Here is a 115,343-nt window from a genome sequence, read left to right on the forward strand (position 1 = left end):
ACCGAAGGGATCATCCCCGCTCCGGAGTCGACCCACGCCATCGCCGCAGCAATCCGTGAGGCACAGAAAGCCAAGGAGGAGGGGACGCCGAAGACCATCCTCTTCAACCTCTCCGGAACGGGTGTCATCGACCTCTACGCCTACGAGCAGTATCTGGCCGGTGCCCTGAAGGATTACGCACCGACTGACGATGAAATTGCCAAGACGGTCAACCGGTTGGAGAAGCTGATTTAAAGTATCGGTTGAAGCAACGAAAAGGAGCGGACCGCCTGTGCGGTCCGCTCCTTTTTCATAAAATTTAGAACCGGTTTCTCGTCATTCCCCGCTTGACGGGGAATCCAGTAGAGCCTTGCTATTAAAAGGTACAAAATTCACAACCGGAACGGTTGCAGATTTTTGTACCTTTTGATGGCAAAAGGTACCCAAAACCAGCCGCAAGTTGCTTTTCGCGGGAATCTTCGGAACACCTCGCTGAACGGGCGCAGTAAGATCAAGCCTTTACAGCCTCCCGTTCCGGGCGCTCGGTTTTCCGAAGATTCTTTTTCCGCTCCAAGCAAAGTGCGGCGGACACCAGACGACGCGGATTCAGCCATCTGAAACCCATCGAAGGTCCCTTCGCCCATGAAACGGGCTTCTTAAGCCCGCGAGCCCAGCCACAGGAAGACCATACCCACCAGAATGAAAGCCAGGTCGACGGCTTTCGAGCGCAGGTTCCGTTCGTGGAACAACGCCGCACCGCACAGGAACGACACCACGACCGATCCCCGCCGGATCATCGAAACCACCGAGATCATCGCATCCGGTTCCTGCAGAGCATAGAGATAGGCAAAGTCCGCCAGCGTCAGGAAAATGGAGATCAACGGAATGGCCCAGCTCCACCGGAACGGCGTCGTATGGCCCCGCCGCGGCCACCACAGTACGGCCACCACCACCGTCATCATCAGAAACTGGTAGAGATTATACCAGCTCTGCACGAAAACCGGGTCGAGGCGCGTCATGATGTATTTGTCGTAGAGCCCGCTCACGGCACCCGTAAGGGCCGAAAGGGCCACGAACAGAATCCAGAGGTTGTGCGTGAAGTCGACCCCCTCGCGACGCGAAGACCGGCTCAGCAGGAACAGCGACACCAAAGCCAGCGCCACACCGATCCACTGGCAGACATTGAGCCGCTCGCCGAAAATCAAAAAGGCGCCGACAAGCACCATGACGGGCCGCGTGGCGTTGATCGGTCCCACGATCGTGATCGGCAGGTGCTTCATGCCGAAGTAGCCGAAGATCCACGACGTGAGGACGATCACCGACTTGAGGATCACCAGCCCGTGGGCCGTGGCCGTGCCGGGCGTCGTGGCCAGCACCGTGTCGTCGAACCATCCCAGGCCGAACTCCGCGGAGAGGATCGCCGGGACGAAAAACAGCGTCGAGAAGAGCGTATTGAGCAGCAAAACCGGAAGCACGGCGTTTCCGGTCAGGGCCTTCTTCTTCGCGACGTCATACAGACCGAGCAGCGCGGCCGAGGTAAAGGCAAGGGTCAACCACATGGCTCAAAAATTTTCGTTCGCAAGGTAAAAACAAAAGGAAGGCGGCCCGGTGGCCGCCTTCGTCGGAACAGGGTGGTCGCCTATCGGATCTCGTCGCTGTAGACCGCACCCGGAAGGTCGTGCAGGTTATAGCGCGAGGCCATCGACATGCCGTAGGCCCCGGCTGACTTGATCGTCAGCAGGTCGCCCCGCTGCGTCGTGCGCAGCGTCACGTTCTCGTCGAAAACGTCCGTCGATTCGCAGGCCGTGCCCACGACCGTATATTTCGTCCGCGGGGCGTCGTCCGCCGCCGTGATGTTCTCGATGTTGTGGTACGAACCGTACAGCGCCGGGCGGATCAGTTCGGTCATCGAGGCGTCGACGATCAGCAGCCGCCGGCCCGTGGCCGTCGTCTTGTTGAACAGCACCGTCGTGATCAGCTCCCCGCACTCGGCGACGATCGAACGCCCGAACTCGAAATGCACCTCCCGGTCGCCGACGCGAAGGTGGTTGTGTACGATCGAGAACAACGACGCGAAGTTCGGAATCGGCTCGTTCTCCGGAACGTCGTAGTTCACGCCCAGACCGCCGCCCACGTCGACGAACCGCAGCTCGAACCCGAGTTTTTCCAGATTCTCGACAATGACGTTCACCTTGTTGCACATGTTCTCGAAGACGTGCAGCTCGCGGATCTGCGAACCGATGTGCAGGTGCAGTCCGATGATACGGATGTGCGGCAGCGTGCGGAGCTCCTCGGCGTGTTCGAGCACCTCTTCATAGGAGATGCCGAACTTGCTGTCCGCCTGGCCCGTATCGATGCAGTGGTTCGTCTTCGGGTCGATGTCCGGGTTGATACGAAGCGCCACCTCCGTCACTTTCCCCGCCTCGGCCGAGAAGCGGTCGATGAGTTCCATCTCCTGGATCGACTCGCAGTTGATCGCCAGGATCCCCTGCTCGATGGCGTAGCGAAGCTCCTTGTCGCGTTTGCCGACGCCCGCATAGACGATGCCCTTTGGGTCGAAACCCGCCTCGACCGCCTTCCGGAGTTCGTTCCCGCTCGCGCAGTCGATTCCCAGGCCGTATTCCCGGATAATTCCCAGCAAATGGTCGTCGTAGTTAGCCTTGATGGCGTAATGCACCTTGTAGCCGTACTTGTTCGACTCCGACACGACGCTCTCCAGCGTCTGGCGCAGCAATGCCGTATCATAAAGGTAGAACGGGGTCTCGTAGCCCCGGAGTTTCGATGCAATCTGTCTGCTCAACATACTGACCTGAACTTTTCCTGTGGTTATGGCCGCAAATGTAAATATTTTTAATTATTCTTACAAATCCTTTTGGCCTCTCCACTCCTTTCCAATTCAAAATATTTAGTATCTTTGCACAGATTTCACTCGCTTGTATGAAAAATATCCGCAATTTCTGCATCATAGCCCATATCGACCACGGCAAATCCACGCTCGCAGACCGGCTGCTCGAAAAAACCAATACGCTCAACCAGCGCGAAATGCAGTCCCAGGTCCTCGACGACATGGAACTCGAACGGGAAAAGGGCATCACCATCAAGAGCCACGCCATCCAGATGGTGTACACGGCCCGCGACGGACAGCAATACACGCTCAACCTGATCGATACCCCGGGGCACGTCGACTTCTCCTACGAGGTCTCGCGCGCCATCGCCTCGTGCGAAGGAGCCCTGCTCGTCGTCGATGCCACGCAGGGAATTCAGGCACAGACCATCTCGAACCTCTATCTCGCCGTCGGGCACGACCTCGAAATCGTCCCCGTGCTGAACAAGATCGACATGGAGGCCGCCATGATCGACGAGGTGAAGGATCAGGTCATCGACCTGATCGGATGCAAGGAGGAGGATATTCTGCTCGCCTCCGGAAAGACCGGACAGGGTGTCGAGGAGGTCCTCGAAGCCATCGTCCACCGGATCCCCGCCCCGAAAGGAGATGAGAACGCCCCGCTGCAGGCCCTGATCTTCGACTCGGTGTTCAACCCCTTCCGCGGCATCATCGCCTATTTCCGCGTCTTCAACGGCACGATCCGAAAGGGCGACCACGTCAAGTTCTTCAACACCGGCAGCGAGTACGATGCCGACGAAGTGGGCGTGCTCAAACTCAAGATGCAGCCCCGCGACGAGATCCGAGCCGGGGATGTCGGCTACATCTGCTCGGGAATCAAAACCTCCTCGGACGTCAAGGTCGGCGATACGATCACCTCGGTGGCAAACCCCGCGCAGGAGGCCATCGCCGGATTCGAGGATGTCAAGCCCATGGTCTTCGCCGGCGTCTATCCCGTCGAGGCCGACCAGTACGAGGACCTGCGCGCCTCGCTCGAAAAGCTGCAACTCAACGACGCCTCGCTCACCTTCGAGCCCGAAAGTTCGCTCGCACTCGGATTCGGGTTCCGCTGCGGTTTCCTCGGGCTTCTCCACATGGAGATCATCCAGGAGCGCCTCTACCGCGAATTCGACATGGACGTCATCACCACCGTGCCCAACGTCTCCTACCGCGTCACCACCACGCAGGGCGACGTCCTGGAGGTCCACAACCCCTCGGGACTGCCCGAAATCACCAAAATCGCCAAGATCGAGGAGCCCTACATCCTCGCCCAGATCATCACCAAGGCCGAATTCCTCGGCAATGTCATCAAACTCTGCATCGACAAGCGCGGCGTGATGAAAAACCAGACCTTCATCACGCAGGACCGCGTCGAGGTCAATTTCGACATGCCCCTCTCGGAGATCGTCTTCGACTTCTACGACAAACTGAAAAGCATTTCCAAGGGATACGCCTCGTTCGACTACCACCGGACGGGTTTCCAACTCTCGAAACTCGTCAAACTCGATATTCTCCTGAACGGCGAACCCGTCGACGCCCTCTCGTCGCTGACCTACACCGACCACGCCTACGATTTCGGACGCAAGATGTGCGAAAAACTCAAGGAGCTCATCCCGCGCCAGCAGTTCGATATTGCCATCCAGGCCGCCATCGGCGCCAAGATCATCGCCCGCGAGACCGTCAAGGCCGTGCGTAAGGACGTAACCGCAAAATGTTACGGCGGCGACATCTCCCGCAAACGAAAACTCCTCGAAAAACAGAAGAAAGGCAAGAAGCGGATGCGCCAGATCGGCAACGTCGAAGTCCCTCAGTCGGCATTCCTCGCCGTGTTGAAAATGGATTGAGAACCATGAAGAAAACCATCATCGACCTCTTCGAGTCCTCCGTCGAAAAGTACGGCGGAAAGACCTTCCTGCTCGAAAAACGGCACCACAAGTTCGAGCCCACGACCTATGCCGAAACCAAAGAGCTGGCCCTCGAAGTCGGCGCAGGTCTCGCCTCCGTCGGCATCCGCCCCAAAGACAAGGTCGCCATCCTCGCCGAAGGATCCAACGCATGGATCGTCTCCGAACTTGGACTCTTCTACGCCGGAGCCGTCAGCGTACCCCTCTCGGTGAAACTCGAAGAGTCGAACGACCTCCTGTTCCGGCTGCGCCACGCCGAGGTCAAGGCACTCTTCGTCTCGAAGTACCAGCTGCCGAAGATCCGCCGCATCCGCGCCGAACTCCCGCAGATCGAACACGTCATCGTCCTCGGGCACATCCCCCTCGAACCGGGTGAAACCGCCTACGGAACCCTCCGGCGCCTCGGACGCGACTACCTCTCGAAGCACAAGGAGGAGTTTTTGAAGATCGGGCAGGCCATTCGGAACGAAGACTATGCCACGATCACCTACACCTCCGGGACCACGGCCGACCCGAAGGGCGTCGTACTCACGCACCGGAACTACACGGCCAATGTCGAGCAGTCGCTCTCGCGCATCGACATCCCGTCGCATTACCGCACGCTGATCATCCTGCCGCTGGACCACTGCTTCGCCCACGTCGTCGGGTTCTACATCATGATCGCCTGCGGAGCCTCGGTCGCCACGGTCCAGATCGGCAAAACCCCCATGGAGACCCTCAAGAACATCCCGCTCAACATCCGCGAAGTACAGCCCCATTTCCTGCTGTCGGTTCCGGCGCTGGCAAAGAATTTCCGCAAGAACATCGAGAGTTCGATCCGCGCCAAAGGCGCCTTCACCGAACGGCTGTTCCGCCTCGGACTCCGCACGGCATACGTCTACAACCAGGACGGCTACAGCCGCGGAAAAGGGTGGCGCTGTCTGTTGCGGCCCGCCGTAGCGCTGTTCGACGCCGTGCTGTTCCGCAAGGTCCGCGAGGCGTTCGGCGGCTGCATGAAGTTCTTCGTGGGTGGGGGAGCCCTGCTCGATGCCGAACTGCAGCGCTTCTACTACGCCATCGGCATTCCGATGTTCCAGGGATACGGGCTCTCCGAAGCCACACCCGTCATCTCGACCAACTCCCCGAAGTATCACTGGCACCGCTTCGGTTCGTCGGGCAAGATCCTGATCCCGCTCGACCTGAAGATCGTCGACGGGGAGGGCCGCGAGCTGCCCCGCGGTCAGAAGGGCGAAATCATCATCCGCGGCGAAAACGTCATGGCCGGTTACTGGAAGAATCCCGAGGCCACGGCCGAAACCATTCGCGACGGCTGGCTCCACACCGGCGACATGGGGTATGTCTCGGAGGATGAGTTCCTCTATGTGCTGGGGCGTTTCAAGAGCCTGCTGATCGCCTCGGACGGCGAGAAGTACAGCCCCGAAGGAATGGAGGAGGCAATCGTCGACAAGTCGCCGTTCATCGACCAGATCATCATCCACAACAACCAGAATCCCTTCACCGGGGCGATTGTCGTGCCGAATGCCGAGGCGTTGCGGCGCGAGCTCGACCAGCGCAAGGTCGCCGGGGAGGAGCGTCCGGCGGCTGCGGCACGGATTCTGGCGGCCGAAATCGACAAATACCGGGCTGGCGGTATCTATGCCGGGGAATTCCCCGAGCGTTGGCTCCCGGCCGGGCTGGCGATCGTCGACGAGGCCTTCACCGAGCAGAACGGACTGGTAAACAGCACGATGAAGATCGTGCGTTCGAAAGTCGAGGAGCATTTCCGCAACCGGTTGGAGGATCTTTACTCGCCGGACGGAAAGCAGGTGGAAAATTCTGAAAATCTGAAGGCTCTGAAAAAATTACTCGGATAAGGCATTTTTCAGGGGTTGAAAACTTGTCTTTTCAAAAATTCGGAGTATCTTTGTACTCCGTAACGCGGAAATAGCTCAGTCGGTAGAGCATCAGCTTCCCAAGCTGAGGGTCGCGGGTTCGAATCCCGTTTTCCGCTCCAAAGTAACAGGGAGAGCCATTTTGGTTCTCTCTGTTGCTTTGTACTTGGTTGCAGATGGATTCGTCCGCGCGACCTCAAGGCGCCCCTTCCAGGGGCCGGGGGTGTCAGCAACAATTCGCGGAATCACTCAAGCGCAGCGCGAGTGCGAATCCCGTTTTCCGCTCCAGAGGGGGCCAGAAAGAAACCCCGATAGAAAGCAAAAAGCCTTGTATATCAGTGGTATACAAGGCTTTTTCTTGTATTTCCCCACTCCTGTTGAAGCAAAAGGCAGCAAGTATTTCAGGCCTTAATCGTGACCTATTTTGCTCGGACCGAAAATAGGTCACGATTTAGCTCTATTTCGCTGATTTGCATCATTTTACTCTGCAACATTCCGGTGCTGAAGACGTTTAATTTACTCAAAAACCAAGCAGCCATGTTGCCACGAACCACCTTCAGCGTCGTCTTCTTCTGCAAGAAGACCAAAGTCACGAAAAAGGGCAAGGCCCCGATCTATGCCCGCATCACCACGACCGGCCAGTCGACCGAAGTCTACACGCAGTGCCAGATTGAGCCGGATCGCTGGAACCAGCGCCTCGAACGTTCGCTCTACAAGGACGAGGTCGACCAGCAGATCAACCGCATCATCGCCAGCTACCGGGCCTCGATCCTTGCCGCCTATGACCGGCTGATCCAGGAGAACAGGACGCCGACCTGCTTTGCCGTCAAACAACTGCTGGGCTCCGCCACTTCGAGCCGGATGCTGCTGGCGGAGTTCGGCAAATACTGCGAGAAACGGCAGCAGGAGGCCGGCACCCGTATCACACAGCTCACGGCCAACAAGTACCACCGCCTGCTGCGCTATATGACCGAATATATCCGGCAGGTGTATGGCAAGGAGGATCTTCCGCTGGAGACGGTCGACTACGCCTACGTCGATGGATTGAGCACCTACATGCAGACGGCCTACAACTGCCACAACAACGGAGCGGTCAATCTACTGTGCTGTTTGAAGAACTTCCTGCTTTATGCCGTCCGCAACGAGTGGATCGAGAAGAATCCCTTCCGCTTCTACAAGATGAAGATCGACAAAACGAATGTCAAGATACCGCTGACGAAGGCGGAGCTGGACCTGCTGCTGAAACGCCCGATGCCAAACGAACGGCTGGAACGGATTCGGGATGTTTTCTGCTTCTGTGCGCTGACGGGACTGGCTTTCACGGATGTCGACCACCTGCGGTCCGAGCACATCACGACCGACGAGAACGGTACTCTGTGGATTCATAAACCACGGGAGAAGACCGCAGTCGTAAGTCGGATTCCGCTGCTGCCGCATCCGATTCGGATTCTGCAAAAATACGGGCGGGATCCTGAGTTACGACTCAAAGGAAAACTGCTGCCCGTTCCGAGCAATCAGAAGATGAACGCCTACCTGAAGGAGATTGCGGATATTTGCCTGATCAACAAAAATCTGACAGTTCATCTGGCGCGCCATACGTTTGCCACGCTGGCGATTGAATACGGGATGCCAATTGATATAATCGCCAAGATCCTCGGCCACTCGAATACCAACATGACCCGTCATTATGCCAAAATATCCGAGGCGAATATCAGTCGGGAAATGCAAAAAATCGGGAAAATCTTAACGTACTGATGCAGGCGACCGACCGGGCGGAAAGGAACCATTCCAGTTGCTTACGGCCGGTCGTTTATGGAAGAACCGTTTACTTCTGACTCAACTCGGCTAACGTACCCCGCAACGTATCAAGAAAGTGGGTCAGACGGTTCTTGCGGTTCAGAATAGCCCAGCGGCAATTGTCCGGATTCTTGAAACTCGTATTGATGTTCATTGCATGGCGGAGTTTGAGAAATTCGCTACGACTGAATCTTTTTGCCATATTGATAAAAAGGGACTAAAAGAAGGATCCTCTATTCCCTGCATTTTCCAATAGGCCATACCAACTCCAGATGTTACTCCAGAGCCAGCGAACCCTACAAGACGCCCCGAACCAATATTAGCAACAAAATTGTAACCCCAATAATATAATACCAAGCCACTCCTTTCTAAATAAATAATCATCACTGCTGAGATGTGATTGGGATCTTTTGTCTTTTTGAATCGTATGCCATACGACGATAACAATACGACCCTCTAATAAAACGATCCAGTCTATCCAAATAAAAACTTTAGAATTCTAATACATTCCTATTATTGATTATGATTTAATAATGTTTTATGACGCAACTTTTCTTCTAAAAAAGCCCCGCCCCAATATTTAGACTAAATATAAGGCCCCATCTGCAATAAAATTTATTTACAAATCAACACGCAAATCAATATGGGATACTTTTCGAAAGTGTATTTTAAATAGAACTGATAAAAACTTTACCTTAAGCATGGTCATCCAAGCATCATTTTTAGATATGATTTTCTCAAAAAAATTTGCTCTAATGGGAACAACATATTTTCTACTGACCAATGGGTTGATGAACTCCTTGACCTCGTCGACCGTCCAGAAATAACGCCCAAAGTTGAACATGCCACCGCGATATCCGAAACAGGACTTGTCCACGATCGATACGGTCGTTATAGTACGGCGTCCCGCGACGATCAGCTGCCGCAGGCTCTGCAAACCATAGAAGACACCTTGCGCGGATCCTCCGCGGAGGGTGATGCCCGTCGTGGAGACGTCGAGTGTGTAGGCTTCGGCGCTGAAACACAGGTTGCCCGTTACGAAAAGGACGAGTGTCTGAAGCCATTTTTTCATATCCAAGTTGTTGTCGCAGCGCTTCGGCCCAGATACTATATCCTTCCTTCGTGAGATGGGTTCCATCAGTCGTGTATCGGGCTTTCAGTCCGTTGTTGTCCGTCAGTCCGCGGTTCAGATCGAGCCAGTCGATCCCCTGTTCCGCACACCGTAAGGACGGTGTTGAGATTCCAGATGCGTGCATTGAGCGCCGCATTGTTGTGAACGAGTAGTACCGACTGGACGACGGGCTGGATTCCGGCCTCCCGCAACCGGGAGATGATTCGCTGCTGGTTGGCGAGGATTACCTCCGGCGAGACGTCCTTGATGTTGCCCTGCATGAAGCAAAAAACGGGCCGGACTGCGTCATGTTGGGGAGCATCTATCCCAGCGGCTAGTCCATCGACCGCAGCTGCGTTCCGCAGACCATTCCGGATGCAACGGAGGGGCACGAGATGATAGGAGTGGTCGAATCGGTCAGGGATGCCATGCCAACAGAGGGCGGGCCGAATACGTGCGGAGTCCCCACGCCGACGAAGAATGTGGAAGCGGAGCCTGGTAGGCTCCGCTTCCACATTCTTTAAAAATATCTCCAGAATTTTTTATGCTGAAATAACTACTTCCCGACAACAGCATCCACCGTTATCCGGAGCATCAAGCCCGTCATAGATGCGGTAATGAAGAGTCACTCCTCCTTGCCGTCGAAGAAATAGGTGGCGTAGTTGAGCCCTGCGGCGTCGTAGCATTTGCGCAGCGTCGACATGCGGCGCGTGAAATCCGCGAAATCCTTGCGGTCGTAGGCCCATCCAACCTCGGCCACGGCGGCCAGTCGCGGCAGCAGCATGTGTTTCAGATGGGTGGCCGTCGCGATGTACTCCGTCCAGAGGTTGGCCTGCACGCCCAGAATATAGTCTTGCTCCGTGTCGTTGAGCTTCTCGTAAGGATCCAGCCGGTAGACCTCGCGCATGGGTAGGAAGCCGCCGATGCCAAGCGGTTCGTGAACGGGATCCTTCGTCTGAAAATAGTCGAGATAACAATGGGTATTGGGTGTCATGATGACGTGGTTGCCCGCCTTGGCGGCCGCGATGCCGCCTTCGGAACCGCGCCATGACATGACGGTGGCGGTCTTCGACACGCCGCCTTCGAGGATTTCGTCCCAGCCGATGATCTCGCGGCCGTGCTCACGGAGCCACGTTTCGATGCGGCGGACCGTGTAGCTCTGCAATTCGAACTCATCTTTCAGCCCCTCCTCCCGGATGCGCTGCTGACACAGCGGGCACGCCTTCCATCTCTCCTTCGGACACTCGTCACCGCCGATGTGGATGTATTTCGACGGGAAGAGCCCGATCACCTCGGCGAGGACGTTTTGTAGAAACTCGAACGTGGTCTCCTTGCCCGGGCAGTAGACATCGGAACTGATGCCCCAAGTCGTACGGACCTCGTAGCCTTCGCCCCGGCATCCCAGCCAGGGGTAGGAGGCAAGCGCCGCAACAGCATGCCCGGGAAGCTCGATCTCGGGGATGACCGTGATGTAACGCTCAGCGGCATAGGCCACGATATCGCGGATCTCGCTCTGCGTGTAATAGCCGCCGTAGGGAGTCCGGTCGTATTCGCTTGACGTGGTAAGGTGCCCGACGAGCGTCTCCTTGCGGACCGAGCCCACACGGGTCAGCTCCGGATAGCGTTTAATTTCGATGCGCCAGCCCTGATCTTCGGTCAGATGCCAGTGGAAGCGGTTCATCTTGTGCATGGCCAGGATGTCGATAAACTCCTTGACCTCGTCGACCGTCCAGAAATGACGTCCCGAGTCGAGCATGCCGCCGCGATATCTGAAACAGGGCTTGTCCACGATCGACACGGCCGCTACGGTGCCTCGTCCTGCGACGATCAACTGCCGCAGGCTCTGCAAGCCGTAGAAGACGCCCTGCGCGGATCCTCCGCGGAGGGTGATGCCCGTCGTGGCGACGTCGAGCGTGTAGGCTTCGGCGTCGAGCGAGGAGTCTATGCCCAGCGAGATGGCGCCCATGTCGCCGCATTTCAGTTCGCCGCCCAGCGTCGGGGCAACCCATTGGGCGAAGAGCTCCGCCGAACGCCGCAATCCGGCTTCGCGGCCGACGGTAATTCCCGTCTGCGGGGTTACGTGGAATTCACCCTCCCCGACGGTTGCCGACAGGGGCTTGGGTACAATGCCGACGCCGGCTTCGGCGCCGATACACAGGTTGCCCGTCGCGAAAAGGACGAGCGCCAGAAGCAGTTTTTTCATATCCGAGGTGTTGTTGTCTGTTTGAGGTTTTGGGTGTCGAGGTATTGCCGCAGCACGCCGGACCAGATTCCGTACCCCTCCTCCGTGAGGTGGGTCCCGTCGGTCGTGTATCGGGCTTTTAGTCCGAGGTCATCCGTCAGTCCGCGGTTTAGGTCGAGCCAGTCGATCCCCTGTTCCGCACACCACGCCGTAAGGGCCGTGTTGAGGCTCCGGATGCGTGCATTGAGCGCCGCATTGTTGTGAACGAGTAGCACCGACTGGACGACGGGCTGGATTCCGGCCTCGCGCAGCCGGGTGACGATCCGCTGCTGGTTGGCGAGGATCACCTCCGGCGGGATGTCGTTGAACAGGTCGTTGATGCCGCCCAGCACGAAGCAGAGTGCGGGCCGGGCCGCCAGCACGCAGGTGTCCAGCAGCCAGCCCATCTGCCCGGTCAGAAAACCGCCCTGCCCGGCATTGCGGACATCGTGGCGTCCGAGACGGGGATTCCAGTCCCCGCCGTTGGCCGTCAGGGAGTCTCCCAGCAGGACGATCCGCACCTCCCGGGGCGATGCCGCCAGGATGCGGCGGGCAACTTCGCCGGAGAGTTCCGCACGGGTTGTTGCCGGAAGTTCCTCTCCGCCGGCGTCCATCGTCCGGAGAAAATCACGCACTTCGGCGACGAGAAACTCCTGCCCGGCGGCGTTGAGCATCATGCCGTCGGAGGTACAGGCCGGGTCGAGCGCACCGTCCTTGCAGAGCCGCTCCGAGGGGTCGAGGCAGACGATTCCCTGCCCGGCAGCCCACGATCGCAGGGCGTCGTTGAGTTGCCGGATCCGGGCGTTCACGACGGGATGTGCGGCCGAAACCGGCGTTGTCAGGAGCAGCACCGGCCGGATGCCCGTTGTGTCGAGCCGCATGCAGACCGAACGGAAGGCATCCAGAATGCGCGGCAACGGCTGTCCGAGAAGGATCTCCGGCAGACCAGCATGGAGTATGCACGCTGCCGGCTGGCGGTTCAGCAGACGTCGGTCCAGATCCCAGTGTTGCTGGGAGAGAAGAAACTGTCCTTCGCCGGCCTCTGCGACGTCGTACTCCGGAAGCCTTGCGGCCCAGTCGATGCGGTTTCCCTCCCCGTTCGTGAGGAACCCCACGACGGGTCGGGCCGCAGGGAGGTCACTCGCGGTGAATAGGCTTCCGACTGTCAGAATAAAAAACAACAGTCGTTTCATGGTTTCACTGTGTAAAAGGGGGTCCGAACGGATTACTTCCGCCCGGACTCCATACTAGCTAATCGCGGTCGCGGACGCAACGGACGTTGACCAGCATGGATGCCGTACCGTCGCCTTCGCTCCACGGACGCGAGTTAAAGTTCCACGGTACGATCTCGTTGCTCCAACCGAATACCTCGAACATCTGTGCCGTCGTGGCGTCGGCCTTGGTCGTGGTCCAGAAGCTTGCCTTGTCCACGGCATTGTCCGGAGCTCCGACATTGCCGTGCCAGAACTTGCCCGCCGGAACGATGTTCAATCCGAGTTCGTTCGTGCCGGTGTTCCCGGTCCAGTACTGTGCCGACTTGATCCGGGAGGCGTCGCTGCCCGCTACCGTCTGCAAGGCCCGCCACTCCTGCATCGTCGATACGTGCCATCCGTCGGGGCATACGCCCTGCATCCGGGTATCTTCGGCCTCGGTCGCCTCGTCGTAGGTCCGCAGGGCCGTCGGCCAGCTGTAATAGACGCCGCGGATCTTCGGATCGGCAATCAGTTCGTCGGTGTAGCTCTTGGCCGCGGGATTGCCGTAGATCTCGTCAACGGTCGTGAAGGCCGTTCCGTCGCTGTACTTCATGGCCCGCAGGTTCTCGGCCATCCAGAAGTCCTCGCCGATCTTCACAACCTCGTAGACCTCGGGATTCTCCGGGTCGCGCAGGTCCGTGTAGGGACGCAGCATGCCGGTGAGCCGGAGCGACCGGATCTCGGACGGCGTCGTCTTGATGTTGACCGTCGAGGTGATGCGCCAGTAGATCGTGCGGGTGAGGTAGGCGCCGCCCAGATCCGAGAGCAGCCCGTCCAGCAGCGCGTGGGTCATCTCCACGGATCTTTCGGTCGTCAGCGGATGCATCTTCGGGGCATTCATCTCGGCGTCGAGGCTGTATTCGAGGGCATAGGTGACGTTGCGGGCGTTGCACTCCCAGGCGGCCGTCGCCAGCACCTCGTCCCGGCTGCCGTAGTCGAGATGGAATTCCGCGCCATCGGCCGGGCCCTCGGTGAGCGTGATGGGTTCGGCCGCCGTCACGGCCTCGAACCGGCGGATGATCACCGTGCGATCCTCCTCCTCGGCCGTGGCGCGCTCCGGGTCGCTCGGAACCACGTTCCAGACGAATTTCTTCTTCTGGGAGGCCACCATGCCGAAGGTCTGTTCCAGCAGCAGGTCCAGATCGCCCTGCGAAATCTCGAAATGGCAATCCTCACCGGCTTCGAACGTCACCTCCTTCTCGAACTCCGCGTCGTAGAGACGCAGGGTGTAGTCAACGCCCGTTGTGTCGCACGACCACTCGAAGCGGACGCTCTCCTCGGCCAGATCCGCATCGAGCAGCACTTCGCCGTCGGCATCGGGCGCAACGAGCGTCAGCGCTACCGGGTCTTTCGTCACCCGGCGGATCGAGACTTCGCGGACCGCGCTGTTCTCGATCGGGTTGTTCAGGTCGCCCGTACCGGTCACCTTCCAGTAGACCGTGGCCGCAGTGTTCTTCTCGATTCCGGCGGCCGCGAGCCATTCGTCCATCTCCTGCGTGGTGAAGGCGTGCGACGTCTCGCTTCCGCACTCCGTCGACAGGGTCCCCTCCTCGGGGAAGAGCGGGTCGAGGCTCAACAGCAGCTTGTAGTCGGGGACCGTCGAGACGCATTCCCACGAGAAGGCGACTTCGGCCTCGGGGGTCTTCTTGTCGAGGAGGATTTCAGCCTCGTTCTCGGGGCTCGTGAGCAGGATCAGCCCCGTGGGGAGATCGCAGCGCGTGATGGTCAGCTGCCGGACCTCGTCGCACCAGCCGACCGTCGGGTCCACGACCGTCACGGTCCAGTAGAGACGGACCGTTTCGCCGATCCCGACCTTCATGGAGCTCAATACGGAGTCGAGCTGCATGGTCGTCAGTTTCCACGACTCGCTCACGCCGGGATCCTGTTCGCAGGAGGTCGTGAAGGCCTCGTCCAGTCCGAAATGCAGTTTGTAGTTGATGAAGTGCCGCCGCGAACTCCACGCGAAGGTGAAGAGCGAATCGGGGTGTTCGTAGTCGAGGATGATCACCGTGTCGGCCTGGGGCCGGGTCAGGGAGACCGGCTGCCGTCCGACTTCGTAGAAATCGTTCTCCTTGTTGCAGCTCGATGCCCACAGCGCACTGATGAACAGAGCCGCGATCGCGATATTTCGAATGAGTCTGTACATGGTCGAAGGTGTTTTTTAATGGTTGTAGGCTCCGATGTTGCGGGCATCGCCGACGGGCTCTCCCCAGAAGTCCTCAGAGAACGGGAAGATCGGATCCTCGGGGATTCCGATCCCGGCTCCGATGCAGGGTGAACCCGTTGCCAGGCGCAGCCCGTCGAGGATCTCGTCGCGGTCGACGAGGTTGTTGTTGGACGTGAACTCCTCGATCAGGCGGACGAACGCCGGGTCAGCCGAGATGTTGGCCGTGTTGTGTTCGTCGCTCCCGGGGATGGTTCCCTCCTGGTAGCCGAAGATGCAGTTGTTGCGCAGGATCAATCCCTGGTTGTCGATGAACTCTCCGGCCCCGACCTTCGTGAAGGGGTTGGCCGTGCCGGTCGTGTTGTAGAAGATGTTGTTGGTGAAGAGCAGCGAACCGGGGATGTTCGTGTAGTTGTCGAACGTGATGGCCGTGTTGTCCGCATGGGTTGCGGCCGAACGGGTCTTGATGATCGTGTTGTTGTAGAAGTGGCACGACCCGACGCGTCCCACGACGTCGATCGTCGACGAGAGGGTCTGTCCGTTGCCCTTCACGTAATCGCGCGTGCCGTCGTTGATGCTGACGTTGTACCGCACGACGGTTCCCTCTTGCGAGACGTAGTTCTTGTCGAAGGAGACGTCGCTGGGGCACAGCATCAGCCATCCGCCCACGTTGTTGTAGGAGATGTTGTATTCGAAGAGCGTGTTGCGGCAGTTCTGATCGCAGTCGAAGGCCTGTCCGTCCCACGTGGCCTTGTGGTCCTGCACGATGTTGTAGCGGAAGATGGTCCCGTCGCTGTGGATGCACCACAGGGCTGCGGCGGCCTCCATGCGGTTCGGGATGTTTTCATCGGCGAAGTCGCCCGGAGCGCAGTTGCGGACGATGTTGTATTCGACCAGCGCGTCGTCGCAGCCGTTGACGATGATCTGGTCGCCCGGTATCCCCTCGAAGACGTTGCGCCGGAAGATGAATCCCGTGTTGGCCTTGCGCTGCGTGCGGTCGCCCGTGGCCAGATAGCCCGTCAGACCGTCCCGCTGGCAGTTGACGATGCGGCAGTCCTCGACCACCAGGTCGTTGAACGACGAGGGGTTCGTGCCGCCAATGACGTTGTAGTAGAAGATGCCCGAACCGCCGCCTTCGTTGTGGTGGGTTTTCGTGCCGTAGACGTCGGCGATCTCGCACCGGCGGATGTGGATATGGTTCATCACGCCGCCCTCGATATTGTCGGCCTCGATCCGGATGCCGGCGATCTTGGGCCGCGGTTCATTTCCCTTGTTGGTGATTTTCAGATCCTGCAACTCCCAGTACTGCACGTTGCGGATCAGAATGGTCTCGTAGCTTCCGCCACCTGCGATTTCGGGCAACGGCAGGCTCTCGTCACCATAGGACCCGAGGACGATCGGGGCCTCGGCCGTTCCGCTGCCGCGGAGCGTGAGCGTGCCGTTATAGACCGTACCCCGTTTGATGAGGATCGTGTCGCCGGCCTTCCAGGGCTGCTCCATGATGCGGTCCACGCTCTCCCAGGCCTGTTCCGGGGAGTGTCCCGTATTGTAATAGGCGCCGTTTTCGGGGTCGATGTAGTAGCGGTGCGGGTAGGAGACGCTGCCCTTGCCGTTTTCGTCCTTCCAGGTCTCCTCCTTCTGGCAGGCGGCCAGCTGGCTGATGCCCAGCAGCGCCGCGAGTATGATGGTGTACATTTTCATCTTTTTCGGATTTTGCGGGTTACATCGGGTCCATCACGCAGCGGATGGGATACATGTGGTTCTCAACAGTCGGGACGATGCTGTACGACTGGATGTTGAGCGACGAGGCATCGTCGTAGATCGACAGCAGCACGGCTTTCGTCGGATCGTCGGCCGATGCCGTGTCGCCGTAGGAGAACTGCATGCCGGCCAACCGGGGCGTCGAGCTCCAGAAGCGGGCCGTGAAGGTCGGGTCGGTGAGGAACGTGAGCCCTTCGTGCCAGTAGAATCCCGACACCACGATGTTCAGCTTGGCGCTGTTCGTGATGGAGGCCGTCGTCGGCCAGTAGGAGGGATCCTTCACGGCATCGGCGCCCGTGTCGGCCCCGAGGTATTCGCGCAGGGCGTTGAATTCGTCGATCGACGGCAGGTGCCACCCTTCGGGGCAGACGCCCTGCACCGTCTCGCCGGCTTCGTAGGCGGCCTTGGCCTCGTCCCAGGTCAAGCGCGTGGCGGCAGCCCACGTGTAGTAGCGGCCGACCTTCTGCACATAGAGCGGGTCGTTGCAGTAACCGTCGCCCATGGCGATCTTGGCCTCGTCGGGCAGCGGTTCCCCATCGGAGTAGGCCGTGGCGCGGAGGTTTTCGGACATGATGGTCATCAGCGATCCGTCGTTGAGGATGAACTGGCAGGCCCCGTAGGTCTGGTTGTCACGGGGATCGGTGAAGCTCTCGACGAGCGGGATGGCGCTGAAATGACGCCAGACGCTGCGGACCTCGCCGTTGCGGGTCTGCTCGACGCGCCAGAAGAAGCGCTTGTTGCCCGAGAAGTCGGGCCATACCTCGCGCAGCATGTCGAGCGTCTCGGCATTGGTCAGCACGAGCGAGTCCTTGGTCCCCATGTCGAAGGTGACGGCGTTCTCGAAGTACATGTTCACGTCGAACGAGATCCGGTACGTGGCGCCGGGTCGTGCTTCCCAGGTGAAGATCTGTTTGTCGTCGGGTTTGAAGAAGTCAATTTTCAGCGTCGCGCCTTCGGCGGGCGAGATGGCGCGCGCCCAGGTCGGGTCGACATAATCGACCTTCTGTTCGCAGGAGGTCACCGCCAGGGTGAACGCCGCGGCGAACGGAATGCAGTATGTTGCAAGCTTTTTCATGTCTGTTCGGATTGTGGATTAGTAGCCGGGGTTCTGGTCGTCGCGGATCAGCGGGTTGGCATTCAGCTCTTTGAGCGGAATGGGCCACAGATAGTCGCGGTCCTTGTTGAAGGAGCGTTTGTCGACGACCACTTCGACGTACTGCCAGTAGGGCGTCGGTTCGCCGCTCACGGGGTAGTACTGGAGTTTCGAGACGTCGAGTCCGTGGGCGTCGGTCATCACCTTTTCGGCGATCTTCCAGCGGCGGATGTCGTGCCAGCGCTGTCCTTCGTGGAAGAGCTCCACGCGGCGTTCGTTGCGGATCAGCGCCCGCATAGTCTCCCTCGTGAGGTTGGGCAGCGACTCCGTGAGCGTGATCATGCCGACACGCCGACGCAGCGGGTCGATCAACTCGTATACGCCCGCCGGGCCGTTGAGTTCGTTTTCGGCCTCGGCCCACGCCAGCAGCACTTCGCCGTAGCGCATCAGGATCTTGTCGCCGCCGTCGTTGTCGAGATTCAGCAGCGTTTCGTTGGCACCCTTCTTGGCGGCAAATCCGGTCTTGTTATCCCAGTTGGCGGGCTGCCAGTGGGCTTGGTAACGGGAGGTTCCGTCGCAGCGGTACTCGTCGCCGGGGCAGAGGACGGAGAGTTTCAGCCGCGGGTCGCGGTTGTCGAACGGATGCTCCTCGTCGTAGGTCGGGTCGGCCGGGATCGAGGCTCCGTTGTCGGCTTCGAGCGGCTTGATGGGCAGTCCGTTGGCCGTGAAGAAGCTGTTGACCATTTCGAGGGTCGTGTTGAACGAGAACCAGTTGTACCACAGCTGGGTCATGTAGCTCGATTGGAGATCCTCGGCGTAGTTGACCTTGAAGATCACCTCCTTGTTTGCCGGGTCGTTGATACCCTCGTCGAGGAACAGCTTGCGGAAGTCGCCGTAGAGGTCATATCCCAATGCCTGGATGGCCTTGGCACATTCGATGACCGTTGCGTGGTCGTATTCGTACTGGGCGATTTGGAGTTTGAGCATCTGCGCCGAACCCTGACAGGCCACCTCGCCACCGAGGATGTTGTCGAGGTAGGTGATGGCGTACTTCACATCCTCCTTGATGAAGGCCAGCACCTTGTCGAGATCTTCGCGGGGAGCGTTCTCCTGCGGGGAGTTTTCGTCGACGAGCGGCACGCGGCCGTAGAAGCGTACCAGATCGAAATAGAACCAGGCGCGGAGGAACCGGGCTTCGGCCAGGATCTTCTGGCTGTCCGACTCGCTGATGCCCGACGCCAGGGCCATCGAACGGATCAGCGTGTTGGCCCGGGAGATGGCCTGCCAGTCCTTGGTCCATTTGAGTTCGGCCCACCAGCTGGCAGCGGTCTGCGTACCCTGTGCGAATTCGGCGCTGAACTCCCAGGTGTGGTGGTTGTAGGAGTTGTCGCACATGTTTTCGTAGGTGTAGGGCGTGATGTAGGCCGGGGATTCGTCATAGAAGCAGTAGTAAATGCCGGCGAGCATGCTTTGGGCTTGTTCGATGCCTTTGAGGAAAGTGTTGGGCGAGGACTTGTCCACGGGAACCGTGTCGAGATACCCGCTGCAACCGCCCGCTACACCGAGCAGCAGTGCCAGGGCGAGTGTCTTGAAAGTATTCAGGTTTTTCATGGTCGGATAGGCTTAAAAGGTTACGTTGAGTCCGGCCGTGAAGGTGCGGACCAGCGGATAGTCGTAGATGTTGGTTGCGTTGACGCCGGCGCGCTCCGGATCGAATCCCTTGTAGCGTGTGAGCGTGAAGAGGTTCTGTCCGCTGACGAAGACGCGCAGGCCCGAAAGGTGGATCTTCGCGAGCCACTCCTTGGGGAAGGTGTATCCGATCTCGAAGTTTTTCAGACGCAGATAGGAGAGGTCCTCGACATAGTATTCCGACTTGATCGAGGCGCGCTGGCTGTCGATGTAGACGCGCTGATAGGTGTTGTTGGGGTTTTCGGGGGTCCAGCGCTTGGTCATCCAGGCGGCGGAGTTGTATCCGTTGAAGAAGGGCGATACGAGCTCGCCGGAGCTCCACCCCTCACCGCCGTAGACGCCCTGGAAGAAGGCCGTGACGTCGAAACCCTTCCAGCGGGCCCCGAGGTTGAACGAGTAGAGGAAGTCGGGGTTGGGGTCGCCCAGCGCGACGCGGTCGTGGTCCATGTCGATGATGCCGTCGCCGTTCTGGTCCTTGAAGCGGATGTCGCCGGGAGCGGCGATCAGTCCCGAGTAGGAGTTTACGGGATTTCCGTCGCGGTCGAACGTTTGCAGATGGTTGTGAATCTCCTCGTCGCTCTGGTAGATGCCCTCGATGGCATATCCGTAGAGGGTGTTGATGGGCCGTCCCTCCTCGAGGATGATGCCCGTCGTGGAGTTGAGGATCGGGCTCTGGCCTTTCAGGTCGAGGATCTCGTTGCGGTTGAACGAGATGCTGGCCCCGGCCGAGAACTCCCATTCGCGGAACATCTTGTTGTAGGAGAGGGCGAACTCACAGCCGACGTTGCGCATGCGTCCGGCATTCTTCCACGGGTCCTCGGTGAATCCGAAGATGCCCGAAACGGGGAGCTGCATCAGAATGTCGTCGGTCTCCTTGACGTAGAAGTCGCCGGTGAAGGAGAGCGATCCGAAGAGCCGCAGGTCGGCTCCGATGTTGTATTGCGTGGTGGTCTCCCAGGTCAGGTCCTTGTTGGCGATGTAGGAGGTGGCGGCGCCGGTTGCCTGCTGGTTCTCCCAAATGTAGTTGCATGAGCCGATCGAGAGGATGTCGATGCCGGCGTAGGAGCTCCAGATCTTCTCGTTTCCGAGCTGGCCCCACGATGCGCGGAGTTTCAACTCGTCGATCCAGCGGACATCCTGCATGAACTTCTCCTCGGAGATGCGCCATCCGGCCGAGAACGAGGGGAAGAGACCCCACTTGTGCCCGGTGGCGAATTTCGACGACCCGTCGTAACGGACGTTGGCCTCGAAGAGGTATTTCTCCTTGTAGTCGTAATTGAAGCGCCCGAACAGGGAGAGGCTCGTTACCTCGGTCTCCCAGCTGGAGTTCTTCTGCGTGGCGGGGTCTCCGACTTCGAGCGACGGGAGGTTGGTCGTCAGACGCGTGCGCGAAGCCTTGTAGTACTTGTTGTTCCACTGTCCCTGCTGCCATCCGGCCATCACCTTGAAATGGTGGTTCTCGCCGGCCGTGGCCCAGTAGGAGAGGGTCACATAGCTGGACAGATTCCCGTAGCGGTAGGTCGACTCGGTGATCGACGATTCGCGGGAGTTGCTTTCGCCGATGGTCTGCGATCCGTCGGCGCCGGTGAAGACCGTATAGAGCTCGACGTCCGGGGCGTAGATCTGCCCCGTTTCGGTCGTCCGGTCGAAGTTCACGGCACCTTCCAGTTTGAGGTTTTTCAGCAGCGAGAGCTGGATGTTGATGTTGCCACTGAAATTCCCGATGTCGGTCTGGTTGTATCCGCCGGCTTCGCGTGCGGCGTCGTCATAGAACCAGTCGGTCCATCCGTATCCCTCCATCCTGGCGTTGACCATCGGGGTCATGGCGACGATCCGGTAGAGCGTGTTTCCGGTTCCGTCCACGAGGTCGGTCTTGACGCCCGAATAGCCGGCGATGTTGGTTGAGATTTTCAGCCGGTCGTTCAGCAGCGAGCTCGACGCGTTCATGCGGAAGCTGTACTTGTCGAACTCCGTTCCTTCGAGGATACCGTCCTGCCCGAGATAACCCATCGACAGCGTGTAGGCCAGCTGTTCGGAACCTCCGGCGAGCTTGACGTAGTGGTTGTGCATCACGGCGGGCTTGAAGTAGAAATCCGCCCAGTCACGGTCGGGGTAGAGTGCCGGGTCGCTGCCGTCGAAGTGGTCGATATAGCTCTGGCTGTACCGGAGCTGCTGCCCCGAGTTGAGGCACGCCTCGTTGTAGAGCGTCATGTAGTCGACCGCCCCGAGGAGTTCGGGATAGCGGGTCACCTGCTGCACGGAGACATAGCCGTTGTATTCGACCGAGAGTTTTCCCGAACGGCCCTTTTTCGTGGTGATCAGGATGACGCCGTTGGCGGCCTTGTTACCGTAGATGGCGGCCGAGGCGGCGTCTTTGAGCACCGAGATCGACTCGATGTCCTTCGGGTCCACCTTGTCGAACGAGGATTCGAAACCGTCGATGATGATCAGCGGCGACGAGTCGTTGAGCGTACCGATACCGCGCACGGTGATCGTACCGCTGTCGGCGCCGGGCTGTCCGGAGGTCTGCGTCACCTGTACGCCGGTGACCTTGCCTTGCAGGGCGAGGGAGACGTCGGTGATCGGTCGGTTCTTGAAGTCGGAGGTCGAGACGGTGGCGATGGCTCCGGTGAGCTTCTCCTTGCTGGTCGAGCCGTATCCGACGACCACGACATCGTCCAGGGAGAGGGCATCCTCCTCGAGGACGATGTCCAGACCGGTGAGGGCCCGGGTCACCTTGAACTGCTGTTTCTTGTACCCGAGGTAGGAGACTTCGAGCGTCTCGCCGATCCGGGCCTGGATCGAGAAGGAGCCGTCCGACGCGGTCGTGGTGCCGGCCTGCCGCTCCTGCACGGCCACGACGACGCCGACGATGGGGTTGAGCTGTTTGTCCGTCACCTTGCCCTGGATGCGGACCTCCGCGCCGGGTTGTGCGTGCGCGGCCAGGATGAAACATCCAGCCAGTGTCGCGAGCCACAAACGCAGGTGTTTGGAATAGCTGAATTTCTTCATTTTTGATCGTTTTTAGGTTGGTAAATTTTGCTCATATTTTATTTTTTAGGTGGTCACTCTTCCCAGCGCCAGCGGTCGTGCCACTCGACGCGGAAACGGTCGCCGTCGAACCGGACGGGAAGCCAGACGTAGCGCCCGTCGGCGGCATTTTCGGGATTCCAGCGGTCGCCCATGTAGATGCAGCGGTCGGTGCCGGCGACGGTGAACAGGAAGGTGCTCTGCGAGTCGTAGGTTGTTTCGGCCAGCGGCCCGGAGCAGGGGTTCCCGCACTCGGTCCACGGACCCCAGATCGAGTCCGCCACGGCCGACCGTGCGGCATTGGGCGCCCAGCCCGTGCAGCCGGACATCATCATCCAGTAGCGTCCGTCGTGCTTGACGATGGCGGGGGCCTCCATGAACCTCCCGACGAAGAAGCGGGCATAGCGGCCGCTGTGCGAGAGGTAGTCGTCGGAGAGTTCGGCGATGTGGAGCGTGCTGTTCTCCTCGGACGAATAGATGTGGTAGGCGCGGCCGTCATCGTCGACGAAGAGCGTCATGTCGCGGGCCATCTGTCCGCCGGCCATGTCGCGCCCGACGATGTTCAACGAGTCGGGATGTTCGGGCAGGCTGCCGCCGTCGAACCGCATTCCTTCGGCGCGGCTGGGGCCGGCGTGCTGCGGCAGGGCGTTCACCGGGTAGTGCCCGGCGTTGGGGCGCACGGCTTTCAGAAACCGGTACGGACCCGTCGGACGGTCGCTGACCGCCACGCCGCTCATTGCGCCCGTATATCCGGCTCCTTTCGGTTCGAGGTGAAACCACATGACATACTGCCCGGTCCGGGCGTTTCGGATGACCTTGGGGCGTTCGAGGATGCAGCCCTTTTCGATGGGGCTTCCGGAGCCTTCGGGCTCCACGGGCAGGACGATGCCTTCATTCTGCCAGTCGTAGAGGTTCATCGACGAATAGCAGTGGACGCCGACCTGGGCGAGGTTCCCGGCCGTACCTTCGACCTTGTGTTCTCCGAACCAGTAGTAGCGTCCGCCGTCGTAGAGGATGCCTCCTCCGTGGGCGTTGATGACGGCGCCGTCGGTGTCGGTCCATACCGCTCCGGGGCGGAATTCCGGACGCGAGCACCCTCCGAGCAGGAGGAGTGCCGCGATGAGTGCCGTGAGTCTGTTCTTGCGCATGGCGTTCGTGTTTTCAGGAGGTTTCTTACTGTTTGTAGAAGAAGGTGTTGGGCTTGTTCACCACGGCGGGTGCGAATCCTGCCTGACGGGGATTCAGCCGGACCGAGTCGCAGGCCACGGCGCTGACCTCGACCGTGCGGTCGCCCTCGAAGCGGTTGCCCGAGATGTCGGCCTCCCGGCAGTATTGCAGGTCGATGTAGGAGAGCCCGTCGAAGATCGGCGGATAGTCCCGGCTCTGGATGAAGCGGTTGCCGGTGATTTCCAGCCGGTCGACGCTCAACGCGTAGATGACCTGCGAATCGAAGGTGCGGACGGTATTGCCGGTGAAAACGATGCGTCCGTGGTAGCGGAAGTCGCCGCCGCGGCCCGCGGTCGGGATTTCGGGGGATATTTGCAGCACGGACTGGGGATTTTCGCCGCCAGTTCCGAAGTTGACGAAGGTGTTGTTGCGGATGAGCACGTCGCGCACGCTGCCCGACTCGAACCAGGAGTTGGCGTCGCCTGCGATCAGTACGCCGGCCATCATCGACGAGAAGTAGTTCTCCTCGACGACGACCCGGCCCGGTGTGGAGATCAGGATGCTACGGGCACGGTTGTTGCGCACCGTACAGCGTCGCATCTCGACGGCGGGCATGTGGCAGGGGTTCTCGACGGCGAGGAGTTCGGGCAGCGAGTCGGGAAGGTCGGCGGCGGAGCGGATCTCCCAGGTTTCGTCGTCGAGCGGCCGGGCCTCTTCGGCCACGAAGGTGCACTGCGGGCGGAGCGAGACGCGGTCGATGAGCCGGAGCGTGTCGCCCTTGCGCGCGAAGTCGAATCCCTGCTGCTGGACGTGCCCGAAACGGGCCGTGAGGAGCCGTCCTCCGCGGATCGAGTCGACACGCAGGTAGGTTCCGTGAACGTTCGTCGCATCGTCGAGCATGTTCTCGAAGAGACAGCCGTCGAAGCGGATCGTACCGCGGCAGTTGACGAAGTGGGTGGCGTCGGCCGATGCGGAGATGAAGCGGCCGGAACCCTCCCGCAGGCGGACGTCGAAGCCGTTGAGCGAGATCTCCTCCGAATTTTCGCAAATCAGCGCCATGGCTCCCGAGGCATGGATGACGCTTTGTTCGATGGTCAGCCCGCGCGTGGCGTGCACGACGATGCCCGGGCAGTGGCGGTTTTCGCGGAACGGGCCCTTGTCGGCGAAGATGGAACCCACGGGCGGGAGTTCCGGCGAGAGGAACCCGAAGAGCCGGACTGTGTCCTTGCCGAGCATCTCGGCCTTCAACTGTCCCTTCCAGTAGGGGTGCAGGAAGCGGGCCGTGTTGTAGTAGGGGGCGCGGGTTTCGGGATCGAAGACGATGTTGTCGCCCTGGGTGCGCTCCCAGTCGTATCCGGAGAAGTGCAGAGCCCCGTCGACGACCCGGACGGGATTCCCGCTGGTGATTTTCAGATCGACGCCCCGGATCTCGGGGTGCCGGGCGATCACGCGGCCTTCCAGCACGAACGGAAGGTCGTAGTCAAACGTCAGGCCGCGGAGCGTCACCTCCTCGCAGTCGGCAATGTAGAAAGGTACGATCGCTCCGTGGAAACGGAATTCGGTGTCGTTCCCGCAGATGGTGACCCGGCGCATGCCGTCCAGCGGGAAGGCGATGCGTTTGGTTCCGTTGTCGTTGTTCGAGACCCGGAGGAAGCGCTCTTCGGCCTCTTCGGGGTAGAAGTCATAGACGCCGGGATTGAATTCCAGCCGGATCTCACCCTGTGGATGTTCTCGGAGGATTTCGCGGATGAGGGAGGTGTAGTCCGTACGGCCGTCGAGCGGAATGGAGATCTGCCGCACGTGCTGCCTGCCGCACCCCTGGAACAGGAGGCCGAGAAGGGCTGCGAGATACAAAAATGGCAATTTCATGATTATCGGTCGGTTAGTTTGGGGGTGATTTCGAAGGTTCGAGCTCCGGACTGTACGATCTCCGAGGCGCGCATGTGGTCGATGCAGATGTTATGTCCCGGGAAGTCGGGGCTCAATTGGTTGCGGCTGATCCGGACTTTGCGGCAGCCGTCCAGATAGAGGTTGCAGGGGCGGTAGAAGGGCTTGAACGTGTGGGTCCGTTCCAGCGTGTTCCGCGAGAAGGTCAGCCCTTCGACCGAGCGGGCGAACAGCACGGCGTAGTCGAAATGGCGGAACGTATTGCGTTTGATGCGGATGTTGCGATGGTAGGCTGCGACCGTCTCGTCTGCAGGCCGGAAGGAGGGCGAGATCGAGATGACACCCTCACCCCATCCCCACGGAGCGTCGATCAGGTTGTTGCCCGAGGTGTAACAATCTTCAAAGATATTGTCGCGGATGACCACATTCCCGACGGCGCCGGATTCGAACCACAGCTCCGTATCGCCCTCGATCAGCACGGCGGCGCCGGCCGAACGGAAATAGTTGTGCTCGATGCGCACCCTGGCGGGAGTCGTCACCAGAATCGAACGTCCGCGGTTCTGTTTGAGCATCCGGCAGTTGCGGACGATCAGTTTCGGGCAAAGCGAAGCGTTTTCCAGAATGTGCCCCGCAGCGATCCGTCCGGAGACAGGCTCCTTGAAGTGCAGGAGATAGTCGTGCGTTCCCTTGATCGGGCTTGTGCCGAGGGCCGTCAGCGGGCGGCTTCGCTGCATGGTGGCCGTGTCGAGAGCCCAGACCCGTTCGCCGGGGCGGAACCCCGAGTCGCGGCCCGTGGGGGCGATCCGCACGGTGTGGTCGTCGCAGACCTCCGTGACCGGGGCGTACATGCCGTGGACATTGGTGAAGTCATCGCCCGAACCGCTGACCGAGCAGCCGTCGAAGAGAATCGTTCCCGTGCAGCCGATGAAATGGGTGGCGTCGGCAATGGTGCTGAACATCCGCCCGGCCTGCTCGTCGGCGACGATGTCGAGTCCGATCATCGCGATGTTGCGCGTGCGGACGGCGAAGACGCCGCAACTCAACGTATGGTGGATGGTGACCTCCTCGATGCGGACCTGTTCGCTGTCGAAGATCTCGATGCCGTTGACGATGTAGCGTCCGTGGTGGAAGACGATGACCGTTCCGGAATCGGGCTTCATGGCCGGGCGGTAGTGGAACCGTACGCGATTGCCTCCGAGGTCGGAGACCCGGGCCCGGAACATCTCCCGGCCCAGCGGTACGTCCCGCGTCTGATAGACCAACTCATGGGTCTTTCCGTCATAGAGGTTGGCGTATTCGGGGACGATGCGCTGGATGCCGTATTCGCCGATGAAGACGAGCGAATCGCCCTGTACGGCGTAGGGATAGCGGAGCGTGTCGATCTCCATATCAAGATAGGTATCCGTGGCCCGGACGATCGTGGCCTGCGAGTTGTAGGGGCGCTGCCAGTCGATCCGCAGGTTCCGGATCGTGACGTTCCGGGACTCCATAAGCCGCAGGGGCTTCATCAGTCCGTGGAAGATCCAGTCGCAGCCCTGCCCGTCGATTTCGACGTTCCGCATCCGTTCGAGATCCAGCGCCGTGGTGGGTTGCCCGGCATCCTGTCGCTGCGGATCGGGGAAGAAGTCGTAGCGTCCCGGAGCGAACCGGATCTGCAACGCCTTGTCGTTGCGGTGTTCGTCGAGGATCTTCCGGATGATCGGAAGCGCGTTCTCGCCCGTGCCGGGTTGCAGCCCGTAGTCGGCGACGCGGACGACCCTCCGGCCAGCGTTGCCGGCCGTGGCGTGCGGACATCGGCCGAAGATGCCGGCCGACAGCAGGAGCAGCGAGCAAAGAAGGGTGCGCTGTGTGGAATTCATGGTCTGGTTGAGGTTTTGTTTATAACAAAATTAAAAGAATTCCGGCGTCTCGTGCTATCCCGGTGTTTAGAAAGATTGCGGCTTCGGTTAGGAGTTTGTTCGGCGATGCGTTTTGAACAAACAGATATATTTCGTGAACAAAAATACAAGCTTCAAATGGCCGAAAATACAAATTTATATCTTAACTTTCGGGAAAAACCAACCGGATGAAACACTTTTCGGTCCTTTTTTTCTGCCTGCTTCTCCGTCTTTTTCCTGTTTGCGCACAGCACGAAGAGGAGATCTGGAACTATGAACATTTGAGCAAGAACGACGGGCTTTCGAGCAATCGCATCACGGCGCTGGGCGACGACCGTTACGGCCGGATCTGGATCGGGACCTCCCAGGGACTGGATATTTACGACAGCCGTTCGCTGAAAAAAGTCGAACCCTACGCCGGCCTGGAAATCTACTCGCTCCACGACACGGGTGATCGGATCCTCGTCGGGACGGCGCTCTTCGCCGAGGCTTATGACTATGCGAGCGGCCGCTTTTCGCGCCTGAGGTGGAATGGCCGCGATGTGGGGTATGTCCGTACGATTCTGCAAGTCGACAGTACAGTGCTGCTCAAAACCCAGAACCGGATTTACCGCTGCGACGGCGACCGGCTGACACTTGTTGCTGACGGGACACCCTACGAATACATGTGCTACGACAAATTCGGACAGCTGTGGGGATTGTCGAAGGACCGGGTCTATCGGATCGACCGCTCGTTCGGGATTGCCGCGACCTATAAACTGGCTAGTGTTGACCACTCTCCGTTGGTTGGGGTCCAGCTCTACGCCGACTCGAAGGGATGCGTCTGGGTCGGGACCGTCAAGGACGGCCTCTATCGTTACAACCGGACGAAGGACGAATTCTTACACGAGCCGATTGCTGCCCGTTTCGGGGTGTCGGAGATTGAGAACATCGCCAGCTTGAACGAAGACCGTTACGACCGCCTCTGGATCGGCCACAACAATGGCGTCTCGGTCTATGACTACAACAATGATTTTTTCTGCAATTACGTCTGTGAACATAACGACAATGCGGTGCTGAATACCGTGGTTTCCATCTTCCGGACCCGGCGTCAGGACATGCTGCTGGGAACCTATTTTGCGGGTCTCTTTTCGATCGGCGAACTCGAATCCGGCGTCGAGTTTCATACGCTAGGTTCGGTCGGTGCGCACCGCTTCCGGAACGTGACGGCGAACGGCATCCTGCGCGACGAACGGGGTAACTGGTGGGTGGCGACCAACAGCACGGGAATCGATGTGCTGGACCCTTCGGGCAACCTTGTCCGGCGCATTTCGAGCCGCACGCACGGCATCAACGACAATATCCTCGCCTTGCAGCAGGATCGGCGCGGGAATCTCTGGGCGGGGTCGTTGTCCAGCGGGCTTTACCGTTTCCGGGCCGACGGCTCGGTCCGTCTCTATACGCGCCGGACCGACCGTCCCGGGTCGCTTTCGGGAAGCAACGTCCTGTCGCTTTGCCCGCTGAATGCCGATACGATGTTCGTGGCACACGAGAAGGGAATCGACATCTACCGTTACGCCACCGACGATTTCTCGGTGCTGTGCGAATGCGGGGCGGAGGATTTCGCCTTTTATGATGTTTTCACGCATGGCGATACGGTCTGCTTCGTCAATTTCAAGTCGGTCGTCTGTTTCGACAGGGCTTCGGGTCGGGTCTCCGAATACAAGGCTCCCGAATCGAAGGGGCTCGCGCCCTATTTTCAGAGCGGATGGATGGATGCCTCGGGTCGGTTGTGGCTGGGAACGACCAAAGGGGAGGTGTGGTGCTTCGAGTCCGGGCGCTTCGCTCCGGTGGTGCAGGGCCATCCGAAGATCAACGGCGGCATTGCCGGCATGCGCGGCGATGCGGACGGGCATTTGTGGCTGGCGGCGGGCAATGACCTCCTCCGGTTGGACTCCCTCGGGGAACTGCGCCGTTACAGCCTTGCGAAGGGGATGGGAACCAACGAGTTCAACGTCCGTTCGTCCTATGTGGGCCCGGATGGCGGGATCTGTTTCGGAACGACGAGCGGACTGGTCTCGTTCCATCCGTCGAGGTTGGAAAACCGACCTTCGCAGCCGGTGACCCTGTTCCTCTCCGGCTTGAAACTCGCCGACCGCCCGGTGCCGGTGGGTGACGGCGTGCTGGATCGTCCGCTCAACGAGACGGAGAAGATCGTCCTAACCCACGACCAGCGGTTCGTGACCTTCGAGGTCTCTGTGATCGACTACGATGTTTTCCGCACGTCGTCCTATGCGTGCCTTTACCGGTTGGAGCATTTCGATGACAACTGGTACGAACTGGGCCCCCGGCAGGAGATCTCCTATACGGGACTGCCGACGGGCCGTTACCGGCTTGCGGTGCGTCTCGTGGCCGATGACGGGACGCTGCTCGACGAGCGGCGGATTGTTGTCCGGGTTCGCCCGCCGGTGTTGTTGAGCGGCCCGATGATCGGTCTTTACATCGTGGTGCTGGGCCTTGTGGTCTGGCAGTTCGTGCGGCTGTTGCGGCGGCAGCGGTTCGCGCGTTCGCTCGTCGAGCAGGCGCGCCGGGAGCAGGAGACACGTTCGCGGATCAACGCCCTGAAACTCGACTTTTTCAGCTTCATCACCTACGAGTTCAAGACTCCGCTGTCGGTGCTTTCGACCTTGCAGGACTCCGTGCTCCCGCCTCCGGGCGGAGATCCCGGCAGCGATCCGGAGATCTTCCGGCGCAATATCAAACGGCTCGGATTCCTGGTCGATCAGTTGCAGGATTTCCGCAATATCGAATCGCGGAACATCGCGCTCTCGATCCGCAAATACGACTTCGTGCCCTTCCTCGATGGCATTTACCGAAGTTTCGTGCCCCTTTACGACCGCAAGCAGATCGTGCATGGGTTCCGCTCCGAGGTCGGGAACCTGCCGATGCTGTTCGACGCGGCGAAGATGGAGATGATGCTGGGCAACCTGCTGGGCTATACGTTCAAGTCGGTCCCGACGGGCGGGGAGTGCCGGCTGCGGCTTGCTGTCGACGGGGAGCGGGCCGTGGTCGAGCTCTTCAACAGCGGATCTTGCATGAGCGAGGAGCAATGTCAGGCCGCTTTCCGTTCCTATGATGCCGGCGGTCTGCCGGAGAGCGGGATCGGGCTGGCTCTGGTCAAGAGCATCGCGCAGCTGTTCGACATGCGGCTTTCGGTCGAGGCGGTCCCGCAGCAGGGCAACCTGTTCCGGATCGAGATTCCGCTCGTCCCGGACGACGGGGCGGTGACCGAACAGCCGGAAGCCACGACGGGGATTGTTGACCGGATCGTGGACCATACGATCGGTTTCGAGGAGGCTTCGCAACCCTGTTTCCTCGATGCCGACGGACACCGGAAATTCCGGATCCTGCTCGTCGAGAACGATGCTGACTCCAAACGGGTGTTGACCAAGCGTTTGCAGAAACATTTCCATGTGTCGAGCGCGGCGACGGGCGACGAGGCGCTGTTGCTGCTCAAATCCCAGAATATCGACGTGGTCATCTGCGACATGCAGCTGTCGGGCACGAGCGGGGCGAATCTGTGTGCGATGATCAAGCAGTCGAACCGTACGCGCCACATTCCGGTGATTCTGGAAAGTTTCGAGCTCTCGGGCGAGAACCGGATCCGGGCGTTGCAGTGCGGAGCCGATGCGATGTTCCAGAAGCCGATCAACTTGCAGGAGCTGTTCCTGCAACTGAACAACCTGCTGCGTACGAAAGATGTACTGCGTGACTACTACCTGGCGGCGGGGAGCGCGGGTGTTCCGACCGGGGAGGTGAACAGCACCGACGAACGCTTCATCCTTTCGGTCACGAACTACGTTTACGGCCACTTGGACGATCCGAATCTGTCGGTCAACAATTTGGCACAGCACGTGAACGTGAGCCGTACACAGCTGTATCTGAACATGAAACGTCTGTTCGATCAGACGCCCTCGGTATTTATCCTGCAAATCAAGATGCGCGAGGCGGCGAAACTGCTCCAAACGACGGACAAAACCTCGTCGGAGATCTCCTACCAACTGGGGTACTGCAATCCGAACCATTTCAGCCGTCAGTTCAAGGAGTACTACGGGGTTTCTCCGAGCGAATACAAACGAGCCAAAGGCAGAAATGAATAAATTTGATAAAAAATTAGTTCGTCGATATTTACAAACTTCCGAATGAATAACGCTCTTGACAAAATGCAAATTATTTATATGGCAGGGCTTTGCTATTTTGCGAAAGAAATCTTGACTTACCAATGAAAGGCTCTTATGGCAATATTTGAACCAACTGAATTGATTGGTTTAAGGCGTAGTCGAATTAAAACGACACAATATTGTAGATTTTAGAAACTGCCCGGAAGTCCGGACTACAAAAGAGGCAAAGATACCCTGTGCAAACGAGGCCAAGAGCTGTTCTTTTGGCATCTTTGCATGGGGTGGCTATCTGCTGGACCGGGTGGCAGTGACGGGTGTTCATTGAGCCTGTGTAGTATAAATATGAGGTTGGATCAGTGCCGATTCATGGACCTTTTCTTCTTTTTCCGAATCTGCTGTTGTTGCTCTTCGTAGGTTTGCACATCTGCCAATTCCAGAATCGCGTCCAACGGATGGATCAACTGATCCGACTGATATAGTTCTTTTGAGGAAGATTGTGGTTGTTTAGAGGTACTCCGAGAAACACCCATACTCATCGTTTCGGTATGGAACTGCTGCTCGAAGGCATTGGCCGAGAAACTACGGCCCAGCAGGGATCCGTTGGCTGCGATTCCCTGCTTGTGGTCGATAAAGGTTACGCCGTAGATTCGTCCCGCAGCATTGAGGCGGAATACCGCATCAACACCCTTGTCGTGCAGCCGCTCGCAGAACTCCGCCCGGCTTGAACACCGCGCCATTTCATCAACAACCTTTTCCCGCAATCCGTCAAGAGCTCCGGGCTCCTTCAAGGCCGTTTTCGAACGCTCATAGTAGCGTTGCAGGGCCTCATATCCGACATCCTTCCCGATGCGGCTCGACTTGAACGGCGTTCCGATGCCATGACCATCGTCGGTCAGCGCCCCGTAAATCATCCCGGCATAATCGCGTCCGTCGATGGTTCCGGTTCGCTCCTCGACCGAGACATTGAAGGTTTCGAGCAGCGTCCGCCACTCTCCGAAGGAGGCGCAGCGGTAATGCCGCAGGCACGACCTTACGGTGGAGGAGACCTGCTGCTTGACATCGCCCTTCTGATAATCCACCTTGCGCAATTCCTCCCGATCCTGCAGCTCCTGGCCTTTGATGCTCGGGTGTAGCCCGTATTTTTGCTCGAGGTCCCGCGTAATCTCTACGGAACGTCGGGCCTCGAAGTCATGAGGCAGTTTCCGCCCCTCTCTGTCGATACGAAGCGACACGATATGCAGGTGCTCGCGCGCAATATCCCGGTGCTTGAATACGATGTAGGACTGCTCGCCGTAACCCATCCGCTCCATATATTCACGGGCGATCTCGCCCAGGTGCTCATCGGTCAGACGGTCTTCGGGCGAGGGGTTCAGCGAAACGTGGAAAACCGTGTTGGTCGTTCGCCGGTTGGCCTGCAGGAAGGGTTCGAAGCTGGCCATACACCGTTCGTGGCTCATGTGGCCCGTGGCATCGAACGGATCAAGCATCCGATTTCAGAAGAGCACCTCGGCCTGCCCCCGGTTGGCCTTCTCCTCGTTGTAGCGGATGGCGCCGCCGACGGTCGCTCCCGTCCTTATATTCGCAACCATCCTGCGGCCTGTTTGGTAAGATTCAGAATCTCGACACTCAATGCTTTCAACTCGCGGGTATGCTGTTCCAATGCAGCGATCTGGCGCGGAATCGAGACGTTGGAGAAGTGGCTGTTGATGGTCCGGACCACCTGATTGTAGTTGTTCCCAACGCGCTGAAACTGGAAGTAAAGGTCGTTGAGACGTGCCAGAAACTCGACCTTTGAAGGATCGCGACGGATGACTTCGAAGCGCTCGGCAAAGAGTCGTTTGACGATAAACCGGCTGCGGTTGTGCTCCAATCCGGCGGCAGCAAGCATTTCCTTAAACCGAATATTCTCCGCTGTTGTCAACTTGAAATTGTAACGATGGATTCTGGGAGCGGTAGCCGTTGGCCGACCGGTTGGCTTTTGAGTCTTCATCATATTATACAGCATATTCATGTGGCGCGACTTGGGAGCGTTCCGCCTCGCAGAGCGAGGACCTTTGTCGGACAAACCGCCGGTTGTCGGACAAAGGTACACCTCGCTCCCGTCAGGCGACGGGTACAGTTCCAGCATTGGCAGAGGGCAATTTTTCTCTCGAAAAGGCATCTCCGAAACAAAAAATCATGGGCAGATTCTCCGCTGCAATATTACGAGGATCTTCGGGGATTAAAAAACGCGGTTGTCGGCCATGCGAGGCCTCCGGAGGACACCGGGAACCAACCTCTAAAAACCGCATTACCTTGCGGGCAGATGGATTCAAACCGACACATGACGGCATGTATATTCGATGGAGAAGAGATTTCTCCAAATAAATATTTCCGGATTTACAGATTTCCGGAAATCTGGATTTCTGGATTTCTGGAAATATCCACCCGAACGGAGATTCATGCACATTCATGGATATAGAGTTGAAAATCCAACACGACCAATCATTAACTCCTCAAATCTTCAAACGATGAAAACATCCGATCAACAAACATCCGGTTCCCGGAACATCTCCATCTGCAATCAGAAGGGAGGTGTCGGCAAGTCGGCTCTTACGACGCTTCTCGCCAGCTATCTGCACTACATCTGCAAACGCAAGGTGCTGGTTGTCGACTGTGACTATCCTCAATGGTCGATCTACACGCAACGCACCCGCGAGTTGGAGATCAAATTTATTGGTTCTTATTTTGAGATAAGAAATATATAACGTATCTTTGCTTTGTAGCAAGGGAAAGTATTGGGGTGTAAAATTTCTCCAACAAATCAGTGACCCGACAATGAAGGATCAGCTACAACACATTGATATATAGAGGTAAATAATCATAGGTTCGAATCCCGTTTTCCGCTCAACAGAAAGAGGAGGGTTAAAAACCCTCCTCTTTCTGTTGATGATGGTAGGTGGTTCGCTGCCCGCGACCCTCGGCATTCCTTTCAGGGGAGAGGGGGGGTACGGTCTTCGCCTCCTCACCAAAAAACAGGAGGGCCTGTCAGGTCCTCCTGTCGCAGAGAGAGAAGAGAGCCGAAAAGGGTCGGCAAGCCCGTAGAAAATGACAACGATTCATCCGACACTGCAGGGCCCCGGTACCCCGGACCCCCGCACCATTCAATTACCGGTTCAGACGCTGTACCGCACTGCGGGCATCGCCCGAACTGTTGAACCGGGGCTGTATGACCATCGTCCCCCGGAGGTCGATCGCGCCCCAACGGCCGTCCGAAACCTGCACCACCGCCAGATTCCGGTTGAAATCCGAAGCACTCCGGAATCGGGGCGTAATGGCCCAGCGCCCGTAATGATCCAGATAACCGTACAGTCCCGTCGCCGGATCCTCCTGCGCCCAAAGTTCAAGCCCCGTCATACGGCCTTTGGTAATCGACTGCATGGCCTCCGCCGCGTCGCCCGAACTCGAAAAAACGGCCGGTATGACAAACTGCCCCGAAGGATCGATCACTCCGTAACGACCCCCAAGCCGTACCCGGGCCATGCCGTTGCTACCGAACGACTGCACACTCTCGAAACGAGGCGGGATAACCCACATCCCCAGATCGTTGATATAGCCGTAAAGACCCGTTGCAGGATCCTCGGCCGGTGTATAACGGCGCCCCGCCTGGCCGGGCACCCCAACCGGAGCGGCCAGCCCATCCGATACCGAACCCGATGTCGGACCCGACAGCAGTCCCGTGAAGGCCGGGCCCATGATCGAACAGGAGCTCAGCAGACCGCCGACAATCAGATACAGAAAAATTCGTTTCATGGTGATTTATCGATGCAGAATGTAGTTGCGGACCAGTTTGCAGGGAATCAGCAGCAGCATGGACGGCCGGTATTTGACAAATGTGGCGCCGCGCTCCCCAAGTCGTCGGATGCCGCAAACAAGAGATGCACACCCGTGACGGCAGCCAGAAACAGAACAGCGAATTTCTTCATAAAAGGGTTTTGATGGTCTTGGCGGTACTGATACAAAGATATTCGCAGCCGTCAAAAACTGCGGATCAATACGTCAATTGTTGCGTCAATGGCACAAAAACCCCTTGAAACCCGTTTCTCAGGCGGTCGGAACGGTGGATTTCCCGCATCCCCGGTCAATCCGATAGCGCGTGGGCGTGCAGCCGTAACGGCGGATAAAGAAGCGACGGAAGGTCGACAGCGAGTTGAATCCGCAGCTCTCCGCAATGGCCTCGATGGTCAGCTGGCACTCCGGATCGCCGAGGCGTTCTGCAACGGCTCGGATCCGGTAGTCGTTGACATATTCGTAGAAACTCGTGCCCAGCGTATGGTTGAGGTAATCCGACAGGTAGGTGCGGTTCGAGCCGAGGCGCTGCGCCACTTCCCCGATGGTCAGACGGGGATTGAGCCAGATTTTCCGCTCGTCGAAGAGACGTTCGAGCTCCGCGGCGAACTCCGGACGCACCGGTTCGGGCTGCGGGTCCGAGGCCTGTGATGCGGGGGCATCGGACAATACGAGGGGCTGCTGCCTGTGGATGTTGTAGCAGATCACAACCCACAAAAAGCCCGAGGCGACATTGTAGATGATGTCGGCCGGAATCGAGACCTGGAGGGCCGAGTAGGCCCAGACCGAGAGAAAAAGAATGAAGAAGACAAGCAGTTTCCAGAGCCACTCCAGATCGAGATTCTCCGTATTCGAGAAGTTCTCCCGCAGCGTGCGGTTGTAGGCCGGGATGGTGTGGAAGAGCTGCGTGATCACCCACAGGGAGTAGGCGAGGGCGCCGAGGATGTCGAGGTGGAAGACGACATCCGAAGGGTAGAATGCGAACAACGCCAGCACGCCGAGAAACGGCAGTTCGTGACGCAGCGCCCGGCGCCAGGCAAACCACCCCGGCGCGGTCAGTTCGAAGAGCAGGAAGGCGCAGGTCGGGACGGCCAGAATATCGATGCAGATGCAAAGGCGTTCGAGATAACGGTCGGGCATGGCGTTATCGATCAGCAGCATGTCTTTCAGGTGGAGCAGGGACCAGAAAAGCAGAACTCCGCCCAGAAGCCGATGCAGCCGCCGTTTCCCTCGGTTGGCCACGAAGTAGACGCCCATCGCCAGCAGAAGACAGAAAATTACGATTTGCGAATAAAGACGCCACGAGACGGGCATTATGTCGAATATCTGGACGTTCATGGACTGGATTTGAGGAGAACAAATATACGCAAAAAGTCCGACGAATCCAACATTTCAGTCCGTCGATTATGCTATTCCGGAGAAACCGTCCCCACAGACCGGAATCCCGTCCCGGAGCGGCAGATCGAAGCGTGGGAGGAGGGGGGGGGCTCTCCGGGAGGCGCATCCCGACTTCCGAAACGGCCCGTGCGATACGGGACATCCCCTTCATCAGTAAAAATGGTAAGAATTACCCACATATCGTTACGCCGTTTTGCACCGAATGCGGTACCTTTGTCATACGGAAAACCGGAGACATCAAAGGAATGAAAAGACACGAAGGCTTGATAAAATCGACGGCCTGCATGCTGGCCCTCTCCGTTCTGTTTTCATGCGGCCCGACGCGGAGTGAGCATGCCGGCCACCAGCAAAATACAACGCATATGGAAAAAGTGAATCTCGGAAACCTTCCGGCTCTCTACCCGAAACCGCTGACAGTGGTCGGTGCGGAGGTCGAAGGGAGGGTCAATTGGCTCGTGGTAGGGCATACGGGAATCATCGGTCACGACCGGATTCTCGTGAGCATGAGCAAAAGCCACCATACCAATCAGGGGATAAAAGATTCCAAAAAACTATCCATCAACCTCGTCAGCCGCGAAATGTTGCCCAAAGCCGACTATGTGGGCAGCGTGAGCGGCGCGTCGGTCGATAAATCGAAAGTATTCGAATATCATTGGGGAGAGAACGGCACACCCGTAATCGATATTTCGCCGCTGACGATGGAGTGTGACGTGGTGGAGATCTACGAGACCGAAGGCTTCGACAACTTCATCTGCTCGATTGCCAATACCTATGCCGCTCCCGATGTGCTCGACAGCAACGGCAAACTCGACTATACGAAGCTGAAACCCGTGCTGTTCGAGTTCCCGACCTATTCCTATATCGCCACCGGAGAGATTATCGGCAAATGCCTGAACTTGGACAAGCAGCCGGGAATGTGCGCCAAGGAGCCGATGACCGCCGACGGTATCGTGCGGCTGTCGAAAGTAGAGGTTTACCCGCAGTACCTCGACGAGTATATGGAATACGCGACCGAGGTGGGCGAAGTCTCCCTGCGTACCGAACCGGGCGTGTTGACGATGTACGCCGTCAGCGAAAAGGAGAATCCCTGCAAGGTAACAATTCTTGAAACATACGCAAGCCGTGAAGCTTACGAGAAGCACATCGCCTCGGAGCATTTCCAGAGATACAAGCAGGGAACGCTGCACATGGTCAAATCGCTGGTATTGTCGGACCAGACGCCGCTCAATCCTGCCAACAAAATCAATAATTTCATACAGTAAACGGTTATGAAAAGCATCCTTTTATTTTCATTATTCGGCATTTTAACACTCAATGTTATGGCACAGGAAAAAATCGTACAGACAGCCGGGCGCGACCAGTTGGGCGAATTCGCCCCGAAATTCGCGGAGTTGAACGACGACGTTCTCTTCGGCGAGGTATGGAGCCGCACCGACAAGCTCGGTCTTCGTGACCGAAGCTTGGTAACGATTACCTCTCTTATCAGTCAAGGTATCACAGACAACTCGCTCGTATTCCACCTCCAGTCGGCCCGCAAAAACGGAATCACCCGCACCGAGATCGCCGAAATCATTACCCATATCGGTTTCTATGCCGGGTGGCCCAAGGCTTGGGCGGCGTTCCGTCTGGCCAAGGAGGTATGGGTCGAAGACACCCCCGGCGAGGATGCCCGGGCTGCCTTCCAGCGCGAAATGATCTTCCCCATCGGCGAGCCCAACACCGCCTATGCGCAATATTTCACCGGGCAAAGCTACCTCGCGCCGATCTCCCGCGAACAGGTGAACGTCTCCAACGTGACGTTCGAACCCCGCTGCCGCAACAACTGGCACATCCACCGCGCCTCCAGCGGCGGCGGACAGATGCTTATCGGCGTGGCCGGGCGCGGCTGGTATCAGGAGGAGGGGAAACCCGCCGTGGAAATCCTCCCCGGAACGGTGATCCACATCCCGGCGGGCGTCAAGCACTGGCACGGTGCCGCCGCCGACTCCTGGTTCGCACACCTCGCCTTCGAAATCCCCGGAGAGAACACCTCCAACGAGTGGCTCGAACCCGTCACCGACGAAGCCTACGACCAACTCTCAAAATAAAGACGGACACCCATGTATAAACTCGTTCTGGCAGGCGTGTCGGCCCTCTTCATGGCAGCCGCAGCCTGCGCACAACCCAATCAGACCATGAACAGCACACAACCGAATCCCAGGATCCTCGTCGCCTGTTTTTCGGCAACCGGCACGACCGCCCGCATCGCCGAAAAGGTGGCCGCCGCTACGGGTGGGACACTTTACGCCATCACCCCGGCCGAACCCTACACGGCGGCCGACCTCGACTGGACCGACAAACGCTCGCGCAGCTCGCGGGAGATGAACGACCCGAAGGCCCGGCCCGAGATCGGCGGGGAGAAAATCGACATGACCCGTTATGAGGTGATTTTCGTCGGGTATCCCATCTGGTGGGACCTCGCTCCGCGCATCGTCGAGACCTTCCTCGACCGTTACGACCTGGGCGGGAAGACCGTCATTCCCTTTGCCACGTCGGGCGGCAGCGGAATCTCGAACAGCGCCGCAGCCTTGAAAAAGGCCTATCCCCAGGCTGCGTGGCGGCCGGGACGGCTGTTGAACCGGGCGGGCGATGCCGAGGTCCGCGCCTGGGTCGAACAGGTCCTGAAAGTGGAAAATTGAAAATGGAAAACAGGAAATTCCGATCCGCCATTTCCCATTCCACACACCGCCCAAAAATCGCACACCCCACGAAAAAACCGGAAGGTCTGGTACCTTCCGGTTTTTCGCATTTCACGCCCTCCGCACGGATCAGGAGGCGAAGAGGTCCGGCAGTTCCTGGTCCCACTCCAGCGTGTTGATGTTGAAGAGCGTCGTCCGCGAGGCCCCGGTTCTTCAGCTCGTCGAGCAGGTTCTTCGGCAAGCAGGGTAGGTCCGATTCCGTTCCCCGGAACGGCCCCGCTACGCCAGTCGCGAAGCCAAGATGTGCAGCGGGTGTTCGCAGGGCTTCGAGGTCGACATCTCGATCTGCCATTTGCAGGTCTCGCAGTCCGTGGCCACGATGTCGGCCCCCGACTCCTCGATCTGGCGGAACAGCGGAGCTCCGATAGCCTGCGAGACCCCGTAGTTCTCCTTCTTGAATCCGTAGGTCCCCCCGATGCCGCAGCACTGCGAATCGAGCACCGTGACCTCCACGCCCGGAATCATCCGCAGCAGCTCGATCGAATAGTAGCTCCAGCCCATCTTCTCCATGTGGCACGGCGTGTGGTAGGCCACGCGCAGCGGGGCAGTCTCCTTGAACTTCAACCGGGCCTTGCCCGACTGGATCAACCGGTAGAGGTAGCGCGTGGCCAGCTCGATGCGGTCGCGCACGTCGCCGTTTTCCAGTCCGAGCAGGTGGGGATACTCGTCGCGCAGCGTGAAGGTGCAGGTCGACGAGGTGGTGATCAGGTCCAGGTCGCGGCCCTTCACCGACGTGCGGATCGACTGCAGGTTCGTCGCGGCCTGACGCCGCGCCTGCTTGTAGAGCCCGTTCGAGATCAGCGCCACGCCGCAGCACTTCTCCTTGTCGAGCAGTTGCACACCGTAGCCCAGGGCGTTCATGATCCGCAGCAGGTCCTTGCCCAGCTGCGGGTTGTTGTAGTTCACGTAGCAGCCGTGGAAGTAGGCCACCTGCTTCGGGAAGGCCTCCTGTGCCGCCGCAGCGTGCTTGCGGTACCACGACGTGAAGGTCCCGTACGCATACTTCGGGAAAACGCGACGGTGATCGATCGCCATCACCTTGTCCATCATGAAGCGGACGGGTTTCAGCTTCACGGCCGTATTGACGATCGGCGCAAAGGGCGTGGCCAGCGTCCCCACGAGGTCCGTATTGGCCAGCACGAAGTTCCGCAGCGACATATTGTGCTGCGGCCCGTACTTGATGCGCGCCGCCTGGATGATGTCGCCGATACGCACGTTCGACGGGCACGCCACCTCGCAACGTTTGCAGTTCATGCAGTATTTCAGGGCGTTGTCGAAGAAATCGGGCTGTTTGAGCCGCAGACGCTCACCGTCCGGACCCGCCTGTTTCGGACCCGGGTAGTCCGGATTCGCCGCAGCCACCGGGCAGTACACCGTGCAGATCGTACATTTGATGCACTGCTCGAAATTATTCTCGCTGACGCTGTTCTGCTGGATATTCATGATTGATTGCTATTTAACATATCATCATATTTTATCTTTATTATGCTTTCGTCCGCCGTTGCTCGCGGCCACGGGCCGCGCATTCAAATCTGACCCACCCCCAAACCCCCGCCTCAGGCAGGGGCTTTATGGGAAAGGCCTTTCCGACTGTGGAAAGAAGAAGCCTTCGGTCCGCCTGCTTTCCCTAATTTTCAATCTTCAATTCTCCATTCTCAAATCTCGAAATGTTTTCCGCCACGTGGAGGGCCGAAAGCATCGAGATGCCCGCACCGCAACCCTCCTGCACCGGATGGAAGCCTGCAAGCCCCGCTCCCGCACAATACAGGTTTTCGAGCACTTTCCCCTCCTTCAAAACTCGCAGCGAGGAGTCGGTCTTCACGCCGAAGGCCTGGTAGGCCTGCCGGTCGAAGAAACGCAGCGTGTACCACTCCGCGCGATTGGCCACATACTCCGTATCGGCCCCGAAGACGGGCTCCACGATCCGGTCGGGAGTCGCCTGCAGCCCCTTGCTGAAGAAACTGCCCGTCGCCAGCACGAAATGCGCGGCCTCGAAGGGAATATTGCCGTGGTTGGCCGTGAAGATACGCTCCACGCGGGAGCCCTCCGTCTCGGCCGACACGACGCTGTCGCCCAGGAAATATTCGCCGCCCAGCGCCTGGAAACGGCGCTGCAGGGCCTGCTGGGCCCGGATGCCCGGAATCGACGGCGGAAGGGTCGGCAGCAGGTAGATCGGATGCCCGGCCCGCGAGCGCAGGAACTCCAGCGAATCGTTGCGCACAAGGCCGATCAACGCCGGAAGGATCAGCGCATCGCACGTCGGAGCCAGTCGCCGCAACTCCTCGGCCAGGGCCTCCAGATTGGCCTCCCGGTCGAAGACCCGGGCAATGTTCGCCGAACGCATCTCGCTCGGGTTCTTGCGGATCCGCTCCAGATCCGGATGGTTGAAGCTCCCGAAACGGCACTCGATGCCGAGTTTGCGGAACTCCTCGGCGATGAACTCCGGGTAGAAATCCAGAAATCCCTCCACGTTGACGATGCACACCGTCCTGAAGGGAAGCCGGGCCGCTTCGTCGGTCGTCAGATAGCCGTCGATGGTCAGCCACGTGGCCCTGGCCTTGCCCATGGGCGTAATCCGGAAGTGGTTGCGGCGGCTGTCGCCCGCAACCCGGATCCCGGCCCCGCGCAGCAGCGCCGCGGCCTCCGCCGCATAACGCGCGCAGCGCTCCGCCCCGATCACGGAGTAGGGGTGCGACGGGGCGATCTTCTCCAGTTCGGCGATCCCCGCCACCGGGTCCGTGACGGGAGTGCCGTCGGGCAGGCTCCCCAACAGATCGAACGACCCCGACGAGAAGTGGATCGCACTCTGACCCTGCGAGACAATCGCGCAGCGCTGTCCCGCTTCCGCCAGGCGGATGCCGCACGTCATGCCGGCCAGTCCGCCTCCGATGATGACTGTATCGAATCTCATTCCGATGCTGTTTTTGCTTCGTCCGACAATCCGCACACGCTCTCGTAAACCCACGTCATGTACTCGCTTTCACGCAGCGTGTCGCCCCAGGCAATCGGGGCCATGCCCTTCCAGCGCTCGTTCAGGAACGACACCAGATCGGCCTTCGCCTTCCGCGCACAGACCGGGTCCCTGCGGCCCATGAGCCCCGCGGCCCGGCAGGCGCACAACTCGCCCTGACAGGTGCCCATCCCGACGCGCGTGCGGCGCCGCAGGTCCACCAGGTTGTTCACCGCAAGGTTCTCCAGCGCGTATTCCACCTCACCGATCGAGACCTCCTCGCATTCGCACACCAGACTGTTCTGGATCGACGTCCGGCTGTCGATCTTCACCGCCTGGTCGCCGTGCCGCGAGATCGACGAACGGCGCTGGGCGATGGGTTTGTTGCGGATCTTCCTCTCGACCTCCCGGCGGTCCTCCGTCGAACCCGGCAGGGGAATCTCCGCCGTGCGGCACCGCTCCGGGTTACCGATCTTCCGGCAGACGAGGTCCGTGGCCCACTCGGCCATCAGGCGGTAGGTCATCAGCTTGCCACCCGTGATGGTGATGAATCCCTCCATGCCGTCGCGTGTGGCGTGGTCCAGCAGCACGATGCCGCGGCTCACCGTACGGCCGCTCGGGTCGTCGTCCGAAGCCACCAGCGGCCGCACCCCGGCGTAGGCCCGCAGGATGCGCGTCGTGGCCAGCGACGGCGCCAGCTTCTCGCCCTCGCGCAGCAGCAGGTCCACTTCGTCGGGCGTGATGATCATGCGGTCGATCTCCTCGTAGGGGACCTTGCTCGACGTGGTACCGATGAGCGAGATCGTGTCGCCCGGCACCAGGATGTCGGCATCGGCAGGCTTGCGGCAGCGGTTCAGCACGAGGTTGTTCACCCGGTGGCCGAAGATCAGCAGCGCGCCCTTGGCCGGGAGCATGTTGACCGTGATGCCGACCTTTGCGGCGATGCCGTGGCCCCAGATGCCGCCCGCATTGACGACCACCTGCGCATAAAACTTCAGTTCGCAACGGTTCCGGTGGTCGTAGGCCCTGACGCCGACAATGCGGTCCTGTTCGCGGAGCAGCTCCACGACTTCGGTATAGGTGCGGATCTCGGCGCCGTGGGTCCGGGCATCGAGGATGTTCGACGCCGTAAGTCGGAAGGGGTCCACGGCGCCGTCCGGAACCCGCACGGCGCCGATCAGCGTCGGATTGGCCGACGGTTCCAGCCGCAGGGCCTCCTTGGGGTCGATCACGTCGGCGCGAATCCCCGCCCGGCGGCAGGCTTCCACGAAAACGGACTGGTACTCCAACCCGTCTTCCGGGAGCGAAATAAACAGCCCGTCGGTCTCCTCGACACAATGGGAGGCAATTTTCCGCAGGATCATGTTTTCACGGATGCACTCTTCGGCCGATTCGCGGTCCGTCACGGCGTAACGGGCTCCGCTGTGGAGCAGGCCGTGGTTGCGGCCCGTCGCCCCGGTGGAGATATCGGAGCGTTCGAGCAGCAGCGCCCGGATTCCACGCAGCGAGCAGTCACGGGCCATGCCGGCTCCGGTCGCTCCGCCGCCGATGATGATGACATCATACGCATTGTTCATAGATCGGTGAATTAGGTGCGACAAATATAGGGACACTTTCGACAAAAAACAAAATAAAACGAAATAAAAAATAATTTATTTGCTTTCGAAACAAAATACTATCCTCTGAAAATCCCAAATAAAAAGGAAAACAGTTGCGAATCACAAGAAGAATACCGACCGCACGAAACCTTCAAAAAAAAAATCCGGAACCGGACGCGGACGCCCGGCGCCGAAGCCCGAAAGCGCCGACAACATCCGATCGGGAGAGATTCGGAGAAAGATCGACAAACCGCCAACCGTCTTTTTCACCTACCTTTGCCGAAAACCGAATCCCACATGAAAATAGTCGTCAATCTGAAATATGCCGGACTGGAGCCCTGGCTCCGGCAACTCGCCGATCCCGGCTGGTTCGAGCGGAACGGCACAACACTCCACAAAGGGCGCAATACGATCAAATGCTTCGAAACGGAAGGGGTGAGGCTCGTCGTCAAGCGCTACGGCCGACCCTCTCCCGTCAACCGGCTGATCTACGGAACGCTGCGGCGAAGCAAGGCCATGCGAGCCTACCTCCACGCCGGGCGGCTGCTCAAACTCGGCATCGAAACCCCGGAAATGGTCGCCGCCATCGATATTCGCCGCCGGGGATTCCTGAGCGACAGCTATTTCGTTTCGGAATGGTCCTGCGGAAAGCCCATGCGGCCGGTCACGGAACGGTATGCCGAAGTCCCCGGAGATGCGCGGATTCTGGACGCCTTCGCGGAGTTTCTGTTCCGCGTCCACAACGCCGGGATCTTCCACGAAGACCTGAATATCGGCAACATCCTCTACCGTCCCGCGGACCAGGGTTATCGTTTCGAACTGCTCGACACCAACCGCATGTCGTTTCACCGCAGGTTGTCCAAACGCCGGCGCCTGGACAACCTGCGGCGCCTCTCCTGCCCGGCCCCTGCCTATCTCCGCATTCTCGACCGGTATGCCGAACTGGTGCACTCCGATCCGGCGACCCTCCAGTTCTGGGGCGTGCTCAAACGCCTGCTGTTCGAATTCCGCCAGCGCTGCAAACGGAACCTTCGGAAAAAAATCCGGGAGACCCATCCTTCCGGAAATTAGTCCGCACCCGCCCGGTCCACCCGCCCGGCAGGACAATCCCCGCGCCGTTCCCGCTCTCGAAAAGACCCGCAACGCTCTGCCAACGCCCGGCCGAAGCCCCTCCGGCCGGTTTCAAGCGGAAAAGGGCCCCCTTGAGGCCGAAAGTGTGAATTTTAACACTTCCGGCCTCAAGGCGTTGTAAATCTTCGAGATTTTGCCTACTTTTGGGCAACTTTTCGGACCCGAAGGGCCGGAAAGCCCACAGACCCGGAATCCCGGCATACCGCAACAGAGACAAGAACCAAAATACCGCAAACAATGAATCAGCTGAACAATCGTGGGTCCGGCGCTTCCGGACATGCCGCGGGAGGATCGCCCCGCGGGCTCGAACGAGGTGATATGGCACTACTCGGCCAACCCGATCATCAGCCACGACACCCTGCTGCGCTGCGGCAAACTCTCCTTTGAACTTCAAAACCCGGATCATAAATGAAAATTCAACGCATCATGAGCGCTGCGACGCTGCTGGCGGCCCTGGCCGCGTGTTCGCAGCCGCAATCCACGGAGCGTCCGACCCGCTGGGTCGACCCCAAAATCGGCACCGGCGGCCACGGCCACGTCTTCGTCGGGGCAAACGTCCCCTTCGGCCTCGTACAGGTAGGCCCGACGAGCATTCCCCAGGGGTGGGACTGGACCTCGGGCTACCACGCCTCGGACTCCACGGTGATCGGATTCTCGCACACGCACCTCAGCGGTACGGGTATCGGCGACCTGTTCGACGTCACGGTCATGCCCGTGGTAGGGGAGGTCGTTTATGCCCGCGGCACGGAAGAGGACCCGGCATCGGGCCTGTGGTCCTATGCCGACCGCACGAAGGAGGTCGTGCGGCCCGGATACTACGCGGTACCCCTCGTGCGCTACGGCGTGACGGCCGAGATGACCGCCACCTCGCGCGTCGGACTCCACCGCTATACGTTCCCCGCCTCGCAGGAGGCTGCCGTGGTCTTCGACCTCGAAAACGGCGGCTGCTGGGACAAGGCCACCGAGACGGGATTCCGCGTCTCGGAGGACAGCACACGCATCTGGGGCTGGCGCTACTCGACGGGCTGGGCCAAAGACCAGAAGGTCTACTTCGCGGCTGAATTTGAAAAACCGTTCGAGAAGTTCGAAACGGTCGGCGAACACTACGGACGTGCCTCGTTCACGACGACCGACGGCGAACAGCTGCTGGTGAAGGTGGCCCTCTCGCCCGTGAGCATCGAGGGTGCGGAGGCGAACCTCGCGGCAGAACTCCCCGGCTGGGACTTCGAAGCCGTGGCTGTGGCGGCCGATGCGGCATGGAACAAGGAGCTCTCGAAAGTGCGCATCACGACCTCGGACGAGGCGGCCCGGCGGATCTTCTACACGGCGCTGTATCACACGATGGTCGCCCCCTCGGAGTTCTGCGACGCCGACGGCTCATACCGCGGAGCCGACGGCCAGGTGCACGGAAATCCCGGCTACAAGACCCATACGACCTTCTCGCTGTGGGATACCTACCGCGCGGCGATGCCGCTGATGACGATCCTCCACCCGGAGCGGATGCCCGACATCATCAACACGATGCTGGCCATCGCCGACGAGCAGGGACGCCTGCCGGTCTGGCACCTCTGGGGCAACGAAACCGACTGCATGGTGGGCAACCCGGGCATCCCCGTCGTGGCCGACGCCATCGTGAAGGGGATCGAAGGCTTCGACCGCGAACGCGCCTTCGAGGCGATCCGCCGCACGGCGATGAACCCCGACCGAGGCAACGGCCTGCGCATGAAATACGGCTATATCCCGTGCGACCTCTTCAACGAGGCCGTGGCCTACGACATGGAGTACGCTCTGGCCGACGGCGCCGCAGCCCGTGCCGCCGAGGCGCTGGGCAGGGACGACGATGCCCGCTACTTCACGGAGCGCAGCCATAGCTACCGCCACTATTTCGACCCGACGACGGGCTTCATGCGCGGACGCGACAGCCGCGGCGGGTGGCGATCGCCCTTCAATCCGTTCGCCTCGACGCACCGCGCCGACGACTACTGCGAAGGAAACGCCTGGCAGTACACTTGGCTCGCACCGCACGATGTCGAGGGGCTCAAAGGCTGCTTCGGAAGCCGGGCCCGGATGCTCGAAAAGTTGGATTCGCTCTTCACGGTGAGCTCCGTCGTCGAGGGTGCCGAGACCTCGCCCGACATCTCGGGACTGATCGGGCAGTATGCCCACGGCAACGAGCCCAGCCACCATGTTCTCTACCTCTACACGATGCTGGGACAGCCCTGGAAGACGGCCGACAAGGTCCGCCAGGTGCTCACGTCGCTCTACCACGACCGGCCCGACGGCCTGTCGGGCAACGAGGACGTGGGGCAGATGTCGGCCTGGTACGTGCTCTCGGCACTGGGCATGTACGAAGTAGAGCCCGCGGGCGGACGCTACTGGTTCGGCGTGCCGCTCTTCGACCGCGTGGAGATCGATGTCCCGGGAGGCGTCTTCACGATCACGGCCGAAAACAACTCCGCTGCGAACAAATATATCCAGCGCGTATGGCTCAACGGCGTGCCCTGCACGAAGCCTTGGATCGCCCATGACGACCTCATGAAGGGCGGCGAACTGCGCTTCGAAATGGGAGCCGAGCCGAAGGTGTGGTACTGTCCCGACGAACCGGAGGTCTATGCCGACCAGCGGCCCGCCGCGGAGGATCGGCTTTTCAGGTCGGAAGCCGTGGAGGAGGAGATCGCCCGCGTGTGCGGTCTGCTGACCAACGAACGCCTGCGCTGGATGTTTGCCAACTGCTTCCCCAACACGCTCGACACCACGGTCCACTACCGCGAGGACGAGGAGGGCAACCCCTCGACCTATGTCTATACGGGCGACATTCCGGCCATGTGGCTCCGCGACTCGGGGGCGCAGGTGTGGCCCTACGTGCAGCTCTGCACGAAGGATCCGGCCCTGCAGAAGATGATCGCCGGGGTGATCCGCCAGCAGATGCGGCTGATCACGATCGACCCCTACGCCAACGCCTTCAACGACGGCCCGACGGGTGCCGGGGAGGATGTCGGCTATCCGGGGCACGTGCAGAGCCCGTGGGTCTTCGAGCGCAAGTGGGAGATCGACTCGCACTGCTATCCGATCCGCCTGGCCCACCACTACTGGAAGACGACGGGCGATGCGTCGGTCTTCGACCCGACGTGGGTCGAGGCCATGCGGGCCATCCTCCGCACGCTGCGTGAGCAGCAGATGAAGGAGGGTCCGGGCGACTACACCTTCCTGCGCGTCACGGACCGCCAGCTGGATACCCGCTGCCACGCCGGGCACGGCAATCCCGTGAAGCCCGTGGGGCTGATCTCGTCGGCATTCCGGCCCTCGGACGACGCCACGACCTTCGGGTTCCTCATCCCGTCGAACTTTATGGCCGTGACGTCGCTCAGAAAGGCCGCCGAAATCCTCTCGACGGTGAACGGCGAAGCGGAGCTGGCCGCCGAGTGCACGGCGCTGGCCGACGAGGTGGCCGCCGCCCTGCAGCAGTACGCTGTGGTGGAGCATCCGAAATACGGGCGGATCTACGCCTTCGAGGTGGACGGTTTCGGCAGCGTGCATCTGATGGACGACGCCAACGTGCCGTCACTGCTGGCGATGCCCTACCTGGGTGACGTCGAGCGCACGGACCCCGTCTACGAAAACACGCGCCGCTTCGTCTGGAGCACGGACAATCCCTACTTCTGGCGCGGCGAAGCCGGGGAGGGGATCGGCGGCCCGCACATCGGCGTGGAGATGATCTGGCCGATGAGCATCATGATGCGGGCCTTCACCTCGACGGACGACGCCGAGATCCGCGACTGCCTCTGCCAGCTCATCACCACCGATGCCGGGACGGGCTTCATGCACGAATCCTTCTCGCGGCACGACGCCGCGAACTTCACCCGGGCGTGGTTCGCCTGGCAGAACACCCTGTTCGGGGAGCTGATCCTCAAACTGGTGAACGAGGGAAAAATCGATTTGTTGAACTCCATAAACTGATAACCGAACCGCATGAAAAAGATTTGGATCCTGGCCTGCGCGCTCGCGGCAGCGGCCTGCTGCGAAGCGCCGCAGGAGGGTACACAGACCCGCCCCTCGGAGTATGTGACGACGCTGATGGGCACACAGTCGGAATTCGCCCTCTCGACGGGCAACACCTACCCGGCCGTGGCGCTGCCGTGGGGCATGAACTTCTGGACGCCCCAGACGGGGCGGATGGGTAACGGCTGGACCTACACCTACAACGCCCACACCCTCCGCGGCCTGAAGCAGACCCACCAGCCCTCGCCGTGGATCAACGACTACGGGCAATTCGCCGTAATGCCCGTGCGCGGTGCGGACAAACTCGACGAGGAGTCGCGCCAGAGCTGGTTCTCGCACCAGGCCGAGGTGGCCAGGCCCTATTACTATTCGGTCTACCTGGCCGACCATGACATCGTGGCCGAGGTGACGCCCACGGAGCGGGCCGCCATGATGCGCTTCACGTTCCCCGAAAGCCGCGAGAGCGGGGTGGTCATCGACGCCTTCGACCGCGGTTCGCGCGTGGAGATCCTCGACAACCGCACCGTAGCCGGTTACACGACGCGCAACAGCGGCGGCGTGCCCGACAACTTCCGCAACTGGTTCGTCATCCGCTTCGACAAGCCTTTCTCGGCCGTCGAGCTGACCGACAACCCCACCGACTACAAGGCCGGGAGCCGGCTGCTGTACCCCGAGGGCGGAAAGTCGGCCGAGGGCAACCACGCCGTGGCGAAGGTGCACTTCACGACCCGGCGCGGCGAGCAGGTGACGGCCCGCATCGCCTCGTCGTTCATCTCCGCGGAGCAGGCCGTGCGCAACCTCGAAACGGAGCTCGGAGCGGATGATTTCGAGACGGTGAAGTCGAAGGCGCAGGCCCGTTGGGACGAGGTGCTGGGACGCATCGAGGTCACGGGCGGCAGCGTCGACCAGCTGCGCACCTTCTACTCGTGCCTCTACCGCTCGACGCTCTTCCCGCGCAAGTTTTATGAGATCGACGCCGCAGGCAACCCGGTCCACTACAGCCCCTACAACGGCAAGGTGCTGCCCGGATACATGTACACCGACACGGGCTTCTGGGATACGTTCCGCTGCCTGTTCCCGCTGCTGAACCTGGTCTACCCGTCGGTCAACGCCGAGATCCAGGCCGGGCTGGCCAACACCTGGCGCGAGAGCGGCTTCCTGCCCGAATGGGCCTCGCCCGGACACCGCGGCTGCATGGTGGGCAACAACTCGGCTTCGGTCGTCTCGGATGCCATCCTCAAGGGCGTGACCCCGGCCGAAGATGTCGAGGCGCTTTACGAGGCGATGCTGAGCGGCCGCACGAAGGTTCACCCGACCGTATCGTCGACGGGCCGCCTCGGGCACGAATACTACAATACGCTCGGATATGTTCCCTACAACGTGGGGATCAACGAGAACGTCGCCCGCACGCTGGAGTACGCCTACGACGACTGGTGCATCGCCCGGGTGGCCGCGAAACTGGGCCGCACGGAGGATGCCGCAATGCTCGAAAAGGCGGCGCAGAACTACCGCAACGTCTTCGACGCGAAGACGAACCTCATGCGCGGCCGCAACAAAGACGGCTCGTTCCAGACGCCGTTCAGCGCCTACAAGTGGGGCGACGCCTACACCGAAGGCAACGCCTGGCACTACACCTGGTCGGTATTCCACGACGTCGAGGGACTGGCCGACCTGATGGGCGGCAAAGCCGAATTCTCGAAAATGCTGGATTCGGTCTTTGTCGTGCCGCCGATCTACGACGACAGCTACTACGGGGCGCGCATCCACGAGATTACGGAGATGCAGGTGGCCAACATGGGCAACTATGCCCACGGCAACCAGCCCGCACAGCACATGATCTACCTCTACGACTATGCCGGAGAGCCCGCCAAGGCGCAGTATTGGGTGCGTGAGGTGATGAACCGCCTCTACAAGGCGCAGCCCGACGGCTACTGCGGCGACGAGGACAACGGCCAGACCTCGGCCTGGTATGTCTTCTCGGCCCTGGGGTTCTATCCCGTCTGCCCGGGAGCCGACGAGTATGCCGTCGGAGCACCGCTGTTCCGCCGTGCGACGATCCATCTGGAGAACGGCCGGAAAATCGAGATCGAGGCCCCGGAAAACAGCCCCGAAAACCGCTACGTCGGAAAGATGTCGGTCGACGGCAAGGCCCAGGCCGAACCCTTCCTCCGCTACTCGGAGCTGAAGGACGGCGCCACGGTGCGTTTCGACATGCAGGCCGAACCGGCCGCGAAATAACGACGGATCTTCCGGCAAAAGCAGGTCCCGGCCTCCCGAACAGGGGGTCGGGCCTCGTTTCCCGGCCTTCGTCATTACCCGGATTCCGGTTTTCCGTACCATGATCACCGTTCGGGGCTCCGCACCATCCGAACCCGGGAATTTTTACGTATATTTGAACCGACCAAAAGATCCGACCATGGAACAGATCGTCAAATTCGACCACATCTACCAGTACAACGAATCGCGGGGCGTCGAGACCCTGCATCCGTTGGTAAACGTCATCGACTTCTCGACGTGCGGGGCCGCCCGCTACCAGCGCGAAGTCTACGGATTCTACACGATCTATCTCAAGGAGGTGAAGTGCGGCGACCTCCGCTACGGCCGCAACTACTACGACTATCAGGAGGGGACGCTCGTCTTCCTCGCACCCGGGCAGGTCATCGGATACGAGAACAACGGCCAGACCTACCAGCCCAAAGGCTGGGCGCTGCTCTTCCATCCCGACCTGCTACGCGGCACCTCGCTCGGACGCAACATGTCCGCCTATACGTTCTTCTCCTACGAGGTCAACGAGGCCCTGCACCTCTCCGAACAGGAGCGCGGCGTGGTGCTCGACTGCCTGCGCAACATCCGCTCGGAGCTGCAGCACGCCATCGACAAGCACAGCCGCACGCTCATCGTTTCGAACATCGAGCTGCTGCTCAACTACTGCACGCGCTTCTACGAACGGCAGTTCATCACCCGCGGGCATGTCAACCGCGACGTCCTGACGGGATTCGAACGCCTGCTCAACGACTACTTCGCGGACGACAGGCCCCAGCGCGACGGGGTTCCGACGGTCCGCTGGTGCGCCGAGCAACTCCACCTCTCGGCCAACTATTTCGGGGATCTGGTCAAGAAGGAGACCGGGAAATCGGCCCAGGAGTACATCCAGTTGAAGGTGATCGAGATCGCCAAGGAGCGCATCTTCGAACCCGGGCGTTCGATCAGCGAAGTCGCCTACGGACTCGGATTCCGCTATCCGCAGCACTTCACCCGTCTGTTCAAGAAGGTCGTAGGATGCTCGCCCAACGAATACCGTTCGGTCCACTGACCGCGGCAGGAGGGGGGGGGAAAATCCGCCACCCGGACCGTCCCAATCCGCCACAGCGCGGCGAAGCGCCCCCAAACACAAAAAACCCTTCCGGCAAACGGAAGGGTTTTCCACACACAAACATTAACAATACAAACAATGCGATGGCTGAATTCCCGGTTCATTGTTGTTGAGACAAAGGTCGGGGAAAAACGGCAATCGTACAATCACCACATTTAGGTATTTTGTTGATCGATCCGGACAATTTATTGCCCGGAAGGGCGTCGTCCCAGCCATTTTATTTTGTAATTCAAAATAATGCACTATCTTTGCAAGCGAATTCCAACGACCGGACGACCGTTCGGTTTCAAAAAATCTCATTGAACGGAACATATATGCAAGATCTGAAAGCGCTCGAAGGTAAAACTCTTGCCGAATTGCGCGAAATAGCAAAGGCTATCGGCATCAGGAACGTGATGGTGAAAAAGCGCGAACTGATAGAAAAAATCGCAGGTACGGCTGCGGAATCCCCGGCGGAAACGGCTGCTGCAGCCGAAACGGCATCGACGGAGGCCCCGGCGACGGCGGAAACGGCGAAAACGGCGGAAACCCCGGCTGCCGAAGAGGCGCCGAAAGGCAAACGCGGACGGCGCCCCCGTCTGGCGAAAACCGAGAATGCCGCAGACAATCGAGCCCCCGAAGATCGCGCGGGAGAGGCACCGGAGACCGGGGAAGCCCCCCGGCAGCAGGAAAAGGGCCCGAGAGGCCGCCGGAAAGCCGCAGCCGTCGATCCCGAACTCCCGATGGAGCCCGCAACGCGTCCGGAGCAGACTCCGGCTTCGGATTCCACCGGGATTGCCGACCACGCCCCCGCCGCGGAGGAGGTGAAAGCCGAGCCCAAGCGCCGGGGCCGCAAGCCCAAATCGCAACAGAATCCGCCGCAGGCCGACAAGGCCCCGCAGACGGCTTCCGGCGAGGCGGCACCGCAGAACGAGCAAAACGTCCGTCCCGTCGAGGAGGAGGTCATCACGAAGGACGACTTCGCGGGGGAGATCGAGGGCGAAGGCGTCCTGGAGATCATGCCCGACGGCTACGGATTCCTGCGCTCGGCAGACTACAACTACCTCAATTCCCCGGACGACGTCTACGTCTCGCCCTCGCAGATCAAGCTCTTCGGACTGAAACCCGGCGATACGGTCAACGGGGCCATCCGCCCCCCGAAGGAGGGTGAAAAATACTTCCCGCTGGTGCGCGTGAACGAGATCAACGGTCTGAAACCCGAATACATCCGCGACCGCGTGCAGTTCGAATACATGACGCCGCTCTTCCCGAGCGAGAAGTTCTGCCTCACGGGAAACGGGCACAACAACATGTCGACACGCATCGTCGACCTCTTCTCGCCGATCGGGAAGGGCCAGCGCGCCCTGATCGTCGCACAGCCCAAGACGGGTAAGACGATGCTGCTGCAGTCGATCGCCAACGCCATCGCGGACAACCACCCGGAGGTCTACATGATCGTGCTGCTGATCGACGAACGCCCCGAGGAGGTGACCGAAATGGCCCGCAACGTCAAGGCCGAAGTCGTCGCCTCGACCTTCGACGAACAGGCCTCGCGCCACGTGAAGGTTGCAGAAATGGTCCTTGAAAAGGCCAAGCGCATGGTCGAATGTGGCCACGACGTCGTGATCTTCCTCGATTCGATCACCCGCCTGGCCCGCGCCTACAACTCCGTGCAGCCGGCCTCGGGCAAGGTCCTCTCGGGAGGTGTCGACGCCAACGCCCTGCACAAACCCAAACGTTTCTTCGGCGCCGCACGCAACACCGAGGAGAAGGGTTCGCTGACGATCATCGCCACGGCCCTGATCGACACCGGGTCGAAGATGGACGAGGTGATCTTCGAGGAGTTCAAGGGTACGGGCAACATGGAGCTGCAACTGGACCGCAAGCTGGCCAACAAACGCGTCTACCCGGCCGTCGATGTCATCGCATCGGGCACGCGCCGCGAAGACCTGCTGCTGCCCCGCGACGTGATGAACCGCACGTGGGTGCTGCGCAAATACCTCTCGGACATGACACCCGTCGAAGCCATGGAGTTCCTCCAGAAGCAGATGGGGCTTACGGAAACGAACGAGGAGTTCCTCGCCACGATGAACCACTGACCGGGATAGCGGGCAGAAGAAGAATACACCGTATGAAAAGGCTGATTCTGTTGGGCTTGTGGTTGGTTATCTCCAGTACGGCTTTCGGTTGGGGACAGAAGGGACATGACGTCACGGCCGCCATTGCCGAAAACCACCTCACCAAAAAAGCGGCAAAAGCCGTCCACCGGATTCTGGACGGACAGTCGCCGGTCTACTGGTCGAACTGGATGGACAACGCCAGCCACACGCCCGAATACGCCTCGACAAAGACGTGGCACTATCTGAATGTCGACGAAGGGCAAACCTTCGACGAGGCGCGGCGCATCCCGGAAGGAGATGTGCTGAAGGCCGTCACGGAGATTGCCGACCGGCTCCGCGCAGGCGGGCTGACCCCCGAAGAGGAGGCCGTGAACCTCAGGATGCTGATCCACCTGGTCGGCGACATGCACTGTCCGATGCACCTGGGGAGGTTGAGCGATCTGGGCGGCAACCGACGTGAGGTGCGCTTCTTCGGCCGCAAAACGAACCTCCATTCGGTCTGGGATACGGACCTGCCGGAAGCCGGGCACCGTTGGAGCCACACGGAGTGGCAGCAACAGATCGACCGGGTGTCGAAGGCCGAACAGCAGGAGATCACGGCCGGAACACCCGCCGACTGGGCCCGGGAGACCCATGCAATCTGCACCGAGGTTTACGGTGCCACACCCGAGGGAACGGCGATCTCCTACGACTATGTGGCGCAATTTACGCCGGTTGTCGAACGGCAGCTGCTGCGGGCCGGGCTTCGGCTGGCGCATCTGCTGAACGGAATCTACCGATAAACGCCCCCGCACCGGAACAGTCTGAAACAGCCCGGAACAGCCCGGAACACGCCCGAAACAAAAAATCCCCGCCGCTCCGAAAGTCCGGCGGGATTTTTTTCATCCAACCGGAAAATCGGTAATAAAATCCGTAATTTGGCTGTGCGTAAATTCCCGTTTTCGGGCTATCTTTGTATCGACAATCCGGACAAAGTCCAGCCACACAAACGGAATAGCGATGACTGCAGAGACAAATCCCGATCGACAGGCCGTCGAACACCTCCTTGCCGAGGGGTGTTCGTGCGTCATCCGCAACGGTGAGACGATGCGGTCGTTCCACCAGCGGGGTGTGAGCGACCTATGGCAGCTGCTGCACGAGGAGCCCGCGCTGCTGCGCGGAGGCTTCATCGCCGACAAGGTCGTCGGGAAGGGCGCCGCGGCGCTGATGGCGGCCGGAGGCGTGCGGGGCATCTATGCCCGGGTGCTGAGCCGCCCGGCCCTCGAACTGCTCGACGGGGCCGGAATCCCCGTGGAGTACGAACGTCTCGTTCAGAACATCATCAACCGTGCCGGTGACGGAATCTGCCCCGTGGAGAGTCTCTGTGCCGATGCCCGGACTCCGGAGGAGTGCCTGCCCCGCATCGGGGAGTTCGTTCGCCGGATGAAGGCCCGGCAATCGGGACTGCGGAATGAAAAGACAACATGAAAAACCGGAGGGAAGAGACTGTTCCATTCGGCCGAACCGACTTAAATCTTTAATTGATATAAATATGGTAACAAACTCTGTTTCACTTTATTCTCTGAAATACAAGCAGACCAGAACCTATGGGGTTGCAGCCCTCTTCATCGCCGGGAACATCGCCCTGCCGCAATTGTGCCACCTCGTGCCGGCCGGCGGCCCGATGCTCCTGCCGATCTACTTCTTCACACTCGTCGCCGCCTACAAGTACGGTTGGAAAGTCGGGCTGCTGACTGCCGTGGCATCGCCTCTCATCAACTCGGCGCTCTTCGCCATGCCCGCAGCCGCTGTGCTCCCGGCCATCCTCACGAAATCCATCCTGCTGGCCGCTGCCGCAGGATTCACCGCCCGCCGCTTCCGCAGCGTCTCGCTGATGCTCCTCCTCGGCGTGGTGCTCTTCTACCAACTCTTCGGATCGGCCGTCGAATGGGCTCTCTCCGGAAGCCTCGCCGCCGCCTTGCAGGATTTCCGCATCGGAATCCCCGGGATGCTCCTGCAAATCATCGGGGGATATCTCCTCATCAAACACCTCAAATAACCATGTTCGGCAAGATTACCATGCTTACGCTACTCGTACAGGTTGCAACCGCCGGCTCCGGTTGCGCGGCAAATCCCGAAAAGACAAGTGCCGAAACCGCACCCGCCAAGGTCTACATGACCCGCAATATCTCACCCGCGGGCCTGAAGGCCGTCTATGAGGCCCTCGGAAGGAAAGCCGTCGGCAAAAAGGTCGCCGTGAAACTCTCGACCGGAGAACCCGGAGGCCACAACTTCCTCCAGCCCGCACTGATCGGCGAATTCGTCCGTTCGATCGACGGCACGATCGTCGAGTGCAACACCGCATACGGCGGCGGCCGCACCGCAACGGCCGACCACCTGAAAGCCGCCGCAGACCACGGGTTTACGGCCATCGCCCCGGTCGACATCATGGATGCCGAGGGGGAGGTGCGCCTGCCCGTCGAGGGAGGTCGGCACCTTGACTGCGACATTGTGGGTTCGCACTTCCCGGAGTACGACTTCACCGTCGTGCTCTCCCATTTCAAGGGGCACGCGATGGGCGGATTCGGCGGCGCCATCAAGAACATCTCCATCGGAATCGCCTCCTCGGCCGGAAAGGCCTGGATACACTCCGCAGGCAAAACCACCGACGTCAGCAAGGTCTGGGGTGACCTGCCTCCGCAGGACGACTTCCTCGAATCGATGGCCGAGGCCGCCAAAGCCATCGTCGACCACTGCGGAGACCGGATTCTCTACATCAGCGTGATGAACAACCTCTCGGTCGACTGCGACTGCGACGCCCATCCCGAACCTCCCCGCATGGGCGATATCGGCATCCTCGCATCGCTCGACCCCGTGGCGCTGGACAAGGCGTGCGTGGACCTGGTTTACGCCTCGCCCGACGAAGGCAAGGTCCATCTGATCGAACGCATGGAGTCGCGCCACGGCATCCACACGCTCGAACACGCCGAAGCACTTGGTATCGGATCGCAGCAATACGAGCTGGTCGATCTGGACAAGTAGGGGAGGCGGCCCGCCGTATCCGCCGGGCGGCGGCAAGGCTGGAGGGTCTCCCGTATCCGCCGGAAGGGGTATCCCATGTGCCCGCCGTGCCCACCAGGCAACAGGTTGGGCGTATCTGACGCGTCAGCCGGGCGACGTGTCCACGGGACAGTGAGGCTGGCATATCTGGCGCGTCAGCCGGGCGGCAGCCGAAAAGAATGCGCTGCGGGATTGCTCCCGCAGCGCATTCTTCGTAGATGACGGTCCGGAGTTTTCAGGAAAGGACCGTGCACCGGAATCAGATACCCTCGTGGGCGCAGACCCGACCCAGTTTGGTCTCCACGATCCGGGAAATGGCGTACTCCAACGCCTCGTCGCCGTCCGCTCCGCTCACGGTGAAAAACTTGCCCTGCGGCGAACAGTACTGCACCGTACTGACCGCATCGCACGACACGGTATCACAGACGATCACCGCGTCGATCTCCGATTCGCGAACCAGCATCGCATTGTAGAAGGCCAGCAACTGACGCGGCGAACTCATCGGCGGAATCAACTGCAGGCCCGCCTGCTCCCCGGGAGCAACCAGCGTCGAAGTCAGTTTCAGGGAATAACGCCCGGCAATGCGGTCGGCAATTTCGGCCGGAACTCCATATAAAAGAATATTCATCGTTTTCTGTTTTTGTGGAAAGGCGGGCAGGGGCTCCTCAGACGGCGAATCGAGGTCCGTGCAGCGGCTGCGGCACCACTCCTCCGCCCAATCTTTCCGGGTTATCCATTTACCGGCCCGGCTTCGCACGAAAGTTCCGAAAAATCCATAATCGGCACCCTGCGACCCCGAAAACCGGCATCGTCTCTCATTTCCAAAGGTTCATTCAGGCCCGAACCGGATGCCCATCCCCCGAGGCACGACGGTATCGAATCGACTTGGCAGGTCTTCTGACTGGCTCCCGTTCCGAAGCCTTCCCGATCCCGAAGAATCAGTGGCCGAGATATTCGGAACGTCTGCGGAGTTTCACAGCAGCGGGACTGTTCGGGACTTGCACCCGATTCCCTTTTCATTCCCCTCCCCGCATGGGGAGTTGGAAACCAAATCCGGGGCAAAGATAACGCTTAATCCCCGAAAAACAAACCCCCAGGTCGGAAAATATCACCCGATCGGCCTCCCAGAGCCCTAGAGGAGGTTTGACGGACCCGTCCGAAAAGTCCGATTTGCACATTCCTCGGCAATTCCGTATCGGCAATAAGCTGCTGCCGTCCATCTCCGAGCAGAAATACAACCTGGCCATCAAGCGGATCTTCAAGATGCCGCGAAATTAAAGAACAAGTAGACCTTTCCTTTCTGACGCAAAGATAAACTGTTACCAAACGAGGATGGCTAAATAAAGAAAAAATATGAATTCAGAATAATCAGCCTATCTCTCTACATGCCTATGACTCTTTTATCAGCAAAAAAACAGCGATGAGGTATCTGCCAGACGATGATTTATTCATAAAATACTGCATAGCAGCATCTCGCAAATATCCAATTAATTTTCTTTTACTCAATGTTCCAATATCCCTATATACTTAAACTCGATCGAAATCTTGTCGGACATCAAAAAACTAGTCTCAATAACCATCGGAGTCTCTCTGAATAACATTCTAAAAACTTTACGAAGTGGTATTTGTCCTTGACCGGCAATAACGGAAAAATCTCTACAAGTCAAGGGCCTGAATAATTATTCAGGCCCTTGATAAAATTCAAATATCAACCGCTTTTGGTTTCACTACCAAAGAAGGCACATGAATAACCCGCCAAAGTCCTTGCCGGATCACAAGGCGAACTCCACTTGATCGTAACGGTTCCATCCGCCGCGCGTAAAGTCGGGAATCTCGACCGGGACAGAGCCGTTGTCGAGCGAAATCTCCGACAGCGGAATCAGGCAGCACCATTCGGCCAGATCGTAGACATCCATGTCCAGCGGCAAGCCGTTGCGCAGACAGTAGATCAGACGATAATCCATGATGAAATCCATGCCGCCGTGTCCACCCACCTGCTTGGCTTTCTCTTCGATGTCGCGGACAATGGGATGCTTGTAGCGCTCCATCATGGCATTGAACACCTCTTTGGGCAGGAAACTGTGGGCATTGAGGTTTTCGTGATCCTTGGCGGCTTCCGGATCGATGGCTTCACCGGCCAGCGCATCCCCAGTCCTATGAATGCCACGCGGACCGTGGGGATGGGTTCGGCGGCAAATCGGAGCATGTCGCTCTGCCCGGCCGGCCGGGGCGGGGTTGGCGTGTGGATCATGCCTGTCCGGGAATCCGAACAGGCGGCCGACAGCAGCAGGCCGGCGATAAGCAGCAGTTTCTTCATGGTTGAATGGATTTAAAACGTTGATGAATAGACTGCATGAGTAGCTGCGGAGCGGTTTTGCCCTTCACCCAGAATCGGGAACGGCAAATGGCCGGGATGCAGCATCGGTTATCAGCGGAGTCCGGACATTGTGCCCGTCGGAGCGGTTTGACCCGGTTTTTCCGGGTCGACGGCTTCGAGCAGGAAAACTCCGCTGTCGTAGAGTTTCGACAGAGCCGGTTCAATGCCCGCTTCGGCCAGCAGCGATCCGCTGAACGTTCTGCCGTCGAATCCGAACCGGGGCTTTTCGACATTCAGTTCGCGGATCCGGTATGTCGTCTGCGGGTCGAGACCGCGAAGCCGGAATTTCGGCCGCAGGCTCCGCCCTTGATATTGCAGACAGTAGGTGAAGAGAACGGCCCGTTGTTTGTCTTTCGAGACGTACAGCACGGCGTAGCAGCCCGAACGGTCGTAGGGTGTTCCGATCCGGTAGAGGTCCCCTTGCAGAACGATCTCCCGGTAGTCCTTGTAGGAGGCGATTGCCTTCCGGGCGAACTCCTTCTCCCCGTCATCCATCTGCTGCGGCTGCAGCTCCATGCCGAGACGTCCGGCGCATGCCATGTCGAAACGGAACTTCAACGGTGTACGGTTACCGGTCTGGTGGTTAGGAACCGCCGAAACGTGCGCGCCCATGACCGAGGCCGGATAGAAGAGGCTCGTACCGTACTGAATCCGAGCCCGGGAGAGCGCTTCGGTGTTGTCGCTGGTCCACACCTCGTCGAAATAGCGCAGGGCTCCGTACTCGACCCGTCCGCCACCCGAAGCACAGGCCTGGATCAGAACATCGGGGTATTTGGCCCGGATACGCTCTAACACGCGGTAAAACCCCTGGGTGTAATCGAACCAGAAGCGACTCTGTTCGGCGGCCGGGAGGTAGGCCGAACCGGCGTTGCAGGCGTTGCGGTTGGCGTCCCATTTGATGTAGTCGATCTTTTTGGAGAGTTGCATCGTTTGGTCGAAGACCCCGAAGACGAAATCCTGCACGGCGGGATTCGTCAAGTCGAGCAACCATTGGTTCCGGCTCAGCGGCGCCTCGCGCCCGGGCATCCGGACGATCCAGTCGGGGTGGCGTTCGGCCAGTTCGCTCTTCGGATTGACCATCTCGGGCTCGATCCAGATCCCGAACTTCAGCCCCCGGGCATGGGCATAGGAGGCGATGCTGTCGATCCCTTCGGGGAGTTTGCGGACGTTGACCTGCCAGTCGCCCAGCCCGGCTCCGGAGCTGTTGCGCGGATATTTGTTGCCGAACCATCCGTCGTCGAGGACAAACATCTCCAGCCCCATCGCAGCCGCATCGTCGATCATCCCCGCCAGGGTCTTGAAGTCGAAATCGAAATAGGCCCCCTCCCAACTGTTCAGCAGCGTCGGCACCGTATGGGTGTTGTGGTAGACGCCGTAGCGGCGGGCCCAGTCGTGGAGGTTGCGCGAGGCGCCGCCCGCACCCTGGTCCGAGTAGGTGTAGATCATCTCCGGGGTGCGGAACGTCTCGCCCGGCCGGAGCGTGTACTCCGAACCGGCGGGGTTGGCTCCGGCCAGTACGGTCAAACGGTCGGATTCGTCCACCTCGAAGTTCAGCCGGAAGTTGCCGCTCCAGGCCAGGGCTCCGGCGATGACCTCGCCGTACTCCTCGCTGAAGGAGTCGCTGTCGAGCGACAGCAGGAAAGCGGGTTGTTCGGTGTGGGTGGTCCGTACGCCGCGCGACGACTCGATGCTTTTCGATCCGTGATCCAGCAGCGAGTGTTCGACTTGCGCCTCACGGGCCCAGGCTCCGTAGAGGTGGGTCAGCAGGTACTTCCCGGCCCGGAACGAAAGCGCCGAGGAGTAGAAGTCACGGAGTTCGACTGCTCCCTTTTCCCGGTTGTGGATCAAGGCGTGGGTGGTGATAACATTCTCCCGGGCATAGGCCGTGAAGAAGAGTTCGACATCGAGTGCCTGACAGCGGTCGCTGAGCCGGATTGCCGTTTCCGAGACATTCCCGTCGGCAAGCTGTTTCGAAGTGTGCGAAACGTAGCGCAGTTCGGTATTCGGGTCGCCATCGGCGTGCGTGACACGCAGGGCCGGATTCCTGAAATCGAAACCTTCGGCCGTCGGATAGGCCGGGATTCCAGGGCCGGAAACCGCCAGTGGGGCGGGGTTGTCGATCCGTGCTCCGAAGTGGCATTGCGTGAGCACGCTGCCCGGTGCGGCTGCGAAGACCAGCGAAAGTCCGTTGGTATGGATGTCGATCGTTCGGGGTGCTTCTTCATCTGAAACAACTGGAGTCGCTGTCGAAACCATTTCGGCCAGCAGAGCTAGCAGCAGAAGCATTTTCTTTTTGCCGTTCATGAGTCTGAATATTTTCGTTCGGGCCGCACATCGCAGAACCCTTTCCGCAACATGCGGCCCGTCGGAGCGATTGAAAAAAATCAATAGTTGGCGACGCAGCGTACGTTGTTCGACGATCCTGTTTCGGCGTAGGTCGAGAAGTTGCAGGAGTTGTTGCCGATCGTGATGCGGTAGTGTTTGTTGCTGCTTGTCACCGTAGCGGTCCAATGGAACGAGTAAGCTCCGAAATTGCCGAACGTATCGCCCGTATATTTGCCGCACGGGAGGATGTTGAAGCCGATCCGCTCGATCTCCTCCGGGAAATACATCGGGTATTTTCCGGCCGGGAATTTTCCGCTGGCTTTCGTCAGGTTGAACATCGTGCCGTTGTCAACGGCGGCGCTGCTTGCCTTCCACATACCGCCTTCCGCCTCCGGACGGCTGCCGCGCAGGTAGGAGGAGATGAATCCGTAGTCTATCAGGTTCATGGGCGCCATCGGTTTCGTCTCCCGGTTGTCGGGCAGGTAGATTCCCGACACGGCGCTTACGACCTCCTCGATGGAGTTCTTGCGCAATCCGTAGTCGTTCGCCACACCGACCGCCAGATCGTAGAAATCATAGGCGTTGGGGATGTGCCACCCCTCGGGGCAGATGCCGCGGATCTGGACGTTGTAGGAGGTCACACCGTCATTGAGCGTATAGGAGTTGCCCATGTCGTCGGTGCCGGTTGCTCCGTAGGTATAGGGATTCTCGCCGGCCGAGAGCCCCGTCATGGCCTCCTCCCAGGTGTAGTAACGCCCGTACTTCGAACCGTCGGGGTCGTCCGGAGCCGTGCGGCCCACCGTGCCGTCCTCACCGGCGTAGTTGAGGTTCACGGTCATCCAGGTCTTCGAGCCGTAGCGCTTGGCCGTGTGGTACTCGTCGATCGGCAGCACGACGATCATCTTCTCGAAGTGATGAGTCTCCTGAAGTCCGGTCTTGCTGACCGTCGTGACCGAAATGGCATTGGCCGGAATGTTCACCGATTTGCGATTGGCCTTGACGATCACCCGCGAGGTTTCGCCGCCGTCGACGATCGTCAGCGCTTCGGGAACGCTCCACGTATAGGTAGCGATCGTCTCGTCGTCCGGGACGTAGACCGAGAACTCCTCGTCCATATCGACGGTCAGCGATCCCGTGATCGAGGTCTGGACGTAGGCAGGACGCGGCGGAAGTCCCGTGATGGTGATCTCTTTCCACAGGGTTCGAGGCGTGCTGTTGCCCGCGTCATTGATAGCCGTGACGGTGATGACTCCGGCGGGGATCACCCCTTCGGCCAGTCCCGACACCAACAGCCGCGAGGTGTTCTCACCTTCGAGGACGTTGAGCATCTCGGGAAGTTGCCAGAAATAGCTCTCCGCGCCAGGCTCCTCGGGAACCGAAAGCTCGAAGGAGTCTCCCATCTGGATCGTGTAGGGGTATTCGAGCCCCACAACGATGAAATCGGGCTGGCCGGGGACTTCCAGTTCGTCGTTCTGGCACGATACGACCAGCAGGAGTCCGGCCAGCAATCCGGTCGTTCGTTGTATGAATCGTTTCATGGTAGTTGTTTTTTAGTTGTCGTTGTTTTCGCTTGCAAGTTGTCGTTTCAGTTCATCCCAGCTCCCGGCAACCTCCCGGAACGAGTCGTAACCGCCCACTTCGAAGAGGAATACGCCCTCGTAGCCGATATCGGCCAGCGCTGTGACCAGACTCGGCCAGTCGATCGTGCCGCGGCCCATGAGCCAGTGCTTTTCATCCACGGCGTCGTAGTCCGAGACGTGCAGACTGGCGATTCTCCCGCCCAGGGCCCGGGCGAAGGCTTCGGGGGTCTCCCGCAGCAGATGGTTCGTGTCGAAACATACGCCCACCGCCGGGTCCAGCCGCTCGAAAATCGAAAGCATCTCCCCGGAGGTGTTGCAGAGACAGGTGCGCGGCAGGTCCTCCACGAGAAGTTGGGCTTCATACCGGGCCGCTACGGTTGCCAGCGTATTGATCGAGTGGATGCTGTGCTCGATGTGGAGTCCCCGCAGCGAGTCGGCAATCGGTTCGGCACTCGGGTGCAGGATCATTTTCCGGGGTTGCAACGGTTGTACGGCCTCAATGAACCAGGCGATCCGGTCAACGACGGCCGTGCGGACGGAGTCGTTCGGTGAGGAGATATCCCAGGCCCGGCCGAAAGGCAGGTGTACCGACCAGATGGTCAGCCCGACCCGCTCAGCATCAGCGCGGAAGCGTTCGAGGGCTGCCGAACACTCTTCGCGGGATTTCGTCCGCAGGGAGTTGAGTGTCACCTCCACGTAGTCGAATCCCGCCTCGCGGACCTCGCGGAGTTGTTCCTCGGGCATGGTCAGTGAAACCGACAACCCCATCGGCCAACTGCAGTAGGCGTCATACACCCGCTGCCGTTCCGACCGGCATCCTCCGAGCAGCATGGCTGTCAGGAGAAGCATTCCTGTTCTTTTTGCGATGGATCTCATGGTGCGTCAGATTTGAGGAGCCGGGTGGTCTTCCGGATAACTGAAGGTATTCTTGAGCAGCCAGCGTCCCTTGTAGATCTGGTATCCGTCCTTCTGGTAGACGCTGCGGCCGCCGGTGTCGATCAACTTGTCCGACCAGTAGCTTTCGGTCGGGTAGAGCATGATGGTCGCGTAGCCGGCAGGCCCCGACGAGATGCACTTGATATTAACCGTTGTACTGGCATTGAAGCGCTGAAACTCCTTCGTCGCCACATTGAACTTGTAGACCGCTCCCAGCGTTGTAAGCCACAGCTGGTTGAGCCCGTAGACCGGGAAGAGCTCGTGGGCTCCGTTCTGGCCTTCGGGCAGCGGATAGGAGCCCTGGAGCACCAGGGCCGGTTTCCCGTCCGACTGCACGTAGGAGTAAGTGTTCAGCACGTTGTCGGCCGTGGCCCACAGCAACTCATTCGTGCGGTCCCACACGGCGTTGTGCCCGAAGGGCAACGGGTAGGTCGCCACGGGAGCCGAGGCGAAACGTTTTTCGAAATCCACCTCGTAGAGCCGTAGCTTGTCGCCGTCGGCGGTTCCGTCGGTCGAGGAGGCTACCACGACGTTCCCGTCGGGCAGCAACTCCGCCGAGTGTGGCTGGCCCTTGGGGCAGGCGTAGAACATCACCCGTTTGTCTTCGATACGGATGATCGCCACACCGCCGCGCGTGGCCGTGATGAGCAGGTATTCGCAGTTGTAGATCGGCTTCACCTCATCCGGGAGGTTGAACCACGCCTGCTCTTCGAGCGTCAGGTCCGAATCTGCCGGAGTCCACTGCCACAGGGTCTCTCCCGATATGGCATCCACGAGGGCCACCTGATTCTGGGTTTGCTCAACCAGCGCGATGACCTTGTTACCCTGCGAGGCAGGCGGATCCAGTTCCGGAAGCGGGATGATCGACCGATTTTCCTTTTCGCAGCCCGCACAGAGAAGGGTTGCCATCATGATGCCGGCCAAAAGCCGGATGATTCCGTGTATCTGTTTCATGGTGTCGTCTGTTGATAGGGTTTGTTTACCATCCCGGGTTGTTGGGTCGTAGCGAGGGTGCAAGCTCCATCTCGGCCGACGGAACCGGCCACCAGTAGTCGCGCTCCTTGTTGAAATTCCGTGTGCCGATGAGCGTGCCGTCGAAAGTGTAGATGTTCAGGTTGCTCATCGCCGTTTCGGCCTCACGCCAGCGCCGCAGGTCGTTGTAGTAGGTTCCTTCGCCCGCAAACTCGATCCGGCGTTCGTAACGGATCTGGCGGCGGATCTCCTCCTGGTCGTTTCCGGGGTAGGCCAGGGCGGCCGACGAGGTGAATCCGGCCCGCTGGCGGATTGCCTTGACCGTGCGGTTCCAAATCTCCTCGGTCATCTCGCCGAGTTCATTTTTTGCTTCGGCGTACATCAGCAGCACGTCGGCGTAGCGCAGCAGCATGATGTTGATCGGCGAGCAGACCTCCTTGAGTCCGAACTCCTCGTCACTGGGCACCTGCTCCGTGTAGACCGTGTACTTCTTGTAGATGAAACCGGTCTGCTTGTTGGTGAAGCGGACGTTCGTGTTGTCGGTCTTCACGGTCTCGCCCATCCAGACCGAACCGGGATAGACGAGCGTCTGGGCGAAGCGCGGATCGAGATCCTCATAGGCCGGGGAATCCGCATAGGCCGACTCTTCGCGGGGTTTTCCGTCCTTCATCCAGTAGCTGTCCACGAAGTTCTTCAACGGAGCCGAACTGTTGTACTGCCGCATGACGATGTCGATGCTGTGCCCGAGTCCCGTGGGGTTGGAGATGAACTCGACGTTGAAGATCGACTCCGAGGAGTGTTCAGCAGCCTCGGTGAAGAGTTCGGCGTACCCGCTCTGGTAGAGCGAGTAGACCCCCATTTCCATCACCGCATAGGCAGCGTCGGCCGCTGCACGCCAGGCCTCCTCGTTGTGGTCGGGATTGCATAGTTCGCTTGCTTCGAAGAGCAGGATTCGAGCGCGGAGAGCCAGTGCGGCTCCGGCGGTGGGACGTCCCAGATCGGCCGAAGTATAGCTGCGCGGCAGAATTTTGGAAACCTCTTCCAGTTCGTCAAGGATAAACCGGATGATCGTGGCCCGTTCGGCTCGCGGCTGGTCGGCCTGGGAGATGTCCGGAGAGTCGGTGATCAGCGGTGCCGAGTAGTAGTAGGTGGTCAGCACCGAGTAGTAGAGAGCCCGCAGGAACCGCGCCTGTGCCTTCATCTGGATAATCTCCTCACTCGAAAGCTCCTTGCTCTGATCGATGTTAGCCAGCAGCATGTTGCAACGTCCAATTCCGGTATAGGCATCTTTCCAGCGTCCGGCGATGACGGTCCCTTCGGCGGTGTGGCTGCCTTTGGCGATATCGTTCCAGTTGAGCGTGTTGGCATAGTTGTAGGCATTGGGGGTAGCGCACTCCTCCAGGGCGATGGACATGCCGCCGAACATGCTGCCGTTGCGCAGCGGCAGGAAGCAACCCGTCAGTCCGCTTTCGGCATTCTTGGCACTGTACCAGAACGTTTTGTCACTGTAGGCTCCCGTCGGCTCGAAATTCATCGAACACGAGGTTGCTGCAACGGCCAGCGAGAGGGCGATTCCGAAATATAGATTCTTTTTCATCATTTACAGGATTGGGGTTAGAAACTCAAGTTCAGACCCACAGATATGGTCTTCAGGTTGGGATATTCGTAGAGATTCGTGCGGGTCGTGGTGATTTCGGGGTCCCAGAGATCAAAATCGGAGAGTGTCCAAAGATTTTGGCCGCTGATGTAGACCTGCAGTCCTTCAATGCGCAGCGGGCGGAGCAGCTGTTTCGGGAAGTCATACGTCAACTGGATGTTCTTCATACGCAGGTAGGAGGCGTTGCGCAGCCATTTGGTCGACGGGATGAAGTTCTCCGGGGCATCGGTATAAGTGGTTAACAGCGGGAGTTTTGCATTGGGGTTGTTTTCGGTCCAGGAGTCGGTGGCCCACTCCCAGGTGACTCCCGCGCCGTTGTTGAACGGGACGGCGAGGTTGGCTGTTGGATAAGTGTAGACGTCGCCGACGCCCTGAAACTGTGCTTCGAGCGAAAGACCCTTCCAGCCCACCTGTAGCCCGAACGAATAGGTCCATTCGGGGATCGTGTTCCCCACGATGATCTTGTCCTTGTCGTCGATCACCTCGTCCTCGCAGTTGTTCTTGTATTTCAGGTAACCGGGGCGCAATTTCGAGCGGTCACCGTAGACTACCGAGGCGTTGTCGATCTCCTCCTGCGTGAGGTAGTAACCGTCGGCTTCATAGAGATAGAACGAACGGATCGGATAGCCCTCTTTGGTGATCAGCGTGTTGCTGTTGGCCAGGATCTGCCCGCCGTCGAGCGAGAGCACCCGGTTGCGTACGAAACCCACCGAGAGGTTCACGCCGTAGAAGAACTCCTTGATGCGGTCGCGCCAACTGCCCGAGATCTCGAAACCCTTGTTGAGTACGGTACCCACGTTGCTCTTCGGGCCGCTCAAGCCGCCGACATGCGAGGGGATCGAGCGGGTCATGATGATGTCGAAGGTCTCCTTGCGGAAGAAGTCGGCCTCGAAACTCAGCCGATTGTTGAAGGCCGCCAAATCGAGTCCCGCGTTGTACGAACGGGTCTTCTCCCAGCCCAGCATCCGGTCGGTGAGTTCTTCGACGGCATATCCGGCCGCCGGGGTTCCGCCGAACGAATAGTTCTGGCTCAAGGCGTTGTAGGTCATCTGGTAGCTGTAGGGATCCACCGACTCGCTACCCATGATACCATAGGAGAGTCGCAGTTTCAGCAGGTCGATCTGCTTGACTTGGAAGAAGGGCTCGCGGCTTAGGTTCCAGGCGACCATCACCGACGGGAAGAGGAACCAGCGGTTGTCGCGCGAGAGGTTGCTCGAACCGTCATAGCGCAGTGTGGCTTCGAGCATATAACGCTCGTCGTAGGTGTAGGCCAGACGTCCGTAGAAGGAGATCATGCGTTTTTTCCACGAACTGCCCGTGGCCTGTGCGTTGGTCTGGTCGGTCAGTGCCTCGAACTCGGTCAGCGTATTGTCGTTGAAACCGTGGTTGTAGGCCTGGAAGTTGCGGCTGTCATTGTGCTGCCAGTCCTGTCCAGCCATCACGTGGATGTTGTGGCGTCCGTAGTCGTTCTCCCAGACGAGGCGGTGCGAGAGCGTATACTGTCCCGATGCCGAATCCCAGTCCTTGACACGCGGGGCGCTACCGTTGAAGGTCTTCACATCGCCCGTCTTCGGATTCACGGTGTACATCTGGGGAATGAAGTTCTTGCTGAAATGGTCGATCTTGCGGTAACCGGCCGTGGCGTAGTATTTCAGATGCGGGGCCAGGCGCAGGTCGATGCTCAGCGTCGAGAGCAGTTCCTGGTAGTTGCGGTAGACGAATCCCTGCTCGACCTCCATGCGGGGGTTCTCAATGTTGTTGCGCCCCGGGGTGAAGAGCCATGTCGAACCATAAATTCCGTTGCGATGGTAGTCCGAGAAGATCGGCAGACCCCGCATGATCGTATTCAGCACTGTTCCGGTGGTGTATCCCACCTCGTTGAACGTGCGGAGGTTACCCTGGAAGGTTCCACTGACATGCAGGGCATCGCTGACTCGGGCGTTGAGTTTCAGGTCGAAGGAGTATCGCTGGGCATCGTCGTTTTCGATGAAGACGCCCTTCTGGTCGGTGTATCCGAAGCCCATTGAGTAGGTGATGGCGTCCGTACCGCCCGAAAGGCGTACGCTGTGTTGCTGGACGTAGCCGTCATCCATACAGATATCGAACCAGTCCGAGGCGGGGTAGACAGACGGGTCGGTCTTCATGCCGTTCATGTACTCGAGAATCTGGTCGTTGGAGTAAGAGACCGCCCCAGGGCTTACGCCAGAGTTAATCTCGGCGAGGTTACGCAGGCGCATGTAGAGGATCGGGTCGGTCACCACGTCCGGGAGATAAGTGGCGCGCTGTACGCCGTATTTACCGCTGTACTCCACCCGCGGGCGGCCTTTGGTACCTTTCTTCGAGGTGACCAGGATGACGCCGTTGGCAGCCTTCAGACCGTAAATGGCAGCCGAGACATCCTTCAGCACGGTGATCGACTCGATCGTCGAGGGGTCGATCTCTCCGAAATCATACTCCACGCCGTCCAGCAACACGAGCGGAGCTCCGCCGGTCGAGTTTAACGAGTTGACACCGCGGATCGAGATCGAAGCCTTGTCCACACCGGGCTGTGCACCGCCCTGGTTGACCCAGATACCGGGCGTGTTGTAGAGCATCTGTGTCGAGTTGGTGATGGGTTGGTGTTCCTTGCTTTTGATGTCCACCGTGGCGACCGAACCGGTCAGCGAGAGTTTCTTAACGGTGCGGTATCCTACGACGACCAATTCTTCAAGGGCCGTAGCCTCCTCCTGGAGCGTTACATCGAGGGTAGTACGTCCTGCGACCTTCTCCACGACCTGTGTATATCCCAGACAACTGAACGTAATCTGTGCTTCGGGGTTGACCTCCAGAGCATACGAACCGTCGGCAGCGGTTGCCGTTCCATTATAGGGGTTCTCGACGACCGTGACGCCGGCCAGCGGTTTGCCGTCCTGATCCCGCACAACACCCGTCAGACGATAGCTTTCCGGTTTGGCAGGCTGTTGTTTTTCCGGGTCCGGATCCTTGTGCGTCAACACGATGCGGTTAGCGCCCAACTGTGTGTAGCTGACACCTGTTCCGATAAAGATCCGGTCCAGCACCTGATTCAGCGAACCGGAAACTTTTCCGGTGGCTCGGGTACGAATCTTCAATAACCCGAGATCGTAGGAGAACTCAACCCCCGTTTGACGGGAGATCTCGGGCAGCAGGTTGCCGAGCTCCTGCTTGTCGGGTTGGATGGTAATCTGTATGTTTTGGGCGGGAAGCGGGCGTATGGATGCCGCGAACAACAGGAATAGTGCTGCCAGTGTGCGCAGGAGCTGCTTCGACAGAGACAAAATCCCCGCCCTTCGTCCATTTGCATAGACGACGTTCGAATAAATATTCATCGCATTTGGGTTTGGAATGTGAAAGATGGATTGGAATGTTCCGGAGCGGGATGCTGCCGGAAAGTAGAGTGTTAAGATTCTTTCATGGACAAGCGTTCTTTAAGGTTATGGGTAATAGCCGATCGGTTGTAGTTTTCTTTTTTAGGTTCGCGGGGTCAGGGTTGTTTTTTCAGGAAGACACGTTCTCCCTGAATCGTATATTCGACGGGTGAAATCAGGTTAAGGATTTCGAGCATCTGCTCAAGAGTTTCATCGTCATTGATCACCAGGCGGTAGGCGGTATTTCCGAAGACTGCGGGGTCGTAGACGATCGACACGCCGTGTCGCTCCTCGATGAGCCGGACGATCTCGGCAAAGGAGATCCCGTCGTAGACCTTGTGGTTGAATCGCCATGAGGTGTATTTCCCGGTTTGGACCTGCTCTAAGGAGGCCAAACGCCCTGTCGCTCCGTCCACCACGGCGCGCTGACCCGGGTGCATCGTAGCGAGTTCCTTGCCTGAGGTTGTTTCGAGCGCGATACACCCCCGTTCGAGAATCGCCACGGTCGTATCTCCCGTGATGACATCAAAGGCTGTTCCCAGCACCCGGATATGAAGGTCCGGAGTTTGCACAACGAACGGGTGGATTGGGTCGGATGCCACATCAAAGAAGGCTTCGCCCTGGAGCCGGACGTTGCGTCGATGGAGGAAATTCTCACGGAAGGAGAGCTCTGCTCCGTGGCGGAGGAAAATCTTTGTTCCGTCATCGAGCGTGAAACGCAACACTTCGTTGGAGGTCGTATTGGCTACCGTATGCCATTCGAAGCGTTCGGAGTAGAGTTCGACGCCGATGATCAGCAACCCAACGGCCAGCAGGGCGGCAGCGGATGATGCGGCATAGACCCATCGACGCAAACGGCCTACGTGCCGGCGTTGTGCGATTTCGGAGTGGAATGTCCGCGTGGCCCCCTCGATCTCGAAACTCCCGGAGTGGCGGTGGACATCTTTCAGGGCGCACAATTGTTTCATCCGCAGGTATTCGGCGCGGTTTTCGTCGCTTCGGGTGATCCAGGCACGTACTTCGACGGCCGTATCGGCGTCGCAACGGCGGTTGATGAATTCCAGGATCTTCGAAGGGCTCATATACTCCTTTTCTTGCATGGTTCTAAAGATTAAACGATCGAGCCGCAGAATTTACGCAGCATCATTCTTTTTTTTTTGAGAATTTTCTTCCGAGGAGAGTTTCAGCGCAGCAGAAGCAGGCCCATGAGCAGAAGCAGTTCCTCTTTGGGAATGCGTGCCCGCAGGAAGCGCAGCGCATGGTAGAGGTGTCCCTCGACTGTTCGACGCGGAATGTCGAGCAGTTCGGAGATTTCGATGTTGCTCATGTCGTACAGCAGCGAGAGGCGGAATACCTCCCGGCGCTTTTCGGGCAGTTCGTCCGCCAAGGAGAGGATGCGTTCCAGCAACTGTTTGTTGCAGATCGTGTGTACGATGTCGTCGTTGTTGTGTTCGAGCCAGGCGGCATCTTCCCGCAGTTGAAGGTCGAAGGGAGAGTCCGAGACCTCAAAGAGTTTGCGACGCTTGATCGTGTCTAGCATCCGCGAGTGACAGATGCGGAAGAGGTAGCTTTGAAACCCGACGGTAAAATGCAATCGGGAACGATGTTCCCAGACATAGAGGAATACCTCTTGTACGATGTCCCGGGCATTCTCCTCATCAAGCAATAGCCGGGCATACCCCATCAGACGCGGGTAGTATTCCCGGATCAACCGGTCGAAAGCCTCTTGTCGGCCCCGGGACAGTTCTTCTAATAATTCGGTATCCATGGTGCAGGTCGAAAAAATACGCCGAAACGTTTCGTGAACGATCGCCAAAGGGTGGGGAGGGCCACCTGGCGGATGATTTTATCGCAAGATAGGACGAATTTCCGAGATTTTGGTAAAAATTCCGTGAAATTTCCCGCCAGTTCCCAGTTTACAATAGAAAGTAACACTTCATTAAGATCGCTAAAAGAAAACCCCCCAAACAGGGAAAAAATTAGGAAAAGAAGGAAATGTGGAACCCTGCAATAAAACCTCGAACTAATATCACAATTGAAAAATTATCCTGTTATACACAATTATAAAATAATGACTTGGATGATGATAACGATAAAATCCATAAAGACTCCAAGTCGAAATACAATGCCTTGCGTAATATAAAAATTTGCGACTTCATTGGAAATGCGGACAAAATGCGGACACGGAGGGCAAAACAAAAATCCCAAACAGCTGCCATACAACTGTCTGGGATTTTTCAATAGTACCCGGAGCCGCATTTGAATATAGTAAATCCCATTAAATCGGAATAATTGGATATATGTGCAAATTTCACCATATTTCACTTATTTTCAGTATTATATATTCACTCGTTTGTTTTAATCACTAAAAGAGCATTGAAGAATTTTCAGCATGTGTGGGGAAAATGTGGGGAAATATTTCTATCTTTGTCACAAGCCCCTAGATCTTGCTGAACCATGAAAGTAACCCTCATTCTCAAAAAGAGCGTCACCCGTTACGACACGGAGTCCTAGGCGACCATCTACGCGCGTCTGCGCGATGGTCGGCAACTCGATCAGGTCGCTCCGACCCGTCTTACGATCAATCCGAATCTTTGGGATGACAAGGCCGAGCAGGTCAAGAGCAAAGTCGTCTGCGACGAGGCCATGCGCACCCGCTACAACAACGAGGTCCGCAGGCTCAAGACCTACATCGAGAGAGCCTATCAGAACCGCCCCGAAGAGACGGTATCGAAAGGTTGGCTGAAGGAGGCGCTGGACCAATATTACAATCCGCAGAAGTACAACCTGGAGCAAGTATCCGCCATCAAACCAACCTTGACCGCGCTGTTCGACGAGTTTCTCGAGAAGCACAGGCTTTCGGAGGTTCGCAAAAAGAACTATCGCGTCATCAAGCGGGCTTTGCAGCGTTATGAACTCTACATTCGGGCTACCCAGATGGGAAAGGAGGACTTCACGCTGGATGTAGACCGGGTAACGGCCGACACCCTGCGGGACATCTGGAGCTTTCTGGAGAACGAATACCGCTACTGCGCCATCTATCCCGAGATTTACGAGGCCATTCCCGAGGCCCGCACACCGCAACCCCGAGGCAAGAACACGCTGTTGGACTGCTTCTCGCGTATCCGAACTTTCTTCTATTGGTGCAACAGTCATAAGAAGAGCCGGAACCGGCCGTTCGACGATTTTCCGCTGGAGGAGTGCACCTACGGGACGCCGTATTATATCACCATTGAGGAGCTGCACCAGATCTATGCCACCAATCTGAAGCGCCATCCCCAGTTAGCCATCCAGCGGGATATCTTCGTCTTCCAATGCCTGATCGGCTGCCGGGTGGGCGACCTGCTGAAGATGACGAAATCGAATCTCATCGGCGGCGCCATCGAATACATTCCGCGCAAGACCAAGGAGGGCCGTCCGCTGACGGTGCGGGTGCCGCTCAACGCCATGGCCACGGAGATTCTTGCCCGGTATGAAGCCTGTGACAGCGACAAGCTGCTGCCGTTCATCTCCGAACAGAAATACAACCTGGCCATCAAGCGGATCTTCAAAGCGGCCGGGTTGAAGCGGTTGGTTACGGTCATCAACCCGACGACCCGCGAGGAGGAGAAGCGGGTGTTGTACGAGATCGCCTCGTCGCATCTGGCGCGTCGGACCTTTGTCGGCAATCTCTATCGGCAGGTCAAGGATCCCAATCTGGTCGGTGCACTGAGCGGACACAAAGAAGGTAGCAAGGCCTTTGCCCGCTACCGCACCATCGACGATGAAATGAAAAAAGAATTAGTAAATTTGTTGTCATAATTGAACGCAGTGCGTTCACTATTCAACAGCGAGAACCATGAACGAACCGGCAATCTTCAAATTGGACGAACAATTTGTCTCCGACATCCGAAATATCATCATCACCGCACGAACGACTGCCATACGAAGTGTCGATTTCGAGCGTGTAAAAATGTACTGGAAACTGGGAGAACGCATCATGCTCGAAGAACAAGGCGGCAAAGAACGTGCTGAATATGGGACCAAACTACTGCAACACCTGGCAGACAACATGGAGGCAGAGTTCGGAAGTGGATTTTCCTATCGGCAACTGGCCTTTTGCCGTCAGTTCTACAACACATACCGAAATATGAACGCACTGCGTTCACAATTCAACTGGTATCAATACCGTCTTCTGATTCAAATAAGCGACAACGACAAACGGGAGTATTATGAACTGGAAACCGCCAATAATAATTGGACCGGACGTGAACTGGAACGGCAGATCAATTCCGGACTTTATGAGCGGTTGCTGTTGAGCAACGACAAGAAATCGGTATTGGAGGTGGCTCGCAAAGAACGTCAACCCGAATCTCCGACCGAGATCATCAAAGATCCCATGGTACTGGAATTTCTCGGATTGAAACCCGACGCAGCCTATTACGAAAAAGACCTGGAACGCGCCCTGATCACCAATCTGCAGGCTTTTTTGCTGGAATTAGGGAACGGGTTCTCATTCGTTGCCCGCCAAAAGAGGATACTGCTCGAAGATGATCAATTCTTCGCGGACCTGGTATTTTACAACCGGCTGCTCCGCTGCTTCGTTATCATTGAATTGAAGACACACAAGATCACACACGAAGACATCGGTCAGTTGCAAATGTATGTAAACTATTACGATCGGAACGAGAAGGCGCCCGATGAGAACCCGACAATTGGAATCCTGCTGTGCGCCGACAAGAACGATCTGCTGGTAAAATATACGCTGCCGGAAAACAACAATACGATTCTGGCAAGCAAATACCAGCTCTATCTGCCCACTGAAAAGCAACTTGCCGAGCAATTGAGAATCGAATTACAGGAATTTGATCAATAAAGCCATGGGCCAGGCGGAATACGAAGCCTTCAAGGCAAAGTTGCGGGAGTGGATGGAGGCCCATCCCGAGGAATATGCCGCATTCGAAGAGTCGATGAACACCCGGGACATGGCCGGGTGTCAGGCCGTATTGCTTCAGGCCATCGCCCTTATTCCGCAATATCGCAAGCTCGCGGCGGCCAAGGCCAACGAGGGGCTGTTCGACCATGTCGACGAGATCGAACAGGCCGCCCAAGACAACGACCTCGCCCGCAAACTGATCGGAGAGTGTGAGCAGCCGGTCGCCGGATCGCCGGTTCCGGCAATGCTCTGTTGGCTCTACTTCGGAAAGAGCTTCGAACGCATGGTGGAGCATTGTGAAGAGTTGCGCCGATCTCCCGACCTGGGTTACTTCCAGAAGATCACCATGAGCGCCACGATCCGATTGCTGATAGCCCGTTCCATCAAACTGGGGCTTCGGACTCGGGAGGAGTGGAAAGCCCACCGCGAAGCCATGCGCCTGGCCGAAAGCGATCAGGTGCTGGATTGGGCCATGGAGGAGTCGTCGGACGACAGGAACGGCTCAAAACGCAAGCCGGGGCGTCCGGGAACCACCCGCTCTCTGACGGAGATGTTCGCCCCGACGGTATCCCGTCCCGAGGAGTTGCGACGTAAGATCGGGACGTATCTCCTCACCCGGCATACACAAACCGATATTGCCCGACTGAAGATCGCCCTCGAAGAGTTGCGTTATCTGACGCTCCCGATTCCGATCAAGCCGTTCCGCGACGCACTGCAGGAGGAATACGGCCGAGAGATTCGCATCGTCCACGAACGCGGCATTCAGGAGGCATACAGCCGGCTGACCGAACCGCTGCTTGCCGGAAAAGCGGTCCGGGATCGAGGTCCCGAAGCCGTCGCCATTCGTGAAATCAAGGATTTTCTATCCGAAACGAACTCGTTTAATTCGTCCGAACCTGCCGCGAATTAAACGCTTAAAGATCGTTCAATCACGTTATTATATTTGCGCCGTCACTCGGATATCCGGGCGACGGCGTCGCTTTTTGTTCCGCCGGAAAGCGCCGTCCCATCCGTGCGGAAACAGCAACTTATGAAAGACTTATTATCCATCCTCCGCGAAGCGCCCGGAAGCATTCGTCTGGAGGTAAGCGGCGAGGATCTGCTGGCCTTCTCCAGCAATCTGATCAATCGCGCCAAAGAGGAGTTGGCCACCCAGGTCGCCGAAGCTCGCAAGGTACGCTTCCTGACCAAGGAGCAGGTCAAGGAGCTGTGCGGCGTATGCGATGCGACGCTCTGGCATTGGAACCGGAAAGGGTATCTGAAGGCCGTCAAGATCGGCAACAAGATCCGATATCGCACATCGGATATTCAACGGATTCTCGGTGAGCGGGAGAGCAAATAGTCGATTGAGAATGCCGGGGAGATCCCCGAGCATTCGAATAGCAGAGGTAACAGAGGCAAGTTTGTGTTTTTGTCAGCCAAAAACCGGCCGCAAGGCCCTATCCCGATGGTCTCAACTCAAAAATTCCAATCCATGAATACACCGAAGAAAGGGGGCCGTCCGCCTTTGGGACGTGCCCGAAAACAGGAGTACCGCATTACCCTGCGGTGCAATACGGCCTGCAACTTCAAGCTCCGCGCCCTGGCCCGTGCGGCAGGTATTCCGCGCACCGAGGTGCTGCGGCAACTGATTCTCAACGGCTCGGTCCGCGAGCGGCTGCGGAGTGAACACCTCGAATGGCTCGCCCAGCTCAAGGGGCTTGCCCGCAATCTGAACCAGCTGACCCGGCTGGCCCACACCCAAGGATTCGCCGCCGTCGCCGCGCGCCATGCGACGCTTCAGGCCGAGCTGGTGCGGATGATCGAAGCCCTGCGCCGTGATCGGTAAGGTCATTTCGGGAGGATCGTTCGGCGGCACGGTCGGCTATGCGATGAAGGAGCAGTCGCGCGTGCTGGAGGCTCGGGGTGTCGAGCCACCCGGTGTGCGGGAGATGGTCGAGGATTTCGAGGATCAGGCGCGCCTCAATCCCCGCTTGAAGCAGAACGTCGGACATATCTCCCTGTCGTTTTCGCCGGAGGATGCCCCGAAGCTCACCGACGAACGAATGACACAAATTGCCCGGGAGTACATGCAGAAGATGGGTATCACCGATACGCAATACCTGTTGGTGCGGCACCTCGACCAGCCCCATCCTCATTGCCACCTGGTATACAATCGCGTAGGTGATCACGGGCAGACCATTTCCGACCGCAACATCAAGCTCCGCAATGCGAAGGTGTGCCGCGAGCTGACCGAACGCTTCGGGCTGCATTTGGCTCCGGGCAAGGAGGCCGTTCGGCGAGAACGGCTTCGTGAGCCCGACCGGACCCGGTACGAGATTTACGATGCGATTCGGCAGGAGCTTCCCCGTTGTCGCAACTGGAACGAATTGCGGGACCGGTTGAAGCGGCATGGCATCGAGACGATCTTCAAACGAAAAGGGGCGCAGGGTATCATTGAAGGAGTAAAGTTCGCCCGTAATGGCTTTGTGTTTTCTGGTTCGAAGGTCGATCGGGCCTTCAGTTTCTCGAAGCTGGATCGCCACTTCGGCCAGGCACAGCAGCGGCATACGACCCTGATGTCAGGACTCAAGGCGGCAGTCGGGAGTTTCCGGGCTGCTTTTGCAGGTCTGTTCGGCGGCGGGCGTCCCTTCACCGCAGCGGGAGGCGGTGGAGGAGGCGGTAGCCATGGCGCAGGATCGGTGTCGCTCGGCAGTGCCGGGTCGATTCCGCTGCCGCCGTTCGACTCGCCATTTGCCCTTTCACCCGAGATGATGCAGCGGCGTGAGGGCGAAAGCCCCGAGGAGCATATTGCCCGCATCACGGCGCTGATCAACAAGGCGGCCGAGGCGATGGCCGTAGCCTTGATGGAGCGCAAGCGTCGCATGGAGGCACGCTCCCGCAAAATCGGATAACAACCTAAAACACAAAAGACAATGAAAGAGAACACCCTGGAGCTCTCCTTTGAGATGTACGAAGAATTGAAGGAGACCCTTATCAAAACGCTCCGCACGGAGTTGGCCGAAGCACGATCACAACCGACGGCGGCCATTGATACGGACGCAATCAAGCGATTGCAGATTCGGATTCTGCAACTGGAGCAGACGCAGACAAGGGTAAGCGAGGCACAGCAGGAACGGGACCATCGGATCGAGCAGCGGCTGCAAGCAATCTCCGAGCGGCAGGAGCAGATTCGAGAAGGCCTCGGAACGCAGATCGCGGAGATCGACGATAAAGTGACCGGGATGGAGATTCCCGAGGAACTGCCGCCGCGGATGGTGCAGCACCGCTTTTCGTTCTCTCTGGACGCAACTCGCAACTTCTGGCTCTTCATGTCGATGTTCATCGTGATCGTCGTACTATCTGTCGGACTCTATTTAGACTGGCGGCCCGACCGCAGCCGGTATGACAACGATCTGAAGTATCGTTATGTGCTGATGAAGGGTGAGGCGTCGCCGAAACGGCTGTCGGAGTTGGAGAAGCTATTCGAGACTGAGCGGGATCAGCGACGTATTGATTCGATGCGAAGGGATGTCGAGAAGTACGAACGGCTGGTTCGCAAAAGAGCGGCTCTCGACGAGCAGGCGCGGCTGAAGGCCCAGGAGGCTGAACAACTCAAACGTGACGCCGCGAAGTTAAAGAACAAGTAGTCCTTCCCTTTCTGACGCAAAGATAAGCCGCCGGACGGACAACGCAAGGTCAGGATGAGTTGTCACAGGCAAACCCTGCGCAAAGTTCCTCCGGCATAATCTCGGTCCTCATAATTGACCTGAAAATACCGGAAATTAAATTATTGTGTCAAAAGTTGCCTGCACATCGATCGAATGGCAAAAACGTCTATTTTTGTAAAAAAAATAGATCTCCGAAGCTTTGAAGCTACTTGCCTCGACCAGCTGAAAATCCGATATGCGGTCGTTGTATCGTATGTTCTGGGAAAGCAGTTTCGGCGGCGGATACACAATACCCACCTCCTTTCATGAAGAGAGACACTTTTGGCGCCATCGACATCGGATCGAACGCAATCCGGTTGCTCATCAACTATATTGAGGATTACGAGGACGGGCACGTCGAGTACAAAAAGGCAGCCTTCGTGCGGGTTCCCATTCGTTTGGGCGACGATGCCTTCCTGCGAGGGCATATCAGTTCGGCCAAAATAGAGGCACTATGCGATGCCATGCAGGGTTTTAGTGCCCTACTCCGGGCATTCGGCACGCACGACTATCGTGCTTGCGCTACAAGTGCCATGCGAGAGGCCTCGAATGGCGGGCAGATTGCCGAACTCGTTCGCAGCTGCAGTGGCATTTCGATCGAGATCATCAACGGCGAAACGGAAGCTGATACGATCTTCGCAACCGGAGGGCTGAAGGAGACGCTCGATCCCCAAAAAACCTATCTCTACGTCGATGTCGGAGGCGGTAGTACCGAGATCGTTGTCTACGCCCGCGGTAGCAAGGTCGAGGCCCGCTCGTTCCGACTGGGGACCGTGCGTATCTTCAGCGGCGCAGAGGCCCCGGCCGAATGGTTGCATTTCGAGGAATGGCTCCGTGAGGTGGCCCGGACATGGCACCCTTCGGGAATCATCGGTTCGGGAGGAAATATCAACAAAACCCACAAACTTCTTGAAAAGAAGTCCCGTGAGTGCATCCATGCCAAGGAGCTAAATGCTCTCTACAACCGGCTGCGGGCCATGTCTGTGGCCCAACGCATGGAACAGCTCTATTTGAATCAAAGTCGTGCGGAGGTGATCGTCCCGGCGCTGCGGATCTTCACGGATGTGTTGTGCATTTGCCAGATTGACACGATCCTGGTTCCTCGTATGGGGCTTGCCGACGGCATTATCCACGAACTCTACCGGCAATACCACCTTTTGTAACGTTTCGACTCAAAAAAAAGAGCGCCGTTCCATGCGAACGGCGCTCTTTTTTGTGGTTGCGTATTTTAAAAGCGGACCTTGGCACCGAGCGAACAGCGGATGCCGTAGTATTCGGCCTGGCGGACGCGATCCTTCGTGCCCTGGTAGTAGCGCAGGGGCTGGTTCAGCAGGTTGCCCACCTCGGCGAAGATCGAAATGTGCTTCGTGGCGCGGACCGAGATGTTGGCGTCGAGGTAGTTGACGCTGTCGTAGTAACGGTCCGTGAAGGGGGTCATACCCATCTCTTCGTTGTCAAGGAATGAGCTGGCGTAGTTGTACGAAAGGGTGGCCGTGAGGCGCTTGTTCTCGAAGTAGAGCGAGGCGTTGACCGTATGCTCGGGAGTCCCGGGCAGCTTGATGTCGTCGTTGCGTCCGGCAAAGATCGGGTCGGTCAGACGGGTCACCTTCGAGTGGTTGTAGGTGTAGTTGGTGTAGATGCCGAAATTCTTCAAGACGGGGGTAATGAATCCCAGGTCGCGCTGGAAGGCCACCTCGATGCCGAGCAACGTGGCGTCTCCAGCATTGACAGCCTTGTAGAACTCCTTGAATTCGGTGCCGCCGATCGTCTGGTCCTCGATCATGGCATCAACGATGAAATCGGAGATCTGCTTGTAGTAGACGCCGGCCGATACCAGACCGATCGACTTGAAGTAATACTCGAACATCAGGTCGTAGTTGTTCGATACGGTATTGCGCAGGTCGGGGTTACCCATCGTGTACTCTTCGTCGGCGAGGTTCACGCGGTCGCCCGGTACCATCTGGCTGAATTTCGGACGCGCGAGCGTCGTGGTGAAGCTGGCGCGGAGAACCATGTCGTCGATCGGTTCGTACTTGAGCAGAACCGAGGGAAGCCAGTTGTCGAAGTCCGTCTTGCGGGTAGTCGGTGTCGAAGTGATATTCTCCTCCTCGGCATCCACGTGGAGGGCATTTCCGGTGTAGTCGTAGGCGGTGTGTTCGAGCCGGAGTCCGGCGATGAGCTTCAGGCGGTTGCCGAACTGCTGGTCGTAACGCAGGTAGGCGGCGTGGATGGTTTCGTGGCCGGTGTAGTTCTCGGCCTCCTCCATCGGATTGCGCGTGCGGTCGAACTGCGAGGCGTCCGCAAAGTCGAGATGCGAGAGGTACTGCTTGCTGACGAAATCACCGACGGTATAGTCTCCGGCGTAGAAATTCTTGCGCGTGGCGTTGTAGGTGTTGCCGGCGGTCATGGCCTGAGCGATGAAGGAGGTTTCGTCGGCGGGCTCCACGTCGTAGAAGGTAATCAGTTTCGACTTGTCCTTGTCCTGGAATTTGTATCCGGCGCGGAGCGTTCCGGCAAAGGTTCCCGTGAAGAGGCGGGCGCGGAGATCGATGTGGGCCTTGTATTCGGTCTCCTCGATCTCGCTGAACGATTCGTTCAGTTCGTCGAGTTTAATGAAGTTCGCCGTGTTGAGCGCCATGAGCGAGGCGTCCGAAGGAGTGAAGCGCGGTTCGCGTTCATCCGAAAGATCAACGTCAAAGCGGATCGGGTTGTCCTCGTCGCTCTCCAGACCGATGTAGCGCTCGTTGGGACGGTCCTCCGAGGCGCGGGCGTAGTCGAAGCCCCACTCGACACCCAGCCAGCCGAGATTGTGTTCTCCCGAGAGGGCGATGTCCGCGGTCTGCTGACGTTCGAGGCGTGCAAACTTGTTGTCGGGCGATCCGCCTTTAGTCTGACGGCGCAGGTAGGCCGTTGCCGTGCCGTCCGCGTCGGGTGTAATGTCCTTGTAGGTCAGGCGGTATCGGTTTTCCCAGTCGTTGCGGCGGTTGTACATGCCTCGGAGTTCGATCTTGTGGTTTTCGTTGAATTTCCAGTCGAACGAGAGCGAGTAACTCTGGCGTTCGCGGTGTACATAATACTGTCGGATTTCAAACTCGTCGACATAGGCATTTCCAGAATCGTCCTCTTTCCAGGTCGCTTCAATGTTGTCCGATCCGATCGGGTTGTTGTGATAGGCCAGCGAGGCCATAACGCCGAGTTTGTCGTTGAAGAAGCGCGAGCCCCAGCTTGCCGATCCGTTGAAGGTGACGCGTTGCGAAATGGGGTTGTAACCGGCACCGACCGTAGCGGCTACGGTCTGACGGTAGGGTGAATTTTTCGTGACAAGGTTCACGGCTCCGCCGATCGCATCGCCGTCCATGTCTGCCGTGACGACCTTGTGGACCTCGATGGTCTGAATCATGTCCGTCGGGATGAGGTCCAGCTGTGCGGCGCGCGAGTCTCCCTCGGCCGAGGGCAGGCGGTTTCCGTTGAGCGTTACCGAGGTCAGATCAGGGGCCGTACCGCGAACCTGTCCGAAGCGGGCTTCGCCCTGGTCGTATTGGACGTTAATGCCGGGGATGCGCTTCATGGCGTCGCCGATGTTGGCGTCGGCGAAGCGGCTCATCTGGTCCGCGGCGACGATGTTGCTCACGCCGTCGTTGTTCTTCTGGATGGAGAGGGCGCGGCGCTGACCCTCGACAATGCCCGACACAACGACGCTGCCGATGGCCATGCCTTCGTGAAGGATGAATTCGCAGTGTTCGGTCTGCCCCTTGCGGATGTCATAGCTCTGGCAAATCTGTTCGTATCCGACATAGTTGACGCAAACGTCGTATTTGCCTTCGGGAATACCGCGCAGCGAGAAGCTGCCGTCGGAGGCGGTAACGGCTCCGAGATTCAGCGATGCGATATAAACCACGGCGCCCTGGATAGCGTGGTGGTTGTCGTCGAGCACAACTCCGGTGATCGATCCACGAGCCGCGGCTGCGGCTGCCAGCGCTTCGGCTTCGGTTTCACCGACCGTGGAGGCTGCGAGTGAAACGGGTAGTGCGGAGCTCAACGCCACGGCAAAAAAAAGAGGTAGGCAATGTTTCTTCATACTTTATATTATGTGAATGTTTGTGTTTCGGATTTCTGCAGCAAAAGTATGGAGGTGATGTTACTGTGATTCTACGTCTACATAACAGTTTGAATGCAAGCATATTGCAAAATTATTAAGTTTACATGGGGTGATTCCTCGTTAGGATTTATTGCCTATATTTGCCGCCGAAAAACAAATTCCTTTTAATTATTGATATGAAGAGATTCTGCACTATTTTGCTGGCCGGGGCTCTCGCAGCCTGCACGACTGCCGATCCCGAAAAAAGAGTTGCCGAAGGAACCTATGACGGCGAACTCAATATTTTGATGCTTGCCGATGCCGGCCGCAATGGCTCCTACGATCAGCGATTGATCGGCGAATGGATGGGAGTCTATGCCGATGCCCTGGGACCTGAATTCGTCATCTCGTGTGGTGATTTGTTCCACTATCAGGGAATTCAATCGACGCAGGACCCGTTGCTGTGGAGCAATTTCGAGAGTATTTATACCCATGGCGAGTTGCAGTGTCCGTGGTACGGCGTGCTGGGCAACCATGAGTATCGGGGCAACACGCAGGCGATGATGGACTATTCCGAGATAAGCCGCCGCTGGAACATGCCCGACCGTTACTACACCCTCTCCGTGCCGTTGGACGATGATGAACCCGATTCGGATCGAGTACGCTTCGTCTTTATCGACACGGCGCCGCTGATCGACAAGTACCGCAAGGATTCGGTCCAGTACCCCGACGTGCAGCTTGTGGATCCCGATGCCGAGGTTCGCTGGATCGACAGCGTGCTGCGGGTTTCGACCGAGAAGTGGAAGATCGTGGTGGGACACCACCCGATGTACACCTACGACAAGAAGGACGACATCGAGCAGGAGAACATGCGGGCGCGTCTGGAGGATGTTTTCCGTCGGAACGGGGTTGACGCCTACTTTTGCGGGCACATCCATACGTTCCAGCATATCCGGACGGGGCAGGACAGTATCGACTATGTGGTGAACACTTCGGCCTCGAAGCAGCGGGCGCCGCAGTGGGGACCGTTGACGCAGTATGCAAGTGAAAATTCGGGCTTCGGACTGCTGTCATTCGATGAGGGGGTGATGCACTACACGCTGGTGAACAGCCGCGGCGAACTGGAATATGTAATCGAACGGCACAAATAGCGCTGCCTTCAATCACCCGCATTGCACGATGCGATGTGGGCCGATATGAAGCCAGGATTCCGGATGCGGGCTGCAATATCAATATTGTGGCCCGCATCTCGTTTCATGAAATCTTCACCCGGATGTCATAACCCCGAAAGCCTCGCACGCTTTATTTGTGGCGTCAAAACGGAGTTCCATGACCGAATCCAAACACTTCAAGACCATCGTGATGTCCGACATTCACCTTGGATCGAAATGGTCGAAGGCCAAAGAGGCCAACCGCTTTCTGAAGTACCACACTTGCGACACGCTGATTCTCTGCGGCGACATCATCGACGGCTGGGAGCTGCTCCGCGGCCGCCGCGAAAAGTGGAAACGCCGCCACACGAATTTCATCAGCCGCCTGCTGGAGATCCAGCACGACACGCAGATCATCTACCTGAGAGGCAACCACGACGATTTTCTGGAACGCATCCTCCCGCTGCATTTCGCCAACATCCGTATTCAGCGCGATTATATCTACACAAGCGGTTCCCAACGTTTCTATGTCCTGCACGGCGACATCTTCGACCATGTTACCTCCTCGATGCGGTGGCTGGCGAGGATTGGCGACATAGGCTATTCGCTGCTCATGTGGTTCAATCGCCTTTACAACCGCCGCCGCATGAAGCGGGGTCTTCCATATTACTCCGTTTCGCAGAAAATCAAGCAGAAGGTCAAGGCTTCGGTCTCCTATATCAGCGACTTCGAGCAGCATCTGGTCCGTGTGGCAAACCAGAAGGGGTGTACGGGCGTGATTTGCGGACACATCCACCAGGCGGACAAGCGCATGATCGGCAATGTGCTTTATCTGAACTCGGGCGATTGGGTCGAGTCGATGACAGCCCTGGCCGAAGATTACGCTGGAAACTGGACAATCCTCCGTTATGATGCGGAGAAGGAGGTTCGCTGATGCGGTTCCTTTTTGCCATACAGGGAGAGGGGCGGGGACATCTCACGCAGGCGCTTTCGTTGGCGGAGATGCTCCGTCGCCACGGCCATGAACTTGTCGGGGTCCTCGTTGGCCGCAGTGCCCTGCGCACTCTGCCAGCCTTCTTCTATGCGAAAATTGGGGCTCCGGTTACCGAATTCGAGACTCCGCAGTTTGCTTTCGATCACAGCAACCGATCGGTCAGCATGTTCCGCACACTGCTGTGCAATGCTACCCCGGAGCGGCTGCGGGCCTTCGACCGCAGCATGCACCTGATCCGCGACCGGATCGAGGCACTCTGCCCCGATCGGATCATCAACTTCTACGAACTGCTCACCGGATTCACGGTCCGCCGCTTCGGAATCCGGATCCCGATGACGGGCATCGCCCATCAGTTCCTGCTCAACCATCTGCTCTACCGCCACAGCCGTCGCAAGGGTATTCAGGGAATCCTGCTGCGCCTTCATGCTCATATGACCGCCTGGGGATGCAATGACCTGTTGGCCCTTTCGTTCCAGCCGATGCCAGACGACTTCCAGCGGCACATCTACGTCGTGCCTCCGCTGCTGCGTCACGAGGCGCTCGAAGGTAAGGCATCCGACGAGGGGTTCATCCTCGGATACATGGTCAACAACGGCTTCGCCGACGAACTGCGGCACTGGTGCGCTCAACATCCTCAATACCGTTTCCACGTCTTCTGGGATTGTCAAGGTCGTCCGGATCTTTGGCAGGCCGAGAGCAACCTCACCTTTCACCGCCTCGACGACCGCCTCTTTCTCGAGCTCATGCGCCGCTGCCGGGGATATATCACCACGGCAGGCTTTGAATCGGTTTGCGAAGCGATGTATCACCGCAAGCCGATGATGCTTATCCCTGCCCATATCGAGCAGCGGATCAATGCCGCGGATGCTGCAGCCGCAGGGGCCGGTATTGTCTCCGAGCGTTTCGATCCGGGACGCTTCACCGATTACCTGAGCCATGGCGGAGGTTCCGCCACGGCTCAGGAATTCCGCACATGGGTTGAGTCTGCCGAAACACATTTCCTGGAACTTCTGACCCGATCTTGATATGGATTTCACCTACAACAATCGCGAGCTGAGCTGGCTCTCGTTCAACGAGCGCGTCTTGCAGGAGGCACAAGACCATAGTGTTCCGCTGCTTGCGCGACTTCAGTTTCTCGGCATCTTTTCCAACAACCAGGATGAGTTCTTCAAAGTGCGCATTGCCAATCTGATGCGGCTCTGCCGCACCCGCAAGCAGCGGCAGCAGCGGCTCATCGGCGGTTACACCCCTTCGGAACTGCTCGTTGAGGTGAGTCGGCAAACCGAACGGGCCCAAGAGGCTTTCACACGGACTTATCACGAACTGCTTCACGAGATGGAGCAGCAGGGCATCTTCGTCGTCGGCGAGGGACAACTCACCGAACGCCAGAGAACTTTCTGCCGCGACTACTTCGTGTCAGTAGTGTCGCCATATCTTGTGCCGCTCATCCTTCGCAAGTCGATCAAGATTCCCTTCCTGCCCGATGGCAATGCCTACCTGGGTGTGAGAATGTCCTGCGGGAACGGCAAGAATACTCGTTACGCCGTCATCCGCATTCCGTCAAGCACCCATTGCCCGCGTTTTGTCGTGCTTCCCTCGGAGCCGGAACGCCACGACGTCATCTTTCTCGACGATATCATCCGCCTGATGATCGACGACGTCTTTTTCATGTTCAACTACGACCATATTACAGTCCACACCTTCAAGATCATGCGCGATGCTGTGCTGACCATCGATGACGATATCTCGAAAAGCCTCTTCGAACGCATCGCCGAAGGGATCGAGAGCCGCCGGTACGGAGAACCTATCCGCCTGATATACGACCGTGAGATGCCTGAGGACTTGTTGGAGATGTTGGCCCGCAAGCTCAAACTCACGGTTCCGGGAATGCTTGCTCCGGGTGACCGCTACCATCTGATGAAGGATCTGATGCGCTTCCCGAAGGTGCGCCCCAACCTGTTGACGGTCAATCCCGCTCCGTTGCGCCATCATGACATTCTCCCTTTTCAGAGTATCCTCAAGGTGGTGCGTCGCAGTGACATCTTTCTGAATTACCCCTACCATTCCTTCCAGCACGTCATAGACTTCCTGCGCGAGGCGGCCATCGATCCCCGTGTCGAGCGCATCGCCATCACACTCTACCGCACGGCTGAACACTCGAAGGTGATAAACGCTCTGATCAACGCTGCCAAGAATGGCAAACAGGTTTCGGTGCTCGTCGAGTTGAAGGCGCGTTTCGACGAGGAGCAGAACATCGAACACACCGATTTGCTCCAGCGCGAAGGCGTCAAGGTGATCTACGCCATTGAGGATCTGAAGGTCCACAGCAAGATTATCCTCGTCGAACGGCGTGAGAGTTCCGGCATGCGCGGCTACGCCTATATCGGCACGGGCAACTTCAACGAAAATACGGCGACGATCTATGGCGATTTCGGGTTGTTGACCGCGCACAAGGGGATCGTTGAGGATGTGCGCAATGTCTTCCAATTCCTGATGAACAGCCACAAGCAGTTCAAATACAAATATCTGCTCGTGTCTCCCTACTTCATGCGTGATGCTTTCGATGAGCTTATCGACCGGGAAATCCGCAACGCCAAGCGAGGACGTCGGGCCTATATCCACGCCAAATGCAATTCGCTGACCGACGAACGGATCATCGAACGCCTCTATCGTGCCGGAAAAGCCGGGGTGGAGATTCGGCTGATCGTGCGTGGCGCCTGCTGCCTGCAGCCCGCAGTGCAGGGTATGAGCGACCGGATCCGGGCCATCAGCATTGTGGACAAGTACCTCGAACACGCCCGCCTCTTCATATTCTGCAACGACGGCGACGAACGCACCTACATTGGCTCGGCCGACTGGATGTCCCGCAACCTTGACCGACGTGTGGAGGTCTGCACGCCGATTCTTGACAAGCGGATTCAGAAACTCCTGCGCGAGGTCTTCGCCATCCAATGGGCAGACAACGTCAAGGCCCGCGACCTCGCGGATCAGATGCACAACCCCTATGTACAACACTCCTCCGATGAGCCTGCACACCGTAGTCAAACGGAACTTTATGACTACTATGCCGCAATGCTTCTCAAGAACAGATGATTCAACCCATTCAGATGATCAGAAACGACAGTTCTAATCCCAGCATTCTATATTTTTTTTGCGAACGGAGCGAGGATTCAGTCTGCAAGGCTTATTTTTTTGACCTGGCTGATTCGCATTTGTCATCCGGGACGAAAATCTAATTCTCATTCCTGGGATTTAGAAATGTCTTTATAGAACCCGTTGGCGGAATTAAGTCAGCGCATACTTGACTCTTCCAATGGGCTTGTTGTTTTTGTAGTTAATGTATTGTAGGATTGTAAGTGCGCTGATTTTCCCGATAATCCGGGCGAACAACCCATCCGTGTCTTTCGCATAATTGCGTATGAGCATAAACTGGTCACATAGCTGTGAGAACAAGGTTTCTATCCTTTTCCTGGCTTTGGCAAATGGATGGAAGACAGGTTTCCAGTCCCTTTGGTTTCTCCGGTAAGGCACTTCCAAACGAATATGGGCCGTCTCAAAAAGGTCCAGTTGCACATCGGCACTGATATAGCCCCTGTCTCCAATCACAGTGCAGTTGGAATAATCGACCTTGACATCCTTCAGGTAATTGATGTCATGCACGCCCGCCTTCGTCAGGTCGAAAGAGTGTATGACCCCGCTCAACCCGCAGACGGCGTGCAGCTTATACCCATAGTAATATGTACCTTGTGAGGCACAATATCCGTAGGACGGGGCTTTCCGGTAGTCATTCCCGCCCATCGTACAACGCTTGGCGCGTGCTATCCGACATACCTCTACCGGCTTGGAGTCAATGCAGAAATAATCTTCGCCGCCATCCATCTCATTGGCGATTCTCTCCCGGATGAGCCTGCAGAGCTGTGCCGTAAACTTGCGCCTGTCGTTGTATTGCCTCCGGGATATAAGGTTCGGCATTTTGTCCCCGTATTCCTTCAATCTGGAAAACAACAGGGACTCGCTGTCTATTCCGACCGCTTCGGATGCCATGCTCAGAGCGACCACCTCAAGGTCGGAAAACTTGGGGACAACACCCGGACGGGGCACATTCCCTTGTTCATTGACTAAATTTCCTGCTTTTTGTTTGCAGATGTCCAGAAATTTTGCGAATATTGCGTATAAGTTGTGCATACGGTGTATGTAAATCAGATGTTTAGACACCTCTAATTTACTAAACACCAATAATATGCGCAACTTTTTCTTCATAAAAGTTTTATGCCTTTAATTCCGCCAACGGGTATTACCTGATTCATTTACCAAATTACTTGACACTTGCTTGCATATGTTCAGAAATTTTGCGAATATTGCATATAGGTTGTGCATACGATATTTGTCTATTAAAAGTTTGGGCACCTTTAATTTACCAAATATCAACAACATGCACAACTTTTTATTCATAAATCTTTTATCAATTTAATTCCGCCAACGGGTTTATAGATATTTTTTGTGAGTAACTTCTATGAAACTGAAGTTCTCGGATTAGATGAAACCTGACTGCAAATAGCATATGCGGTGAGTCATCTCTGGATTTTCGCTCCGGTGCCGTATGATAGCGGATCGAGTGTTTGCTGATCCGCGAGATGTTGAATCGGTTTGCAAATGTGGAGAAGTTGTTTCCCTGAATAGTCCGAAAATGATCTGTGCTCGGAATTAGTCGAGTATTCCGTTGATCTTCAACGATAAGTGATTGGCCCTTATCTTCCGTTCTTTCTATTGGTTTCACAACTTGATTCGTCCATCGGGATCGATAACATCGTGGTCTATCCGGGCGATATGCCGATCATAAGAAGCGGAATGCTGCGTAAGAGTCACGCCGTGGACAGCAGCATGCCGGCGCAGAGTTTACGGACCAACGAGCTGAAAGGCATTTACACACCGGACTGCCGTGGAATGTCTGTTTACCAAAGATTTTTATGGTTCCTGAAATCTCGGCTTTCTCGAAAGCCAAAGGTGTTAAGCACGAAGTGTCTCCGCACCAGCTCGATCAAAGGCCGGCGGAGTTTCTCGTGTCATGACCTTTGGCCGGGAAGCTCTTCAAAAAACGCAATATGTTGTTAATAAAATAAAAAACATAACCAAAAACTTTAATTGGATTGTAACTGGAATTTCTGTTATGACAGCCCGATTTTCCGCTATCCCGTTCCCGTGGGGCAAGCCTTTCTTTTGAGGTTACATCATTCGTCTTGAGAACGAATCTGCGAAGACCGGCTTATACAGGTTTGCCAATCTGTAAGAGTAATGAAGGCCTATATAAATTTCATCTGTTTCCTGACTTCGGTAAAAATGCGGACAAAATGCGGACACGGAGGGCAAAACAAAAATCCCAAACAACTATAAAACAGATGTTTGAGATTTTTTACTAGTACCCGGAGCCGGGGTCGAACCGGCACGGCCATTACTGGCCACAGGATTTTAAGTCCGGCGTGTCTACCGATTCCACCATCCGGGCGCAGCCCTTTTCGCAAAAGACATCCGCAAATTTAGAAAATTATTCCGGATTTGCCAAAATCCAGTCCCTTTTCATCGAAGAGCAGTCCAAAACATCCGCCCCCCCGAGACCACCGAGCCATCCAGCTCCCGCCGAGTGCCCAGCACTCAAACAAACGCCGAATCCACACAGGCAATGATCGCCGCATCGTCCCACGGCGAAAACCACCGGATCTCACCATCCCGCCGGAACCACGTGAGCTGCCGTTTGGCATAACGCCGCGAATTCCGCTTGATCAACGCTACCGCCTCCTCGTAACTCGTCCGACCCTCGAAATAGTCGAAAAACTCCCGGTAACCCACCGTCTGCAGGGCATTCAGGGACCGGTAGGGGTAGAGCGCACGCGCCTCAGCCTCCAGTCCGTCGGCCAACATGCGGTCCACCCGGCGGTCAATCCGCTCGTAAAGCTCCTCGCGCGGAAGGTCGATCCCGATCTTCACGATCCCGAACGGGCGGGGAGTGCGCTTCCCGGAGCGTTGTTCGGAGTAGGGGCGTCCGGTCTGCAGGCACACCTCCAGTGCCCGCATGACTCGGGCCGGATTCCTGCGGTCAACCGCCTCGTAATAGACCGAATCGAGCCTCCGAAGCTCTGCGGCCAAAGCATCGACCCCTTCGGTTTCGAGACGTCGGCCCAGTTCGGCACGCAATACCGGATCCGCCTGCGGAAGATCATCCATCCCCTCGCACAGGGCCTTCACGTAGAGTCCCGAACCTCCGACGGCCACAACCCAGTCGTGTGTGGCAAACAGTCGTTCGAGGCACGACAACGCCTGGACGGCATACGCCCCGCAGCTCAAGCTATCCTTGATGTCATGCGAAGCAATGAAATGATGCTCAGCGGCTTGCAACTGTTCCGCATCAGGCTGGGCCGTGCCGATCGGCATCCCCCGGTAGAACTGACGCGAATCGGTCGAAAGAATCGGAGCCCCGTAATGCTGTGCCAGACGGATGCTCAGATCCGTCTTGCCCGAACCCGTCGGCCCGACAATCACCAACAGCCGCTTAGTATTCATCGTCGTAGCTGTCGTCCCCCTCGAAATCCTTGAATTCGCCCATCACCTCGTCGAAGGCCGAGCCCTCCTCCTCGTCGTAGCGGTTCTTCCGGGGGTCGTACTGGTCGGGGGCCTCGGCCCGCGCGAAGATCTCACGCGGATACGCAGCCCCGGGGTCCGCCTCGTAGACGCCCGTCAGCTCCAGGTAATAGGCCCGGTCACCGAAGAGGTCGAACAGGTAGATCAACCGGTCGCGGTGGCGATGGATCAACTGTCCGAGCGTCACCCGATCCATCGTTTCGGGAGCATCCTCCGAACCGTCACCCATATCCATCAACGTAAATTCACGCAGTTTCTCCCAGCGCTCGTCTGCCGTGAAAAACGAAGCCATGCAATCCTCGTATTCGAGCGACTGCAGGATAAAACGGTGAAAATCAAGCAAGGTGCTGTCGTACATCACCTCGTAATCGCGCAAGAAACTGTCGTTCTCGTCGCTCAACATCCGGAAACGGAAAACCATCGACATCGCAGTAATTTTCTCAATCCTTTTACAAAGATAACATTTTTCAGCCAGACAGGGCCGCCAGCCAGGCAATCACGTCGCGGTCGTCGGGATAGTCGGTCAGCGACGGGGACTGAGCCTGTCCGAAGGCGGCCCGACGGCTGTGGGGCAGGCACTCCGTGACGACGCACTGCAGTTCGTCGTCGTGCTCCGCTAACCACTCGGCAACCTCCTCCAACGAGTCGTAATGCGTGCAGGCGATCCGGCTCAGGGCATTCGGGAAGGCGAGCTGCTCGACCAGCACCGCCGACCCCAGGTCGACAAAGGGCGTGCCCTGCATCTCCAGCAGCGCCTTTTGCTGGAGGTAATTATTCCGATATTTGGCGTTTACTTGCGGCATCTCAAGCCGAGGTTCAAGACCCTGCGGCAGGAACAGCAGCGACACGTTGCGGCATCCCAGTCCGGAATAGGCCCAGATGTCGTCCGACAGCCCGGCCCATTGCTCCGGCGTCTCGGAACCCGAAAGCACCGCAACCGACTGGCGGCTGCCCCGCAACAGCGAGGGAATCCCGGCATAGTGCGACCGGAAGTAACGGTTGGCATTGTCGCTGCCCGTGGCAATCACGGCATCGACCGCCATGCCCTCCTCGTAGAGGGCGACCGCTACGGAAGGATCAATTGCCCGGAGCTGCGCCACCACATACTCCATCAGCACGCGGTCCTTGGCCGAGGGCTTGACCAGGCAGCGGTGGCCGCCGACCAACACGCACAGCAGATCGAAAAAACCCACCAACGGGATATTCCCCGCCATGACGACCAGCACGTTGCGCGCCGTATGGGGCTGTTGCAGCCACGGATAGGCCGCCACCCACGCGGCAAGCCGCTCGCGGCGCAGCATCCCGTCGGCCAGCGTCCGCACCGCACGCACGATCTCCTCCGGCTGGAACCAGCCGTTCGCGGCGTGGGCCGCCCCGACAACCGCCTGCGAGGCGGCGTCTTCACCGAACGAGCCGAGGCGCTCGCCCAATTCGGAAAAGAGGGTAACTGCATCTTTCATCGTCGCAAAGATACGATTTCGTGCGGAATATTTCGGAGAATCCGCCGGGATTTTTCCGGAGAGGAGAGCACGGAAAGGGCCGAGTTTGCGAAGCTCTTTTCGAGAGCAGGCAGGAGAAGGGCCAAGCGGCACAGGCTCGGGGTCGCACGGGGCCGCAAACAGCGCCGTTTTCCCGAACGCTTCGCAGAAGCGTCCCTGCCCACGAAGGCTGTCGGCCGACTGAACGGCGGCCGACGGTTCGATGCAGCAGATATGCAGACATAAAAAAAGTCTCCACGGAGTACGCGGAGACGAGTTCCGGATGCTGTCGTTCGTCAACAACATCCGGATTACGGGACCGGGCGACAACGCCCCACGCCCGCTGACACGGGAGGAGTTCGAAACCCTCCGACCGCTCTTCTTCCGGAAGAGCAAACCCTACTTCGATTTCGAGGAGATCGCCCGCAAGATCGCCGGAAAGGGGAAATACGCCTGCAAGGAGGATCGCAACGAAGCCCCATACCGTTTCAATTTCGCCCGCACGGCCACCGTATCGGGCTGCCCCGTCACGGCATCGCTCATGGCCCTCTTCGGCGACGACTGGCTCCGGGAGATCCGCTCGCTTTACCTGCTCGGCGAAGGGAAAACCGACGAACAGGTGCTGAACGACATCTGGCACGCGCTTTTCTCGTTCTCGGACGAGGAGCGGCTCCGGGACTGGGCCCGCGAGAAACTGCAGCTCACCGAGGAACAGGCCAAAACTTTCGCGGACATCCGGCTTCCGCAGGATTATGCGGCCCTGAGCCTGAATGCCATCCGCAAGGTGCTGGTCTATCTGCGCTGCGGCTATCGGTATGACGAGGCGGTCTTCCTGGCCAATCTGCGGGCGGCTGTTCCGAAGGAGGTTTATGCAGACGAGGAACGCCGACATGCCATAGAGCAGGAGATCGCCACGCTGCTGCTTGACTACAAGCGGAATCCCTATGACAAATTCGACTCGAAGGAGCGCCGCATCGCCGACTACTTCAGCGACCACGGGCTCGACACCTCCCGCCTGGAGCGGCTTTACCACCCCTCGAAGGTCGAAACCTACCCGGATGCGGTGCCCGATGCGGAAGGCATTCCGCAACTCGGATCGCCACGCACCCCGGCCATCCGCAACCCGATGGCCATGCGGGCGCTGTTCCGGCTGCGCAGTCTGATCAACACGCTGCTGCGCGAAGGCAGGATCGACCGCGACACGAAGATCCGCATCGAATTCGCCCGCGGACTCAATGATGCGAACCGCCGGAAAGCCATCGAGCAATACCAGCGCGAACGGGAGGCCGAAAACCGGAAATATGCCGAAGAGATCAGCCGCCAGTATGCCGCCCAGACCGGCCGCGAGATAAAGCCCTCGGACGACGAGGTGCTGAAATACCGGCTGTGGGAGGAGCAGCAGCACGTCTGTCCCTACACCGGGCGGCAGATCCGCATTTCGGACTTCGTCGGCTCGGCCCCGGATTTCGACATCGAGCACACGCTGCCGCGGGCCCGCGGAGGCGACGATTCGCAGATGAACAAGACACTCTGCGAAAACCGTTTCAACCGGGAGACAAAACGGGCGAAACTGTCGGCCGAATTGTCCAATCATGCCGAGATCATGGAGCGGATCGAATCGTTCGGCTGGCGGGAAAAGATCGAGACCCTGCAGAAACAGATCGAAGCCCAAATCCGCAGGAGCAAAGGTGCAACCTCCAAGGGCGAAAAGGACAGCGCCATCCAACGCCGTCACTATCTGAAGCAGCAGCTCGACTACTGGCGCGGGAAGTACGAACGCTTCACCATGACCGAGGTCCCCGAAGGTTTCAGCAACCGGCAGGGTGTCGACATCGGCATTATCGGGAAATATGCACGGCATTATCTGAAAACCGTCTTTGACCGGATCTATACGGTCAAGGGCTCCACGACCGCAGCCTTCCGCAAGATGTGGGGGCTGCAGGAGGAGTACACCCGGAAGGAGCGCGTGAACCATGTGCACCATTGCATCGATGCCATCACGATCGCCTGCATCGGCCGCAAGGAGTATGACCGCTGGGCGCAGTATGCCGCCGAAGAGGAGCAGTACGACTACGGAGAGAGCGCCAAACCCCGCTTCGAGAAGCCCTGGCCGACCTTTACCGAGCCGTGGCCGACGAACTGCTTGTGGCTCACCATACGCCCGACAACATGGCCAAGCAAACCCGGAAACGGTTGCGGGTGCGCGGCCGGGTGAAACTGAACGACAACGGGCGGCCTGTTTATGTTCAGGGCGACACGGCCCGCCGCAAATTACATGAAGAGACTTATTACGGAGCCATCAAACGGGAAGGCGAGGTTCGGTATGTCGTGCGCAAAGCGCTCGGACAGTTGCAACCCGGCGACATAGAGAAGATCGTCGACGATGCAGTCCGGGATCGCGTGCGGGAGGCAATCGACGAGGTCGGATTCAAGACGGCGATGAATTCAGACGAGTACACGATCTGGATGAACCGCGAAAAGGGGATTCCCATCCGCAAGGTGCGAATCTTCACGCCCGGCGTCAAACAGCCGATTGCGCTGAAAAAACAGCGTGATCTCTCCGATAAAGAGTACAAACGCGATTATCATGTCGCGAACGACGGAAACTATTGTATGGCCATCTACGAAGGTCAAGACAAAAAGGGCAAGCCGAAACGCACCTTTGAACTCATCAGCAATTTCGAAGCGGCCCAATACTTCAAGGCCAGCGCCGACCGGGAGGCCCGCCCCGATCTGGTACCGTTGGCCGACACGAACGGATTCCCGCTGAAATGCATCTTGAAAACGGGTACCATGGTCCTGTTTTATGAAAATTCACCGGCAGAACTTTACGATTGCTCACCCAAGGAGCTGACAAAACGGCTCTACAAGGTGACGGGAATGAGCACGTTGACCGTATCGAGCAATTCATATGGCCGTCTCACCCTGAAACACCATCAGGAAGCCCGACCGGCAGGTGAATTGAAGGCCAAGAATGGAGTATGGACAACAAACGAAGAGTACAGACCCGTTATCACCTTATTACATACCCAACTCAACGCTTATGTCGAAGGCTACGACTTCGAACTGACCGTAACGGGTGAAATAAAATTCAAACACGGGACACCATGCTGAAACGAGCCTTATTTTTTTCGACTCCCTACTGTCTGAGCCTGCGCAACGGGCAGATGATCATCCACACGCGCGAAGCTCCCGACACGCGGAAAAGCATCCCGATCGAGGATATAGGCTTCGTAGTGCTGGAGGATCAGCAGACCTCCGTCACGCTGCCGCTGCTCAATGCGCTGTCGGACAACAATGTCGCCGTGATTTTCTGCGGCGAGAACCGGATGCCGAACGCCATGCTGTCGAATCTGGATTCAAACAGGACCCAAGGAGAAAGCTACCGGGCCCAGATCGAAGCCAGCGAACCGCTGAAAAAGGGCCTCTGGAAACAGATCGTCGAAGCGAAGATTCGCAACCAGGCAGCCCTGCTGCGGAAACTGGGCCGTGACGGCGACAAACTGAAACCCTGCTACATGAATGTCAAAAGCGCCGATGCCGACAACCGGGAGGGTATTGCGGCCAGAATTTACTGGTCGGAACTGTTCGGCAGCGAATTTTACCGATCCCGCGAAGGCCCGCCGCCCAACAGCCTGCTCAATTACGGCTATACGATCCTGCGGGCTGCCGTCGCCCGCGCGATCATGGGTTCGGGGCTCTTCCCGGCATTCGGGATCTTCCATCGGAATCGTTACAACGCCTTTCCGCTGGCCGACGACGTGATGGAACCCTATCGGCCGTATGTCGACGAGCTGGTCCATCGGCTTCACGCAGACGGTCATGCTCAACTGACCAGGGAGGTGAAAGGTGAACTGCTGCGGGTTCTGTTTGCCGACACCCGTTTCGACAAGGTGGTACGACCGCTCGAAGTGGGACTTACGTTTTCAGCTTCGTCCCTGGCCAGATGCTTCGCCGGAACCCAGAAAAAAATCGCATTTCCCTTATTGGAGTAGTCGAATGTCGGAAGTACGTTTGAATGCCTATCGAATCATGTGGTTGTTTGTCTTTTTCGACCTGCCGACCAATACCAAAACGGAACGGCGCCATGCGGTACAATTCCGCAAGGCGTTGGAAAAGGACGGCTTCACGATGATGCAATACTCGGTTTATGTGCGCCATTGTGCCTCGAAGGAGAATATGCAGGTCCACATCAAGCGGGTTCGGCGCTCCATGCCGCCGTCCGGATTCACAAGTATTCTCGCCGTAACGGACAAACAGTATGGGGATATACTGAACTTCTGGGGCAAAAGCGAACGGGCCAAACCGGAAACACCGCAACAGTTGGAATTTTTCTGACAATTTGTTACCTTCGTTCTTTGAAATACGGGAAAAACGCATCAAACCGACTTCGCCGGAACGCCCGATCGTATTTTTACAGTGGCAAACGGATCGTAAGCAGCACTTTATCAGCCAATATGAGGCCCGACGTTGTGGTTTGATGTAGAATCTCTATAAGATACAACCTAAACTCGTTGAAGCATGGTTCCTGTGCGGTTGTGGTTTGATGTAGAATCTCTATAAGATACAACAGCATCTTCAATTAACCAATTAAGTGCCATGTTGTGGTTTGATGTAGAATCTCTATAAGATACAACTCTGACACATTCATTGTGTCGTGCCTCTCTGTTGTGGTTTGATGTAGAATCTCTATAAGATACAACTAGTCGATGAAATTCTGGCTTTGTTCAATGTTGTGGTTTGATGTAGAATCTCTATAAGATACAACCTATTCATTAACCAATTAAACACTTACGTAGTTGTGGTTTGATGTAGAATCTCTATAAGATACAACACCCAAAAACGATGTAGACGCACAATATAGGTTGTGGTTTGATGTAGAATCTCTATAAGATACAACACATAAAACGTCCAGAAGCAAAAAGAGCGGTTGTGGTTTGATGTAGAATCTCTATAAGATACAACCATAAGTAACGGATCAACGCCACACAAAGGGTTGTGGTTTGATGTAGAATCTCTATAAGATACAACGCGGCACGCGAAGTTGCGTAATGATCGTAAGTTGTGGTTTGATGTAGAATCTCTATAAGATACAACAACGAGAACGAGAAAACTTATGGCTCGAAGTTGTGGTTTGATGTAGAATCTCTATAAGATACAACATTAATCTCACGAACGGGAATTGGAGTTTCGTTGTGGTTTGATGTAGAATCTCTATAAGATACAACGGAAATTTACGAAAAGCGTTGGAGACAATAGTTGTGGTTTGATGTAGAATCTCTATAAGATACAACATTCCAACTGTCAGGCGTAACAAGAATCGGGTTGTGGTTTGATGTAGAATCTCTATAGATACTGTTTCAAAGAGTGTGTCTAGGGGGGGTAAATAAAAAAGTCTACAGATTTTTTAGATTTGTACAGGGAATCAACAAAAAACTAAAAAAGGAGTAGACTTATGGTATTGACAAAGGAACAACTTTCCGAATTAATATGCAAACATTCGGAGCGGGAAAATGGCCTTCAAGATCTGTTGGAGATCTTGTTGGAGAGTATGATGGTCTCGGAGCGCCGGGAATATCTCCGGGAAAACTCCGCATCGGGGAATAAATGCAACGGCTTCCGTCCGGGACATAGTTACGGTCATGGCCGTACGCTGACGTTCCGGATACCCCGAGATCGCTACGGGAACTTTCATCCCCGGATTCTGGCGATCCTGCGCCATCAGGAAGATGAATGCGAACGCCTTGCCGGAACGCTGTATACGAAAGGTCTTACGCAGGAACAGGTTGGCGAGGTATTCCAGGATATCTATGGCGAGCACTACAGCAAGGCGAGCATTTCGCGGATGCTGGACTACCTCCGAGAAGATGTCTCGCAATGGCTCACGCGCTCTCTGGAGGCTTATTACCCCATCGTCTTCATCGATTGCGTACACATGAAGATCCACCGCAAGCGGAGCGTAGAAACAGAAGCTTTCTATGTGGTGCTAGCTGTGCGTGAAGACAAGCGGCGTGAAGTGCTGGGGATCTTCAACAAGCCCACGGAGAGCGCCCTGGGCTGGGGCGAGATGCTCACAGAGCTGCAGGAACGAGGCGTTCGGAAGATCGGCCTGGTGTGTGCCGACGGGCTGAAGGGTCTGGAGGATGTCATCAGTGCGGTCTTTCCCGGAACCCCGCTACAACGCTGTACGACGCACCTGAAACGCAATCTGCTGAGCTGCGTGCGCAACGGCGACAAGGGCGAGCTGGCCGAGGATCTGCGACAGGTCTTCCGTACGGGGGATCGCAGCTATACGGTGGAGAGAGCCTGGGAACAATGGCAGGCGCTCTGTGAGAAATGGGGTCAGGATTATCGCAGTTTTCGACGACGGGGCGAAGACCCAGCCTACAAAGCCTACTTCACCTATCTGAATTACGAGGCAAGGATTCAGTCGATGATCTACACGACGAACTGGATCGAGCGTCTGCAGAAGGATTTTCGACGGGTTACACGCATGCGGGGAGCCATGCCCAGCGAGGAGTCGGTACTGCTGCTGATGGGTAAAACGGCCATGGATAAGAAGTCCTACCTGAGGCCGGTGCCGCGGATCGACCTGGATCGGGAATTATTCCCCGAGTGAAGACTATAACACAAAAATATGAAAACACGCCGCGGCGTGTTGTTCTAAATCAAGAATCGCTATATTTGCATATCTGAAGAATCTGAAGGCGCCTGCACAGACACACTTTTTGAAACACTACCAAAGAATCGAAACAGGATTTCTACCCAATGAATACATTAAAGAGATTTTCATGAGGTACAACCTGAACTGATTTATATGAGTCAAGAATCCTATCTATTACTATATTTGATCTATTATATCTCCAAAATAATCTGTTCTATACACATTACCGTGACAAAGAGACATCAAATAGGATAGCATATTCGGACTTGGATGTCCATACCTATTGGGACCAACTGAAATAATAACATTTGTGGTAGGACATGAATAAAGACGGGAATTTATCCCATAATCTCCGCCATGATGTGGAGCGATTAACACATGTTTATATGTTCTCAATCCATTAGTCTTTTCGTTGTCATAAATATACTTTGCTTGTATTAATTTTACATCACCTGTAAAAATTGCACTCTTAGTATTGCCGTGAACAAACATACATAATCCCGCATAGTTAATTGTACGACTATATTCTCCAATATAAAAGGCAATATTTCCAATTCTCTGCCATAGACGCATTTGATTGCCATTGGTACGAAGCGCAGGCTTTATACAAAAAACATTATTACTTCCCAAGGCATATAATATCTTTTTATATATCCTCTGAGAGGTCAATGATTTCATCATATCCATGCAAACGACCTTACTAAAACATGTCCTTATTTCCTGAATACTGGCACATTCTAAACAATGATAATGATCAATATCCCAATGAGATATCACCAATATTGGCTTATCTCTTTTTAGTGTATAGAGCCTGGAATAAAATAGGCTTCGTACAATCGTTTGATTGGCACGCAGTTCTGCTCCAATATCATAAACAATCCTTGTAATATTATTCCCATCCAATAATTCATTCCAATTTGCCTGACCCACATCACGAACTAGTAAAAATAAATCACCCTTAAAAAAATTAGGAATCTGCAATCTCCCGTTTTCGTGATTATGCATGAGATCATTGCGATCTAATGCTTCGTGGTTCTGCAAAAGATCTTGATCATCATAACCCAAGAATTCAATCGATTTTAAATCATATGAACGACCTATAACCAAAGATTCTTCATTTTCTGTAAAATCACAGTGATTAAGCAGATCAAGATTTAACTTATAATAACAGCCTGCTGATAATCTTCGAGTAGCCTTTAATGACCGAAGTTCAATATAAGTCTTTGCTTTACCAAAATCTTGATTTTGGGGATCGGAAGAAACAAAATAATATAAATCTCTATCTAATCGGAAATCTATATACGCATCAAAAATACCAGATTCTATTTTTACCAAATGTGCTAGATATACTATACAATTTCCCATAAACCAAGCATTAATATATGTTTAAGATCAAATGCCATAAAAATATAAAATAAATTCGTAACGATTATCATATATATTTACGAAACAAGGTCTACAACACTATTTAATGTCAAGATTTACAGCTGGACTGTTACAGTGCGTATAGGAAATCTTGACGGCGCATAGAATGACAAATGCTGATATATAACCGTCAAAACATACGGAGGTCCCCGATCCTGTTCATTATCGATATGATTCAGGACCTCCAAGACACATTGAAGAGAGAGGCACACTCTCCCCAACAATATGGCCGTGAGACATATTCTCCGGTTGATATGTTCGGGTTGTAGAACAGGTTTCATGGGCGGGATAAAAATACGCGAAACCCATGAAGTCCCTGTTCTGAAAAGAGCGCGAGAAGTTCGGATTCAAGACTCTTTCACCGGCTCGCGCTTCTTCCGCATCTGGGCGGGTGAACTGCCGAAATTCCGTCGGCAATAATCCGAAAAGGTGGACGGCATATTGAACCCGTTGCTTTCGGCCACCTGCCAAAGCGGGAGGTCCGTATCGAGCAACATACGCATGATCCGCTCCTTCCGCTGCTCACGCAACCATTCCGAGACCGGGATGTCAAACTCCTGCTTGAACCGCTTGCGAAAGGCGGATCCAGACATGCAACAGGCCCGGGCCAACTCTTCGCTGGTCGTGTTTCCCGGCACTTGATGTTGCAAGGCCTGCAGCCGATCCCGGAATTCGAACGGATGGAAATCCGGAAGCAGTCGGCCGAGAGTCCGAAAATCCTTGTCCGTGAGAAACGTTGAATCCGGGTTCTTCCCGGAAGCCGATCCAGGATGCCGGTATTCACGGAGTACGGTGCCCACCATCAAATTATACAGAAAATTCAAGTGGGGATACCCTTCACCGTTCGCCGTCGCTACGATTCTGACACAAGACAATACCCCCAGCCGGTTGCGGGTGCGGTAATAGTGCCGATAGGTATCAATAAGGAATCCGAGGACCCGATTATCGGGACAAAAGGCCGCCAGCAGATAGAATCTGGCCTCTTCGCGTGGCAGTTCCGGAGGCAGCGTATTGCAACGTCGGATTTGATCAACCAGCCAGCGTACGGCCGCAACAGGTTCAGCCAACGGCGCAAGCACCTTCCAGGTATCGGAGCGCATCACATCGACCTGTCCGAACGCATGCAGAACGGTCCGGAACCAGCCACTCCATTCCGTTTGCAGGGCACCCTGCTCAAGTTTTTCTCTTAACGGCCTCATTCCTCAACAATAATCTTCAAAGATAGGACTTTTCTGGAAATGAAAGCACACTCGGACCTCTAAATAACTCTTCCAAACCGAATACCCATTATTAACCTTTTGTACCGATTTAATCGTTCTTTTTGGCTTTCGGCTCTTGCAGGTCAATAAAAAAAACTATATTTGTAAAGCGATTGGGCGAAAATCCCGGTCGGATACATACGAAGCGTTATGCTGATCTTGTAGTTTTGGGAACCTGAGAAATTTTCAAACTTGGCACAAGAGATGGCATGGCGGCTTTCACGCTTGCGTGGGCTGCTATCACCATATTTGTGCTAAAGGTAATCTCAGGACCTCCAAAACCCAATATGGCCGCAGTTCCACGCTTTGTGTATATTAAGGTCGGCACTTGTGGCCCGACATACGGAGGATGCAGGATGGATGATGCTGTGGAGACCCGAAAACATCGAAACAACCCGAAACACCGAACCTGAAAAACGATATACGTATGACATCGACCGGAATGATCCTGATAATCAGCGCGGCAGTTGTCGCCATACTGCTTATCATATGGGGCTTTGTAACCAACAATAACCTCATCGCCAAACGTAACCGTGTCAAACAGTGCCGGAGCGGCATCTGCGTGGTACTGAAGCAGCGCAACGACCTGATTCCGAATCTCGTTGCATCGGTCAAGGCCTACATGGGCCACGAGAACGAAATTCTGACGCGTATCACCGACCTGCGCACGCGAACCACATCGGCATCGGAGCGTGAGCAGATTCGCGAAGGTGGTGAAATCTCCACGCTGCTCGGCCGGTTGAACGTCGCTGTCGAAAACTATCCCGAACTGAAGGCTAACACGCAGTTCCTCCACCTGCAGGGACAGATCGAAGAGGTGGAGAACGAGCTGCAGGCCATTCGCCGTACCTACAACGCTGCCGTCACGGATTACAACAACGCGATCGAAATGTTCCCCTCGTCGATCATCGCCTCTTGGGGACATCATACGCAGGAAGAACTGATTGAGATTCCCGAAAGTGAAAAACAACCGGTTTCGGTTGCCGAACTCTTCCGCTCATGAATGCCCAGACACCCGATTTCAAGGAGCTCACCGGACGAATGCACCAGGAGTTGACACGCCTTGCCCGGCTGCGACGTGTAGTGAGGGTGCTGCTCGTGATTGTCTACTCGGCGACGCTGCTGTGGTTCGTATTCTGTTTCTTCGGAAACTACCTGCTCGCCTCGGCAGATTATACGACCTACGTACACACCAGTCAATACATCCTATACGGATTCATCCTCTTCTGCGTGCTGCACTTCGCATTCATGCGGGGACTCCACTCGCTTGGCGAGCGGGAAGGCGCCCTGATGGGACACATCGTCGGTGAACTCTTTCCCGAAGCTCAATTCAATCCGGCCGGAGCGGTCAATCGCGAGGCGCTGGCCGCAAGCCGACTCTTCACCGAATCTACCTCACTCTCTGGCCTCGAAACCACCTTCTACGGACGGATAGAGATTCCCGTCGGCGAAGAAGTGATGTCGGTCTGCGATGTAGGAATCACCTCACTGCAGGGGCGCGACCTTGCGGCCAATCCACTCTTGATGCTCTATCGCTCACTCGTGCGACCGATCTTCGGGTCACGCGTCGAAAGCACGATGCACTCGTTCCGCGGGATGTTCGGCTACTGCCGTACGGAGCGTAAATTCCGGGGCTATGTCCTGCTGCTGCCCGACCACCTGGAAAACAAGGTCGGCTATCTGGCACAGACCTTCCAGCGCATCCGTCAGAAGAACGGCGCGAAGTTCGTCCACCTGGAGGATCCCGAGTTCGAAAGTCTCTTTGCGGTCTACGCCGACGACGAGGTCGAGGCCCGTATGGTACTGACCCCCGCGATGATGCACCGTATGACGGAGCTGCGACGGTCGTTCAACCGTGATCTGATGATCTCCTTCCGGGGCGATACCCTCTATTTCGCCTCCGAAACGCCGGACGGATTCCTTCGCCCGGGACGACGGTCGCTCGGCGACGAACGTCTGTTGGAGCAGTTCTGGCGTGAAATTGCATTCTGCCGCACCGTGGAGGCCGAAATGAAATAGATTAACCCACACACAACACCGAAAACTCAAACAATTCATTCCATAAAACCTAAATGTATCTTTTATGAAAAAGTTATCACGACTCGCCGCTATTGCCGGCATGACTGCACTGCTTGTCTCGTGCAACAACGTCAGTTCAATGCTCGGCGGAGCCAAGTATCCGGCCGACCAGGCAGATTCCTACGCCAAGGCCGTGGAAATCCTCAAGGAGAAGGTCGACACAACGAAATTCAAGATTTTCGCCATGCGTTTCAACGAGCGTGAGGAGCTGTCGAACGACCTGAGCAGCATCTCGCTCGACATGGTCAATGCGGATAACTATGCATTCCGTCAGGCATACTACCTGGATGGCCGCGTCGGGCAGATGAACGACTTCTCGACGAGCGTCAACGAGATCGACTATGCGAAGATCAAGGGCATCAGCCTCTCGGCAATCGACCCCGCAGCCATCGGACGCCAGATCGAAGAGGCCAAACAGCTCCTGCCCGAGGGACACACCTTCCAGTCGGTCAGCGTCTACGAGATCGACGAAGTGCTTCCGCGAAGCACGAGCATGATGAACCGGGGCCGGAATATCGGCGCTCTGGAGGCCGAATTCAAGATCTGCTTCACGGAGGACGGCAAGGAGACCGAGACCTCTGGAGGTCAGGTGACCCACCTCTATTACGAAGCCAAGATTCTGGTGAATGCCGACGGCTCGATCACGCCCGAAGAAGAATAACCGTTAAACTCAATAACGACCTATGAAACGTACACTTCCCTTTATTGCGCCGGTCAAGGACTCCACGCAGAGTGCCATGCAGCGCGACCTTTACGACAAGAGCATCGATCTGTACGGTGAAGAGAAATACGTCGAGGCGTTCCACACGCTGCTCGACCATCTGAATCCCGAATTCCGTTCGAAGTACGGCAATGCCGAAGGGACTGAGTTCCACCTGCCGCATGGTTCAATCGTCGTCAACGTACGGCTGGATGATCGGATGATGTACATCGACGCCGACTTCCTCAACCTTCCGGAGAAGGGCCGCGTAGCGATGCTGCGCCAGGTGGCCGACATGAACATCAACCGGCTGCTGCTGCCGCGCTTCACCAAGGAGGGCGACCGCCTGAAGATGGAGTACCACTGTCTGCTTTCGGAGACCCATCCCCACAAGATCGTCACCATCCTGCAGAACATCTGCCGCATCGGAGACAAGTACGACGACGAATTCTGCACGAAGTTCGGCGCCACGCGCTGCTACGAACCCCGCGTCACACCTTACCCGGCGGAAACCGTCGAGCGGATCTACGATGCCATCCAACGGCTCGTCAAGGAGACGCTCGAGGCAGTCAAGGAGTACAACGACCAGCGCCGCTACGGCTATTCCTGGAACGTGATCGACACGACGTTCTACCAGATCTCCTACTTTGCACAGCCGCAGGGCCAGCTGGCAAACGACATTGACAAGGCCGTCGAGGATATGGACGAGGAGCTGCCCGTAGCGGAACTCGTCATGAAAGGCATGGCTTTCCTCGAGAAACTGCTCGACATGCCGAAGGAGAAGCTGGCCGAGGACCTCTACTATGTCGATACGCTCGTCTCGATCAAGGGCCCCTCGTCGTTGCAGAACGTGCAGGAGAACATGAAGGATGTCTACGAGGAGGCCACGGCCGCCATGCAGAACAAGGATTTCGAGCGGGCTGCCGTGCGCATCTGCTACAAGTTCTACGAGGCCTACTTCTACAACGACATGCAGGACGACCTGAACGTCATCTTCGTCAAGGCGTTGCGTGAAGCTGCCGACCAGCCGATGGAGAAGGCCGCCGAGATCCTCTGGACCGCGCTGGACAAGGTCATGGAGGGTGAGATCGAGGAGGACGACGACGAAGGGTTCTTCGCCGGCGCGATGGAGGGCAACCCGATGGCGCAGCAGATGATGGAGCAGGCGCAGGCACAGGCGCAGGCCATGCAACAGAAGATGGCTGCGGCGATGGGCGGCGACGAGATCCAGGAGCTGCAACGGAAGATGACCGAGGCGATGACGCGCGGCGACATGGCCGAGTACATGCGTCTGGCCGGCGAACTGCAACAGAAAATGATGAGCGGGCTCTTCAACAACTAAACACGAATCACCATGGAACAGAATATTTATAGCGTAGTATTCAAGGTTACGCATGCCGGCGGCTCGGGCAGCTGCTTCTACCTGAAAGACCACGATCTCTTCGTCACGAACTACCATGTGGTCGAGGGATTCCACACCGTGGCCGTCCACGACAACGACCGCAACCCCTATCCGGCGAAGGTCGTGCTCGTGAACCCAACGCTGGACATCGCACTGCTGGCCGTCGACCACGACTTCTCATCGCTGCCGTCCCTGCACCTGGCGGCCGACGATTCGCTCGCCATCAGCAACAAGATCCGCGTGGCGGGCTATCCCTACGGCATGCCCTTCACCGTCACCGAAGGCACCGTCTCGTCGCCCAGGCAGCTGATGAACGGGCAGTATTACATCCAGACCGACGCCGCGGTGAACCCCGGCAACTCCGGCGGCCCGATCATCAACGAACGCAACGAAGTGGTCGGCATCACGGTGAGCAAGTTCACCAACTCCGACGCCGACAACATGGGATTCGGCATCCGCGTGGAGACGCTGCACAAGCTCTTCGATTCGCTCGGCGAGCTGGACCGCGACTGCTTCCAGGTGCAGTGCGAGAGCTGCGACGAGTTGATCTCGGACGAAGAGGAGTTCTGCCCCTCGTGCGGCGAAAAGCTGCCCGAAGGGGTCTTCGAGGAGCGTCAGCTCTCGCCTTTGAGCGAGTTCTGCGAGGCGGCCATCGCGAAGATGGGCATCAACCCCATTCTGGCCCGCGACGGCAACGAAGCGTGGTTGTTCCACAAAGGCAGCTCCGAGATCCGGCTGTTCGTCTACGACCGCACCTACCTGTTTGCCGTCTCGCCGATCAACCTCCTGCCCAAAAAGGAGGTCGAGAGGGTGCTGGACTACATGCTCGATACGGACTTCTATCCCTACAAACTCGGCATCGAGGGGCGCCAGATCTACCTGTGCTACCGCATCCATCTGGCAGACATTTCGGAGGAGTCCGAGGAGCGGATCCAGCAGAACCTCGTTCAGCTGGCAGAAAAGGCCGACGAACTGGACAACATGATGGTCGAGTGCTTCGGCTGCGAATTCTCGGCCTACACGAAACAGGAAAACGAAGCGTAAATCATGCTGGACCTCAAACAACTGACCGCAACGCTCGAAGGGGGAGAAATTCCCCCTTCGTTCGATGCGAAGACCATTGGAAAAATCTCGAAACGCTTCCTGCAGTGGAAGGGTGCACGAGTAGTAAACCTTTATCCGATTCGCGGCGTCTCGCATGAGGACTCCCGATACTGTCTCTACGCATGTCCGCTTAACGGCACGACGATTGACGAAGAGACATTACGAGCCATTCACGCCGAAATTGATTCGCTCGAAATCGGACACATACGTTACGACTCCGTACAGTCGGAAGGTGCTGATTACTACATCCTTGACGAACACGGGAATCACTGCGGAATGGATGCTGACGACGATATTGTCGCTATGATCAGCGATCGATTTGACGGTTTGGTGCTTTTCACAAAAACGGTATTCTCGCCCAAAAAAGCAGCACAACTCGACTGCCACTATGCGGCCCTCGGAATCTCAAAGGAGCCTAATGGTTACACGATCGAGCCCCTGTCTAACACGACGCTCGGACTGGCCGCCAGCAGCCAGCGGTTCCGCGGACCGAAGGTGGAGATTCCCGATGCTGGAGAGGAGTCGCCCGCCGTGGAGAAATACCGCCAGACGATGACACTCGTAATGGCACTCATGCTGATTGCAGCCGTAATTTGGTATCTTATCAAAGGATAAGCGACCATGGGAATGGATCTGTACGCCGGAACATTGACCCGGTATTATGCACACAACTGGAAAACTGAAGCTCAACTATGGGCTGAAGAAAATGGATTCGGATACCAAAAAATAGGTCCAGATTCCGAGCCTGGGGAGGAAATGTCCTCCGAAGAAATCCGACAGGCTGTTGAAAAGTGGCGAGATAATTTGCTTTCAGCAATTCGCGAGCATGGTAGCCGGATTGGATCATGGCCCGAAGACAACGAACATCCTTACCTGACGAATAAACCCGACTGGCCTGCGTTTGAGGCTCTACTGCTTTACGCCGCTTGCAAGTGTTTGGGTGAACCTTTGCCGGAAAAGTTTGGCAAAGAGGCTCAATTTGAGGATTTCGAAATCTCCGAACGTGCATACAAGGATCCCAAACTACAATGGTCGTTATTCAATGGTGCCATCTGCTGGTTGCCTTTAGAAGCCGGTTTCGTCATCACGGCAGAGATGCCTGCGGGCAACGAGGCTGTCATATCCACGACTTGGTGCCTGCTCAAGGAACTGGAAAAGATCAACAGTTATGATTGGAATGCCGACGAAGCAACGATCAACCGTTGGTACGATGAAGATGGATATGAAACCCAAGATTCGAAACTGACGAAACTGACAGACAACGTCTCCATGATAGAACCTGAATCGGGGTATTACGATACGGAATCACTGGCGCGCTTTGCATTCGCTCGTTTCTATCGGGCAGTGCAATTCGCACAAGAAAACCGGGTGCCGGTTCTGATGGATTTTTAAAATAGAGAAAACATGAGAACGTTAGACGCCTTAATAGATACGCAAGATCCGGGATGGCCGCTCATTCAGGAGTGGATGGCAGAAGCGAAGAATCGGTATCGGATTTTACCGAAAACTTCGCAGCGAGCCAATCAGGAACTTTTGGATGCACAAGTTACCACCCGTTCAATTATGGGAGCTGTTATCTACGAAACTGGTGGTATTCTTATCAACAAGGGTTGGATCCGAGTTTTGGGTTCAGGCTCTCCGGAACTCGATCGAGGGATCATGTCATGGAATAAAGGTAAAAGTTTCCAAAAGAATGGTGACCAACCCACATTCTTGTTGGTGGCCGATGATGTTGTCGGAGGCTATTTTGCCATCAATGCAGGGGCACTGGGGCCTAATATGGGAACAATCCACTATTTGGCGCCAGACACACTACAATGGGAAAATCTGGAGGTCGGATACTCCGATTTTCTGCATTGGTTGCTGACTGGACCAGTCGACACCTTTTACGAGACCTTCAACTGGAAAAATCGAGATCTTGATCTGGAACGAGTCGATGGAAATCACACCATCTCTTTTGTTCCATTCTTATGGACGAATGAGGGACAAGATCTGGAACAAACAGACAAACGAATCATTCCCGTAGAAGAACATTATGCTCTCACGTTAGAATTACAAAAGCAACTTTTGAAATAATCATTAAAATTAGTAAAAGACTATGAAAACATTCAACTACGCGTCAACGGCCTCTATCAAAGAGAATCTGACCTCAATCATTATTGGTATTGCTCTAATCGCCTTTCCTCTTGTTCATCCTTTCGGTATCCGCATTGGTGCAACGCAGGTCCTCGGTCCCATACCGACGACAATCCTCATGATTATTGCGGGACTCTACATGCTCTATTCCGCCTACCGTAAAATACGTAATGCTCGTGCGCTGTCTGCAAAAGGCGGTACCATCACGGTCGACGACAATCATGTAACCTATCCGGCAATTCGCAAGGGTAACGTCGAAAAAGAGAGTTTCATAATCTCCGAAATTTCGAACCTCGCTTATGACGAGGATGATGGCATTCTGACCGTAACACTCAACGATGGCAAGACGATCAAGTTCGACGTAGACTTCTTCGACAGCCTCGACCAACTCAAGGAGTTCGCCGCACTGCTGCAGAAGTAACAATACGACTCCACGAAAAGACCGCTGTAATCGACGGATTACAGCGGTCTTTTCTTATTGAATACGATTCCCGGATTTATCAATGTAATACCACACTTCACTTTCCCAGTACCAATATTCACCATCGGAGCCGGGGACCTCTTTTCTCTCCCCATTATCCGTAACCTTCGCTTTGCCGCCCTCAAAGGGATAGCCAAAGGCAAAACGGGGACGAATAACGGTTTTGCCTGTCTCGTCAGCGTAACCTATACGCCCTTTCCTGTCCACTATGCGGTATAGTCCTTCACTTACATAATCGTCTCCGTTATCATATTGAAAGATCTCATAATGTTTGCTTGAACCGCAACTGCACAACAAAAGGCCAATACAGATATACCAGATTATTCGTTTCATAATATCTTTATTTCTCCACCCATTCTCGCGTATTCCCAAGCGTAGCATCGTATTGCGACCATTTGCCGCTCTTACGTCCCGCCGTGAATTGCCCGCGGATCGTCAGATAGGGTTCTCCATTTTTCGTCATCTCCACGAGGTACGGGCCATCGAGTTCTCCATCACGGTAGTGCTGCACTTTGGTGCCCAATACGCCGCCACCTGCGTCGAACCGTTCTCTCCATTCACCCTCTTTCTTCCCGTCGACCCATTGCCCTTCGATCAGCACTTCTCCGGAAGTTTGGCTGTAGCGACGTTCGATTCCATGTTCGAGACTCTGACGATATTCTTTTTCCGACTCAACCTTTCCATCGCTGTAATAGGTCGTAACCTTTCCGTCTATTTTACCAGCTTTCATTGGCGTATCCTTACGGTGTACCACTCCGTCCTGATAATACTCAACAAAGGGACCATTACGCATACCATCCACATAATAGCCTTCCTCACGCAAGATGCCATCTCTCATGCGAATGTACGGGCCATTCATAAGCCCCTTATTCAAAGAAACGACCTCCTCGTCAGGTCCGCGTTTTATGCGATAGGTACCGTCAAGTGGTTTCTTCTTTCCTTGTTTGTAATAGACGACACGCTGATAACTGTCCGTCGATGTACTCAGATCACGCCACTCAATGATCTGCTGGGCGGATGCTGTTCCGTAGAGCAACAAGCTGATAATTATTATAAAGACCTTGTTCATACTTTTCTAATCACAAATAATAAACCCCGATAACAAGGTAATAAATTAGACATTCTTGGTTTCGGCCAGTAGCCCTACAGAAGCGCCGCTTGTATTATTCTTCTCAACCATTGAATGTTAGGCAAATATAGGATTTTGCATCGACAGAAACGAAGAATCGGGGAATTATTTTATAATGGAAGGCAACATAGAACATGGTAATGAATAACCCAGGTGTATGCGGAAATTCCACATAACCATCATTACCGAAAAACAGCTGCAAAAAACATATGGCAGCAAGCTCTTTCAGCAGGGTAACCGCAGACTTGATAAATGGTATTCAACAACTTCAATTTATAAGTTTCATGCGGGATAAAGGAAAGTCTTTTCTCTTCCATAAAAGTGTCTGGAGACCGCAGAACAAGCAATCAACTACATGGCGAGAGGCAAACTTGCGTTTTTTTACAGATTTAGACCACAATTCTAATCAGTTTATCCAAATAATGCTTAACTTTACGAACAACCTCAATATGTCTGGTAGCATGAATACAAGAATCCTTCGTTTCACGCTGTTGACGCTGCTGTGCACCATGGCACTTTCCGTGGCTCACGCTGCCTCGACCGTTCAGGGGCGCATCTACCTCAAGAACGGACGCGTCATCGAATGCGGCGAAAAAGACCGCATCGAACTCCCCAAACACGCACAGGACGTCAAACTGCTGCGCCGTGCTTTCTACAAGGACAAAAGCAAGGAGATCTATCGCTACGAGGAGATCGACTCGATCGTCTGCTGGCACGCCACGGCACCTGAACATCCACAGAAGTTTATCCCCGCAGGGAAAGTCGGCTGGCTGTGGGTCTATTTCGAGACGCCTCATATCTGCGTCGGCGTCTTCGCCCAGAAGGGATACGGCGTCGATTCGAACGGCGGCATCGAGGTGCTGGTCAAGTATCGCTATCTGAGCCGTTCGCGCACGGCATACTACCTGCGCAAGGCGGGCGAGGAGGAGTTCTACGACGCCGGATCGGCCAGCCGCCGGGGCAAGGATCGTTTCCGCGAATCGGTAGCCGCCTATGTGGCCGATGATCCCGAACTGGCCACGGAGATTCTCCAGTCAAATTCATCTGACCGCAGCAAGATCATTCTGATGCTTGAGGCGTATCAACCTGCAACTCATTGAAAATTTAGTCACTAACCTGAGATAGTCATGAAACACTTTTTCCTCTATGCACTCGCTGCATTAACCACCATCGGTATGATCTCCCATGCCGAAGCAAAAGACCCTGAAGATGCGGAGTCGGACCACGTGATCGTCACCCTCAAGTCGGGCGAAAAGGTCGACTGCTATGTCCATAGCGGCTGGTACGCCGAGAATTCACGTTTCAAGAAGGAGAACTACTCGTTCAAAGTTACAAAAACGCCCGATAGCAAGGAGCCGATCAAATATACGGCCGACGATGTCGTAAGCATCGACTACGTGGAGACCACGACGGGCCATCCCGACGGCGTGCGCTGGGAGTCGCACCCGCTTGCCAACCCCAACTTAGCCAGCCGCTACCACACCATGCAGATGCTCTTCTGCGTCAACAAAGTGGGCAAAAACGCCACGACCTACTGGTGGAAAATCTGGGTCGCATCGGGACGGAACAACATGGGCCGCTCGCTCCAGACCAACTTCGGCGTCCGCTTCCACAACGACCCTGAGGGGATTGTCTATCCCTACATGCTGGTCAACTCAGTACTGATGAAGGATCGCTATCCGGGGCTTCAGGATTTCTGCAAGAAGTGGTTCAAGGGCCCCGAGGGCAAGGTTCACAAGAAGGAGGCCGAGGAGAACGATGCGTGGATCCTCGACATGTATGACGCCTATCTGGAGCAGATGGGCGACGAAGCAGCCAATCTACCGTATCCAATTTCCGACAAAAAAGCCGGCAAGAAAAAGGCCGACAAAGAGTAAATGTCAAGCCGACACCGGGTTCCGCGACCGGGAACGCCTTCGGGCGCACTCCCGCCTCGCGGAATTCGCTTTTTAAATGCATGCGATGAGCCACACACATCGGATATTTGCCTTATGGAGTACCGCATCCCTTATGCTGATAGGATGCTCAAAATCGGTGCCCGACGAGCCGCCGGCACCGCAAGCCGACCATATTGTGCTGACTGACGGTGAATCTTCACGCGACTTTTCGGCTGAAGGAGGGACGTGGCAGATCGACTTCGATGCCACGGCAGACTGGACCGCCGAGCAGGTCATCCCGATCGCCGTGCAGTGGTATCATTTCACGCCGAGGCTTGGCAAGGCCGGAGCCGGAAGCGTAACCGTCACCGTGCTGCCCAACACTACGGACGAAGCCCGCAGCGCCGAGATCCGCCTTTCGGCCGGGCGGACCGAACAGATTTTGTCCATAACCCAGCAGGCCGGTCATGTCGAACTCACGACCGAGACCGAAGTGCGGGCTTTTCTCGAACGGCTCTATCGCGATACGGACGGTGAAAACTGGCGGTTCAACGCCAACTGGTGCAGCGACAAGCCTATCTCCGGATGGGATGGCGTACGCTACGAAAACGGACTGTTAAGCCTTTGGCTCGGCGAAAAGTACCTCAAGGGGCAAATGGACCTCTCGGGATGTACGGCGCTCGTTGAGCTGCGCTGTGCCAAAAACAGTCTCACGGAAATCGACGTGTCGGGGTGCCCGCTGCTCAGGGAGATCGACTGCACCAGCAACGAGATTACCGAACTGAACGTCTCGGGGTGCTCATCACTCGACAGACTGCTATGCGGATACAACCAGCTGACGCACCTCAACCTCTCGTCCGTCTCCGCGCTGACCTATCTCAAATGCGAGTACAACCGGATTTCGGCAATCGACAT

General features: G+C 57.2%; 89 protein-coding genes, 2 tRNA genes, 2 pseudogenes, 1 CRISPR repeat array and 1 riboswitch (2 of these 95 running past the window's edge). Of the genes and pseudogenes, 49 read left to right on the forward strand and 44 right to left on the reverse strand.

The window, feature by feature from the left end:
* Positions 1-234: the 3' end of a TrpB-like pyridoxal phosphate-dependent enzyme gene (locus ABGT65_RS12685; RefSeq protein ID WP_346702664.1), read on the forward strand. Its footprint begins 1,128 nt before the window's first position; the window shows 234 of its 1,362 coding nt (coding positions 1,129-1,362); its start codon lies off the left edge, out of view; its stop codon occupies positions 232-234.
* A gap of 401 nt (positions 235-635) precedes the next feature.
* Here the strand turns inward: ABGT65_RS12685 and ABGT65_RS12690 are convergent, their stop codons facing one another.
* Together ABGT65_RS12690 and lysA are read right to left on the reverse strand one after the other, a co-directional pair.
* The gene (locus ABGT65_RS12690) at positions 636-1,538 is read right to left on the reverse strand and encodes a DMT family transporter (RefSeq protein WP_346702666.1); all 903 of its coding nucleotides are present in this window, start codon (positions 1,536-1,538) and stop codon (positions 636-638) included.
* A gap of 80 nt (positions 1,539-1,618) precedes the next feature.
* Positions 1,619-2,782, reverse strand: coding sequence for a diaminopimelate decarboxylase (gene lysA / locus ABGT65_RS12695; RefSeq protein WP_346702668.1), 1,164 nt, complete (start codon positions 2,780-2,782; stop codon positions 1,619-1,621).
* Positions 2,783-2,916: 134 nt separating this feature from the next.
* On the opposite strand from lysA, the gene lepA reads away from it, so the two are divergent.
* The 4 genes from lepA (at position 2,917) to ABGT65_RS12715 (ending at position 8,393) form a co-directional block, all read left to right on the forward strand.
* Positions 2,917-4,707 (forward strand): translation elongation factor 4, encoded by a 1,791-nt coding sequence (lepA, locus tag ABGT65_RS12700; RefSeq protein ID WP_346702670.1) that lies wholly within the window; start codon positions 2,917-2,919, stop codon positions 4,705-4,707.
* A gap of 5 nt (positions 4,708-4,712) precedes the next feature.
* Positions 4,713-6,620 (forward strand): AMP-binding protein, encoded by a 1,908-nt coding sequence (locus ABGT65_RS12705; protein ID WP_346702672.1) that lies wholly within the window; start codon positions 4,713-4,715, stop codon positions 6,618-6,620.
* 64 nt (positions 6,621-6,684) lie between these two features.
* Positions 6,685-6,760, forward strand: a tRNA-Gly gene (locus ABGT65_RS12710).
* Between the two features lie 415 nt (positions 6,761-7,175).
* On the forward strand, positions 7,176-8,393 hold the full coding sequence (locus tag ABGT65_RS12715; protein ID WP_346702674.1) for a site-specific integrase: 1,218 nt from the start codon (positions 7,176-7,178) through the stop codon (positions 8,391-8,393).
* A gap of 70 nt (positions 8,394-8,463) precedes the next feature.
* Here ABGT65_RS12715 and ABGT65_RS12720 read toward each other — a convergent pair whose 3' ends face one another.
* The 13 genes from ABGT65_RS12720 to ABGT65_RS12780 form a co-directional block, all read right to left on the reverse strand.
* On the reverse strand, positions 8,464-8,589 hold the full coding sequence (locus tag ABGT65_RS12720) for a hypothetical protein (protein WP_346702675.1): 126 nt from the start codon (positions 8,587-8,589) through the stop codon (positions 8,464-8,466).
* A 465-nt stretch (positions 8,590-9,054) separates the two neighbouring features.
* A complete protein-coding gene (locus tag ABGT65_RS12725; RefSeq protein WP_346702676.1) occupies positions 9,055-9,507 on the reverse strand; it encodes a glycoside hydrolase family 20 zincin-like fold domain-containing protein in 453 nt (150 codons plus the stop codon).
* 65 nt (positions 9,508-9,572) lie between these two features.
* Complete coding sequence (locus tag ABGT65_RS12730; RefSeq protein WP_346702678.1) at positions 9,573-9,827, reverse strand: hypothetical protein; 255 nt, start codon at positions 9,825-9,827, stop codon at positions 9,573-9,575.
* A 344-nt stretch (positions 9,828-10,171) separates the two neighbouring features.
* Positions 10,172-11,749, reverse strand: coding sequence for a beta-N-acetylhexosaminidase (locus tag ABGT65_RS12735; RefSeq protein WP_346702679.1), 1,578 nt, complete (start codon positions 11,747-11,749; stop codon positions 10,172-10,174).
* A complete protein-coding gene (locus ABGT65_RS12740) occupies positions 11,746-12,960 on the reverse strand; it encodes a GDSL-type esterase/lipase family protein (protein WP_346702681.1) in 1,215 nt (404 codons plus the stop codon). The genes ABGT65_RS12735 and ABGT65_RS12740 overlap by 4 nt, the downstream gene beginning before the upstream one ends.
* A gap of 58 nt (positions 12,961-13,018) precedes the next feature.
* Positions 13,019-15,166, reverse strand: coding sequence for a SusE domain-containing protein (locus ABGT65_RS12745; RefSeq protein WP_346702683.1), 2,148 nt, complete (start codon positions 15,164-15,166; stop codon positions 13,019-13,021).
* A 15-nt stretch (positions 15,167-15,181) separates the two neighbouring features.
* Positions 15,182-16,885 carry a xylose ABC transporter gene (locus ABGT65_RS12750; RefSeq protein WP_346702685.1) on the reverse strand — a complete coding sequence of 568 codons (1,704 nt, stop codon included), beginning with the start codon at positions 16,883-16,885 and terminating at the stop codon, positions 15,182-15,184.
* Positions 16,886-16,904: 19 nt separating this feature from the next.
* Positions 16,905-18,020: a fibrobacter succinogenes major paralogous domain-containing protein gene (locus ABGT65_RS12755; protein WP_346702687.1), complete on the reverse strand. Its 1,116-nt coding sequence runs from the start codon at positions 18,018-18,020 to the stop codon at positions 16,905-16,907.
* 18 nt (positions 18,021-18,038) lie between these two features.
* The gene (locus ABGT65_RS12760; RefSeq protein ID WP_346702688.1) at positions 18,039-19,649 is read right to left on the reverse strand and encodes a RagB/SusD family nutrient uptake outer membrane protein; all 1,611 of its coding nucleotides are present in this window, start codon (positions 19,647-19,649) and stop codon (positions 18,039-18,041) included.
* Positions 19,650-19,661: 12 nt separating this feature from the next.
* A complete protein-coding gene (locus tag ABGT65_RS12765) occupies positions 19,662-22,739 on the reverse strand; it encodes a TonB-dependent receptor (RefSeq protein WP_346702690.1) in 3,078 nt (1,025 codons plus the stop codon).
* 53 nt (positions 22,740-22,792) lie between these two features.
* Positions 22,793-23,905 carry a glycoside hydrolase family 43 protein gene (locus tag ABGT65_RS12770; RefSeq protein WP_346702692.1) on the reverse strand — a complete coding sequence of 371 codons (1,113 nt, stop codon included), beginning with the start codon at positions 23,903-23,905 and terminating at the stop codon, positions 22,793-22,795.
* A 25-nt stretch (positions 23,906-23,930) separates the two neighbouring features.
* Entirely contained in the window at positions 23,931-25,793 is a 1,863-nt protein-coding gene (locus ABGT65_RS12775) for a right-handed parallel beta-helix repeat-containing protein (protein WP_346702693.1), read from the reverse strand.
* Between the two features lie 2 nt (positions 25,794-25,795).
* Entirely contained in the window at positions 25,796-27,670 is a 1,875-nt protein-coding gene (locus tag ABGT65_RS12780; RefSeq protein WP_346702695.1) for a hypothetical protein, read from the reverse strand.
* 206 nt (positions 27,671-27,876) lie between these two features.
* Between ABGT65_RS12780 and ABGT65_RS12785 the strand changes: the two genes are divergently transcribed.
* On the forward strand, positions 27,877-31,827 hold the full coding sequence (locus tag ABGT65_RS12785; protein WP_346702697.1) for a two-component regulator propeller domain-containing protein: 3,951 nt from the start codon (positions 27,877-27,879) through the stop codon (positions 31,825-31,827).
* A gap of 374 nt (positions 31,828-32,201) precedes the next feature.
* Here ABGT65_RS12785 and mobB read toward each other — a convergent pair whose 3' ends face one another.
* Positions 32,202-33,335: a conjugal transfer protein MobB gene (mobB, locus tag ABGT65_RS12790; protein ID WP_346702699.1), complete on the reverse strand. Its 1,134-nt coding sequence runs from the start codon at positions 33,333-33,335 to the stop codon at positions 32,202-32,204.
* A gap of 86 nt (positions 33,336-33,421) precedes the next feature.
* Positions 33,422-33,841 carry a mobilization protein gene (locus ABGT65_RS12795; protein WP_346702701.1) on the reverse strand — a complete coding sequence of 140 codons (420 nt, stop codon included), beginning with the start codon at positions 33,839-33,841 and terminating at the stop codon, positions 33,422-33,424.
* Between the two features lie 517 nt (positions 33,842-34,358).
* Between ABGT65_RS12795 and ABGT65_RS12800 the strand changes: the two genes are divergently transcribed.
* Positions 34,359-34,595: a ParA family protein gene (locus ABGT65_RS12800; RefSeq protein WP_346702702.1), complete on the forward strand. Its 237-nt coding sequence runs from the start codon at positions 34,359-34,361 to the stop codon at positions 34,593-34,595.
* Between the two features lie 400 nt (positions 34,596-34,995).
* Here the strand turns inward: ABGT65_RS12800 and ABGT65_RS12805 are convergent, their stop codons facing one another.
* Both ABGT65_RS12805 and ABGT65_RS12810 read right to left on the reverse strand, forming a co-directional pair.
* On the reverse strand, positions 34,996-35,640 hold the full coding sequence (locus ABGT65_RS12805) for a WG repeat-containing protein (RefSeq protein WP_346702704.1): 645 nt from the start codon (positions 35,638-35,640) through the stop codon (positions 34,996-34,998).
* 291 nt (positions 35,641-35,931) lie between these two features.
* Positions 35,932-37,014, reverse strand: coding sequence for a helix-turn-helix transcriptional regulator (locus ABGT65_RS12810; protein ID WP_346702706.1), 1,083 nt, complete (start codon positions 37,012-37,014; stop codon positions 35,932-35,934).
* A 422-nt stretch (positions 37,015-37,436) separates the two neighbouring features.
* On the opposite strand from ABGT65_RS12810, the gene ABGT65_RS12815 reads away from it, so the two are divergent.
* Genes ABGT65_RS12815 through ABGT65_RS12825 form a run of 3 tightly spaced genes read left to right on the forward strand, consistent with a single transcriptional unit; the run spans position 37,437 to position 39,752 of the window.
* Positions 37,437-38,336, forward strand: coding sequence for a flavin reductase (locus ABGT65_RS12815; RefSeq protein WP_346702707.1), 900 nt, complete (start codon positions 37,437-37,439; stop codon positions 38,334-38,336).
* Positions 38,337-38,342: 6 nt separating this feature from the next.
* Positions 38,343-39,161, forward strand: coding sequence for a carboxymuconolactone decarboxylase family protein (locus tag ABGT65_RS12820; RefSeq protein ID WP_346702708.1), 819 nt, complete (start codon positions 38,343-38,345; stop codon positions 39,159-39,161).
* A 12-nt stretch (positions 39,162-39,173) separates the two neighbouring features.
* On the forward strand, positions 39,174-39,752 hold the full coding sequence (locus ABGT65_RS12825) for a flavodoxin (protein ID WP_346702710.1): 579 nt from the start codon (positions 39,174-39,176) through the stop codon (positions 39,750-39,752).
* Between the two features lie 279 nt (positions 39,753-40,031).
* On the opposite strand, the gene glpC is transcribed toward ABGT65_RS12825, so the two are convergent.
* The 3 genes from glpC to glpA all read right to left on the reverse strand — a co-directional run bounded on the left by glpC (position 40,032) and on the right by glpA (position 44,339).
* Positions 40,032-41,255, reverse strand: a complete 1,224-nt coding sequence (gene glpC / locus ABGT65_RS12830; RefSeq protein ID WP_346702712.1) for an anaerobic glycerol-3-phosphate dehydrogenase subunit GlpC — start codon at positions 41,253-41,255, stop codon at positions 40,032-40,034.
* 184 nt (positions 41,256-41,439) lie between these two features.
* Positions 41,440-42,723: a glycerol-3-phosphate dehydrogenase subunit GlpB gene (gene glpB, locus ABGT65_RS12835; RefSeq protein WP_346702714.1), complete on the reverse strand. Its 1,284-nt coding sequence runs from the start codon at positions 42,721-42,723 to the stop codon at positions 41,440-41,442.
* Entirely contained in the window at positions 42,720-44,339 is a 1,620-nt protein-coding gene (gene glpA / locus ABGT65_RS12840) for an anaerobic glycerol-3-phosphate dehydrogenase subunit A (protein WP_346702715.1), read from the reverse strand. Before glpA ends, glpB begins: the two co-directional genes overlap by 4 nt.
* 318 nt (positions 44,340-44,657) lie before the next feature.
* Here glpA and ABGT65_RS12845 point away from each other — a divergent pair, with 318 nt between their 5' ends.
* The 10 genes from ABGT65_RS12845 to ABGT65_RS12890 all read left to right on the forward strand — a co-directional run bounded on the left by ABGT65_RS12845 (position 44,658) and on the right by ABGT65_RS12890 (position 57,983).
* Entirely contained in the window at positions 44,658-45,431 is a 774-nt protein-coding gene (locus tag ABGT65_RS12845; RefSeq protein ID WP_346702717.1) for a lipopolysaccharide kinase InaA family protein, read from the forward strand.
* A 316-nt stretch (positions 45,432-45,747) separates the two neighbouring features.
* The gene (locus tag ABGT65_RS12850) at positions 45,748-45,903 is read left to right on the forward strand and encodes a hypothetical protein (protein WP_346703108.1); all 156 of its coding nucleotides are present in this window, start codon (positions 45,748-45,750) and stop codon (positions 45,901-45,903) included.
* Positions 45,900-49,448: a GH92 family glycosyl hydrolase gene (locus ABGT65_RS12855; RefSeq protein WP_346702719.1), complete on the forward strand. Its 3,549-nt coding sequence runs from the start codon at positions 45,900-45,902 to the stop codon at positions 49,446-49,448. Before ABGT65_RS12850 ends, ABGT65_RS12855 begins: the two co-directional genes overlap by 4 nt.
* A gap of 12 nt (positions 49,449-49,460) precedes the next feature.
* Positions 49,461-51,728, forward strand: a complete 2,268-nt coding sequence (locus tag ABGT65_RS12860; protein ID WP_346702720.1) for a GH92 family glycosyl hydrolase — start codon at positions 49,461-49,463, stop codon at positions 51,726-51,728.
* A gap of 178 nt (positions 51,729-51,906) precedes the next feature.
* A complete protein-coding gene (locus ABGT65_RS12865; RefSeq protein WP_346702722.1) occupies positions 51,907-52,803 on the forward strand; it encodes a helix-turn-helix domain-containing protein in 897 nt (298 codons plus the stop codon).
* Between the two features lie 374 nt (positions 52,804-53,177).
* Complete coding sequence (gene rho, locus ABGT65_RS12870; protein ID WP_346702724.1) at positions 53,178-54,941, forward strand: transcription termination factor Rho; 1,764 nt, start codon at positions 53,178-53,180, stop codon at positions 54,939-54,941.
* Positions 54,942-54,973: 32 nt separating this feature from the next.
* Positions 54,974-55,744 (forward strand): S1/P1 nuclease, encoded by a 771-nt coding sequence (locus ABGT65_RS12875; protein WP_346702726.1) that lies wholly within the window; start codon positions 54,974-54,976, stop codon positions 55,742-55,744.
* 217 nt (positions 55,745-55,961) lie between these two features.
* Positions 55,962-56,429, forward strand: a complete 468-nt coding sequence (locus ABGT65_RS12880) for a DUF1893 domain-containing protein (RefSeq protein WP_346702727.1) — start codon at positions 55,962-55,964, stop codon at positions 56,427-56,429.
* A gap of 64 nt (positions 56,430-56,493) precedes the next feature.
* Positions 56,494-57,000, forward strand: a complete 507-nt coding sequence (locus ABGT65_RS12885; RefSeq protein ID WP_346702729.1) for an ECF transporter S component — start codon at positions 56,494-56,496, stop codon at positions 56,998-57,000.
* A 2-nt stretch (positions 57,001-57,002) separates the two neighbouring features.
* A complete protein-coding gene (locus tag ABGT65_RS12890; protein ID WP_346702731.1) occupies positions 57,003-57,983 on the forward strand; it encodes a DUF362 domain-containing protein in 981 nt (326 codons plus the stop codon).
* 277 nt (positions 57,984-58,260) lie between these two features.
* Here ABGT65_RS12890 and ABGT65_RS12895 read toward each other — a convergent pair whose 3' ends face one another.
* The 11 genes and pseudogenes from ABGT65_RS12895 to ABGT65_RS12945 form a co-directional block, all read right to left on the reverse strand.
* Positions 58,261-58,629: a hypothetical protein gene (locus ABGT65_RS12895; protein WP_346702733.1), complete on the reverse strand. Its 369-nt coding sequence runs from the start codon at positions 58,627-58,629 to the stop codon at positions 58,261-58,263.
* A 241-nt stretch (positions 58,630-58,870) separates the two neighbouring features.
* A riboswitch (cobalamin riboswitch) is annotated at positions 58,871-59,068 on the reverse strand.
* A 705-nt stretch (positions 59,069-59,773) separates the two neighbouring features.
* Positions 59,774-60,106, reverse strand: a pseudogene (locus ABGT65_RS12900) (glycosyl hydrolase); the annotation flags it as partial.
* Complete coding sequence (locus ABGT65_RS12905; protein ID WP_346702735.1) at positions 60,049-60,318, reverse strand: hypothetical protein; 270 nt, start codon at positions 60,316-60,318, stop codon at positions 60,049-60,051. The pseudogene ABGT65_RS12900 and the gene ABGT65_RS12905, both read right to left, overlap by 58 nt.
* 111 nt (positions 60,319-60,429) lie before the next feature.
* Positions 60,430-62,634: an alpha-galactosidase gene (locus tag ABGT65_RS12910; RefSeq protein WP_346703098.1), complete on the reverse strand. Its 2,205-nt coding sequence runs from the start codon at positions 62,632-62,634 to the stop codon at positions 60,430-60,432.
* 128 nt (positions 62,635-62,762) lie between these two features.
* On the reverse strand, positions 62,763-64,241 hold the full coding sequence (locus ABGT65_RS12915; protein ID WP_346702737.1) for an FISUMP domain-containing protein: 1,479 nt from the start codon (positions 64,239-64,241) through the stop codon (positions 62,763-62,765).
* Positions 64,242-64,253: 12 nt separating this feature from the next.
* A complete protein-coding gene (locus tag ABGT65_RS12920; protein WP_346702738.1) occupies positions 64,254-65,132 on the reverse strand; it encodes a sugar phosphate isomerase/epimerase family protein in 879 nt (292 codons plus the stop codon).
* A 33-nt stretch (positions 65,133-65,165) separates the two neighbouring features.
* Positions 65,166-66,173: a DUF6528 family protein gene (locus ABGT65_RS12925; protein WP_346702740.1), complete on the reverse strand. Its 1,008-nt coding sequence runs from the start codon at positions 66,171-66,173 to the stop codon at positions 65,166-65,168.
* A gap of 25 nt (positions 66,174-66,198) precedes the next feature.
* On the reverse strand, positions 66,199-67,788 hold the full coding sequence (locus ABGT65_RS12930; RefSeq protein WP_346702741.1) for a RagB/SusD family nutrient uptake outer membrane protein: 1,590 nt from the start codon (positions 67,786-67,788) through the stop codon (positions 66,199-66,201).
* Between the two features lie 17 nt (positions 67,789-67,805).
* Positions 67,806-71,195 carry a TonB-dependent receptor gene (locus tag ABGT65_RS12935; protein ID WP_346702743.1) on the reverse strand — a complete coding sequence of 1,130 codons (3,390 nt, stop codon included), beginning with the start codon at positions 71,193-71,195 and terminating at the stop codon, positions 67,806-67,808.
* A 155-nt stretch (positions 71,196-71,350) separates the two neighbouring features.
* Positions 71,351-72,334, reverse strand: coding sequence for a FecR domain-containing protein (locus ABGT65_RS12940; RefSeq protein WP_346702744.1), 984 nt, complete (start codon positions 72,332-72,334; stop codon positions 71,351-71,353).
* An 83-nt stretch (positions 72,335-72,417) separates the two neighbouring features.
* Positions 72,418-73,002 carry an RNA polymerase sigma-70 factor gene (locus tag ABGT65_RS12945; protein ID WP_346702746.1) on the reverse strand — a complete coding sequence of 195 codons (585 nt, stop codon included), beginning with the start codon at positions 73,000-73,002 and terminating at the stop codon, positions 72,418-72,420.
* Positions 73,003-73,766: 764 nt separating this feature from the next.
* Here ABGT65_RS12945 and ABGT65_RS12950 point away from each other — a divergent pair.
* From ABGT65_RS12950 to ABGT65_RS12985, 8 genes are all read left to right on the forward strand, one after another.
* Positions 73,767-75,035, forward strand: coding sequence for a site-specific integrase (locus tag ABGT65_RS12950; protein WP_346703099.1), 1,269 nt, complete (start codon positions 73,767-73,769; stop codon positions 75,033-75,035).
* 37 nt (positions 75,036-75,072) lie between these two features.
* Entirely contained in the window at positions 75,073-76,089 is a 1,017-nt protein-coding gene (locus ABGT65_RS12955; protein WP_346701370.1) for a PDDEXK nuclease domain-containing protein, read from the forward strand.
* A gap of 4 nt (positions 76,090-76,093) precedes the next feature.
* On the forward strand, positions 76,094-77,059 hold the full coding sequence (locus ABGT65_RS12960) for a DUF6043 family protein (RefSeq protein ID WP_346701368.1): 966 nt from the start codon (positions 76,094-76,096) through the stop codon (positions 77,057-77,059).
* Positions 77,060-77,179: 120 nt separating this feature from the next.
* On the forward strand, positions 77,180-77,491 hold the full coding sequence (locus ABGT65_RS12965; protein WP_022308828.1) for an AlpA family transcriptional regulator: 312 nt from the start codon (positions 77,180-77,182) through the stop codon (positions 77,489-77,491).
* Positions 77,492-77,623: 132 nt separating this feature from the next.
* A complete protein-coding gene (gene mobC, locus ABGT65_RS12970; RefSeq protein ID WP_276764026.1) occupies positions 77,624-77,977 on the forward strand; it encodes a plasmid mobilization protein in 354 nt (117 codons plus the stop codon).
* Positions 77,967-79,043, forward strand: a complete 1,077-nt coding sequence (locus ABGT65_RS12975) for a relaxase/mobilization nuclease domain-containing protein (protein WP_346701365.1) — start codon at positions 77,967-77,969, stop codon at positions 79,041-79,043. The genes mobC and ABGT65_RS12975 overlap by 11 nt, the downstream gene beginning before the upstream one ends.
* A gap of 21 nt (positions 79,044-79,064) precedes the next feature.
* A complete protein-coding gene (locus ABGT65_RS12980; protein ID WP_346701363.1) occupies positions 79,065-79,778 on the forward strand; it encodes a hypothetical protein in 714 nt (237 codons plus the stop codon).
* Between the two features lie 326 nt (positions 79,779-80,104).
* A complete protein-coding gene (locus ABGT65_RS12985; RefSeq protein WP_346702748.1) occupies positions 80,105-81,001 on the forward strand; it encodes a hypothetical protein in 897 nt (298 codons plus the stop codon).
* 65 nt (positions 81,002-81,066) lie between these two features.
* Here ABGT65_RS12985 and ABGT65_RS12990 read toward each other — a convergent pair whose 3' ends face one another.
* Positions 81,067-83,916 (reverse strand): TonB-dependent receptor, encoded by a 2,850-nt coding sequence (locus tag ABGT65_RS12990; RefSeq protein ID WP_346702749.1) that lies wholly within the window; start codon positions 83,914-83,916, stop codon positions 81,067-81,069.
* A 197-nt stretch (positions 83,917-84,113) separates the two neighbouring features.
* Here ABGT65_RS12990 and ABGT65_RS12995 point away from each other — a divergent pair, with 197 nt between their 5' ends.
* From ABGT65_RS12995 to ppk1, 4 genes are all read left to right on the forward strand, one after another.
* Positions 84,114-85,067 carry a metallophosphoesterase gene (locus ABGT65_RS12995; RefSeq protein WP_346702751.1) on the forward strand — a complete coding sequence of 318 codons (954 nt, stop codon included), beginning with the start codon at positions 84,114-84,116 and terminating at the stop codon, positions 85,065-85,067.
* 178 nt (positions 85,068-85,245) lie between these two features.
* Positions 85,246-86,001: a UDP-2,3-diacylglucosamine diphosphatase gene (locus ABGT65_RS13000; RefSeq protein WP_346702753.1), complete on the forward strand. Its 756-nt coding sequence runs from the start codon at positions 85,246-85,248 to the stop codon at positions 85,999-86,001.
* Positions 86,001-87,086, forward strand: coding sequence for a glycosyltransferase family protein (locus ABGT65_RS13005; RefSeq protein WP_346702754.1), 1,086 nt, complete (start codon positions 86,001-86,003; stop codon positions 87,084-87,086). The genes ABGT65_RS13000 and ABGT65_RS13005 overlap by 1 nt, the downstream gene beginning before the upstream one ends.
* A 1-nt stretch (position 87,087) precedes the next feature.
* The gene (gene ppk1, locus ABGT65_RS13010) at positions 87,088-89,154 is read left to right on the forward strand and encodes a polyphosphate kinase 1 (protein WP_346702756.1); all 2,067 of its coding nucleotides are present in this window, start codon (positions 87,088-87,090) and stop codon (positions 89,152-89,154) included.
* Between the two features lie 192 nt (positions 89,155-89,346).
* Here the strand turns inward: ppk1 and ABGT65_RS13015 are convergent, their stop codons facing one another.
* The 6 genes and pseudogenes from ABGT65_RS13015 to ABGT65_RS13040 all read right to left on the reverse strand — a co-directional run bounded on the left by ABGT65_RS13015 (position 89,347) and on the right by ABGT65_RS13040 (position 94,154).
* Complete coding sequence (locus ABGT65_RS13015) at positions 89,347-90,321, reverse strand: IS982 family transposase (protein ID WP_346702758.1); 975 nt, start codon at positions 90,319-90,321, stop codon at positions 89,347-89,349.
* Between the two features lie 33 nt (positions 90,322-90,354).
* Positions 90,355-90,513, reverse strand: a pseudogene (locus ABGT65_RS13020) (IS982 family transposase); the annotation flags it as partial.
* Between the two features lie 965 nt (positions 90,514-91,478).
* Positions 91,479-91,564: transfer RNA gene (locus tag ABGT65_RS13025), tRNA-Leu, on the reverse strand.
* A gap of 146 nt (positions 91,565-91,710) precedes the next feature.
* Positions 91,711-92,616 carry a tRNA (adenosine(37)-N6)-dimethylallyltransferase MiaA gene (gene miaA, locus ABGT65_RS13030; RefSeq protein WP_346702760.1) on the reverse strand — a complete coding sequence of 302 codons (906 nt, stop codon included), beginning with the start codon at positions 92,614-92,616 and terminating at the stop codon, positions 91,711-91,713.
* The gene (locus ABGT65_RS13035) at positions 92,606-93,121 is read right to left on the reverse strand and encodes an IS1096 element passenger TnpR family protein (RefSeq protein ID WP_346702762.1); all 516 of its coding nucleotides are present in this window, start codon (positions 93,119-93,121) and stop codon (positions 92,606-92,608) included. Before ABGT65_RS13035 ends, miaA begins: the two co-directional genes overlap by 11 nt.
* Before the next feature lie 40 nt (positions 93,122-93,161).
* A complete protein-coding gene (locus ABGT65_RS13040) occupies positions 93,162-94,154 on the reverse strand; it encodes an acyl-CoA reductase (protein WP_346702763.1) in 993 nt (330 codons plus the stop codon).
* A gap of 241 nt (positions 94,155-94,395) precedes the next feature.
* On the opposite strand from ABGT65_RS13040, the gene cas9 reads away from it, so the two are divergent.
* The 5 genes from cas9 (at position 94,396) to ABGT65_RS13065 (ending at position 100,791) form a co-directional block, all read left to right on the forward strand.
* Complete coding sequence (gene cas9, locus ABGT65_RS13045) at positions 94,396-96,387, forward strand: type II CRISPR RNA-guided endonuclease Cas9 (protein WP_346702765.1); 1,992 nt, start codon at positions 94,396-94,398, stop codon at positions 96,385-96,387.
* Positions 96,342-97,286 carry a hypothetical protein gene (locus ABGT65_RS13050; protein WP_346702766.1) on the forward strand — a complete coding sequence of 315 codons (945 nt, stop codon included), beginning with the start codon at positions 96,342-96,344 and terminating at the stop codon, positions 97,284-97,286. Before cas9 ends, ABGT65_RS13050 begins: the two co-directional genes overlap by 46 nt.
* Positions 97,280-98,167, forward strand: a complete 888-nt coding sequence (cas1, locus tag ABGT65_RS13055; protein WP_346702767.1) for a type II CRISPR-associated endonuclease Cas1 — start codon at positions 97,280-97,282, stop codon at positions 98,165-98,167. The genes ABGT65_RS13050 and cas1 overlap by 7 nt, the downstream gene beginning before the upstream one ends.
* Positions 98,168-98,171: 4 nt before the next feature.
* Positions 98,172-98,510 carry a CRISPR-associated endonuclease Cas2 gene (cas2, locus tag ABGT65_RS13060; protein ID WP_346702768.1) on the forward strand — a complete coding sequence of 113 codons (339 nt, stop codon included), beginning with the start codon at positions 98,172-98,174 and terminating at the stop codon, positions 98,508-98,510.
* A 131-nt stretch (positions 98,511-98,641) separates the two neighbouring features.
* Positions 98,642-99,532: a CRISPR direct-repeat array (repeat unit 36 nt; unit sequence GTTGTGGTTTGATGTAGAATCTCTATAAGATACAAC).
* Positions 99,533-99,627: 95 nt separating this feature from the next.
* Complete coding sequence (locus ABGT65_RS13065) at positions 99,628-100,791, forward strand: IS256 family transposase (RefSeq protein WP_346699334.1); 1,164 nt, start codon at positions 99,628-99,630, stop codon at positions 100,789-100,791.
* Positions 100,792-101,013: 222 nt separating this feature from the next.
* Here the strand turns inward: ABGT65_RS13065 and ABGT65_RS13070 are convergent, their stop codons facing one another.
* Together ABGT65_RS13070 and ABGT65_RS13075 are read right to left on the reverse strand one after the other, a co-directional pair.
* Positions 101,014-102,171, reverse strand: a complete 1,158-nt coding sequence (locus ABGT65_RS13070) for a hypothetical protein (RefSeq protein WP_346702770.1) — start codon at positions 102,169-102,171, stop codon at positions 101,014-101,016.
* A 437-nt stretch (positions 102,172-102,608) separates the two neighbouring features.
* A complete protein-coding gene (locus tag ABGT65_RS13075; protein ID WP_141418278.1) occupies positions 102,609-103,460 on the reverse strand; it encodes a helix-turn-helix transcriptional regulator in 852 nt (283 codons plus the stop codon).
* Positions 103,461-103,947: 487 nt separating this feature from the next.
* On the opposite strand from ABGT65_RS13075, the gene ABGT65_RS13080 reads away from it, so the two are divergent.
* The 9 genes from ABGT65_RS13080 (at position 103,948) to ABGT65_RS13120 (ending at position 111,362) form a co-directional block, all read left to right on the forward strand.
* On the forward strand, positions 103,948-104,523 hold the full coding sequence (locus ABGT65_RS13080; RefSeq protein ID WP_141418277.1) for a LemA family protein: 576 nt from the start codon (positions 103,948-103,950) through the stop codon (positions 104,521-104,523).
* Positions 104,520-105,539, forward strand: a complete 1,020-nt coding sequence (locus ABGT65_RS13085; RefSeq protein WP_141418276.1) for a DUF3137 domain-containing protein — start codon at positions 104,520-104,522, stop codon at positions 105,537-105,539. The genes ABGT65_RS13080 and ABGT65_RS13085 overlap by 4 nt, the downstream gene beginning before the upstream one ends.
* 64 nt (positions 105,540-105,603) lie before the next feature.
* Positions 105,604-106,260 (forward strand): hypothetical protein, encoded by a 657-nt coding sequence (locus ABGT65_RS13090; RefSeq protein ID WP_141418275.1) that lies wholly within the window; start codon positions 105,604-105,606, stop codon positions 106,258-106,260.
* 22 nt (positions 106,261-106,282) lie between these two features.
* Positions 106,283-107,641 (forward strand): hypothetical protein, encoded by a 1,359-nt coding sequence (locus tag ABGT65_RS13095; protein ID WP_346702773.1) that lies wholly within the window; start codon positions 106,283-106,285, stop codon positions 107,639-107,641.
* Positions 107,642-107,653: 12 nt separating this feature from the next.
* Complete coding sequence (locus ABGT65_RS13100; protein ID WP_346702775.1) at positions 107,654-108,745, forward strand: trypsin-like peptidase domain-containing protein; 1,092 nt, start codon at positions 107,654-107,656, stop codon at positions 108,743-108,745.
* A gap of 3 nt (positions 108,746-108,748) precedes the next feature.
* Entirely contained in the window at positions 108,749-109,420 is a 672-nt protein-coding gene (locus ABGT65_RS13105) for a hypothetical protein (RefSeq protein ID WP_346702776.1), read from the forward strand.
* A gap of 6 nt (positions 109,421-109,426) precedes the next feature.
* Entirely contained in the window at positions 109,427-110,197 is a 771-nt protein-coding gene (locus ABGT65_RS13110; protein ID WP_143256562.1) for a hypothetical protein, read from the forward strand.
* A gap of 12 nt (positions 110,198-110,209) precedes the next feature.
* Positions 110,210-110,881: a DUF2625 domain-containing protein gene (locus ABGT65_RS13115; protein WP_141418269.1), complete on the forward strand. Its 672-nt coding sequence runs from the start codon at positions 110,210-110,212 to the stop codon at positions 110,879-110,881.
* 178 nt (positions 110,882-111,059) lie between these two features.
* Positions 111,060-111,362: a hypothetical protein gene (locus ABGT65_RS13120; RefSeq protein WP_346702778.1), complete on the forward strand. Its 303-nt coding sequence runs from the start codon at positions 111,060-111,062 to the stop codon at positions 111,360-111,362.
* Between the two features lie 54 nt (positions 111,363-111,416).
* Here ABGT65_RS13120 and ABGT65_RS13125 read toward each other — a convergent pair whose 3' ends face one another.
* Both ABGT65_RS13125 and ABGT65_RS13130 read right to left on the reverse strand, forming a co-directional pair.
* Positions 111,417-111,755, reverse strand: a complete 339-nt coding sequence (locus ABGT65_RS13125) for a WG repeat-containing protein (protein ID WP_346702780.1) — start codon at positions 111,753-111,755, stop codon at positions 111,417-111,419.
* Between the two features lie 7 nt (positions 111,756-111,762).
* On the reverse strand, positions 111,763-112,491 hold the full coding sequence (locus ABGT65_RS13130) for a hypothetical protein (protein WP_346702781.1): 729 nt from the start codon (positions 112,489-112,491) through the stop codon (positions 111,763-111,765).
* Between the two features lie 521 nt (positions 112,492-113,012).
* Here ABGT65_RS13130 and ABGT65_RS13135 point away from each other — a divergent pair.
* From ABGT65_RS13135 to ABGT65_RS13145, 3 genes are all read left to right on the forward strand, one after another.
* A complete protein-coding gene (locus tag ABGT65_RS13135) occupies positions 113,013-113,651 on the forward strand; it encodes a hypothetical protein (protein ID WP_346702783.1) in 639 nt (212 codons plus the stop codon).
* A 27-nt stretch (positions 113,652-113,678) separates the two neighbouring features.
* The gene (locus ABGT65_RS13140; RefSeq protein WP_346702784.1) at positions 113,679-114,428 is read left to right on the forward strand and encodes a hypothetical protein; all 750 of its coding nucleotides are present in this window, start codon (positions 113,679-113,681) and stop codon (positions 114,426-114,428) included.
* A gap of 133 nt (positions 114,429-114,561) precedes the next feature.
* Positions 114,562-115,343, forward strand: the 5' portion of a protein-coding gene (locus ABGT65_RS13145) for a BACON domain-containing protein (protein WP_346702786.1). 730 nt of this gene lie beyond the right edge of the window; the window shows 782 of its 1,512 coding nt (coding positions 1-782); its start codon is at positions 114,562-114,564; its stop codon lies off the right edge, out of view.

The organism is uncultured Alistipes sp. (assembly GCF_963931675.1).
GTDB lineage: Bacteria > Bacteroidota > Bacteroidia > Bacteroidales > Rikenellaceae > Alistipes.

What these genes read in the sequence shown, in the direction of transcription:
- ABGT65_RS12690 (WP_346702666.1), bottom strand. Translation starts at nt 1,538, where the DNA reads ATGTGGTTGACCCTTGCCTTTACCTCGGCCGCGCTGCTCGGTCTGTAT.
- lysA (WP_346702668.1), bottom strand. Translation starts at nt 2,782, where the DNA reads ATGTTGAGCAGACAGATTGCATCGAAACTCCGGGGCTACGAGACCCCG.
- lepA (WP_346702670.1), top strand. Translation starts at nt 2,917, where the DNA reads ATGAAAAATATCCGCAATTTCTGCATCATAGCCCATATCGACCACGGC.
- ABGT65_RS12705 (WP_346702672.1), top strand. Translation starts at nt 4,713, where the DNA reads ATGAAGAAAACCATCATCGACCTCTTCGAGTCCTCCGTCGAAAAGTAC.
- ABGT65_RS12715 (WP_346702674.1), top strand. Translation starts at nt 7,176, where the DNA reads ATGTTGCCACGAACCACCTTCAGCGTCGTCTTCTTCTGCAAGAAGACC.
- ABGT65_RS12720 (WP_346702675.1), bottom strand. Translation starts at nt 8,589, where the DNA reads ATGAACATCAATACGAGTTTCAAGAATCCGGACAATTGCCGCTGGGCT.
- ABGT65_RS12725 (WP_346702676.1), bottom strand. Translation starts at nt 9,507, where the DNA reads ATGAAAAAATGGCTTCAGACACTCGTCCTTTTCGTAACGGGCAACCTG.
- ABGT65_RS12730 (WP_346702678.1), bottom strand. Translation starts at nt 9,827, where the DNA reads ATGCAGGGCAACATCAAGGACGTCTCGCCGGAGGTAATCCTCGCCAAC.
- ABGT65_RS12735 (WP_346702679.1), bottom strand. Translation starts at nt 11,749, where the DNA reads ATGAAAAAACTGCTTCTGGCGCTCGTCCTTTTCGCGACGGGCAACCTG.
- ABGT65_RS12740 (WP_346702681.1), bottom strand. Translation starts at nt 12,960, where the DNA reads ATGAAACGACTGTTGTTTTTTATTCTGACAGTCGGAAGCCTATTCACC.
- ABGT65_RS12745 (WP_346702683.1), bottom strand. Translation starts at nt 15,166, where the DNA reads ATGTACAGACTCATTCGAAATATCGCGATCGCGGCTCTGTTCATCAGT.
- ABGT65_RS12750 (WP_346702685.1), bottom strand. Translation starts at nt 16,885, where the DNA reads ATGAAAATGTACACCATCATACTCGCGGCGCTGCTGGGCATCAGCCAG.
- ABGT65_RS12755 (WP_346702687.1), bottom strand. Translation starts at nt 18,020, where the DNA reads ATGAAAAAGCTTGCAACATACTGCATTCCGTTCGCCGCGGCGTTCACC.
- ABGT65_RS12760 (WP_346702688.1), bottom strand. Translation starts at nt 19,649, where the DNA reads ATGAAAAACCTGAATACTTTCAAGACACTCGCCCTGGCACTGCTGCTC.
- ABGT65_RS12765 (WP_346702690.1), bottom strand. Translation starts at nt 22,739, where the DNA reads ATGAAGAAATTCAGCTATTCCAAACACCTGCGTTTGTGGCTCGCGACA.
- ABGT65_RS12770 (WP_346702692.1), bottom strand. Translation starts at nt 23,905, where the DNA reads ATGCGCAAGAACAGACTCACGGCACTCATCGCGGCACTCCTCCTGCTC.
- ABGT65_RS12775 (WP_346702693.1), bottom strand. Translation starts at nt 25,793, where the DNA reads ATGAAATTGCCATTTTTGTATCTCGCAGCCCTTCTCGGCCTCCTGTTC.
- ABGT65_RS12780 (WP_346702695.1), bottom strand. Translation starts at nt 27,670, where the DNA reads ATGAATTCCACACAGCGCACCCTTCTTTGCTCGCTGCTCCTGCTGTCG.
- ABGT65_RS12785 (WP_346702697.1), top strand. Translation starts at nt 27,877, where the DNA reads ATGAAACACTTTTCGGTCCTTTTTTTCTGCCTGCTTCTCCGTCTTTTT.
- mobB (WP_346702699.1), bottom strand. Translation starts at nt 33,335, where the DNA reads ATGCTTGATCCGTTCGATGCCACGGGCCACATGAGCCACGAACGGTGT.
- ABGT65_RS12795 (WP_346702701.1), bottom strand. Translation starts at nt 33,841, where the DNA reads ATGATGAAGACTCAAAAGCCAACCGGTCGGCCAACGGCTACCGCTCCC.
- ABGT65_RS12800 (WP_346702702.1), top strand. Translation starts at nt 34,359, where the DNA reads ATGAAAACATCCGATCAACAAACATCCGGTTCCCGGAACATCTCCATC.
- ABGT65_RS12805 (WP_346702704.1), bottom strand. Translation starts at nt 35,640, where the DNA reads ATGAAACGAATTTTTCTGTATCTGATTGTCGGCGGTCTGCTGAGCTCC.
- ABGT65_RS12810 (WP_346702706.1), bottom strand. Translation starts at nt 37,014, where the DNA reads ATGAACGTCCAGATATTCGACATAATGCCCGTCTCGTGGCGTCTTTAT.
- ABGT65_RS12815 (WP_346702707.1), top strand. Translation starts at nt 37,437, where the DNA reads ATGGAAAAAGTGAATCTCGGAAACCTTCCGGCTCTCTACCCGAAACCG.
- ABGT65_RS12820 (WP_346702708.1), top strand. Translation starts at nt 38,343, where the DNA reads ATGAAAAGCATCCTTTTATTTTCATTATTCGGCATTTTAACACTCAAT.
- ABGT65_RS12825 (WP_346702710.1), top strand. Translation starts at nt 39,174, where the DNA reads ATGTATAAACTCGTTCTGGCAGGCGTGTCGGCCCTCTTCATGGCAGCC.
- glpC (WP_346702712.1), bottom strand. Translation starts at nt 41,255, where the DNA reads ATGAATATCCAGCAGAACAGCGTCAGCGAGAATAATTTCGAGCAGTGC.
- glpB (WP_346702714.1), bottom strand. Translation starts at nt 42,723, where the DNA reads ATGAGATTCGATACAGTCATCATCGGAGGCGGACTGGCCGGCATGACG.
- glpA (WP_346702715.1), bottom strand. Translation starts at nt 44,339, where the DNA reads ATGAACAATGCGTATGATGTCATCATCATCGGCGGCGGAGCGACCGGA.
- ABGT65_RS12845 (WP_346702717.1), top strand. Translation starts at nt 44,658, where the DNA reads ATGAAAATAGTCGTCAATCTGAAATATGCCGGACTGGAGCCCTGGCTC.
- ABGT65_RS12855 (WP_346702719.1), top strand. Translation starts at nt 45,900, where the DNA reads ATGAAAATTCAACGCATCATGAGCGCTGCGACGCTGCTGGCGGCCCTG.
- ABGT65_RS12860 (WP_346702720.1), top strand. Translation starts at nt 49,461, where the DNA reads ATGAAAAAGATTTGGATCCTGGCCTGCGCGCTCGCGGCAGCGGCCTGC.
- ABGT65_RS12865 (WP_346702722.1), top strand. Translation starts at nt 51,907, where the DNA reads ATGGAACAGATCGTCAAATTCGACCACATCTACCAGTACAACGAATCG.
- rho (WP_346702724.1), top strand. Translation starts at nt 53,178, where the DNA reads ATGCAAGATCTGAAAGCGCTCGAAGGTAAAACTCTTGCCGAATTGCGC.
- ABGT65_RS12875 (WP_346702726.1), top strand. Translation starts at nt 54,974, where the DNA reads ATGAAAAGGCTGATTCTGTTGGGCTTGTGGTTGGTTATCTCCAGTACG.
- ABGT65_RS12880 (WP_346702727.1), top strand. Translation starts at nt 55,962, where the DNA reads ATGACTGCAGAGACAAATCCCGATCGACAGGCCGTCGAACACCTCCTT.
- ABGT65_RS12885 (WP_346702729.1), top strand. Translation starts at nt 56,494, where the DNA reads ATGGTAACAAACTCTGTTTCACTTTATTCTCTGAAATACAAGCAGACC.
- ABGT65_RS12890 (WP_346702731.1), top strand. Translation starts at nt 57,003, where the DNA reads ATGTTCGGCAAGATTACCATGCTTACGCTACTCGTACAGGTTGCAACC.
- ABGT65_RS12895 (WP_346702733.1), bottom strand. Translation starts at nt 58,629, where the DNA reads ATGAATATTCTTTTATATGGAGTTCCGGCCGAAATTGCCGACCGCATT.
- ABGT65_RS12905 (WP_346702735.1), bottom strand. Translation starts at nt 60,318, where the DNA reads ATGAAGAAACTGCTGCTTATCGCCGGCCTGCTGCTGTCGGCCGCCTGT.
- ABGT65_RS12910 (WP_346703098.1), bottom strand. Translation starts at nt 62,634, where the DNA reads ATGGTTTCGACAGCGACTCCAGTTGTTTCAGATGAAGAAGCACCCCGA.
- ABGT65_RS12915 (WP_346702737.1), bottom strand. Translation starts at nt 64,241, where the DNA reads ATGAAACGATTCATACAACGAACGACCGGATTGCTGGCCGGACTCCTG.
- ABGT65_RS12920 (WP_346702738.1), bottom strand. Translation starts at nt 65,132, where the DNA reads ATGCTTCTCCTGACAGCCATGCTGCTCGGAGGATGCCGGTCGGAACGG.
- ABGT65_RS12925 (WP_346702740.1), bottom strand. Translation starts at nt 66,173, where the DNA reads ATGAAACAGATACACGGAATCATCCGGCTTTTGGCCGGCATCATGATG.
- ABGT65_RS12930 (WP_346702741.1), bottom strand. Translation starts at nt 67,788, where the DNA reads ATGAAAAAGAATCTATATTTCGGAATCGCCCTCTCGCTGGCCGTTGCA.
- ABGT65_RS12935 (WP_346702743.1), bottom strand. Translation starts at nt 71,195, where the DNA reads ATGAATATTTATTCGAACGTCGTCTATGCAAATGGACGAAGGGCGGGG.
- ABGT65_RS12940 (WP_346702744.1), bottom strand. Translation starts at nt 72,334, where the DNA reads ATGCAAGAAAAGGAGTATATGAGCCCTTCGAAGATCCTGGAATTCATC.
- ABGT65_RS12945 (WP_346702746.1), bottom strand. Translation starts at nt 73,002, where the DNA reads ATGGATACCGAATTATTAGAAGAACTGTCCCGGGGCCGACAAGAGGCT.
- ABGT65_RS12955 (WP_346701370.1), top strand. Translation starts at nt 75,073, where the DNA reads ATGAACGAACCGGCAATCTTCAAATTGGACGAACAATTTGTCTCCGAC.
- ABGT65_RS12960 (WP_346701368.1), top strand. Translation starts at nt 76,094, where the DNA reads ATGGGCCAGGCGGAATACGAAGCCTTCAAGGCAAAGTTGCGGGAGTGG.
- ABGT65_RS12965 (WP_022308828.1), top strand. Translation starts at nt 77,180, where the DNA reads ATGAAAGACTTATTATCCATCCTCCGCGAAGCGCCCGGAAGCATTCGT.
- mobC (WP_276764026.1), top strand. Translation starts at nt 77,624, where the DNA reads ATGAATACACCGAAGAAAGGGGGCCGTCCGCCTTTGGGACGTGCCCGA.
- ABGT65_RS12980 (WP_346701363.1), top strand. Translation starts at nt 79,065, where the DNA reads ATGAAAGAGAACACCCTGGAGCTCTCCTTTGAGATGTACGAAGAATTG.
- ABGT65_RS12985 (WP_346702748.1), top strand. Translation starts at nt 80,105, where the DNA reads ATGAAGAGAGACACTTTTGGCGCCATCGACATCGGATCGAACGCAATC.
- ABGT65_RS12990 (WP_346702749.1), bottom strand. Translation starts at nt 83,916, where the DNA reads ATGAAGAAACATTGCCTACCTCTTTTTTTTGCCGTGGCGTTGAGCTCC.
- ABGT65_RS12995 (WP_346702751.1), top strand. Translation starts at nt 84,114, where the DNA reads ATGAAGAGATTCTGCACTATTTTGCTGGCCGGGGCTCTCGCAGCCTGC.
- ABGT65_RS13000 (WP_346702753.1), top strand. Translation starts at nt 85,246, where the DNA reads ATGACCGAATCCAAACACTTCAAGACCATCGTGATGTCCGACATTCAC.
- ABGT65_RS13005 (WP_346702754.1), top strand. Translation starts at nt 86,001, where the DNA reads ATGCGGTTCCTTTTTGCCATACAGGGAGAGGGGCGGGGACATCTCACG.
- ppk1 (WP_346702756.1), top strand. Translation starts at nt 87,088, where the DNA reads ATGGATTTCACCTACAACAATCGCGAGCTGAGCTGGCTCTCGTTCAAC.
- ABGT65_RS13015 (WP_346702758.1), bottom strand. Translation starts at nt 90,321, where the DNA reads ATGAAGAAAAAGTTGCGCATATTATTGGTGTTTAGTAAATTAGAGGTG.
- miaA (WP_346702760.1), bottom strand. Translation starts at nt 92,616, where the DNA reads ATGAATACTAAGCGGCTGTTGGTGATTGTCGGGCCGACGGGTTCGGGC.
- ABGT65_RS13035 (WP_346702762.1), bottom strand. Translation starts at nt 93,121, where the DNA reads ATGTCGATGGTTTTCCGTTTCCGGATGTTGAGCGACGAGAACGACAGT.
- ABGT65_RS13040 (WP_346702763.1), bottom strand. Translation starts at nt 94,154, where the DNA reads ATGAAAGATGCAGTTACCCTCTTTTCCGAATTGGGCGAGCGCCTCGGC.
- cas9 (WP_346702765.1), top strand. Translation starts at nt 94,396, where the DNA reads ATGCAGCAGATATGCAGACATAAAAAAAGTCTCCACGGAGTACGCGGA.
- ABGT65_RS13050 (WP_346702766.1), top strand. Translation starts at nt 96,342, where the DNA reads ATGGCCAAGCAAACCCGGAAACGGTTGCGGGTGCGCGGCCGGGTGAAA.
- cas1 (WP_346702767.1), top strand. Translation starts at nt 97,280, where the DNA reads ATGCTGAAACGAGCCTTATTTTTTTCGACTCCCTACTGTCTGAGCCTG.
- cas2 (WP_346702768.1), top strand. Translation starts at nt 98,172, where the DNA reads ATGTCGGAAGTACGTTTGAATGCCTATCGAATCATGTGGTTGTTTGTC.
- ABGT65_RS13065 (WP_346699334.1), top strand. Translation starts at nt 99,628, where the DNA reads ATGGTATTGACAAAGGAACAACTTTCCGAATTAATATGCAAACATTCG.
- ABGT65_RS13075 (WP_141418278.1), bottom strand. Translation starts at nt 103,460, where the DNA reads ATGAGGCCGTTAAGAGAAAAACTTGAGCAGGGTGCCCTGCAAACGGAA.
- ABGT65_RS13080 (WP_141418277.1), top strand. Translation starts at nt 103,948, where the DNA reads ATGACATCGACCGGAATGATCCTGATAATCAGCGCGGCAGTTGTCGCC.
- ABGT65_RS13085 (WP_141418276.1), top strand. Translation starts at nt 104,520, where the DNA reads ATGAATGCCCAGACACCCGATTTCAAGGAGCTCACCGGACGAATGCAC.
- ABGT65_RS13090 (WP_141418275.1), top strand. Translation starts at nt 105,604, where the DNA reads ATGAAAAAGTTATCACGACTCGCCGCTATTGCCGGCATGACTGCACTG.
- ABGT65_RS13095 (WP_346702773.1), top strand. Translation starts at nt 106,283, where the DNA reads ATGAAACGTACACTTCCCTTTATTGCGCCGGTCAAGGACTCCACGCAG.
- ABGT65_RS13100 (WP_346702775.1), top strand. Translation starts at nt 107,654, where the DNA reads ATGGAACAGAATATTTATAGCGTAGTATTCAAGGTTACGCATGCCGGC.
- ABGT65_RS13105 (WP_346702776.1), top strand. Translation starts at nt 108,749, where the DNA reads ATGCTGGACCTCAAACAACTGACCGCAACGCTCGAAGGGGGAGAAATT.
- ABGT65_RS13110 (WP_143256562.1), top strand. Translation starts at nt 109,427, where the DNA reads ATGGGAATGGATCTGTACGCCGGAACATTGACCCGGTATTATGCACAC.
- ABGT65_RS13115 (WP_141418269.1), top strand. Translation starts at nt 110,210, where the DNA reads ATGAGAACGTTAGACGCCTTAATAGATACGCAAGATCCGGGATGGCCG.
- ABGT65_RS13120 (WP_346702778.1), top strand. Translation starts at nt 111,060, where the DNA reads ATGATTATTGCGGGACTCTACATGCTCTATTCCGCCTACCGTAAAATA.
- ABGT65_RS13125 (WP_346702780.1), bottom strand. Translation starts at nt 111,755, where the DNA reads ATGAAACGAATAATCTGGTATATCTGTATTGGCCTTTTGTTGTGCAGT.
- ABGT65_RS13130 (WP_346702781.1), bottom strand. Translation starts at nt 112,491, where the DNA reads ATGAACAAGGTCTTTATAATAATTATCAGCTTGTTGCTCTACGGAACA.
- ABGT65_RS13135 (WP_346702783.1), top strand. Translation starts at nt 113,013, where the DNA reads ATGAATACAAGAATCCTTCGTTTCACGCTGTTGACGCTGCTGTGCACC.
- ABGT65_RS13140 (WP_346702784.1), top strand. Translation starts at nt 113,679, where the DNA reads ATGAAACACTTTTTCCTCTATGCACTCGCTGCATTAACCACCATCGGT.